The following is a 113,785-nucleotide window of genomic DNA, read 5'->3' on the forward strand; positions in this document are numbered from 1 at the left end:
TAGGCGTCGGCCATCATGCCGGCGACGTGGCCGGCGCCGACGATCAGCAGCGACGCCGCATCCGGCCGCGCCAGATACGATCCCGCCAGCGCCGAGGCGGCGGCGGTGCGGCGGCCGGTGATCTCGTTGCCGTCGATCAGGGCGAGGTGCTGGCCGGTGGCGCCGTCGCACAGCAGGTAGGTGGAGAAGACCGAGTTCAGGCCAAGCTTCCCGTTCTCGGGATAGACGGTGACGATCTTCACGCCCATGGCGCGCCGCCCCTGCCAGGCCGGCATCAGCAGCAGCGTGCCGTGGGCCTCCTCGAGGATGTGGCGATGGCGCAACGGCACTTCGGCGCCGGCGATGAAGGCGTCACGCAAGGCCGGGATAAGCCGGTCGAAGGTGAGGCTTGCGCGGGTGTGGGCCTGGTCGATGGTGATGGGGCCCGAATGCGAGGTCATGCCGCGTTGCCTAGAAGTTGTTGCGTTCGTGGTAGGTCTGCAGGAACTGGCGCAGCCGCGGCTCCGTGCTCTCGTGCAGGACGTGCCGCGGCGGACCGTAGGCAATGATGCGGCCGCGGTCGAGGAAGGCGATGCGGTCGGCGACGTTGGCGGCGAACCCCATCTCGTGCGTCACCACCATCATCGTCATGCCCTCGGTGGCGAGGTCGCGCATCACCTGCAGCACCTCGCCGACCAGCTCGGGGTCGAGCGCGGAGGTCGGCTCGTCGAACAGCATCAGCCGCGGCTCCATCGCCAGGCTGCGGGCAATGGCGACGCGCTGCTGCTGGCCGCCGGAGAGGCGCGCGGGATACTCGCCTTCCTTGTCGGCCAACCCGACGCGCCCGAGCATGGCGCGGGCGCGCAGCCCGGCTTCTGCGGCGGCGAGCCCGCGCACGCGGATCAGCGGCTCGGCCACGTTGCCCAGGGCGGTCATGTGCGGCCACAGGTTGAAGTGCTGGAACACCATGCCGATGCCGCGGCGGATCTCGCGCAGCGCACGGTCGGGCATGCGCCGCCGCCCGTTGCCTTCGACATAGCCGACGAGGCGGCCTTCCACGCGGACCTCGCCGGTGTCGTAGCTCTCCAGGAAGTTGATGCAGCGGAGCAGGGTGCTCTTGCCGGAGCCGCTGGGGCCGATGAGGCAGACGACTTCCGAGCGGTCCACGGTGAGGTCGATGCCGTCCAGCACGCGCAGCGTGCCGAAGCTCTTGGAGACGCCGCGCATCTCGATCATCGGTGCGTCGTTCATGCGGCCCCCGTCATGAAGGCGGTGACCCGGCGCTCGACCACGCGGCCGGCCCGGGCGACCAGCTCGACCATGATCCAATAGAGGATGGCCATGGCCAGGATGGTTTCGAACGCGGCGAAGGTTTCGGCGGCCATGGTCTGCATCTGGTACATCAGCTCCGGAACGGTGATGATCGACAGCACCACGGTCTCCTTGCTCAGAATGATCAGCATGTTGGTCAGCGCCGGCACGATTGCCACCAGCATCACCGGCAGGCGGATGCGGCGCAGGATGGTGAAGGGCGCCATGCCCAGGCTGGCCGCGGCCTCGACCTGGCCCGGCGGAACCGCGTTGAAGCCGGCACGGAAGATCTCGGCGAAATAGGCGCTGCCGTAGATGCCCAGGGCGAGGATGCCGGAACTGGTGGCATCCAGCCGCAGGCCGAAAGACGGACCGCCGTCGTAGAGGACGAAAAGCTGCACCAGGAAGGGGGTGCCGCGCACGACCTCGATATACGTCCGCGTCAGCCAGCGCAGCGGCGCGAAAGACAGGCGCTGCAGCAGGGCCACGACGAAGCCCAGCGCGAGGCCCAGCGCGGCACCCCCGAACCAGCACAACAGGGTGACGGCGAAGCCGCTGGCGAGCGCGGGGCCGTAGCGAAGGTAGAGCGCGAAATCCATCGGCTCAGCCCGCCGCCAGCCGTCGCTCGGCCATCGCGCCGGCCGCCGCGAGGCAGAGATTCATCAGGAGGTAGATGAAAGCCGCCGTCAGATAGATCTCCAGCGGGTGATAGGTGGAGGCGGCGAAAGTGTGGCTGCTGCGGGTGAGCTCGGTGACGCCGACGACGGAGATCAACGAGGAGGCCTTCAGCAGCAGGATCAGCTCGTTGACCAAGGCGGGCAGGGAGATGCGCAGCATCTGCGGCAGCAGGATGCGGCGCCAGATGGCGGCGGGTGGAAAGCCCAGGGATTGGGCGGCCTCGGCCTGGCCCTTCGGCACCGCGGTCAGCGCGCCGCGGAAGATCTCGCAGACATAGGCGCCCGACGCGAGGCCCAGCGAGCCGATGGCGGCCACCAGCGGCGGCACGTCGATGCCGACATAGGGCAGGAAATAGTAGACCAGCAGCAGCTGCACCAGCAGCGGCACGCCGCGGAAGAAGCTGACATACACCGCGCCGAACCGCGCCAGCGGGCGCAGCGGCGACACCCGGCAGAGGCACACCGCCGCCCCGATCACCTGGCCCAGCGCGATGCCGAGCAGCGAGATCCACAACGTCGTGCCCGCCGCCTCCAGCAGATAGGGGAAGGCGTCGAGCGTCACCTGAAGCTTCATGGGTGTTCCGGCAATGCCGGCCCCCGCGTGCAGGGGGGCCGGTTTGGGCGATCGGATGCGGCGGGTCAGACCTGCGGGGCGGGCACGGTCTTGGGCAGCGGGCTCGCGGCGCCGAACCATTTCTTCTGGATCGCCGCCATTCGCCCGTCATCCTGCATCTTCACCAGCGACGCGCTGATCGCATCGGTCAACGAGCGGTCCTCGTCGCCGAGGCGGCCGACCCAGGAGAAATAGGTGGGCTTGCCGAAGGGCGGCATGACCATGGCGAAGGCGTCCGCGCGCTGGGCGGCGGCATAGGCGAGGTTGGGATACGAGCCCACCGCGGCGTCCGTCCGCCCCGCCGCGAGGTCGGCATAGGCCTGGTTATTGTCCACGTATTCCTTGACATTCACCGGCTTCGGCAGGGTCTTTGCGAACTCCTGCAATTGCGCCAGTTGCGCCGTGCCCTTCTGGGCGCCCACCGTCTTGCCGGCGATGTCCTCCGGCTTGGTGATGCTGCTGTCGTTCTTGCGCTTCATCAGCGCCACGGTCGCCTCGGCGATGGGCACGGTGAAGGAATAGCGCTTCAGGCGCTCGGCGGTGATGGTGACGGGGGCGATGACGAAATCGAACTTCCTGGCTTCCAGGCCGGGCAGCACGCTGGTCCAGGGCAGGTCGAGATAGGAAACCTTCACCCCCAGATCCTTGCCGACCTCGTCGATCAGGTCGCGATCGACGCCAGTATAGACCTTGTTCACCAGGAAATCGAACGGCGCGAATTCCATCTCGGTGGCGCAGACGAGCTCTCCGCGCTTCTTCACCTCGGCCAGCGTATCCGCCCGCGCCGGGCGGCTGGCGCCCGCGAGGCCGGTCAGTGCGGCCGCCCCGGCGAGGCCCGCGGTCAGCACGCTTCGGCGTGAGGCCGCCCGCTTGAGTTTGTCGATCAGGGCACCGTCGACCATGAGAGGTCTCCTTGTTGTTGCGCGATCACCCCGGCAGGATGCACCAGATCAGGTCACGCCAGAAGCATGGAAGCGCGCAAGAATTGTGCCACATACCCACCGACCTTGCCCCGGATCAACCCTGCCGCCACGGCGCGGCGCGCCGGCAGTGGCACAGTATCATGTCGAAGTGTATCTATAACGAATATGTGATCCGCGTCCCTCGCGGCTCTGGGCTGCTTTCGCTGGGATAGGATGATGGATTTCGCGCTGACGGATGCGCAGGAAGCCCTGCGCGAGGCGGTCGCCCGGATCTGCCGCGGCTTCGGCGACGAGTACTGGCTGGAACGCGACCGCCACGGCGGTTTTCCGTCGGATTTCCATCAGGCGCTGGCGCGCGACGGCTGGCTGGGCATCTGCATGCCCGCGGAATATGGCGGCGCCGGGCTCGGCCTGGCCGAGGCCGCCATCATGATGCAGGCGATCGCCGAGTCGGGTGCCGGCATGAGCGGCGCGTCGGCGGTGCATATCAACATCTTCGGCCTCAATCCTGTCGTCGTGTTCGGCAGCGACGCGCAGAAGCGCCGCATGCTGCCGCCGCTGATCGCGGGCCGCGAGAAGGCCTGCTTCGCGGTGACCGAGCCGAACGCCGGCCTCGACACCACACATCTGACGACGCGCGCGGAGAAGCGCGGCGACCGCTACGTGGTGAACGGGCAGAAGGTGTGGATCTCCACCGCGCAGGTCGCCGGGAAGATGCTGCTGCTGGCGCGCACCACGCCGATCGAGCAGGTGCGGAAATCCACCCAGGGCCTCAGCCTGTTCTACACGACGCTCGATCGCAGCCGCGTGGAGGTGCGGGAGATCGAGAAGATGGGCCGCAAGTCCGTCGACTCGAACCAGGTGTTCTTCGACGGGCTGGAAGTGCCGGAGGACGATCTGATCGGCGAGGAGGGACGGGGCTTCGAATACATCCTGCACGGCCTCAATCCCGAGCGCGTGCTGATCGCCGCCGAGGCGGTGGGGCTGGGCTTCGCGGCACTGGCGCGTGCCACGGCCTATGCGAAAGAGCGGGTGGTGTTCGGCCGCCCGATCGGCCAGAACCAGGCGATCCAACATCCGCTTGCGGAGAACTGGATGGAACTGGAAGCCGCGCGCCTGATGGTGATGAATGCGGCGTGGCAATACGATACCGGACGCCCCTGCGGCGCGGCGGCCAATGCCGCGAAATACCTGGCGGGCGAAGCCGGGTTCAAGGCGTGCCAGCAGGCGGTGATGACGCATGGCGGCTACGGCTATGCGAAGGAGTACCATGTCGAGCGCTTCCTGCGCGAAGTGATGATCCCGCGCATCGCCCCGGTCAGCCCGCAACTGGTGTTGTGCTACATCGCCGAGCGCGTGCTGGGCCTTCCGAAATCCTATTAGGACTGTCATGCAGAAAATCGTCATTGTCGGCGGCGGCGCGATCGGCAGCTCGATCGCCTATCACCTCGCGGTGCATCCGCGTTTCCGTGGCAGTGTTACTGTTGTCGAGCGGGATCCCACCTACAGCATGGCGTCGTCGTCGCTGTCGGCCAGTTCGATCCGCGAGCAGTTCTCCACGCCCCTGAACATCGCGATGTCGCAGTTCGGGCTGGCGTTCCTGCGCAATGCCGCCGACGCGCTGGCGGTGGAGGGCGACCGGCCGCAACTGGGCCTGCGCTTGCCTGGCTATCTGTTCCTGGCCTCCGAAGCCGGCATGGCCGTGCTGCGTGCCAACCACGAGGTGCAGAAGGCGGCGGGCGCGGATGTGGCGCTGCTGGAGCCGGCCGCTCTCAAGGCCCGGTTCCCGTGGCTCTCGACGGACGGGGTCGTGGCCGGCTCGCTCGGCCTGTCCCGCGAGGGGTGGTTCGACGGCCCGGCCCTGCTGCAGGCCTTCCGGCGCAAGGCGCGCTCGCTGGGCGTGACCTATGTGGCGCAGGATGCGGCCGGCTTCGAGCAGGCGGGCGGGCGTGTCACCGGCGTGCGGCTGCCGGACGGCACGGTCCTGGCCTGCGACCTCGCCGTGAACGCAGCGGGTCCGTGGTCGGCGCGGGTGGCGTCGTTCCTGGGCATCGACCTGCCGGTGCGCGCGCGTAAGCGGATGGTGTTCGTGATCGCCTGCCCCGACAAGCTGCCGGACTGCCCATTGCTGATCGATCCCACGGGCATCTGGCTGCGGCCCGAAGGCGCCGGCTTCATCTGCGGCCGCTCGCCCGGCGACGGCGAAGACGATCCCGACGAGCCGCCGCTGGAGGTGGACGAGACCATGTTCCACGAGCGCATCTGGCCGGTGCTGGCCGAGCGCGTCCCGGCATTGGAGCGGCTGAAGATCACCGGCTCCTGGGCCGGCTATTACGAGCTCAACCTGTTCGACCACAACGGTGTCGTGGGGCCGCACCCCGCCACGCCCAACGTGATCTTCGCCACCGGCTTCAGTGGCCACGGCATGCAGCACTCGCCCGCGGTGGGGCGGGGTGTCGCCGAGCTGATCGCCGATGGCAGCTTCACCACCCTCGATCTGTCGCCGCTGGCGCTCTCGCGGCTGGTGGAAGGGCGCAAGCTGGTCGAGCGCAACATCGTCTGACGCGCCCCGCATCAACGAGCGGGCGACACGTTCCGGGAGGAAGCAATGAGCTACAACGTCGGCGACCTGGTGGCTGAGTTCCTTGGCCTGTGCGGCGTGACCACGGCGTTCGGCGTCGTGTCCGTGCACAACATCCCGATGCTCGACGGCATCGGCCGGCGCAACGCCATCCGCTTCGTGATGGCGCGGGGCGAGCTCGGCGCGGGCCACATGGCCGACGGCTATGCCCGCGTGACCGGCGGGCTGGGGGTGCTGTTCAGCAGCACCGGCCCGGGATCCGCCAATGCCGTGGCGGGGCTGGTGGAAGCGGGGTTCGCGGGGTCGCCGGTGCTGCACATCACCGGCCAGACCGCGACGAAGTTCGTCGATCGCGGCATGGGCACGGTGCACGACGTGCCGGACCAGCTCGGCATGCTGCGCGCGGTGTCCAAGGCCGCATTCCGCGTGCGTTCGGCGCAGCAGGCGCTGGGCGTGCTGACCGAGGCGGCCGTGACCGCGCTGACTCCGCCATGCGGACCCGTCAGCGTCGAGGTGCCGATCGACATCCAGCGCACGCCCATCGAGCGCCCCGCGGCCTTCGACCATTTCGTGCTGCCGCTGCCGCCACGGGTGCAGCCAGCCGCAGCCGCCCTCGACGAACTGGCCGAGCGCGTGGCCAACGCACGCCGGCCGCTGCTGTGGCTGGGCAACGGCGCGCGCGATGCCGGCGCCGCCGCACAGGGCTTGCTGGATCTCGGCTTCGGCATGGTCACGAGCTGGGCCGGGCGCGGCGTGGTGCCGGAAGATCATCCGATGAATCTCGGCGGGCTCAACGGCAATGGCGCGCCGGAGGTGGAGGCCTTCTATCAGTCATCCGACCTGATGCTGGTGGCCGGCTCGCGGCTGCGCGGGCACGAAACCGGCGAGTTCTCGGTGAAGCTGCCGGAGAACCTGCTGCAGATCGATGTCGATCCCGCCGCCGAGGGCCGCACCTATCCCACCCGCTTCTTCGTCCACGGCGATGCCGCGCTGGCGCTCGACGGCCTGCTGCAACGGCTCAAGGGGCGATTGCGCGTCGATCCGTCATTTCCCGGCGAATTCGCCGCGATGAAGCAGCGCGCCCAGGCAGCGTTTCGCTCAACGCTGGGCCCGTATGAGAGCTTTCCGGCGCAGTTGCGGGTGGTCTTGCCGCGCGACGCGGTGTGGGTGCGCGACATCACCATCAACAACAGCACCTGGGGCAACCGGCTATTCCCGCTATACGGGCCCCGCGACAACGTCTATCCGGTCGGCGCCGGCATCGGCCTGGGCCTGCAACTCGGCATCGGCGCCGCGCTGGGCGCGAATGGCCGCAAGACCGTGGTGATGACCGGGGATGGCGGCTTCTTCCTGAACATGACCGAGCTGTGGACGGCGGTGCAGGAGAACACGGACATGGTGGTGATCGTGATGAACGATCGCGGCTACGGCGTGATCAAGCACATCCAGGACGCGCTGTACGGCGGCCGCCGCTTCTACGGCGACCTGCTGGCGCCCGACCTGCAGCAGCTCGCCGCATTGGCCGGCATCCCATCGTTCAAGGTCGGGCAGGCCGACGCATTCGGGGCCACCGTGGCGCAGGCGCTGGCGACGCGCGGGCCGTCGCTGGTGGAAGTGGACATGACGGCGATCGGCGAGCACCCGCCGTATTTTCCATACGATCGCAAGTGAGGGCCGCGCGTACTGCGTGAATGCGCGGCCGGCCTTGTCTGGGGCCAGGGGCAAATGCCCCTGGTCTCGCCGTCAGACTCCCAGCACCGACGCCGCCGGCCTGTACGGCAGCCCGAGGTCCTGCGCCACGGCGTGGTATGTCACCACGCCGGCATGCACGTTCAGTCCGGCGCACAGATACGGATCGTCGATCAGGGCCTGCCGCCAGCCCTTGTTGGCCAGCGCCATGACGAAGGGCAGCGTCGCGTTGCCCAGCGCGAGCGTGGAGGTGCGCGCCACGGCGCCGGGCATGTTGGTGACGCAGTAATGCACCACGCCTTCCTCGACGTAGGTGGGCTGGGCATGCGTGGTCGGGTGGCTGGTCTCGAAGCAGCCGCCCTGGTCGATGGCGATGTCCACCAGCACCGAGCCCGCGCGCATGCGGCGGACCATGTCGTGCGTCACCAGCTTCGGCGCCGCCGCGCCCGGCACCAGCACCGCGCCGATCACCAGGTCGGCGTCGATCACCGCCTGTTCGATGGCCGCGGTGGTGGAGAACAGCGTGTGTACCCGCGCACCGAACTGCTGGTCCAGTTCCTGCAGCCGGGGCAGCGAACGGTCGATGACGGTGACCCTGGCGCCGATCCCAATCGCCATGCGCGCGGCATTCGTGCCGGACACGCCGCCGCCCAACACCAGCACCTTGCCGGCGGCAACCCCCGGCACGCCGCCCAGCAGCACGCCAGCGCCGCCCTGTTCCTTCTCCAGGCAATGCGCGCCCACCTGCACCGACATGCGCCCGGCCACCTCGCTCATGGGGGCCAGCAGGGGCAGCGCGCCGCGCGGGTCGGTCACGGTCTCGTAGGCGATGCAGGTCGCGCCCGAGCGCATCAGCCCTTCGGTCTGCTCCTTGTCGGCGGCAAGGTGCAGGTAGGTGAACAACACCTGGCCCTGGTGCAGGCGCGCGATCTCCTCCGGCTGCGGCTCCTTCACCTTCACGATCAGGTCGGCGTTGGCGAAGACTTCGTCGGCCGTGGCCGCGATGGTGGCGCCGGCGGCGCGGTATGCGTCGTCGTTGAAGCCGATCGCCGCGGCGGCGCCTTGCACCACGATCACCTGGTGGCCATTGGCCGTCACTTCGCGTACAGCGGCCGGGGTCAGGCCCACCCGGTATTCGTGAGTCTTGATTTCCTTGGGAACGCCGATTCTCATCCGCTTGCTCCGTGTTCGTCATTGGAAGGACGGCTCGTGTCGTACGTAATGGTAGCTCAATGAATGCATCGCTGAAACCCGCCGTCATCCATCTCGGCGCGCCCATGGATCCCTGCCAGGATCGCTACCGCCGGCATTTCCGGCTGCATGTGCTCGCGGCCGGCGCGCCGCCGCCGGCTGCCGTCGCCGACGAGTCACAAGCCATGATCACCACTGCGCCGGTCACTGCGGGCTTGATGGATGCGCTGCCGCGCTTGCGGCTGATTGCCGCCTTCGGCGCCGGCGTCGACCGGATCGACCTGGCGGCCGCGCAGGCGCGCGGGATCACCGTGACCAACACGCCGGGCGTCACCGATGCCTGCGTGGCCGACATGGCGTTCGGCCTGTTGCTGGCGACGATGCGCGGGATTGCCGCCGGCGACCGGTTCGTGCGCGCGGGCACCTGGGCAGCGGGGCCGTTCGCACTGAGCCACCGGGTCAGCGGGCGGCGCATCGGCATTCTCGGTCTGGGCCACATCGGGCGGGCCATCGCGCGCCGGGCCGAGGGGTTCGACATGGTGGTAAGCTACCACAGCCGCCACGCGGTCCCCGGCGTGCCCTACGCGCGCAAGGACAGCGTCGTTGCATTGGCGGCGGATGCCGACATCCTCGTGATCGCCTGCCCCGGTGGCGCCGCGACGCGGCATCTCGTCGGTGCCGAGGTGCTGCGCGCGCTGGGGCCGCGCGGCGTGTTGGTCAATATCGCGCGCGGCAGCATCGTGGACGAGGCGGCGCTGATCGCGGCGTTGCAGACCGGCGGCATCGCCGCGGCGGGGCTCGACGTGTTCGCGCAGGAGCCGGAGGTGCCGGCGGCGCTGCGCACGCTGGACAATGTCGTGCTGACGCCGCATCGCGGCGGCGGCACCTACGAAACGTTCGAGGATGCCGCCGACCTCGTCATCGCCAATCTGCTGGCGTTCTTCCGCGGCGAGGCGGTGCCGACGCCTGTCGGCGTCGTCTGACGGCCGGGGGGCATGCCCATCATCCTTCCACCCGGCTTCGAGACGGAACGCCTCGTGCTGCGCGAGGCGGTGGCCGCCGACGCCGCCGCCATCTTCGCGGAATATGCATCCGATCCCGAGGTCACACGCTTCCTGAGCTTCCCGACGCATCGTTCGGTGGCGGACGCCGAAGCCTTCCTGGCGACCTGCGAGGCGGCGCGCAAGGCCGGCCGGTCGAATACCTACGTACTCACGCGGCGAAGCGATGGCGCGGTGCTCGGCGTGATCGACCTGCGCATCGAGACGCCGTTCCGGCTCGGTTTCGGCTACGTGCTGGGGCGGCGGCACTGGGGGCAGGGGCTCATGCCCGAAGCCCTGGCCGCCTCGGTGCGCTGGGGGGCGGGCCAGGCGGAGATCTGGCGGATGTGGGCGTTCTGCGATGTCGCCAACGTCGCCTCCGCCCGCACCATGGAGAAGGCCGGGCTGCGATTCGAGGGCGTGCTGCGCCGCTGGATCGTCCATCCCAATCTCGGGCCGGAGCCGCGCGACTGCCGCGCCTATGCTTGGGTGCGCGAGCCGTAACCGCGGGCTGTCAAATCGCGCCGGCCTTGGTGGTGCGGAACACCACGAGCTGCGGGTGGTTGACCGAGGTCATGTATTCGATCGGGCGGCCGGCCTCGTCGGACACCAGAAGGCGCAGCAGCAGGATTGCCGCGCCCGGCTTCAGGTGCAGCAGCCGGGCCTCCATGTCATTGCAGAAGCCGATGCCGATCAGGCGTTCGCCACCGGTGGTGGTGATGCCGTAGCGGTCGTGCAGCAGGCCATACAGCGATTGGCCGGCCATCAGGTCCTCGGCGGCGAGGCCCGGGACGCGGTCGGCGGGCAGGTGGCTGGTCTCGATGCAGAACGGCGTGTCGTTCACCGTCCACAAGCGGCGGAACACCACCAGCTCGGCTCCCTCGGGCACGTGCAGGCGCTCGGCGATCTTGCCGGTGGCCCGGGCCTGCTCGAAATGCAGCAGCTTGTTCCCCGGGGTGCCGCCGCCGGCGCGCACGATGCGGGCGATGCCCTGGGATGTGTGGGCGTCCACCGGGCGGGCGACGCGCGGGGCGGTGATGCGGGTGCCGCTGGTGCCGTTGCGCTCCAGCAACCCCATCGCCACCAGGCTGTCGACGGCCTTGCGCACGGTCATGCGGTTGGCCGCAAGCTGCTCGGCCAGCGCGCGCTCGGAGGGGATGCGGTCGCCGGGGGCGTAACCGGGCCCGGCGATCAGGTCCTGGATATAGCGCCTGATCTCCAGCCAGACCGGCACGCGCGGCTGTGCCGGGGTGCCCGTTGCGTCGGTGCTCATGGCGGCTTTGTACACCGCCGCAGCGGAAGATGAACCCCGGCCCGGCTTGCGCCTACATCGGCAGGGCGATGTCCTCCCATCCGGTAAGCCGCTCCACGGCGCGACCGATGCGCAGGGTGGTGGCCTCGTCGAAGGGGCGTCCGACCACTTGCAGGCCGATCGGCAGGCCGGACGCGGTCAGGCCGACGGGCACGCTGAGGGCGGGGTGGCCGGTGACGTTGAACGGGATCGTCTGCAAGGGCGAGGCCGCGGCGCTAGCCTCGGCGGGGGCGTCGAAGCGGGGCGCGGGCGCCAGGCCGGAGGCGGTGATGAGGGCGTCGTAGCGATCCAGCGTGGCGTTCACGGCGTCGGTCAGCTCGCGGCGCAGACGCAACGCCTGGATGACGTCGGCGCCGGTCACGGTGGCGCCCAGGATGAAGCGCAGGAAGGCGACGGCCCCGAAATCCTGCGGACGCGATTGCATGTCGGCCTCGTGGATGGCGAAGGCTTCCGACAGCATGATCACCCGGCCGCAGGCGCTGAACACCGAGAAGTCGGGCAAAGTGACGTCTTCGACCGTGGCGCCCGCGTCGCGCAGCGCGTTGGCGGTGCGATCGATGCCGTCCAGCACCTCCTGCGTGACCGCCTGGGCGTTGGCGAAGAAGGCGCGCGGGATGCCGATGCGCAGGCCGGCCACGCCGCGCTGCAGGCCGGAGAGGTAGTCGGCCACGGGCACGTCGGCACTGGCGGCATCCAGCGGATCATGGCCGGCAATGACCTGCAGGGTGATGGCGGCGTCCTCCACGCTGCGGGTCAGCGGGCCGCAATGGTCGAGCGTGGTGGACAACGGGAACACGCCGCGGCGGCTGACGCGGCCATAGCTGGGCTTCAGCCCGACCGTGCCGCAATAGGCGGCGGGCGCGCGGATCGAACCGCCGGTGTCCGACCCCATGGCCATGCGCACCATGCCCGATGCCACCGCGACGGCCGAGCCGGAGGACGAGCCGCTGGGCACGTGGTCGCGGTTCCAGGGATTGCGTGCCGGCGGGAACGGCAGGTCGAAGCTGGGGCCGCCGATGGCGAATTCATGCGTCGCCAGCTTGCCCAGCAGCACGCCGCCGGCTTGCGCCAGTTGTGCGGCCACGGCGCTGTCGGCCTCCGGCACTACGTCCACGCGCAGCTTCGAGTGGCAGGTCGTGCGGATGCCGGCGGTGTCGTAGATGTCCTTCAGCGCATAGGGAATGCCGTGCAGCGGGCCGCGATCGGTGCCGGCCTTCAGCTCGGCGTCGGCGCGCCTGGCGTCGGCGAGGGCGCGGGACTCGGTGAGCGTGATGAAGGCGTTCAGCGCCGGATCGTGCCGGGCGATCTGCGCCAGCGCGGCACGGGTCAGCGCTTCGGAGGTGGTCTGCCCGGCGCGGAGAAGGCGACCGGCTTCGGCGATCGAGGGCTGTTCCATCAGGCGCCCGCCTTCGGCGTCAGGCGGAAGACGTTCGACGGCTCGGCAGTATGCGTGCGCGGGCCGCGCAGCAAGGCCAGTTGCGCACGGAAATCGGCATAGGCGGCCAGGCTGCCGGCGCGGCGGTCAGCGGGGACCGTGACGCCGGCGCGGGCGACCAGACAGTCGAATTCAGCCTCGAGGGCAGCAGGCGAGAGCGGCTCGGCCATGCCGATACATCTCCATGGTGAGGGGAAGGTGCGAGGCCAGGACGACGCCCCGGCCTCGCGGGCAGAGGCTAGCTGTTGGGGCCGCGCTCCATCGAGTACGGCTGCCAGCGGCGCAGGTCGGACTTCACCAGCACCGTCGGGTTCACGCAACTCATCGGCCAGCGCCCGCTCAGCACCAGGGCAAGCTCCTGCCCGACGCGCCGCTTGCGCGCGGGATCGAAACGCGACGAGGCCGAAGCGGTGTGGGCGGACAGGATGACGTTGTTCATCTGCAGTAGCGGGTTGTCCTGGCGCGGCGGCTCCTGCTCCAGCACGTCCAGCGCGGCGCCGGCGATCCAGCCCTGTTGCAGGGCGGTGATCATGGCGGCCTCGTCCACCGTGGGGCCACGGCCGGTGTTGATGAACCAGGCGGTGGGCTTCATCATGCGGAAGTGCTTCTCCTTCAGCATGCCCTTCGCCTCCGGTGTCGCCGGGGCGTGCATGGACACGAAGTCGGAGTTGCGCAGCACCTCTTCCAGCGTTGCCGGTTCCACCCCATAGGGCGGCATGGCCAGCTCCTCGATGAACGGGTCATAGGCCATCATGCGCAGGCCGAACGGCCTGGCGCGCATGGCCACCGCGCGGGCGACGTGGCCGAAGGCGATGAAGCCCAGGGTCGCTCCCATCAGGCGGGGAATCTGCAGCAGTTGCGGGCGGCCTTCGCGCCAGCGGCCCTCGCGCACCATGCGGTCCTGCTCCACCACCCGGCGCTGGCCGGCGAGCAGCAGGGTCATGGCATGATCGGCCACTTCCTCGATGAAGGTGTCCGGGCAGTTGGTGACGGGAATGCCGCGCGCGGTGGCCGCCGCCACGTCCACGTAATCGACGCCGACGGTGCCCAGGATGATGCCGCGGCACCGCTCCAGGCTGTCGATCATCTTCTTCGAGAACGACATGCCCTTGGCATAGACCGCGTCCGCATCGCGGGCGCCGGCGATGAAGCCGTCCTCGGTCGCGGGGACCTCGACGATCTCGGCATCGAGGCCGGCGAGCGCCTCCATCTCGTAGTCGTAGCCGCCGCCGTCGACGGTGAAGCTGGCGCCGGCGGGCGTGGCGATCTTGAATCTGGCCATGGTGTCCTCCTTCAGGCTTTGGGCGGGCGGGCACGCACGGCCGCCTCGTTGATGTCGATGCCCCAGCCGGGGCGGGTCGGCAGAACCAGTTCGCCGTTCTCGATGACGGGAACGGCGGTCACGAAATCGTCGCGCCACGGAACGCTGTCGATGTCGATCTCCATGATGCGGAAATTCGGCACCGCGGCGCAGAAATGCGCCGACATCACGCTGCACAGATGGCCGTAGAAGTTATGCGGCGCGCAGTTCACTTCATAGATCTCGGCCATGGCGGCGATCTTCACCGATTCCGCCAATCCGTTCCACACCACGTCGATGATGGCGACATCGGCGGCATAGGCGTCGAGATACGGCCTGAATTCGCGCCGGTGGCACAGCGTTTCGTACGAGGCGATCGGGCAGGGGGCGCTGCCGCGGAGCAGCGCCAGTGCGGCCGGATCATGCGTGTCGATCTCGAGCCAGGTCAGGTCGAACGGGGCCACGGCGTCGGCGATGCGCCGGAAGCCCTCGGTCTTGAAATGGAAGTTGATGTCCAGCATGAGTCCCATTTCGGGTCCGGCGCCGGCCCGGGCGGCCGCGAGCGTGTCGATGGCGGCCCGTACCGTGCTGTTGTCCCAGTTCAGCTCGGGCCAGCCGGGGCTGCGGCCGAAGCCGGGGGCGAACGAGGTCAGCGTCTTGCCGTCGAAGGGCAGGATATTGGTCTTCAGCGCCTTGAAGCCGCGCCGGCGGATATCGGCGCAATGTTCCGCCAGGTCGTCATGGCTGCGCAGCGGCGGCACGCCCATCATTTCCGCATTGCGCACGCGATAGGTGCCGGTATGTGACCAGTAGAGCGGGATTCGGTCCCGCACCGGGCCGCCGAACAGGGCATAGACGGGCACGCCCAGGTCCTTGCCCTTGATGTCCAGCAGCGCATTCTCGATGGCCGCGATCGCCTGGTGGTTGAGGCCGCCGCGGGACTGGCGCGTGAGCACATGCAGGGTGGAGACGAGCCGTTCGATCGGCCGCGGGTCCTTGCCGATCAGGTTCGGAGCCAGGGCCTCGATCACGTTCGAGAGGCCGGCGCTGCCGAAGCTCTCATTGTATTCCGACCAGCCAACGATGCCGCTATCGGTCATGACCTTCAGGAACGAGAAGATCCGCCATCCCGCGTCTGCGCGCAGGGTTTCTATTGCGGTGATTTTCATGTTTCCTCCCGAAAGCGGCGCGGCCGCCTGGGAGGCCAGTGCAACACGGGACGGCGCACGCCACAAGTCATGCGCGGGGAAAAGGGGAGGATCGGATGAAGAAGCTGCAGGGCAAGATCGCCTGGGTGACCGGGGCGGGCTCGGGAATCGGCGAGGCGGCGGCGCTGGCGCTGGCCGAGGAAGGCGCGAGCGTGGTGCTGACCGGACGCCGGCGGGAGCCACTGGAGAGCGTCGCGGCCCGCATCGTGGCGGCCGGCGGGGTGGCGGACGTGCAGCCCGGCGACCTGACGGTGGCGGCGGCCGTGCAGGGCGTTGCCGACCATATCCGCAGCCGTTACGGGCGGCTGGACATCCTGGTGGCGAATGCCGGCGTGAACATTCCGGACCGGGACTGGTCGCAGCTCACGCCTGCCGGCGCCGAGGCCGTGATCGACGGCAATCTCTCCAGCGCGTTCTACTGTGTCGCCGCCGTGCTGCCGATGATGCGCGCGCAGAAGGACGGGGTGCTGATCCACACCGCCAGCATGGCCGGCCGGTTCATCGGCGGGCTCAGCGGTCCCGCCTACACCGCGGCCAAGCACGGCGTGGTGGCGATGAGCCACAGCATCAACATGGCCGAATGCGTGAACGGCATCCGCTCCACGGCGGTGCTGCCGGGCGAGGTCGCCACGCCCATTCTCGACAAGCGGCCAATTCCGGTCAGCGCCGAGGACCGTGCGAAGATGGTCCAGTCGTCGGACGTGGGCGACCTCATCCGCTACATCGCCTGCCTGCCGCCGCACGTGGTGATCAACGAGGTGATGATCGCGCCCACCTGGAACCGCGGCTATGTCGCGGCCCTGCAGCGCGCGGGAACCTAGCCGTTCCCGACCGGGGTGTGGACGGGATCAATCCAGGTCCGCCACACCCCCGAGCGCAACATCCTGGCGCCTGGCCGCCACGAGCAGGAACGGCGGGCGGTGGCGTTCATCGGCCAGGTTCGGCCGCGACGCTATCTGTGCGTCGGTCGGGCCCCATTCCTCGACATGGGATATGGCGAACCCGGTTCGGAGCAGCATGTTCATATAGGTCGCGATTGTCCGGTGTTGCTTGATCACACCTTTCGCGAGCCAATCCGTCGAACGAGGGCCTTCATTCAGATAGCAGTCGATGGGCCAGGTCTTGCGACCGGCGGCATCCAGGACCCAATTCGGATGGGTGGGAGCGGTGAAGATCGGGTGCTCCACCGAGAAGACCAGGCTTCCACCGGGGACAAGCGAGCGGTGCGCTGCCGACATGAGCGCGTCCAGGCGTTCGATGTAGTGAAGGGCAAGCGAGCTGTAGACCAGATCGAACGACCCCGTGGGCAATTCGAGATGTTCCATGTCGGCCCTGGCGTAAGTGATCGCCACGTCCTGGGTGGCAGTCCTGGCCCGCGCCAGCATTCTTTCGGAAACGTCGATGCCCAGGACGTGAGCCGCGCCGTTCTGCCGCGCCCAGCGGCAGAACCAGCCGAACCCGCAGCCGAGGTCCAGGACCCGGCGCCCGCGCAGATCCGGCAGCAAAGCCCGCAGCGCCGGCCATTCCGCGGCACCGTCCAGGCCCTCGACCGAACGGCCGAGCCGGCTGTACCCTTCGAAGAATTCCTCGTTGTCGTAGATGTTCTGCGTCACCGCACATTCTCTCCGTCTGTTATGCCGTCGGACGGGGGTGAGAAGGCCGTGAAAAAGCCCCGTCCGTTTCCGGCGGGGCCTGCTGGTCGTGCGCTACGCTCTCAGATCAGCGCGCACGATTCCCCGGCAACCCGCCACTTGGGGTGCTGGTGGTTCTGGCAACGATCCGAATGATCACACACATGGCCCGTATATCAACCGCTGCCCGCACGGCGTCAAGGCAGTCAGGATCGAAGGATCAGCTTCCAGTCCGGCTACGCCGTCGCAACGGCCTGCAAGTTGCGCCCTCCCCGCAGGAAGGGCGCAGCCATGCGCAGTTCAGCTCTTGTAGTAGCGCCGGGCGCGGCGCTCGGCCTCCTTCACGGCTTCCTCCGGCGTGGCCTGGCCGGAGCTCACGGCCGCGAACATCTGCACGTTCACATAGTCCGCGGTGACGGCGCCCGAGGCGGCGGTGATCGGACCCTTGTAGCCGTTCCAGAACTCGTTGCCGCAGGTGTCACGGAAGGTCGCGATCTTCGGATCGTTTTTCCAGACATCGGCCTCGGCATAGGCCTTCAACGGCTGCGCCCAGTAGCCGATGCAGCCAGTCAGCCATTTCTCGTACTGCTCCTGCTCCATCATGAAGCGCAGGAACTCCTTCGAGGCATTCGGGTACTTGGTGTGCTTGAACACCATGCCGTTCAGGACCAGCGCGGATTGCGGCGACTTGCCTACCAGGCCCGAGGGCATCGGCGCATGATCGGTGTCCTCGGCGATCCGGGCGGTCTTCGGGTCGTTCTTCAGCACGAAGTAGATCGACACGCCGTTTGCGGTGAGCCCGATATCCTCGGCGATGAACGCCTTGTTGTTGCTGGGGTCCTGCCAGGACAGCACGCCGGAGATGAAGGTCTTGTACAGGTCCTTGCCGTATTTCAGCGCCTCGACCGTTTCCTTGCGGTTGATGGCGATCTTGCCGGCCTCGTCCACTATGTAGCCGCCATGCGCCCACAGCAGCCAGTTGCAGTAGGCGTTGGCGTCGCCGACGGCGTTGCCAAGGGCGAAGCCGGAGGGGTGGTTGTTCTTCTTCAGGTTCTCGCACAGCTTCAGGAACTGGCCGAGATCATTCGGGATCTGGTCGAAGCCGGCTTCCTTCACCCAGGATTTGCGGTACACGATGGGGCCGCCGGACCCGCCCATGGGCACGGCGATCCAGTTGTTGGTGCCCCATTTCTTGCCGTATTTCTCGGCGAGGAAATACCAGCCGCCATATTTCTTGCCGAGATATTCGGTGACGTCGCTGACTTCCAGCAGCTTGTCTGCGTAGAGATGCGGATCGTCCGGCCAGCCGATCACCACGTCCGGGCCGGCGCCGGTGTTGGCGGCCACCGCCGTCTGCGGCCGCAGGTCCTCCCAGCCCACGAAGTCCACGCGGGTCTGCACGCCGGTCGCGTCGACGAACTTCTTGACGTTCTCGCGAAAGATCACCTCGTCCGGCTCGACGAACTTGGTCGGCCGCAGCACGCGCAGGGTCGCGCCCTTCTCGATCGGCAGCTTCGGCGGCTCGACATTGGCTATGGGAATGGCCGATGCCTGGAAACCCGGCAGCGCTGCGGCCGCCAATGCGCCGGCGCCCGCCGTAAGGGCGGTGCGTCGGGTGATGATGTTCATTTTTCTACGTTCCTCCGTCACGATGTCGTACGAGACTCACCGCCCCCGATGCTCAGGGGCGCGAGACCTCCGTCTCCTTGCCGGTGATGAACTCCAGCAGCGCCGGCACGCCGTTGCGTGTCTGCTCGATGCCCCGCCTGATGGCGGGAATGATGTCGGCGGGGCTCGTCACCCGCTCGCCATAGCCGCCGAAGGCGCGCGCCATCGCCGCGTAGTCGCCGGAGATGTCGGTGGACCGGTATTTCTCGGTCGAGATGGGCATCACCTTCAGCTCGATCGCCATGCTGAAATTGTTCAGCAGGATCGACAGGATGGGAATGCGTTCGCGCACCGCGGTTTCGAAGTCCATGCCGGTGAAGCCGATGGCGGCGTCGCCCCAGACATTGATGCAGAGCTTGTCGGGGTGCACCAGTTTCGCACCCATGGCCAGGCCAAGGCCGTAGCCGAGCTGCGTGGTCTTGCCCCAGCCGATATAGCTCAGCGGCGTCGTCGCCTGCCAGAACGGCGAGAGCTGGTCGCGCGGGCTGCCGGCATCATGCGTGATGATGGTGTTGGCCACGTCCACCGTGTGCATCAGGTCCCACAGCACCCGGTAGGGCGACAGCGGCGTGTCGTTGGATGTGAGCTTCGGCATCCATTTCGCCAGCCACTCCGCACGCACCTCCTTGATCTCGGCGGCCACGGCGGAGGCGTCGCGCGGCGTGGTCACGGTCTTGCCGACTTCCGCGAGGACCGCATCCAATGTCAGCCCGGCATCGCCAACCAGGCCGACCTGCACCCGCACATCCTTGTTCAGGTGGTTGGGGTCGAGCGTGGCGTGGATGTAGGTCTTGCCCTTCGGCATCGCCACCGCGAACGACGATTCGGTGAAGCTGCAGCCGATGCCGAAGATCAGGTCCGCCGCCTTGAGGAAATGCGGCACGGTGCGCGGCATGGCCACGCCGCCGGAGCCCAATGATAGCGGATGCGTTTCCGGGAACGAGCTCTTGCCGCCCAGGCTGGTCACCACGGGAATGGCCAGCAGTTCCGCGAGCTTCTGCAATTGCGGCCAGGCGCGGGCGTAATGGATGCCCTGGCCGGCATAGATCACCGGGCGCTTCGCGGCCAGCAGCATCGCCGCCGCTTCCTTCACGTGGTCCGGATCAGGCCCGTAGCGAGTGGTCAGCACGGGCGTGTATTCGAACGGCTCCGGCACCTCCTCGTTCCACATGTCCGAGGGGATCTCGACCACCACCGGCCCGCCGCGGCCGTTGCGCAGGCGGGTGAAGGCGCGGCGGAAGATGTTGCCCACTTCCGAGGCCAGCATGATCGGCTCGGCCGACTTGGTGATGCTGCGCATCGCCGCGGTGGAATTGAAGTTCGGATCGATATGGGCGAGCCGCCTGGCGTACCCCATCGGCAGCACCAGCACCGGCACGGACTCGCCGTAGCATTGCGCCACGCCGCCATAGGCGTTCTCGGACCCGGGGCCGTGCTGCATGCAGAACGCACCGATGGTACGGCCCGAGGTCAGGCGCGAAATGGCGTCGGCCATGTGCAGGCCGATGCGCTCCTGACGGACCATCACCGGACGGATGTCCACGGCGGCGGCGAATTCGATCAGATGGTTGACCGGATACCCGGTCAGAATCTCGATCCCCTCCCGCTTGAGGATCTCGGCGATCGCCTCACCGACCTTCATGGACCTCTCCTTTGCAGCGATGTTCTTTTGCTATTGCCATCGAGCCTAGGCGCGGCACTGGTGCCTTGCAACCTGCCATCGGGCGGACGCAGTCTGCCGCAGCGATATCGGCGAGCGCCGTGACGAATCGTTGCACTTGCGCGGGATTGCCTCTCCGTATCGTGTACGGTCTCGACAAGGCGATCGCGCTGCGCACCGGCCCGCCGCAGGCGGTGCCCGGAGAATTCATTCGGTATTTGATATGATGACGGTGCCCGGCGACACCGGGAACGATGTGCTGGCGGACGTCCCGGCGTGAAAGCTCAACCGGCGGCCTCCTCCACGCGGCTCAGCCGCTGGCCCAGCCATGACGCCGCCGGGCCGGGCGGCGCGTCGGTGCGGTGGATCAGGAACAGCGGGTAGGGGCGCTGCTCGGCATCGGCCAGCACCAGACGGACCAGGCGGCCCGTCGCCAGGTCCTCGCGCACCATCGGCTCCGGCATGTTGCCCCAGCCAAGGCCGGCGTGCAGCAATGCGTGCTTGGCGCCGAGATCGGCCAGCCGCCACGTGCGCAGGGCGAGCACCGCGAAATCCTGCCCCTCCGACAGCGGGCTGCGATCGGTCAGGACCAGTTGCACATGATCGCGCAACGCCGCGGCCGGGATTGGCGCGGGAACCTGCACCAGCGGATGGCAGGGGGCCGCGACCGGCACCATCTCGACCGCGGCGATCTGGCGGCGGTCGAGCGCATCGAAGCGCGTGGCCAGCCAGCTGCTGATGCCCAGGCCGCAGCTGCCGTCCAGCACCAGCTGCACCACGCCGCCCAGCGCCTCGATGCGCAGGCGCAGCGCCACGGTCGGGAATTCCCCGGCGAAGTCCTGCAGCGCTGCCACCAGCGCGCCGGTGGGGAACATCACGTCCACCGCCAGCGACACCTCGGATTCGAGGCCATGCGTCAGCCCGGCGGCGCGGGCGCGCAGCTCGTCCATCATCAGGCCGATGCGCCGCGCATCGGCCAGCACAGCGCGCCCGGCTTCGGTCAGCATCGGGCGCCGGTGGCCACGCTGGAACAGCTGCAGGCCGAGTTGCCCTTCCAGCGCGGCGACGCTGTAGCTGACGACGGATTGCGCCCGGTTCAGCCGGCGCGCGGCGGCCGAGAAGCTGCCGGCGTCGACGACTTCGGCGAGCACGCGAAGCTGATCGAGGGTGGGTGTGCCAGGGGCGGAGATGGTCATGCTTCAGACCTATCGTAATTCTCGATATCTTCGATCGAGGAAATATCGGTTTTATGGATGCTACATTCCGCGTATCCCGATCGCAACGCGGACGCTTCCGTCCGCAGCCACGAGGTGAAGTATGGCCACGAATGTCCTGATAGCCTTCTATTCCCGCGGCGGCACCATCGAGACGCTCGCGAACGCCATCGCCGAAGGCGCCCGCGCCGAGGGTGCGGAGGTGCGTCTGCGCCGGGCCCGCGAGCTGGTCAGCGCCGAGCTGATGGCCAAGGTGCCCGGCTGGTCCGAGAACGCCGCCCGCCAGAACGCCCTCTACGAGGCCCCTGCGGAGGCCGATGCCGATTGGGCCGATGCCATCGTGTTGGGAACGCCGACCCGCTTCGGCGCCGTCTCTTCCGAGCTGAAGGCCTATATCGATGGCCTGGGCGGCCTGTGGTTCCAGGGCAAGCTGAACGGCAAGGCCGGATCGGTCTTCGCCTCCACCTCCACCAACCATGGCGGCAACGAATCGACGATCCTGTCGCTCTACAACCCGCTGGCGCATCTCGGTCTGGTGATCGTGCCGTTGGGCTATGCCGACGCCAGCCTGTATAAGGCCGGTACGCCCTACGGCGCCTCTGCCGTCGTGAACGGGCGCGACCTGCTGGCCCCCACCGAGGACGATCTGGCCGTCGCCCGCTTCCAGGGCTGCCGCGTGGCCCGGATCGCCACCGCGCTCAAGCCGTTGCGCGCGGTCGGTTGAGCGCAGCCATTCTGCCGAGAGGACATCCATGAGCCGAACCCAGACCGACATGGTCGCATTGCTTGGCCGCATTCTGATGAGCGTGATTTTCATCAATGGCGGCCTCAACAAGCTGATGGCGCCGGCCGGAACCATCAAATACATCGCAGCCAGCGGCCTGCCGATGCCGGAGGCCGCTTACGCGGTGGCCGTTCTGGTTGAACTGGGCGGCGGCCTTGCGATCCTGCTGGGGTTCCGGGTGCTATGGGCGGCGCTGGCGCTGGCCGGCTTCTGCCTGGTGACGGCGACTGCGGTCCACTACGTCCCCGGCGACCGCGGCCAGATGATCAATTTCTGGAAGAACCTGACCATGGCCGGCGGTTTCCTGCAGCTGGCGGCGCTGGGCGGCGGCGGCTGGAGCATCGATGCGTTTCGCGCCAGGCGCCGGCGGGAGGCTTTGGCGGCCTGACCGCGGCGGTCAGCTGCCCGGCACCACCGCGAGCCCGGCGGGATCGAAGGTCACGCTGACCTCGGTTCCCGCCGGGATCGGCGTCGACACGTCGGGGGCGATGACGAACAGTTCGGCCGCGGTTCCGGCGAGCCCGACTTCGTATTCCATGTGGCTGCCGAGATAGGCGGCCCTCAGCACCTGGCCTGGCAATCCGCCTGCCTCTCCCAGCCGGACAGCCTGCGGGCGCACCGCCAGCTCGGCACTTCCGTTGGCCGCCCCGCGATGCGGGAGGGTCAAGGCGAGGGATCCCAGGCGAATCTCCGCCATGGTCTCGTCCATCCGCCGCACGGTCACGGGCAGCAGGTTCGCGTCGCCGATGAAATCCGCAACGAAGCGGCTGGCCGGCTGCTCGTACAGCGCGCGGGGTGTGCCGTCCTGGGCGATGCGGGCGGCGTTCATCACGATCACCCGGTCGGACACCGCCAGGGCTTCCTGCTGGTCGTGCGTGACATAGACGACGGTCAGTTTCAGGTCCTGCTGCAGGGCGCGGATCTCCTCGCGCACATGCCGCCGCAGCTTGGCGTCGAGGTTCGACAAGGGCTCGTCGAACAGCAGCACCTCCGGTTCCAGTACGATCGCGCGCGCCACTGCCACGCGCTGCTGCTGCCCGCCCGACAACTCGCTGGGCAGCCGCGTCTCGAATCCCGAGAGCCCCACCAGGGCCAGCTTGCTGCGCGCCATCTCCTCGGCCCGCTTCCTGGCGATTCCGGAAGCGAGCAGGCCATAGCAGGCGTTTTCCAGGACGTTCATGTGCGGAAACAGCGCATAGGACTGGAACACCATGCTGACGTCGCGCTCGGCCGCCGACAGCCTGGTGACGTCCTTGCCGCCGATGCGGATCTGCCCTTCGGTGGCATGCTCCAACCCGGCGATCAGCCGCAGCGTGGTGGTCTTGCCGCAGCCGGACGGCCCGAGCAGCGTCACCAGGTCGCCGCGCGCGATGGTGAAGCTGATCGTGTCGACCGCGGCGGCGGCGCCGTAGCGTTTGGTCACGGCGCGGAACTCCACCGCCGGCTGCATCCCGCTCATGCCTGCACCACGACTGGCTGATCCGCTGCCAACATGCCTCGCCGCCCGATTTTCTGCCGCCCCACCACTGCCGATATGCCGGCAAGCACGGCGGCCATCACCACGATCAGCACCGCCGAATAGACCAGCGCCACGCCGTATTCACCCACATCGGCGCGGCCGACAATATAGACGGTGGCGAGATTGTACTCGCCGGAGACGAGAAAGATCACGGCGCTCACCGTCGTCATGGCGCGCACGAAGCTGTAGACCATGGCGGTGACGATGGCCGGGCGCAGGATCGGCACGATCACCAGCCGCAGCGTGCGGAACGAACGCGCGCCCAGTGTCTGCGACGCCTCGTCCAGGCTGCGGTCCACCTGGCTCAGGCTGGCGATGCCGGCGCGGATGCCCACGGGCATGTTGCGAAATACGAACGAGATGACGATGATGAGGCCGGTCCCGGTCAGCTCCACCGGCGGCACGTTGAACGCCAGGATGTAGCTGATGCCGATCACCGTGCCGGGGATGGCGAAGCTCATCATCGCCAGGAACTCGAACGCGCCCTTGCCCATGAAATTCTGCCGGTTCAGCAGGTAGGCGGTCAGCAGCCCCAGGGCCGCGGTGACCGGTGTTGCAATCAGCGCCAGTTCCATGGTGGTGATGAACGACCGCCAGCCGGAACCGCTGAGGAACCAGCCGCCCACGCCGCGCTCGATCGAGAACGCGGTCCACAGATAGTCCAAGGTCGGCGTGTTGTCGCGCCCGAAGGTCACCACGAAGCCGCCGGCCATGATGATGCCGTAGACCGCGACCGTCAGCACCAGCCACGGCAGCACGGTCGCATAGCAGGCCGCACGCAGCGGCCCAGGCAGGGGCGCGGACAGACCGGCATCGCCCTTGCCGGTGACGGTGGTGTAGCTGCGCGATCCGGTCCAGGCCCGCTGCGCCATGAACGCCGTCAGCGTGAAGGCCAGCAGCACCAGCGCCAGCACCGCGGCCCGCCCCTGGTCATGCGCCGCGCCCACCACGGCGAAGAAGATATCGGTCGACAGCACGTTGAAGTTGCCGCCGATCACCAGCGGATTGGCGAAATCGGCCAGGCTTTCGATGAACGAGATCAGGAACGCATTCGCCAGCCCCGGCCGGATCAGCGGCCAGGTCACGGTGCGGAAGGTGTGCCAGCGCCCGGCGCGCAAGGTTTGCGCCGCTTCCTCCAGGCTGGGGCTGACCGCGCCCAGGACGCCTACCAGCACCAGGAACGCGATCGGGGTGAACGCCAGCAGTTGCGCGATGGTGATGCCGGGCATGCCATAGATCCAGCGGCTGCGCGGAATGTCGAAGTGCAGCGCCAGGAAGTTCGTGACCACCCCGGCACGGCCGAACAGCAGGATCAACGCCAGCCCGATCACGAAAGGCGGGGTGATGACCGGCAGCAGCGACAGCAACCGCAGCAGCGGCTTTAGCGGCAGGTTCGTCCGTAACGCCGCCAGCGCGAAGGCCAGTCCCAGCAGCGTCGCCAGCACGCCCACCAGAGTCGCCTGCGCCAGCGTGTTCCAGGCCACCCCGCAGGCATGCGTCCCGACGAGGCAATCGAGGCCCCAGATCGAGCTGTTGAACAGCTTCTCGGCGAACAAATCCGGCGCGAACCCACCCGCATTGTCGCGCACCGCCGAGGTCAGGATCGACACCACCGGGAAGCCCACGAACAACACGATCAGCCCGACCACCAGCAGCAGCGAGCCCAGCACGAACACGTCGCCACGGCACCAGCCCTGCCGCGCCAGCCCGATCGCCGCCAGCATCACGCAGGACAGCGCGTACACCGCCGCACCCCAGCCCAACGCCGGCTGCGTCGGCCCCGGCGCGCCGAACAGCGCGCCGAGCCACGGAGCCCCCCAGCCGCGATGCCCGATCGCCAACCCCTCGATGCACAACCAGGCGAGGCCGAGCGCCCCGCTCAGCGCCAGCAGGCGCGGCCGCCCAGGGATCGCCATCAGCAACGGGATCGCCAGCGGCCACAGCCACACCCGCCCCTGCCACAACGCCGGCAGCGCTTCCGGCTGCAACGCCGATATCGCCCGCAGCGGGGCCTCGAGCCCATACCAGGGCAAGACCACCAACCCGGCCCACGCGAGGCCCAGCCAGACGCGCATCATGGCTCGGGCCTCGCGCGTATCTCAGCGCGGCGCGTTCTTGACTTCGCTCGTCCAGCGCCCGAGCAGGCGGGTTCGGGTGGCGGAGGAGCCGTAGGTGGCGAAGTCGTATTCGATCAGCTTGATGCGGCTGAGATCGGGCGCCTCCGGCGGCACCGGCGTCGCGGTGTTGGAGGGGATCTGGTAGCTGCGGTTCAGTGCACCGAGCTTCTGCGCCTCGGGCGTCAGCGCCCATTCGTAGAACTTGCGGGCTTCCTCGGGGTGGCGCGCCCCGCGGATCAGGCTCATCGAGCCGATTTCGTAGCCGGTGCCTTCACAAGGGGAGACCACCTGCACCGGGAAGTTGCGCTTCGCGACATCGATCAGGTCGTGCTGGAAGGCGATGCCGATCAGCGATTCGCCCTTGCCGGTGGACTGGGCGGGGGCGGCGCCGGCCTTGGTGTATTCATTGATGTTGGCATTCAGCCGCTTGAGGTAGGCGAAAGCCGGTTCCTCGCCCATCAGCTGGACGATGGTGGCCAGCATCGTCCAGGCGGTGCCGGAGGAGTTGGGGTCGGCCATCTGCACCTCGCCCTTGAACTCCGGCTTGATCAGGTCGGCCCAGCAGGCCGGGGCGGCCAGCTTGCGGCGGGCGAGGTCCTCCTTGTTGTAGCCGAAGCCCAGCGCCCCGAGATAGATGCCGACGGTGCGGAACTTCGCCCGTTCGGCCTGGCGCTGCGCCCAGTCGCGCAGCTGGCCGAGTTGCGGCGACTTGTAGTCCTGGGTCAGGTTTTCCTCGGCCGCCTGCAGATGCGGGTCGCCGGTGCCCCCCCACCAGATATCGCCGCGGGGGTTGTCCTTCTCGGCCCGCAGCCGGGCGTAGATCTCGCCGGCGCTCTGGCGGGTCATGTCGGTATGGATGCCGGTCTGCTTCTCGAACGTCGTGGCCATGGCGCGGCACCAGGCCTCATCCACGCCGCAATAGATCACCACCGAGCCCTGGGCCGCCGCCGGTCTCGGTACGAGCGCCGCAAGGCCGAACAGGCCGGCGGCAACTGCGAGCATGCGAAGCCTGCTGGTTGGTCCGCTCATGTATTTCCTCCCGTGTGCCGTTCCGGCATTGTCGCGAGAGTGGAGCCCACAAACCGGCCGATGACAACGGCTTTGTCATGAGAGTCCGGCGCCGCTTGCGTAGCGGGCCAGGTTCTCGCGGCCCATCCGGGCATAGGTCAGCGGGTGCGCCTTGTCTGGGTCCTGCTCGGCCTCGACCACCAGCCAGCGATCATAGCCCGGCAGCTCGGCCAGCACGGCGGGGAAGTCGACCATGCCGTCGCCCGGCACGGTGAACACGCCCGCCACCACGGCATCGAGGAAGCTGCGGTCCAGGCGCTGTGACTCCGCCATCACGTCGCGGCGGATATCCTTGCAGTGCACATGCGCCACCCGTGCCCGATACTGCCGCGCGAGCGCCACCGGATCGACGCCGGCGAAGGTGGCGTGCCCGGTGTCCAGCAGCAGCTTCACCGCGGTGCCGGTGGCGGCCATCAACCGGTCGATGTCCGCAGCACTTTGCACGACCGTGCCCATGTGGTGGTGATAGACGAGGTCCAGTCCCTCCGCCGCCACGGCTTCGGCCAGGTCGGTCACGCGCTGGCCGAACCGGGCCCAGACGTCGTCGGCCAGGACCGGCCGGCGGGAGAGCGGAATGGCCTGGTCGCCGTGGATGGCATTGGATGTTTCCGCCAGGATCAGCACGCCGCAGCCCATCGCCTTCAGCAAGTCGAGATGCGGCCGCATCGCCACCATCTCGGCCGCGGCGTCGCGCCGCAGCAGCTCGCCGGAATACCAGCCGGATACCAGGTCCAGGTGGTGGCGCTGCAGGATCGGCCGCAACGCCGCGGCGTCGCGCGGGAACTTGTGCCCGAGCTCGATGCCGTCATATCCGGCGAGCCTCGCTTCGGCGAGGCAGGTCTCCAGCGGCGTTGCGCCGCCAAGGGCGCGCAGGTCGTCGTTGGACCAGGCGATGGGGTTCGTCCCCAGACGTACCGGCATGCTGTCAGTTTCCCAGGCGTTGTTGCAGACGTTGCGTTTCGTATTCGGCACGGGCCCGCCGCACCTCGGCGCGCGCCGAAACCTCCGGCACGCCGACATCCCACCAGTGGCCGCCGGCCCCGGTGCTGATCGCCGGATCGGTATCGACCACGATCACGGTGGTGCGGTCGGCATCGCGGGCCACCGCCAGGGCGGACTCCAGTTCCGCGATCCCGGCCGCCTTCAGCGCGATCGCGCCCAATCCGACGGCCTGGGCGGTGAAATCGAGCGCCGGCAGCATGGCGTGCCGGGCATCGGCCAGCAGGTTGTTGAACCCGGCCCCGCCGGTGGCGCGTTGCAGCCGGTCGATGCAGCCGAAGCCGCCATTGTCCAGCAGCACCACCGTCAGCTTCAGGCCGAGCATCACCGAGGTGGCGATTTCCGAGTTCATCATCAGCCAGCTTCCGTCGCCCAGCAGCACGACCACCTCGCGGTCGGGGGCGGCCAGCTTCACGCCGACGGCGCCGGCGATTTCGTAGCCCATGCAGGAGAAGCCGTATTCCACGTGGTATCCGCCGGGCCGGCCCGCTTGCCACAATTTGTGCAGCTCGCCGGGCAGCCCGCCGGCGGCCGCGACGACGATGGCGTCCGCCGGGATCGCGCGCTGCACGGCGCCGATCACCTGCGCGTCGGAGGGGCAGGGCGCGTTGGTCGGCGCCGTGGCCGCGCGCACCGCCGCCCGCCACGGCGCCAGCGCGGCCGTCGTGGCCTGCGTCCATGCCGCCGGCGCGGTGTGGTCGCCGAGGGACGCGGACAGTGCCGTCAGTCCCTCGCCGGCGTCGGCGACCAGCGGGACCGCGAAGCGCTTGCCGGCGTCCAGGGGCTGCACGTTCAGGCCGATCAGCCGGCGCGCGGGGTTGCGGAACAGCGCCCATGACCCGGTGGCGAAATCCGCGAGCCGGGTGCCCACGGCCAGGATCACGTCGGCCCGCTCCGCCGCCTGGTTCGCGGCGCTGCTGCCGGTCACGCCGATGCCGCCGAGGTTGAGGGGGTGGTCGTGGGGCAGGGCGCTCTTGCCGGCCTGCGTCTCGGCCACCGGAATGCCGTGGGCGGTGGCAAAATCGGCCAGATCCTCGGTGGCCTCGGCGTAGTGCACGCCGCCGCCGGCGATGATCAGCGGCGCCTGCGCGCCACGCAGCAGATCGGCGGCCGCTTCCAGCTCGCGCAGATCCGGCCGCGGCCGGCGGATATGCCACAGCCGGGGGGCGAAGAAGCTTTCCGGCCAGTCGAACGCCTCGGCCTGCACGTCCTGGCACAGTGCCAGCGTCACCGGCCCGCAGGCGGCGGGATCGGTCAGCACGCCCAGCGCCTGCGGCAGCGCGGTCAACAGCTGCTCAGGCCGGGTTATGCGGTCGAAGAAGCGGCTGACCGGGCGGAAGCAGTCATTGGCCGACACCGTGGCATCGCCGAAATCCTCGACCTGCTGCAGCACCGGGTCCGGCCGTCTGCCGGCGAACACGTCGCCGGGCAGCAACAGCACCGGCAGCCGGTTGACATGCGCCACCGCGGCGGCGGTGACCATGTTGGTCGCCCCGGGGCCGATCGAGCTGGTGCAGGCCATCATGCGCCGCCGCCGCATGGTCTTGGCATAGGCGATGGCGGCCAGCGCCATGGCCTGCTCGTTGTGGGCGCGATAGGTGGGCAGCGAATCGCCGGCCGCCTGCAGCGCCTCGCCCAGCCCGGCCACGTTGCCGTGGCCGAAAATGGCCCACACCCCCGCGAACAATGGCAATTCCGCGCCGTCGATTTCGGTGCGCTGGGCGACCAGAGCGCGCACGAGGGCCTGTGCCATGGTGAGACGTATCGTGTTCATGACGTTTCCATCCCGGTCGGGAGGCTATTGTCCACGGACAGCGGCCGGGACACAAATGCGCAGCACAGGAGGAGTCGCGCCATGCTCAGCATCGCCGTGATCGGCGCGGGCCGGATCGGGCAGATCCATGCCCGCAACATCGCCGCCCATCCCAACGCAAGGCTGGCCGGCGTTGCCGATCCCGATGCTGCCGCTGCCGCGCGGCTGGCCGAGACCTGTGGTTCGCAGGTGCTGTCGCTCGATGCGGCGTTCGGCGCCGACGCGGTGCTGATCGGCTCGCCCACGCCCACGCATGCCGATTACATCGAGCGCGCCGCCGTCGCCGGCCGCGCGGTGTTCTGCGAAAAGCCCATCGACCTGTCGGCCGACCGGGTGCGTTCCTGCCTGGCCGCGGTGCAGCGGGCCGGAATCCCGCTGATGGTCGGCTTCAACCGGCGCTTCGACCCGCATTTCGCCGCGCTGAAGCGGCGCATGGACGCGGGCGAGATCGGCCGGCTGGAGCTGCTGACCATCCTCAGCCGCGACCCGTCGCCGCCGCCGCCCGCCTATGTGGCCGCATCGGGCGGGCTGTTCCGGGACATGATGATCCATGACCTGGACATGGCCCGCTTCCTGCTCGGCGAGGACCCCGTGGAGGTGTTCGCCGCCGGCTCCTGCCTGGTCGATCCCGGCATTGGTGCGGCCGGAGACGTTGACACCGCGACGGTGTCCTTGCGCACGGCCAGCGGCGCGCTGTGCCAGATTTCCAACTCCCGCCGCGCCACCTATGGCTATGACCAGCGGATCGAGGCGCATGGCGCCGGCGGCCTGCTGCGGGCCGGCAACGTCACCGCCACCACAGTGGAACTGGCGACGGCGCGGGGCTTCAGCACCGACCCCGCGCTGCCCTTCTTCCTGGAGCGCTACGCCGCCGCCTACGGCGCCGAGCTCGATGCGTTCATCACCGCCGTCACCACCGGCACCCGCCCGCGCCCGGATGGGGAGGACGGGTTGAAGGCCCTGCTGCTAGCCGACGCCGCCACCGAATCCGCGCGCACCCATCAGCCGGTGCGGCTGTGATGCGTCTCGGCCTGGTCACGGACAGCCTGTCCCATCTGCCGCTGGATGCCCTGCTGGAGGCCGCCGCCGGCCTCGGCATCTCCACCCTCGAATTCGGCTGCGGCAACTGGTCGCAGGCGCCGCACCTGAAGCTCGATGCGCTGCTGGAGAGCGCCGAGGCGCGCGCGGCGTTCCTGGCGAAGCTGCGCGCCCATGGCCTGTCGCTGAGTGCGCTCAACTGCTCGGGAAATCCGCTGCATCCCGGCGAGTCCGGCGCGCGGCACCGGGAGGTGACCAGCAAGACCATCCGCCTCGCCGGCCTGCTGGGGGTGGAGCGGGTGGTCCTGATGTCCGGCTGCCCGGGCGGGCCGGGCGATGCCAATGCCAACTGGATCACCACCGCCTGGCCGCCGGAGACGGCCCGCGTGCTGGCCTGGCAATGGGACGAGGTGCTGATCCCCTACTGGCGCGGCCTCGTGGCCGAGGCCCGGAACGCCGGGGTCGGCCGCCTGTGCCTGGAGCTGCACGGCCACCAGGCGGTCTACAACGTCGCCACGCTGCAGCGCCTGCGGGCGGCCGTGGGGCCGGTCATCGGCGCCAATTTCGATCCCAGCCACCTGTTCTGGATGGGGGCGGACCCGCTGGCGGCGATTCGGGCGCTGGGCGATGCGATCTATCACGTGCACGCGAAGGACACGCGCATCGACACGGCCAACGCCGCGGTGAACAGCCTGATCGACACCACGCCGATGGACCGGCTGCGGGACCGCGCCTGGGGCTATGTGACGCTCGGCTTCGGCCATGGCGAGTCGTGGTGGCGGGAGTTCTGCACCGCGCTGCGTCTGGCCGGGTATGACGATGTTCTGTCGATCGAGCACGAGGACCTGCTACTGTCCCCGGAAGACGGGGTGCACCGGTCCGTGGAGGCGCTGCGTGCGGCTGCGACCTTTGCGTCGTAACCGCGGCTCAGTGCCGCCGCGGCGAGAGTGGCGTGTCGACAGGGGGATAGCAACGGCGTGATACCGCCTGTAACATGCGTGGCGGCATCACGCGCCGCCCCGAACGCGGCGCCGCCAGCGATAAAATAATACAGGGAGTGAATCTCGACATGTCCAACAGGGTCATCATCGCCTCCTGTGCGCTTGTGCTCGCCGCAGTGGTGGGCGGAGTTGCCGGGCCCGCCCAGGCGAAGACGTTCGTCTACTGCTCGGAAGGCTCGCCGGAGAACTTCAACCCGATGCTCAACACCACCGGGACGACGTTCGACGCCAACCGGCCCGTCTACGACCGCCTCGTCGATTTCGGCTACGGCACCACCGAGGTCGTGCCGGCGCTGGCGGAGAAATGGGACGCCAGCGAAGACGGGCTCGTGTTCACCTTCCACCTGCGTCACAACGTGAAGTGGCAGTCGAACAAGAACTTCAAGCCGACCCGCAACTTCAACGCCGACGACGTGCTGTTCAGCTTCGAGCGGCAGTGGAAAGACAGCAACCCGTACCACAAGGTGTCCGGGGGCGGCTACGATTACTTCAGCGACATGGATATGCCGAAGCTGCTGAAGTCCATCGACAAGATCGACGACTACACCGTGCGCTTCGTGCTGACCCAGCCGAACGCGCCGTTCGTGGCCGACCTCGCCATGGATTTCGCCACGATCCAGTCGAAGGAATACGCGGACGCGCTGACGAAGATGGGCAAGCCCGAGCTGATCGACCAGGAGCCGATTGGCACCGGGCCGTTCGAGTTCGTGCAATACGTGAAGGATGCCACCATCCGCTATCGGGCCTTCAAGGACTACTGGGGCACGAAGCCGAAGATCGACACGCTGGTCTACTCGATCAACAAGGATCCGTCGGTGCGCCTGGCCAAGCTGCGCGCCAATGAGTGCCAGATGTCGTTCGGGCCGAGCCCCGCGGATCTTCTGAGCATCCGCGCCGACAAGAACCTGACGCTGATGTCCCAGCCCGGGCTGAACATCGGCTATCTCGCCATGAACGTGCAGAAGAAGCCGTTCGACGACGTGCGCGTGCGCCAGGCGATCAACATGGCCATCGACAAGAAGGCCATCCTGGATGCGGTCTATCAGGGCTCCGGCCTGCCGGCGAAGAACCTGATCCCGCCGACCATGTGGAGCTATAACAACAACGTCCAGGACTACAAGTTCGACCCCGCAGCGGCGAAGAAGCTGCTGGCCGAGGCCGGCTATCCCGACGGGTTCGAGACGGATCTGTGGGCGATGCCGGTGCAGCGCCCTTATAACCCCGACGCGCGGCGGATCGGCGAGCTGATGCAGGCCGATCTCGCGAAGGTCGGCGTGAAGGCGAAGATCGTCAGCTTCGAGTGGGGCGAGTACCGCAAGCGGGTGCAGGCCGGCGAGCACATGATGGCACAGCTGGGCTGGACCGGCGACAACGGCGACCCCGACAACTTCTTCGTGCCGCTGGCGGCCTGCTCGGCCAAAGGCAGCGCGCCGCACTGGTGCAACAAGGAGTACGACGACCTGGTGGTCCAGGCGGCGAAGGTCCCCAGCCAGGCCGAGCGCACGAAGCTGTACATGCAGGCCCAGGTGGTGATGCATCGCGAGGCGCCGTTCTTCCTGATCGCCCACTCCGTGGTGCACCTGCCGATGCGCAGCAACGTCGTGGGCTACAAGATGAGCCCGTTCGGGACGCATCGGTTCGACTATGTCGATCTGAAATAGGCGTATCGATACGTGCTTCGATTTCTGCTCCGGCGCGTCACGCTGATCATTCCGACCTTCGTCGGCGTGACGTTCCTCAGCTTCATGCTGATCCACCTTGTGCCCGGCGATCCCATTGAAGTGCGGGTCGGCGAGCACGGGATCGCACCGGAACGGCTGGCCCAGCTGCGCCATGAATTCGGGCTGGACCAGCCGCTGTGGCAGCAGTTCCTCACCTACGAGGTGCAGCTTGCCCACGGCGACCTGGGCGTGTCGGTGGTGACGCGCGATACGGTGTGGAACGAATTCACCACGCTGTTTCCCGCCACTGTCGAACTGGCGGTCTGCGCGATCATCTTCGCCATGGTGGTGGGGCTGCCGCTCGGGGTGATCGCGGCGGTGCGGCGCGGCTCGGCCTTCGACTACGGGTTGATGGGATTGTCGGTCACCGGGGCCTCCATGCCGATCTTCTGGTGGGGGCTCATGGTGATCCTGGTGTTCTCGGTGTCGCTGGGCTGGACGCCCGTCTCCGGTCGGATCAGCGACATCTATTTCGTCGAGCCGTGGTCGGGCTTCATGCTGGTGGATTGCTGGTTCGCCGACGAGGCCGGCGCCTGCGCTTCGGCCTGGGGTCACCTGATCCTGCCGATGATCGTGCTGGGCACCATTCCGCTTGCCACCATCGCGCGCATGACGCGTTCGTCCATGCTGGAAGTGCTGAACGAGGACTATATCCGCACGGCGCGGGCCAAGGGCCTGAGCGTGCCGCGCGTGGTGGTGGTGCACGCGCTGCGCAACGCGTTGATCCCCGTGGTGACCGTGATCGGCCTGAGCGTAAGCTCGCTGCTGGGCGGCGCGATCCTGACCGAGACGATCTTCTCCTGGCCCGGTGTCGGGCACTGGCTGGTCGAGAGCATCCAGCGCCGCGACTATCCGGTGCTGCAGGGCGGCACGCTGCTGGTGGCGGTGCTGGTGATCCTGGTCAATCTCGGCGTCGACGTGACCTACAGCTTCCTCAACCCACGGATCCGCCGCTGATGTCCGAGCTCTCCATTCAAGCGGCCGCACCCGCCATACCAGGCCGCCTCCGCCTGTTCTGGCGCAGCTTCGCGGAGAATCGCGGCGCCGTGCTGGGCCTGGGCATCATGGTGGTCCTGATCGTGGTGGCGGCGCTGGCCGATGTGATCGCGCCGCATTCGCCGATCGAGCAGTTCCGCAGCCATTTCCTGACGCCGCCGATCTGGGAGGCGGGCGGCGACCCGGCCTTCCTGCTGGGAACCGACGACGTGGGCCGCGATATGCTCTCGCGCCTGATCTACGGCGCGCGGCTATCGCTGATCATCGGCTTTTCGGTGGCGAGCCTGTCGCTGGTCGCCGGCACCATCCTGGGCCTGACCGCGGCCTTCGCCGGCGGGATGGTCGACATCGTCATCATGCGGGTGATGGACATCCTGCTGGTGTTCCCCTCGCTTCTGCTGGCCATCGTCATCGTGGCCATCCTTGGCCCGGGATTGTTCAACGCCATGCTGGCGGTGGTGGTGGTGACGCTGCCCGGCTATACCCGGCTCGCCCGCGCCTCCGCACTGTCGGAACTGGCACGCGACTACGTCACCGCCACGCGCTGCGCCGGCGCCGGGTCGCTGCGGCTGATGTTCGACACGGTGCTGCCGAACTGCCTGGCGCCGCTGATCGTGCAGGTCAGCCTCGGCTTCGCCACCGCCATCCTGGATGCGGCGGCGCTCGGCTTCCTGGGCCTGGGCGCGCAGCCGCCCACGCCGGAATGGGGCACCATGCTGTCGGGCTCGCTGCAATACTACCAGCGTGCCTGGTGGGTGCTGGCCTTCCCGGGCTTCGCCATCCTGCTGACGGTGATGGCCTTCAACCTGTTCGGCGACGGGTTGCGCGACGCCCTCGATCCGAAGCTGAAACGCTGATGGCCCTGCTGGAAATCCGCAACCTCGCCGTGGAGTTCGCGACCGCGCGCGGCCGCTTCCGTGCCGTGGACGGCGTGGACGTGACCATCGACGAAGGCGAGATCCTGTGCGTCGTCGGTGAATCCGGCTCGGGGAAGTCCGTCTCCATGCTGGCGGTGATGGGGCTGATCGCCTGGCCGGGCCGCGTGACTGCGGACGTTATGCGCTTCGCCGGCACAGATCTGCTGGGCCTGCCGTCGCGCCAGCGCCGCAAGCTGGTCGGCAAGGACATGGCGATGGTGTTCCAGGAACCGATGTCCTCGCTGAACCCCTGCTATCCCGTGGGCTGGCAGATCGCCGAAGCCCTGCGCGCGCACAACGCCGTCGCGAAACCCAAGGTGCGCGACCGGGTGGTCGAGCTGCTCGACCAGGTGGGCATTCCCGCCCCCGCCTCGCGGATGGGGGCGTTTCCGCACCAGCTCTCGGGCGGCATGAACCAGCGTGTCATGATCGCCATGGCCATCGCCTGCAACCCGCGCCTGCTGATCGCCGACGAGCCCACCACGGCGCTGGATGTCACCATCCAGAAACAGATCCTGGACCTGCTGATCAGCCTGCAGAAGCAGGGCGGCATGGCGTTGGCGCTGATCACCCACGACATGGGCGTCGTCGCCGAGACCGCGCAGCGCGTGCAGGTGATGTATGCCGGCCAGATGGTCGAGGAGCAGCTTACCGACAGTCTGTTCTCGGCGCCCCGCCATCCCTACACGGCGGCGCTGCTGGACGCGCTGCCGGAACGCGCCATGGGCCGCGCACGCCTGCCGACCATCCCCGGCGTGGTGCCGGGCATCGACGACCGGCCGTCGGGCTGCCTGTTCAATCCGCGCTGCCGTTTCGTGCAGGAACGCTGCCTGACCACGCCGCCGCAATTGGAAGGCCCGGCCGGCGCGCGCGCGCGTTGCCATACGCCGCTGGATGCGGCGGGCCAGCCCACGGGCGTGGCGGCATGACCACGTTGATGCAGGCACGCGACATCCGTCGCTACTACAGCGTCGGCAGCGGGTTGTTCAGCAGGAAGGGCACGGTGAAAGCCGTGGACGGCGTGTCCTTCACCCTGCGGGAAGGCGAGACCCTCGCCGTGGTCGGCGAATCCGGCTGCGGCAAATCCACGCTGGCCCGCGTGGCAACCCTGCTGGAGACGCCCACCGAGGGCGAGCTGCATATCGATGGCCACCCCACCACCGACGCCGCCGCGCGCCAGGCCCTGCGCACGTCCGTGCAGATGGTGTTCCAGAACCCCTACGGCTCGCTGAACCCGCGCAAGACCGTGGGCGCAATCCTGCAGGAGCCGCTGACGATCAACGGCCGCGGCAACGCCAGGGAGCGCGAGGCCGCTGCCCGCGCCATGATGGAGAAGGTGGGCCTGCGCCAGGACCAGTTCGGCCGCTATCCCCACATGTTCTCCGGCGGCCAGCGCCAGCGCATCGCCATCGCCCGCGCGCTGATGCTGAACCCGCGCGTGGTGGTGGCCGACGAACCGGTCTCGGCGCTCGATGTGTCCATCCAGGCGCAGGTGCTGAACCTGATGATGGACCTGCAGGACGAATTCCGCCTGGCCTATCTGTTCATCAGCCACGACCTGTCGGTGGTGCGCCTCATCGCCCGCGAGGTGATGGTGATGTATTGCGGCCGCCCGGTGGAGCATGGGCCGAAAGAGAGCATCTTCGCGCAGCCGCGCCACCCCTATACGCGCGTGCTGCTGGCAGCCACGCCATCGGTCGATCCGCGCCATCGCAAGACCACCATCACCATCAAGGGCGAGCTGCCGTCGCCACTCAACCCGCCGCCCGGCTGCGCCTTCGCCAGCCGCTGCCCTTACGCCACGGAGCGCTGCACGGCCGAGCGGCCGGAGCCACGCCTCATCGCCGGGCATGCCGTGGCCTGCCACCACGCCGAGACGATCGGCTGACTTACGCCGGCTCGCCCCCGTGCGGCCGCGCGTCCATGTCGGCAGGCCGGTCGGCTCAGCTTCCCCGCAGCCTCGCCAGCAGCTGCCGCACCTTGCCCACGCGCGGCGCCGGAACGGGAACGTCGCCGGCGCCAAGCAGGATGTCCCACGCCGCGGACGTCGCAGCTGTCACCGGCGGTTCGGCGGCAGGCGGCGGCTCAGGCAGTGCTGCCGGCGCGTGCGCCACGATCGATGGCGGTTCCGGCGGGATCGGCAAAGCGAAGCCGACGCACCAGTTCATCAGCGGATAAGGCCGTCCGACCAGCTCGGGGATTTCGGCGCTCGGATAATGGCCGCTATCGGCATCGAACGCGTAGCACGCCTCGGCGGTGTCGTCGTCGCTGTCATGCAGGCAGCCCCTGCCGGCAGTCCGCCGGGCGGCATAGCGCAGGACGGCCTCGGGGCCGGGTGTCCGCTCCAGCGTGATCCGCACCGCATCGGCGCCGTCCAACTCGACGCTCAGGATGGGCACCACGCCGGCATCGTCCACCACCGAGAACCCCTTGTCGGCGATCTCGGCGGCCCGGTGGCCGATGAACGGCCGTCCCCAGGCCAATGGCGGGACCGGCACATGAAACGTCACCCGCAGGCTGCGGTCGTCCAGCACGGCCCGCAGCGGGTGCAGCGGCTTCCAGTCCTCGCCGAGCGTCAGCACGCGGTGCATCACCTTGCCGAACTGCACGCCGAGCCAGCGATAGCCGTTGGCGTCCAGATGCCCGCCTTTGTCGGTCACGGGATAGACCGGCGCCGCAAGAAAGCAGCCCGGCACCTCCAGCGCGGTCTCCAGCTGCGCTTGCGGAACCGACATCGTTTCGTTCGAGTAGGCGGCACCGGTCTGGTACATGAACATCGCCGACGGCGTGGCCTGGCCGGCGATGCCGACCGCCACGTCGTCGAGGAAATCATCGCGGAAGCGCCGCAGCAGCGCCTTGTAGGCGATGCGGTCCGCCGTGCTGCCGTTGAGGCCCCAGTTGTTGTGCTCGCCTTGCAGGAACAGCAGGGCAGTCACGCCGTAATCATGCCCGGCCGTTGCCGCGGCCTGCTTCGCCGCGGTGGCGCAGTCGCGCAGCCGGTTGAACAGTTCGGGCGCGGCGCCTTTCGACAACTGCTCCAGCGACCGGCCACCCACGCCGCAGGTGCTCGCCAGCAGCCTGTTCGCGCCCGGCGTGGCGCCGGGCATGGCCAGCATCCGCGCCCGCCAGGTGTTCAACGCGCCTTCGAGGACCGTCTCGCCGAGTGGGCTCGCGCGAGGCTGCAATGCCGCCACCTGCTCAGGTGTCATCAGGCCGCCTTCGCCGACAGGCTGCACCGTGGCGATCAGCGGCAGGAACGTCGCATCCCCGACCGGTTGCCAGCGGGGGGCCGCTTCGTTCCGCGGGCGCACGCTGCCGCCGAGCATCAGCGAATCGTGATGCGGCACCACTGACAAAGCCGGCCAGCCTTCCCAGCCGCTGGAAAGCGACTGGCCGTAGGCGATCACGTGATTGATGGCGCGGGTGGGGCGCGCCAGGCGTGCATTGGCGTCATGGCGGGCGGCGTCGGAAAGCGGCGGCACGGCAAGGCAAGGCACGGGATCTACGGTCGTTGGCGCCTTTGCAGCGGGGCTGGTCATGCATTCTCCTGGCGTCGCGCGCTCGATCTTGCGTTGGGCGTGCGCAGCCCGACAAGCGCGCGGCGCCCGTCTAGCGCAGCCTGCTGCACAGCGCGAGTCGGCCGCCGTTCCGTCGTCAGCCGGCGGCCGCGTCCGTCAGCAGCAGGTAGATCGCGGCGGTCCACGAGAAATCGGCGCCGCCCACGCCCCGGCCGTCGGTGGGGTCGAAATACTCCGACAGTCCGCCGGCCTCGATCAGCCGGCGCGTGGTGTCGCGGATGTGTGCGGCCAGCCCGGCGTTCCCGGCTTGCGCCAGGCCGTCCGCGATCATCCAGTTCACCACGGCCCAGATCGGCCCGCGCCAATAGCGCAGCGGCTCGAAGCTGGGGTGGGCGGGGTCGGTGGAGGGCACCAGCCACGCGACGCGCTGCGCCCAGGCCTGCATCGTTCCGGCCATGACGGCTGCTTGCTCGGCGGTGGCGGCACGCCCGTACAGCGGCAGGAACCCGGCCGACGTGCCCACGCGTACCGGCGCGTTGCCGATCAGGTCGAGGCAGGTGAACAGGCCCAGGCCGGGATCCCACAGACGCTGGATCGCGGCCTGCATGCCGGCGATGCGGGCGGCGATTTCGGCGCGCTCGGCGGCACTGCCGAAGCGTTCGGCCAACGCCAGCAGGTCGCGCTCGGCGCGCAGCAGGATGGCGTTGGTGCCGATATCGGCGACCTTGAACGGCGACGCGGCCAGCATGCGGTCCGGCGCCCATCCCGCGCCGCGGAAGACGTCAACAAGGTGGATGAAGCGCTGGTAGTCCTCGGCGCGCGGCCGCATGGCGGGATCGACATGCGCGGTGTCGCGGCGGCGGATCACCGTCTCGGTGGTCGTGGGCACCCGCGCCATTGCCGCGTCCCAGGCGGGGGAGTTGTCCATCCCCGTCTCCCACGGGTGCAGCGTGGCCACCAGGCCGGTGCGGGCCGGGTCGCGCGCCTGCTGCCACCAGCGATGGTTCAGCAGCAGCCGCGGATAGAGCGTGGCCATGCGCGCTTCGGCCAAGGCGTGGTCCTTCGCCCGCTCCAGCAACTGCCGCGCCGCTGTAGCCAGCACCGGCGGCTGGGTGATGCCGGAGGTCGGCGGCGTGTGGTGGATCTGCCAGACATCGGGGCCGGGGAAATAATCGTCCGAGGGGGCGTGGAAGACGATGTGCGGAATCAGCCCGTCGTCCCACTGGCCACGCAGAAGGGACAGGATTTCGTCCCAGGCGCGCGGCTCGTCGAACGTGGCCCAGCCCATGGCGACGAAGGCGGAATCCCAGTTCCACTGGAACGGATACAGCCGCGCGGTGGGCACGCAGTAGCCGCCGCGGTCGTTGGCGCGCAGGGTGGCGCGCGCGCGTTCGGTGCGTGTTTGGTCGGAATGGTCGCTCATCGGTTCTTCGTCTCCAGCGCGGCGCCGGTGGCCGCATCCATCCAGCTGACATGGCCCTGCAGCGGGCGCACATGCAGCACGTCTCCGGGGGCGGGGCGGCTGTCCGAGGGCGCCACCACGCGGATCATCTGGCCGGTCACGCTGCCGGTCAGCAGCGTATGCGAGCCCATCGGTTCGACCACGCGCACGGCGAACGGGAAGCCGGTGCCGGGGGCGGTGATTTCCAGGTCCTCGCCGCGGACGCCCATCACCACGGTGGCGGCGTTGGTGGGCGAGGCCAAGCGCAGCGACCCCAGCTCGACATGCCCGTTCGCGACCGGCAGGGTCAGGAAGTTCATCGGCGGGCTGCCGACGAAGCTGCCGACGAATCGTGTCGCGGGATTGCGGTAGATGTCGGTGGGGCGGTCGATCTGCACGATGCGGCCGGCATGCAGCACGGCGATGCGATCGGCGAGCCCCATCGCCTCGGTCTGGTCATGCGTCACATACACGGTGGTGGTGCCGGCGGCCTGCAGCACGCCCTTCAGCTCGGCCCGCATCTCCAGACGCAGCAGCGCATCGAGGTTCGACAGCGGCTCGTCCATCAGCAGCACCGCGGGCTCGATCGCCAGCGCGCGTGCCACCGCCACGCGCTGACGCTGGCCCCCCGACAACTGGCCGGGATAGCGCTGCAGATACGGCTCGATCTGCAACAGCGCGGCGACTTGCGCCACCTGACGGGCGATATGCGCCTTGTCGGCGCCGGACATGCGCAGGCCGAAGCCGACATTCTCGGCCACCGTCATATGCGGGAACACCGCGTAGTTCTGGAACACCATGGCCAGCCCGCGCTTGCGCGGCGGCAGGGCGGAGACATCCTGGCCGCCGATCAGCACGCGGCCGGAGGTCTGCGTCTCAAGGCCCGCAATGATGCGCAGCAGCGTGGTCTTGCCGCAGCCGGAGGGGCCGAGCAGGGCGAGAAACTCGCCGTCGGCGACGCGCAGCGACACGCTCTCCAGCGCGACCACGGGGCCGAACGCCTTGCGGACCGCATCGATGACGATCTCGGCCATGTCAGTCGGCTTTCATTGCGGGGGAAGGAAAAGAAGAAAAGTGGACACGGAGAACACAGAGGGCCACGGAGGACACGGAGAAGAGATTCTTGCGCGCGAAGCGCGCCCCGAGCACCGCCTCCGTAATTCAGTACGGCGATGCGTGCACATTTCTCCGTGTCCTCCGTGGCCCTCTGTGTTCTCCGTGTCCACTTCCACTTCCCCAAGAAAGCATCTCATCGATTCGCAATCCCCCACATCGCGAACAGATGCCGCCGCACCAGGAAGATGAACAGCACGGAGGGGATGATCAGCACGAAGCCGCCCGCGAACTGCACATGCAGCGGGCTTTCCGACAGCACCGACAGCAGGTAGGCGGTCAGTGTCTTGTGTCGCACGGTCAATACGGTGGCGGCGAACACCTCGTTCCAGCTGATCACGAAGGCGAAGATCGCGGTCGCCGCGATGCCTGGCAGCGCCAGCGGCAGCACCACGCGCAGGAAGGCGGTGATGCCCGAGCAGCCGAACACCCAGGCGGCTTCCTCGAACTCGCGCGGGATCGCCTGGAACAGGCTGGCGGAGACCAGCACGGCGAAAGGCAGCGCGAGCGCGGTGTGCATCAGGCCGACGCCGAGGGGCGTGTCGTACAACCCCAGGCGGATGAAGCTGACGGTCAGCGGCAGCGCCAGGATCGCCACCGGAAACGCCCGCGTCAGCAACACCACCAGCCGGAACGCGACCGCGCCGCGAAACGCGAACCGCGCCAGCGCATAGCCCGCCGGCACGCCCAGCAGGATCGAGAAGAGCATGCACAGGACTGCGGCCTCGACGCTGTACAGCGTGCTGGTCCACACCCCCGCGATGTTCATGAACGCGGTGATGGTGGACAGCGAAAGCTCGGCCGGCCAGAACGATTTCGGCCAGGAGTTCACCGCATCGCGCCCGCCCACCGCACCCAGCGCGATCAGATACAGCGGCACCAGCACCCACGCGCACAGCACGGCGATGCCGGAGAGGAAGACGCCACGGCGCAGGGTCATGATGCGCGCTTCCTCATCGCTGTTCCGGCGGCGTGCGCAACGCGAGCAGATAGACCAGCGTCGCCGCCAGCGAAATCACCATCACCACGACGGCGTAGGCCGCGGCGACGCCGAAATTCTGGTTGGCGTACTGCCAGGTGAAAGCCTCGCTGACCAGAACGGGGAAGTTGCGGCCACCCAGCGACAGCACGATGGCGAACATCTCGAAGGCCAGCACCGTGCGCAGGATCAGCGCGGTCTGGATGCTGGGCTTCAGCAGCGGCAGCATGATCTTCGTGAAACGCTGCCACGGGGTGGCGCCGAACACGTCGGCGGCCTCGCCGTATTCCTTCGGCACAAGCTGCACGCCGGCGACCAGGATCACCAGCACGATGGCCGTGGCGCGCCATGCCTCCGCCACCACGATGGCGGCGAGCAGGGCGATCGGTGTCTCGTAGCTCAGCCAGCTCTGCGGGCCCTTCACGACGCCCAGCCAGTTCAGCACCGTATTGAGGTAGCCCTGGTCGGTCAGGATCGCCAGCCACACCAGGCCCGCCGCGAGATCCGAGATGCCAAGCGGGATCGACCAGATCCACAGCACGATGTCGCGCCCACGCTGCACATGGCGCAGCATCATCGCCATGCCGAGCGCCAGGCACAGCTGCAGCGGCACCACGATCACCACGATTTCGAACGTGTTGATGATGGCGTCGGCGAAATTCAGGTCGCCCGCCATCCGCGCGAAATTCGCGGTGCTCCAGGCCGCGCCGCCGGGTCCGTCGGCCTGGAACGCCAACGCCACGGTCTGCACCAGCGGCACCAGGAACAGCACCGCCAGGAACAGCAGCGACGGCGCGATCAGCAGATAGGGGGCTAAGCGGGTGTTGCGCATGCGGCATCGGATGGAAACGGCGGCTCCGCTTCCATCCGCCCCCTCACCGGACCGACGGCCCTACTTGACCTGGCATGCGCCCTGACTCGGCGGGTCCGGCGCCCAGCACGGTGCACCGGTTTCCGTCAGGATCCGCTGCATCTCCTGGCCCTGGCGGTCGAGCACGGCGCGCGGCTTCTGGCCGCGCAGCACGACCAGCTGGAACGTGTCCATGAACACCTTGTCGAACTCGCCGCCTTTCTGGCCGAGGCCGATCGGCAGCAGGCTCGGCAGGGCGTCCTTCGCCCCGCCGGTGGCGGCGATGGCGGCCACGGCCAGCTTCAGGCCCGGATCGAGATCCGGCGGCAGGGTGGCCTTGACGACCGGAAAGAAGCCGACGGCGCGGGCCGTGGTGATCTGCGTTTCCGGCTTGGCGAGATAGTCGATCAGCGCCATCGCGCCGTTGGCGTCCGGCGCTCCCTTGGCCACCGCCAGGCCCGCGAGCACCGGCATGTAGCCGCGACCCTTCGGCCCGGCCGGCGCAGGGAAGGCCACGAAGTCGTCCGGCTTCTGCCGCAGCGCATCGAGCACACGCGCGACATGATCGAAGCCGATCCACACGTCGCCGGCCAGCAGCGGCTCCTGCATGAAATTATAGCTGGTGGAGTTCGGGTTCACCGTCTTCCACAGGCCTGCGAACGCCGTCCACATCTTCTCGGCGTCGTCCGATCTGAACGGCACCACCACGCCGCCGGTGTAGGACGGATACAGGAAGCCCTCGAAGAAGCGGTGCATCAGCCCCTTCGGGCCGGCCGGGAAGCCGAGCATGCGCTTGCCGGTCTTCTCCTGGATGGCGGCGGCCCAGGCCTGAAGCTGGTCATAGGTCAGGGCGTTGATGTCGGCGCCAGCGGGCAGGTAGGGCAGGGCCTGCCTGTTCGCCACCATGAGGTAGGTGGCCTGCATCCACGGGATGTACATCTGGTGCCCGGTGCCGAACTGGCCGAGCTTCATCACCTCGTCGGGAATGCCGCGCTCCTTCAGCCTGGCGGCGAGGTCGTCGAGCGTCATCAGCGCGCCCATCGTCGCCAGCGGCTGCAATTCGCCATGCAGTGCGCCGATCAGGCTGATCGTGTGCTTGCCGCCCTGCATCTCCGCCTTCACCCGCACCGGCAATGCCGGCGGGTCCTCGGTGACATAGGCGACCGGGGCGGGGGCATCCTTCAGGATCGTGTCACGCACTTTCTGCGCTTCCTCGATCGGGCGCATCTGCGTGGACACGAAGACCATGTCCTCGGCGTGTGCCCGCGGCGGCGCGAGCAGCAAGGTGGCGCCGAGCAGGGCGGCGCTAAGTCCGCGAAGTCCCGGTCGTGTCATGTCGTCCTCCCGTATCGCGTTTCAGGTCATCCACGCCGCCGACCGTTCCCTGCGGCGCCGTCATGGTGGGGGCCGGGCCGTCCGACGCCCGGGCGATCAGCCGCGCGGGCCAGACTTCCTGCATGCCGGCGGGGTCGGCGCCCTCCAGCAACTGCAGCAACATCTCCACCATGCGGGCGGCGGCGCGCTCGACCGGCTGCTCGATCGTGGTCAGCGGCGGATCGGTATAGGTGGCCAGCGGCAGGTCGTCGTAGCCGATGACGGACACGTCCCGGGCGGCCCGCAAGCCGGCATCGGCCAGGGCGTGCAGGGCGCCCACGGCCAAGCGGTCGGTGGCGCATAGCAGCGCGGTCGGCGGCGCGGCGTCGGCCAGCAGGGCGCGGGCGGCCAGGAATCCGTTCTCCTCGGTCGGCTCGGCCGCCTGCATGGGGCCGGGCGGAAGCCCCGCCGCCTGCAGCGCGGCGCGCCACCCGGCTTCGCGGTAATGCGCGAACATGTAGACGGGGGCCGCATTGATCAGGCCGATGCGCCGGTGCCCGAAGCCGATCAGCCGCTCGGTGGCCTGCCGGCACGCGGCCGCGCCGTCGATGTCCAGGCTGGCGAAGGGCCGTGGCTCATCGCTGCGGCCGTGGGCGACAAACGGCATGCGCTGGTCGAGCAGATAGCCGATGCGCTCGTCGTGGCGGCGGGTGCGCGCCAGCAGGATGCCGTCGACCCGGCGCCCCTCGACCAGATGCCGATAGGCCCGCATCTCGTCCGCACCCGGGCGGGCGGTCGTCACCAGCAGGTCGAGTTGCGCCTGATCCAGCCGCGGCCCCATGGCCGCGAGCATGCGCAGGAAGAACGGGTCGTCGAACTGGCCCGGGGCGGCGGGCAGCACCATGCCCACGGCCTCGCTGCGGCCGTGGCGCAGTCGGCGGGCCGTCTGGTTGGGCCGGTAGTTGATCCGCTCGGCCTCCGCCGCGACACGCGCACGCGTTGCCGGCGCCACATCGTCGAACCCGCCGAGGGCGCGCGAGACGGTGGTGACGGAGATGCCGAGATTGCGGGCGATGCGGGCCAATGACACGCGCCAGAGTCATCCGAAACGATTTGAGCGTTTGACTTCCCTACGCTTAAACGATTTGGTGGTCAATGAGATCGACTTTGTGGGGAGGCAGCCGATGACCGGACCGGCATCCGCCAACACCTACGCGGCGGGTCAGAGCGACCGGCGTCCCTGGGGCGAATGGGCGGTGCTCGATGCCGGCCCCGGCTACGTCGTGAAACGGATCCGGGTCATTCCGGGCGGCATCCTGTCGCTGCAGCGCCATCGCCACCGTGCCGAGGACTGGACGATCGTGGCCGGAGCCGCGCTTGCCACGTTGGGCACGCGCCAGTTCGAGCTGGCGGCCGGCCAGTCCACGCATATCGACACCGGCGCGGTGCACCGCATCGCCAATCCCGGCACGACCGACATGGTGTTCATCGAGGTGCAGACCGGCCCGATCCTGTCCGAGGACGATATCGAGCGGCTGGAGGACAGCTACGGGCGGATCTGACTTTCAGATCGTCCGGGTCACTTTCTGCAGCGCCGGCGGTCGGTCGGGGTCCAGGCCGCGCCGGCGGGCGGCGGCCTCGGCGGCCAGATAGAAGCTGACCAGCGCCGGCAGCAGGTCGGCATCGGGATGCGATGGCGGCAGTACCGGCAGCGCCGTCGCGCCTGCGACCGTTCCGCCGGCAGTCAGCACCGCGGCGCCGCGGGCGGCGAGGCCGGCCAGAAGCTGCTCGGAATGCGGACGGCTCGCGTCGTTCTGCAGGAAGGCCAGCACCGGGAAGGCGGGCCCTGCCAGCGCCATCGGGCCATGGGCCAGCTCTGCCGCGCTGAACGCCATGCCGGCGATGCCGCAGGTCTCCGCCAGCTTCAGTGCCGCTTCCTTGGCAATGCCGAGGGCCGGGCCACGCCCGACCGCGAAGATGCGGTCGGTGTGCGCCAGCACGTGGGTGAGTGGGGACCAGTCCAGTGCCGTGGCCTCGGCGAGCCGGGTCGGCAGCGCCGCCAGCGCCGCGGCGGCCGGTGCGCCGTCCTGCCATGCATCCACCAGTGCGAGCGAAGCGGCGAGGCTGGCAAGCACGGTCTTGGTGGCGGCCACGCTGCGCTCGGGGCCGGCGGCCATGTCCAGCACGTGTTCGCAGGCCTGCGCGAGCGGCGAGGCGGCGTTGTTGACGATGGCCAGCGTCAGCGCGCCGGCGGCCCGCGCCTGCTCGGCGGAGGCGAGGACGTCGGGGCTGCCGCCGGATTGCGAGATGGCGATGAACAACGCGCCGTGCAGGCGCTGCGGCCGGTGATACACCGACGCGATCGAGGGCATCGCCGCGGCGGCGACCAGCCCGAGTTGCTTGCCCAGCAGCACGCGCAGATAGGTGCCGGCATGCGACGAACTGCCGCGCGCGCAGACGACGACGAAGGGCGGGTCCAGCGCGCGCAGCCGGGCGCCGAGTGCGGTGAAGGCGGCGCGCTGCGCCAGGCAGCTTGCAACGGCCTCGGCCGCCGCGATGGTTTCGTCGCGCATCAGGGTCATCGCCGGCTCCGCAGCCTGGGGTCGAGGCGGTCCTGCAGCCCGTCGCCGAACAGGTTGAAGCCCAGCGCCGCGAGCAGGATGGCGGCCCCCGAGAACACCGCGGGCCACGGCGAGAAATTCAGGAAGTTGCGGCTTTCCGCCAGCATCCGGCCCAGCGAGGCGGTGGGTGGCTGGGTGCCCAGGCCCAGGAAGGACAGCGACGCCTCCACCAGGATGGCGGTGGACAGCGACAGGCTGGCCTGCACCAGGATCACCGGGCTGAGGTTCGGCAGCAGGTGGCGGCCGAGGATGCGCCGGTCGCTGGCGCCGATCGCGCGCGCAGCGGCGACGTATTCGCTGTCCTTCAGCAGCAGCGTGGGGGCCCGCAGCATGCGTGCGAAGATGGGCGTGTAGACGACGCCGATGGCGATCGCCGTGCTGAACGCGCCAGGGCCGAGCACGGCGATGATCCCGATCGCCAGCAGGATGATCGGGAAGGCGAACAACACGTCCATCAACCGCATGGCCACCTTGTCCATCCAGCCGCCGCGCCACGCCGCCAGCACGCCAAGCGTGCCGCCGACCGCCAGCGCGCCGAGGACGGAGGCGGCCGAGATCGTGAACAGGGTGCGATAGCCGAACAGCGCGCGCGACAGCGTGTCGCGACCGAAATTGTCGGTGCCCAGCCAATGCGCGGCGCCGGGTCCCTGCAGCCGTGCCAGGATGTCCTGCACGTTCGGGTCGTACGGCGCGATCCACGGCGATGCCAGCGCCGCCAGCGCCTGCACCACCACCAGCGCGGCGCCCAGCCAGAGCAGCGGATTGGCCCGGTTCATGTGCGCCGCGCGCGTGGATCGGCGGCGATGTAGAGCAGGTCGACGAGGAAATTGACCAGCACGAAGGTCACGGTCGCCAGCAGGATCGCCGCCTGGATCAACGGGTAGTTGCGCTCGGCGATGGCGCCGACCATCAGCCGGCCGAGCCCGGGCAGGGCGAACACCTGCTCCACCACCACCGATCCGCCGAACAGGTAGCCGGCCATGATGCCGACCGTGGTCAGGAACGGGATCAGCGCGTTGCGCAGGGCATGGGCGAAGATAACGCGGCGTTCGGTCAGCCCCTTGGCGCGCGCAGTGCGCACGTAGTCCTGGCCGAGCGCCTCCTGCATGGACGCGCGCACCACCCGCGCCAGCGACGCGACCACCGGCAGGGCGAGCGCGATGGTGGGCAGCAGCATCCGCTGCAGGTTCGCCAACGGGTCCTGCGCGAACGGCACGTAGCCGACCACCTGCATATTCGGCGCCACCGCGGCGGCCCCGTAGAGCAGCATCGCGCCGAGCCAGAACGACGGCACCGTGATGCCCGCCACCGACAGCACGCGCACCGCGTACTCGGCGGTGGAGGAGCGCAGCGTGGCCATCAGGCATCCCGCCGGCAGCGCGATGACGATGGCGGCGGTGAGCGACAGCACAGTGAGCTCGATCGTCACGCCCACGCGGCCGGCGATCTCCTCGATGACCGGGCGCCCGGTCCAGACGCTGGTGCCGAGGTCGCCTTGCAGCGCGCCGGCGATCCAGTGCGCGTATTGTGCCACCAGCGTCTGGTCCAGGCCGAGCTGGTGGCGCAGGGCCGCGATCTTCTCCGGCGAGGCGTCGGCGGCCCCCAGCATCACCTGGGCCGCGTCGCCGGGCACCAGGTGGATCATCAGGAAGGTCAGCACCGACACGCCGAAGGCGACGAACAGCAATTCGCCGCCGCGGCTCAGGATCGCCCTGGTCACGGAGCGATCTTGGCCTCCCGCAGGGTTCGCAGGGAGCGTGTGGCCATCGGCGTGAAGCCCTGCACGTCGCCGCGCACGGCGGCGAAGAGCGTGCCATAGGCGAGGTCGATCGCGGGCCCCGTGCAGGCCAGGATGCGCTGGGCGCCGTCGTACAGCTGCTTGCGCGCCTTGGGGTCGGTCTCGGCGCGCGCGGCGATCAGCAGCTTGTCCAGATCGGGATTGGAATACTTGTAGACATTGGTGGCGCCGCCGGTCTGGAAGGCGCGGCCGAAATAATCGTCGGGGTCCGGGCTGCCGGAGTTCAGTGACACGAAGCCCTCGAAATTGCTGGCGCGCCAGTCGGCGATGAACTTGCCCTGCTCCTGCACGTTGAGCTGCACGTCGAAGCCGGCCTTGTTGAGCTGGGCCTGCACCACCTGCGCCACATCCACCACCTGCTGCAGCGAGCCCAGCACGTTCAGCGTGACCTTCAGCTTGCCGGTGATGCCGGCTTCCTGAAGCTTCTTCTGCGCCGCCGCGGCATCGGGCGTGTAGCAGGGGAATGCGCTGACCGGCAGCGCCCATTGCGTCAGCGCCGGCGACAGCGGCCCGCCCGGCACGCCGCGGCCGAAATACACGGCCTGCACCAGTTGCGCCCGGTCGATGGCCAGGTTGAATGCTTCGCGCACCGCCGGCTTGTCGAACGGCGCCTTGGACGTGTTCAGGCCGATCAGGCTGTATGCGAGGTCCTGCGTCTGCAGCAGCCGCACGCCCGGCTTGCCGGCGAGTGCGGCGGCCGCCGCGGCGTCGACGACGGGCATCAGGCGATAGGTGCCGCTGGCGATCCCGGCTTCGCGCGTGGCGGACTCCGGCACGATGTTGAACTTGAGCCCGCCGAGATAGGGCAGCCCCTTCTCCCAGTAGGCGGGATTGCGTTCCAGCGTGATGTAGGTATCCGGCACCCATTCCTTGAACCTGAACGGCCCGGTGCCGACCGGCACGCGGCCCAGCGTCGCGGCGGCCTCGGGTGCGACGATGGCCAGGGTGGCAAGCTGGGACAGCAACGGCGCGGACGGCGCGTCGAGCGTCAGGCGCAATTCGTTGGCGCCGACCGCCTCCATGCCCTTGATGCCGGTGAAGCGGGAGGCGAAGGGCGAGGCGGTCTTGGGATCGCGCACGCGTTCGATATTGGCGATGATGTCCTGGGGCGTGACGGCCCGGCCATTGTGGAACGTGGCGCCCGCGCGCAGGCGGAACACGTAGGTCAGCCCGTCCGGCGACACGGTCCAGGATTCGGCCAGCGACGGCACCGTGCGCAGATCCGTGTCGACGGCCGTGAGGCCCTCGTAGATGTTGCTGTCGATCAGCGCGGTGGAGAAGGCGGTGGCGACATGCGGGTCAAGCCCGACCGGAGACTGGTCGGTGGCGATCTCCAGCGTCTGCGCCGCGGCCGTCGGCAGCCCCACGGCGAATGGCAGCATGACCGCGAGGGCGGCGAGCGCGGTGCGGCTTCCGATACGAGTCATATGGTCTGTCCCCCGTCTCAAGCGCCGCCACCGGAGCGGCAGCCGGTTCTATCAGATGGCGCCAGGGGCGGAAACCGGGGCCGGTTGCGCGTGCATTCGGTCAGCGTGGAGCGGGCGGCGGCCCCGGTGTTCTGGAGGCGGGTTCTTCGCGGGCCTTCCGATCAGCGGCCCTTTTTGGAGCCGATCCGCTCGTCCCAGATGCGGAAGGCGCGCACCATCTTCTCCGGCGTCAGCGGCAGCTCGATCGGATTGTCCCGGATCAGCGCCGCATATTCCGGGCGGCCGAACTCGGCGATGGCGTCCTGGCTTTTCTTCGGCGCCATCGACAGCGGCACGTTCTTCACCGCGGGGCCGGGATACAGATAGCCCTCGTCATACGACACCGCCTGCTGCTCCGGCTTCAGCAGGAAGCCGATCAGGTCCAGCAGCACCGCAAGCTTTTCGTCCGAGACGCCTTTCGGGATGCAGATGAAGAACGCGTCGGATACCCAGTGGAAGCCCTTCAGCGTGGCGATCCTCGCTTCCTTCGGCACCACGCCGAGCACGCGCGGATTGATGTCCCATCCGGTCGTGGACACGATCATGTCGCGTGAGCCTTCGCCCAGCTCCTTCATGGTCGCACCCGTGCCGGCCGGGTAGTATTCGATGAGGGGGTTCAGCGCTTCCAGATACGCCCAGGTCTTTTCCCAGCCCCGCTCCGGGTCCTTCGGGTCGGTGTCGCCCAGCAGATAGGGCAGGCCCATCATGAAGGTCCGGCCGGGGCCGGAATTGGCGGGCCGGGCATACATGAAGCGGTTGGGATGCGCCTTCGCCCAGGCCAGCAATTCCTCGGCGGTGGCGGGGGGCGTTGCGACACGCTCCGGCAGGTATTCCAGCAGCGGGCCGGAGGGATAGTAGTTGATGACGACGCCATAGCCCTGGCCCTGCGCGCGGTGCAGGTTCAGTGCCGCCGGCTCGTAGTTCTCCTCCAGTCCCGGGAGGCGGCTGGCATGTGCCGGCAGAAGCTGGATCCACGATCCCTGCTCCAACCCTGCGGCGAGGCCGTCGCTGCCGGTCAGCACCATGTCGATATCGACACGGCCGGCATTCTGCTGCGCCTTCAGCTTGGCGCCGAGCTCCGGCGCCGGCGCCTTGGTGTAGACGAGGCGGGAAACGAGATCGGGCCTTGCCTTGGCATAGGCGTCGAACGCCGCCTGCATCAGCGCGAGCGCGCCGCCGACGTCGAGGATCGAGACCTGCAAAGGGGATTTCGGAAAGGAAAGCCCCTGGGCGCCGGCGGCGGCGGACAGCAGCGGTGCCCCGGCCAGCCCACCCAGCAGCGTTCGGCGCCTGAGTCTGTCGGTCATGCGGTCGGCTCCTCTCGATCTTGTTGCGCGCAATGCGTGTCGTTTCGGCAGCGCCGAAGCGTGGTGCCGCGGCCGCCGCGCTGTCAACCGATGGCCGAACCACCCGCTGCCGTGCTTGACGCCATAACCGGCCGCGCACTACCGATGTGCCGGGCCGCACCAGAACGGCCGCCGCATCGCAACCGCGCCGAGGGAAACGATCATGCACCCCGATGATGCCGTCTATCCCAGCCTGCGTGACCGCGTGGTGTTCGTTACCGGCGGCGCCTCGGGCATCGGGGCGGCGCATGTCGCGCATTTTGCCGCCCAGGGCGCGCGGGTGGCCTTCGTGGATATCCAGGCCGACGCGGCCGCATCAGTCGCCGATGCCGTGGCCGCGGCGGGGCATGCGAAGCCGCTGTTCATCCCCTGCGACCTGCGCGACATCCCGTCTTTGCAATCCGCCGTAAGGATGGCGGCACAGGAACTTGGCCCGGTCGCGGTGCTGGTCAACAACGCCGCCCACGACCAGCGCCACAATTGGCAGGACATGACGGTCGACTACTGGGAAGAGCGGCTGCAGGTGAACCTGCGGCACCAGTTCTTCGCCATCCAGGCGGTGGCGCCGATGATGCAGCAGCAGCGCCGGGGATCGATCATCAATTTCGGCTCGGTCAGCTGGCACCTGGCCCAGGGCGGCATGCCCGCCTACACCACCGCCAAGGCCGGGGTGGAGGGGCTGACCCGCAGCTTCGCCCGCGACCTCGGCGCCGACAACATCCGCGTGAATTGCGTCATCCCCGGCTGGATCATGACCGAGCGGCAGAAGGCGCTGTGGCTGACGCCGGAGGCCGAGGCCGCGACATTGAAGGCGCAGTGCCTGAAGCAGATGCTGATGCCGGACGATGTGGCGCGGTTGGTGCTGTGGCTGGCATCCGACGACAGCCGCATGTGCACCGCCCAGACATGGACGGTGGACGCCGGGCGCTCATAGCTCAGCCGGCGAGGGCCGCCGCCACTGCCGCGATCGTCGGTTCCCATTCGCGTAGGTTCGCCTGGCGGAACAGCCGCGCGGTGGGATACCAGGGCGTGTCGGTGCGCCCGCGCATCCAGCGGAAATCGGCGCTCGCCTGAACCATGATCCAGGTCGCAAGCCCCATCGCGCCGGCGAGATGGGCCACCGCGGTGTCGACCGAGATCACCAGATCCATGCAAGCGAGCAGGGCGGCGGTCTCGCCGAAATCGCTCAGCAGACCGGCGTGATTGCGGATGTGCGGCGCGGCGGCGAGGAAGGCGGCGTCGGATTCGCGGATGTCCTTTTGCACCACGTGCAGCTCCACGCCGGTGGCCGCGAGTGTGGGCAGCAACTGCCCGGCCGGGATCGAGCGCAGGGCGTCCTCGGGATGGTCGGCGCTGCCTGACCAGGCGACCCCGACGCGCCGCCGCGTGCGCGGCCCCAGGCGGCACGCCCAGGCGGCAACGCGATCGGCGGCCGGGTGCAGATAGGGGACATCGGCGGGAATCGTTGTGAGCCCGGTCGCGAAGGCCAATGGCAGGCTCAGCAACGGGCAGCGGACATCATAGGCGGGCAGGGGATCGTCTCGCGGGTGATCGCCTTGCGCGATGACGCTGTCGGCGAGCGGCCGCAGCAAACCCACCAGCGGCTCCTGCACCTGCAGCACGATATGCGCGCCACGGCGGCGCACGAGCTGCGCGTAGCGGACGAACTGGATGCTGTCGCCCAGGCCCTGCTCGGCATGCAGCAGCACTCTGCGTCCGGCGACGTCCTCGCTGCCGCGCCAGGGTTCGTCGGGAAAATCCGGCATGTCCTCCTGAAACCGCGGATCCTGCCAGCGCGCCTCGTAGGCTCTCCAGCCGTTGGCGAAATCGCCCATGGACAGCAGCGCGAGGCCCTCGCCGAAGCGCGCCTGCACCTGGTCGGCATCCAGGGCCACTGCGCGCCGGAACCATTCCACCGCCTCGTCCGGCCGGTTCTGCGACAGCAGGGCGCCGCCGAGGTTGTTGCACGCCTCGGCGTAGTCCGGCCGGGCCGCCAGCGACCGGCGCAGATAGGCCTCGGCCTCCTCCGGCCGGTGCAGGGCCAGCAGCGCCGAGCCGATATTGTTGAGCGTGCCGAAATACTCCGGCCGGATGGCCAGTGCCGCCTGGTAGCAATCGATGGCGTCGTCATGCCGTCCCTGCGCCCGCAGCGCGTTGCCGAGATTGTTATGCGCCCCGGCATGATCGGCGTCCGCTGCCAACGCCCGGCGATAACACGTCTCTCCTTCCTCGGGCTGTCCGGTGGCGAGCAGCGCGTTGCCGAGATTGTAGTGCAACTCGGCCAGGTCGGGCGCGGCTGCGATCCCCGCCCGGTACTCGCGGATGGCGTCATCGAACCGGCCGCGTGCCATCAATGCGTTGCCGAGCGCGGCATGCGCGTGGGCGTCATCGGGCCGGTCCGCCAGCGCTGCGCGGCATCTGGCGACCTGCTGCTCCTGGCTTTCCGGTGCCGGCATGCGGGTCATGCTGCCACGACAGGCACGATACGAAAAGCGGAATGATCCGCGTCAGCCCGGCTTGTCGCTGTGTCCCGCCCCGGCTGCCGCCTATGTCACCCTCAGAACGAGGTGAAGCCGTCATCCGCGGCGATGACGGCGCCGTTGATGAAGCGTGACGCCTCGCGCGCGCACAACAGCAACAGCAGGCCGTCCAGATCCTGCGGCTCGCCCATGCGCCGGCGCGGCAGGCCCTGCACCATGCGCTGCCCGGCCTCGGTCTGCAGGAAATCGGCGCTGATCTCGGTGGCGATATAGCCGGGGCAGATGGCGTTGGTGTTGATGCCGTGCCGCGCCCATTCGCGCGCCATCACATGAGTCATCTGGGTGACGCCGGCCTTGGACATGCAGTACACGCCGAGTTGCCCCAGCGTGCGCAACGCGGCGACGGAGGCGATGTTGACGATGCGGCCTTCGATCCGGTGGCGGATCATCTGCCGCGCCGCCGCCTGGGCCATGAAGAACGCGCCCTTCAGATTGGTGTCCATCACGGCGTCGTAGGCGTCTTCCTCGACGTCCTCCAGCCGCGCCTGGCGGCTGACGCCGGCATTGTTGACCAGGATCTCGATGGGGCCCAGCTGCTGCTCCACCGCCGCGGCGGCCTCGCGCACCGAGGCCGTGCTGGTGACGTCGATGGCCAGCGTGATGACACGGCCGCCGGCGGCGCGGAGCTCGCCAGCCAGCGCCTCCAGCCGGTCGGTGCGCCGGGCGCCGATCGCGAGCGCCGCGCCCTCCCGCGCCAGGACCTGCGCGAAGCGGCGGCCAAGACCCGACGACGCGCCGGTGACCAGCGCGACCCTGCCGGCGATACCCGTCTCCATCCAGTCGTTTCCCCTCGGTACAGGCACGGTCAATCTGTTGCCCGGCGTCCCGGCCTGTCAACGCCGCGCCTTGGCACCCGGCCGCGTCAGCAGGCCGGTTCGGACACGGCCAGGCCGGACACGGTCCTGTCCGACAGCGGCCGCCGCAGCAGCAGCCCGAAATAGGCGATGCGCAACTCCGCGTCGCTGAAGCCCGCGAATTGCCGGTGCAGCGCGCCGCGCGGCGTCGGCAGCACGGGCCAGCGCGACAGGAACGGGACCGATGCTTCGAGGCCGGCCTCGCGTGCCCGCGCCAGGATCTCCGTGCAGCGCAGGCGGTTGGTATAGAAGCCGCTGCCGGCCATCGCGGGATGCTCCCAGAGCGCATCGGGGAAGCGGAGATTGTTCAGCCGGCCGCCGAGATGGTCCATCAGGTCCACGAAATGATAGGCAAGACCATCCGGGGCCAAGATGCGCCGCGTCTCCGCCAGCAGCCGGTCGAACGTGCCGCGGCCCACGTGCTCCAGCACCATGTAGGACACGATCAGGTCGATCGAGCCGGCGGGAATCCGCCCCAGATCGCCGGTTCCGCCGGTGAGGTATCGCGCACCCAGGCTCGCCAGCATCGCCGCGCGCGACGACAGATCGACCCGGGCGGCAAAGTCCGGGCAGTCAGCCTCGATCAGCCGGACGATGCGCTCGTACACCGCCATGTCCGCGGTCGCGAAATCGCCGGCATCCACCAGCCAGATCGTGCGCACGCCTTCGGCGGCGGCATACAGCGCGTTCGCCAGGCTGTCGCCCGGACCCAGCTCCAGCATCGCCTCCGGCCCGCGGCCGGTCAGCGCCGTATGCAACGCGATCGCCCGGCGGATCTCGTCGCGATGGCCGATCGTCGCCGCCCAGTAGCTGTGCACGCCGATGCCCAGCCGCCGGCGCCAGGCATAGCTGGGCAGGACACGTGACAGCACCATCTTGGCGCCGATCTTCACCCACCAGGGCACCCGGCTGCCGCGCGCCGCCTGTGCATCGAACACGGTTTCCCGTGTCGTCAGGTCGAAGCTCATGCGGCGTTACAGCGCGAGCCGCTGGCGTGCCGCCCGGTATTCCTCGGCCAGCCGCGCGACCAGTGTTGCCGCCGGCACCACGTCCGTCACCGCCCCGATGCCCTGGCCGGAGCCCCAGATGTCCTTCCATGCCTTCGGCTTGTCGGCGCCGAAATTCATCTTCGTGGGGTCGGAGCTCGGCAGGTTCTCGGGATCCAGTCCCGCACGCATCAGGCTCGGCTTGAGGTAGTTGCCGTGCACGCCGGTGATCAGGTTGGTATAGACGATGTCCGACGCGGCACTCTCCACGATCATCTGCTTGTAGGCTGCGGCGGCGTTCGCCTCCGCGGTGGCGATGAAGGCCGAGCCGATATAGGCGAGGTCCGCCCCCATGGCCTGCGCGGCCAGGATGGCGCCGCCATTGGCGATGGCGCCGGACAGCGCCACCGGCCCGTCGAACCAGGCGCGGATCTCCTGGATCAGCGCGAACGGCGACAGGGTGCCGGCATGGCCGCCGGCGCCGGCGGCGACCGCGATCAGCCCGTCCGCCCCTTTCTCGATCGCCTTGTGGGCGAACCTGCTGTTGATGACATCATGCAGCACGAGGCCGCCATAGCTGTGGGCGGCACGGTTCACGTCCTCCCGCGCGCCGAGCGAGGTGATCAGGATCGGGACGCGGTACTTCACGCACATCTCGAGGTCGTGATCCAGGCGCGTATTGCTGCGGTGCACGATCTGGTTCACCGCGAACGGGGCGGCCGGCTGGTCCGGGTGCTTCGCGTCGTGCTCGGCCAGTTCGCCGGTGATGCGTTTCAGCCATTCCTCCAGCAGCTCCGCCGGGCGGGCGTTCAGCGCCGGGAAGCTGCCGACGATGCCCGCCTTGCACTGGGCAACCACCAGGTCGGGGTTGGAGACGATGAACATCGGCGAGCCGATCACCGGCAGGCGCAGGCGTTGCAGGACGGGGGGCAGGGACATTACGGATCTCGTTCGGGGTCGGGCGGCAACTCTGCCACGCCGGCGGCCCCGCCGTCCAAGCCCGCCCGGGCCGGGTGAATGGTGGTGGACAAGGTGCGCGGTCTGCCTGAGGCTGCGCCACCGGCTGAACACCCGGGTTCGCCGGTATCGGCATGGCCGATCCGGGCTGCGGATGACGACGGATCGAGGAGGATCGCATGGACCTTAAATTCACCCCGGAGGAACACGCCTTCCGCGAGGAGGTGCGCCATTTCTTCCGCACCGCGGTCCCCGAGAGCATCCGCCGCAAGGTGCTGGAGGGCCAGCACCTCACCAGGCAGGAGATCGTCGCCTCCCAGCGCATCCTCAACGAAAAGGGCTGGGCGGTGCCGAACTGGCCGGTGGAGTGGGGCGGTCAGACCTGGACCCCGGTCCAGGTCTACCTGTACCAGGACGAGATGCAGCAGGCCGGGGTGCCCGCGCCGCTGGGCTTCAACACCTCGATGGTCGGCCCGGTGATCGCGGAGTTCGGCAGCCAGGCGCAGAAACAGCGCTTCCTCGCCCGGGCCGCCAATCTCGATGACTGGTGGTGCCAGGGCTTCTCGGAGCCGGGCGCCGGCTCGGACCTCGCCAGCCTTCGCACCAAGGCCGAGCGCGTCGGCGACACCTGGGTGATCAACGGCCAGAAGACCTGGACCACGCTGGCCCAGCATGCCGACTGGATCTTCGTCCTGTGCCGCACCAACCCCACCGCCAAGAAGCAGGAGGGCATTTCGTTCATCCTGTGCGACATGAAGACGCCGGGGATCAAGGTGCGGCCGATCGAGACGATCGACGGCGGCCATGAGGTCAACGAGGTGTTCTTCGACGATGTCGTGGTGCCCTACGAGAACCTCGTCGGGCAGGAGAACAAGGGTTGGGATTGCGCGAAGTTTCTGCTCGGCAACGAGCGCACCGGCATCGCCCGCGTCGGCACCTCGAAGGCGCGGCTGAAACGCATCCGCGAGTTGGCGAAGCTGGAGCGCGTGGGCGACCGGCCCTTGATCGAGGACCAGAAGTTCCGCGAGAAGCTGGCCGCCGTCGAGATCGAGCTGAAGGCGCTGGAAATGACCCAGCTGCGCATCGTCGCCGACGAGCGCGGACGCCAGAAGGGCAAGCCCAATCCGGCCTCGTCGATCCTGAAGCTGAAGGGCTCGGTGATCCAGCAGGCGACGACCGAACTGATGCTGGAAGTGGCCGGACCCTACGCCATGCCCTACGTCGCCAGCGACGAGGGCGATGGCCGCAACGAACCCGGCTACGGCCCCGACTATGCCGCCGGCGCCGCGCCCACCTACTTCAACTGGCGAAAGATCTCGATCTACGGCGGATCGAACGAGATCCAGCGCAACATCGTCGCCAAGGCGATCCTCGGGTTTTAAGACGGAGTTCCGGGACCATGGATTTCGACTTCAGCGACGACCAGCGCCTTCTGAAAGACAGCGTCGACCGGCTGATCGCCGATCGCTACGATTTCGAGCAGCGCAAGAAATACGCGAACGAGCCGGATGGCTGGAGCCGCGACATGTGGGCGCGCTATGCGGAGCTCGGCCTGCTCGGCCTGCCGTTCCCCGAGGCCGCGGGCGGTTTCGGCGGCGGCCCGGTCGAGACCATGACGGTGATGGAAGCCTTCGGCCGCGGCCTGGTGCTGGAGCCGTATTTCGCCACCGTCACCCTCGGTGGCGGCCTGCTGCGCCACGCCGGCAGCGAGCGGCAGCAGGCGGCACTGCTGCCGCAGGTGGCCGCGGGCGAGCTGAAGCTCGCCTTCGCGCATGTCGAGCGGCAGTCGCGCTACGACCTGCAGGATGTCGGCGTCACCGCCACGCGCGACGGCGCGGGCTGGCTGCTGAACGGCGAGAAAAGCGTCGTGCTGCACGGCGATTCCGCCGACAAGCTGCTGGTGACCGCGCGCACCGGCGGCAGCCGGCGCGATCCCGGCGGCATCGGCGTGTTCCTGGTCGACGCCACGGCCGGGGGCGTGTCGCGGCGCGGCTACCCGACGCAGGACGGGCTGCGCGGCGCCGAGGTCTCGTTCGCCAATGCCCGCGCCGAGGACGTGCTGGGCGATCCCGGCGGCGCCCTGCCGGCGGTGCAGCGCGTCGCCGACGAGGCGATCGCGGCCCTGTGCGCCGAGGCGGTGGGCGGCATGGCGGCGATGCACGCGCTCACCGTCGACTACATGAAGACGCGTAAGCAGTTCGGCCGCGCCATCGGCGAGTTCCAGGTGTTGCAGCACCGCGCGGTGGACAACTTCGTGGCGCTTGAGCAGGCCCGCAGCATGGCGATGTACGCGACCATGATGGCGGCCTCCGACGACGCCGCCGAGCGCCGCCAGGCGGTTTCCGCGGCCAAGGTGCAGATCGGCCGGTCCGGCCGGCATATCGGCCAGGAAGCCGTGCAGCTGCACGGCGGCATCGCCATGACCATGGAGTACAAGGTCGGCCATTACTTCAAGCGCATGACCATGATCGAAATGCTGTTCGGCGACACCGACCAGCATCTCGCGGTCGTGGCGGGCGGCGGCGGCCTGTTCTAGCTGCCGGCTTCGTGGACTGGACGTATTGACCGGGCACAGTGGGGCAGCGCCAGCGCGCCTTCCCGTACGGATGAATCGAGGAACATGAGCATGAGGGTTTCCGTCTTCGGCGCCGGCCTGATGGGCCACGCGCTGGCGCTGGTGCACGCCCTGGGCGGGCACAGCATCCGCATCACCGACAATAACGAGCAGACATTGGAGCGCTCGCTGGGGCTGATGCAGACCGCGCTCGCCACGCTGCGCGACGCCGGCGAGGTCGATGCGTCCTGGACCAGCGAACGCCTGGCCGCGGCGGTCACGCGCTGCCCGACGGTGGCGGCGGCGCTGGAAGGGGCGGAGCTGGTCGTCGAAGCCATCGTCGAGAAGCCCGAGGCCAAGCGCGCGCTGTACACGGAAATCGATGCGCTGGCGCCGCTGGACGCGATCATCGCCAGCAACACCAGCTATCTCGACATCTTCCCGCTCATGCCCGAACGCCGGCAGGCGCGCACGCTGATCGCGCACTGGTACACGCCGCCTTATCTCGTGGACCTCTGCGACATCGTCGGCAGCGACAAGACCGATCCGGCGGTGATCGAGACGGTGCGCAAGGTCGTTGCCGCCATGGGCAAGGTGCCCGTGGTGATGCAGCGCTTCATCCCCGGCTACATCGCCAACCGCATCCAGTCGGCGATCACGCTGGAGGTGAACCGGCTGATCGACGAAGGCTATGCCACCGCCCAGGACGTCGACGCCGCCGTGATCCACGGCCTGGCCTTGCGCATCCCCATCCTCGGCCACATGGCCAAGGCCGATTTCACCGGCCTGCTGCTGACCCAGGCGGCACTTGCCAACCGCATGTACGCGCCGCCGGACGTGAAGGGCCACAGCCCGACCGTGGACCGGCTGGTGGCCGACGGGCGCACCGGCGTGATGAGCGGCAAGGGCTATTTCGACTGGGGCGGCCGCAGCCCGGACGAACTGTTCCGCGAACGCGACCGCAAATTGCTGGCCCTGAAGCGCGCCCTGCGCGAAATCGGCCATATGGAGGGCAAATGACCAGTCTTTCGGCTGCGAACAAGCTGCGCTACGACCTCTCGGGCAAGGCGGCGCTGGTCACTGGCGCCGCATCCGGCATCGGGCTGGCCACCGCCACCATGCTCGCGCGCAACGGCTGCGCCGTCGCCGTGAACTTCCTGCCCGACGACCCCCGCGGGCCGGAAGCGGTGGCGAACCTGCGCCAGGAAGGGCTGAACGCCGTCGAGGCCCCCGGCCATGTCGGCCGCGCCGGCGACTGCGAGGCAATGGTCGAAGCCGCGATCGGCCGCCTTGGCCGGCTCGACCTCCTGGTGAACAATGCCGGCACGCCCGGCGTGACCGAGGTGGTGGAGCCGAAGCGCCTCGACCTCATCACCGAGGAGCTGTGGGAGACGGTGCTGCAGACCAACCTGCTCGGCGTGTTCCGTTGCTCCAAGGCCGCCGCGCCCTGGCTGAAGGAATCGCGCGGCGCCATCGTCTCGGTCGCCTCGATCGCCGGGATTCATTCCGCCGGAAGCTCGCTTGCCTATGGCGCGACCAAGGCCGGCGTGGTGAACCTGACCGTGAACCTGGCGCGCGGATTGGCGCCGGAGGTGCGGGTGAACGCCATCGCGCCGGGTGCGGTGGACAGCTCGTGGCAGATCGCGTGGGGCGAGGAACGCCGTCAGCAATCCATCGACAAGGCCGCCCTGAAACGCCGCTGCACGCCGGACGATCTCGCCGAGGTCATCGTGTTCCTGGGTTTCGGCGCGTCCATGATCACCGGCCAGACGGTGGTGGTGGATGGCGGGCTGACGCTGTAGCGGGGGCGGGACCGTCAGGCGGTGCTCTGGCGGGCCGCCCGGCGCGCATTGGCCCGCCGCTCGCCCGCCAGCGCCATCACCACCGTCATCAGCATGAACACGACCGAGCCGCCGAACACCCAGCGCGGTTCGTTGCGGTCCATGATCCAGCCGAACAGCATCGGCCCGACCGTGCCGCCGATGTTGAAGCCGGTGGAGACGATGCCGAACACGCGGCCCTCGGCCCCCGGCGGCGAGGCGGCGCGGACCAGCATGTCGCGCGAGGGCATGATCATGCCGGACAGGAACCCACCCATGCCCATGGTCAGGATCAGCAGCGCCGGCCCCAACTGCACGGTGCCAACCAGCAGGATCAGCGCGCCGGTCAGTCCGAACCCGCAGGCGGCCACGTCGCCGTGGCGCTGTGTCTTGTCGGCGATGAAGCCGCCGGCCAGCACGCCCACGGCGCTGGCGCCCAGGAATGCCGTCAGCGCCGTGTTCGCGAGCGTCAGCGGCGTGTCGTAGATGGCGTTCAGCGCCACCGCGGAGAAGTTCTGGATCCCGCCCGTCGACAGCGAAAGCAGCGTGAAGAACGCCACCAGAGCCAGCACCGCGGGCGTCAGCAGCGACCGGCCGTCAACCGGCCGTGCTGCCGCGCGTGCGGGGGCCGCGCCATCGCTGCCGCGCGTCAGCAGCAGGGGCAGGGCGGCCAGCGGCCCGAGCAGGCCGGCCACGATCAGCGCCGCGCTCAGCCCGGCGGTGGCCGCCAGGACCAGCAATGTCGCGGGGGCGATGGCGCCGCCGAAATAGCCGGCGAAGGTGTGCACCGAGAACGCGCGCCCCATCCGTGCCTCGCCGATTCCCTTGGACAGGATGGCGTAGTCGGCCGGGTGGTAGACGCTGTTGGCGATGCCCGCCAACGCCGATGCCGCCAGCAGCCAGGGATAGGTCGGCACCAGCCCGACCGAGATGAACGCCGCCCCGCCCAGGAACAGCCCGAACACCAGCATGCGCCGCGGCCCTACCCGGTCCACGGCGAAGCCCATCGGCGCCTGCGCCAGGGCCGAGACGACATTGTACACCGTCAGCGCCAGGCCCAGCTCCACGAATCCCACCCCCAGCCGGTCCTTCAGCAGCGGGAACAGCGGCGGCAGCACCAGCATGTGGAAATGGCTGACGAGATGCGCGGCCGAGATCAGCGCCAGCGTCCGCGTCTCGGTCCTCCTGATGGATGGTTCCGGCATGGTGCTTTTGAATGCCCGTTTTTTGCGGCGGACCCGCTATTCCGGGCCAACTGGATCAACATGTTACTGGCCGGCTGTCCCGGAATTCGCGGGGTGCCTTGGGCGGACGGACATTAGCAGCAGACGGCAAGACCCGGAAATCCGCCATCGGCACCGCGGCGGCCGGGCATTGCGGGCCCTGGCAAATCCGTCTTTCCTGCGGCCATGCGCACGGCGACCTTAACCGACTCCCCGACTGGCTGGCTGATCGAACAGGCTTGGCCGCTGTGGCTGCAGCATGGCGTGGACTGGGCCGCCGGGGCCTTCCACGAGTCGTTGGACCCGGCGACGCTGACCTGTCCCGCCCCCTTCCGCCGCCTGCGCGTGGCCGCCCGCCAGACCTACGTGTTCGCCCAGGCCGCGCGCGCCGGCGTGCCGCGCGCCGAGGCGGCGCTGCGGCTGGGGATGCATTTCCTGCGCACCCATGCTCGCCAGGAAGATGGCGGCTATGCGTGGCGCTTCGGGCTCGACAACGCGCCGATCGACCAGACCCGCGACCTCTACGACCACGCCTTCGTGCTGCTGGCCTTCGCCGAGGCGGCGGCGGTGCTGCCCGGCGCCGGCCTGGACGGCGATGCGGCGGCGCTGTCGGCCTATATCGACCGGCATTTCCCGCACCAAGCCGGCGGCTTCCGCGAATCGCTGCCCGATCGCGCGCCGCGCCGGCAGAACCCGCATATGCACCTGCTCGAAGCCCTGCTCGCGGCACACGAGACGTTCGGCGGATGCCGCTATCTCGATCGGGCGGAGGCGCTGGTCGCCCTGCTGCTCGACCGGCTGCTGCAGCCGGCCGAAGGCGCGTTGCCGGAGTTCTTCGATCCGTCGCTGCGGCCGCTGCGCGATGCCCAGGGGCGATTCGTCGTGGAGCCCGGGCATCATTTCGAATGGGTCTGGCTGCTCGACCGCCATCTGCATTTGTCCCGCGCGGCCGGCCGCGAACCGCCGGCCGCGCCGATCGAGGCCGCCATGCGCCGGCTGATGCAGCATGCCGAGGCGCACGGCATCGACGCGGCCAGCGGCCTGGTGCTGGCCTCCGTCCACAGCGACGGCACGCTTTGCGACCCCGCCATCCGCCTGTGGCCGCAGACCGAGCGCCTGAAGGCCGCCGCCGCCCGCCCCGATCTGGCCCGCATCGGCGCGGCGCGCTGCCTGGAACTGCTGGGCCTGCATTTCGCCGGTGCCCCGCCTGGCTTGTGGCAGGAATGGCTGCGGCCCGGCGGCACCGTCGATCGCTCTCCGGCGCCGGCCAGCAGCCTGTATCATCTCACCTGCGCACTGACGGCGGTTGCGGGGAGATAACCCGCGCTACTGCACCCGGTGCAGCAACGCTTCGCCCGCCACCAGGCGCCGGCAGTTCTCGGCGGCGATGGACAGGCTGCGGTCGAAGGTGCCGGTGGTCAGCCACGCCACATGCGGCGCCACCACCACGTTGGGCAGGCGGAACAGCGCGTCGGACGGATCGGCCGGCTCCTGCGCGAACACGTCCAACCCCGCCGCCCCCAACCGGAAGCTGGCCAAGGCAGCGGCCAATGCCGCCTGGTCCACCAGCCCGCCGCGTGCCGTGTTCACCAGCACCGCGCCGGGCTTCATGCGCGCGATCGCGGCGGCGTCGATCATCCGTTCGGTGTCCGCCGTCAGCGGCACGTGCAGCGATACCACATCGCTCTCGGCCAGCAGCGCGTCCAGCGGCCGATGCTCGCCCACCGCATCGGGCTTCGGCGTGCGCGCCGCATACAGCACGCGGCAACCCAGGGCCGCCAGCACCGGAGCCAGGATGCGCGGCACCGCGCCATAGCCCACCAGCCCGACGGTGCGCCCCCCGAGCTCGCCCAACCGGTCCTGCACCGCGGGATCTGCACCCCAGGCGCCCGTGCGCAGGCCGGCATCGAATAGCGGCAGCCGGCGCAGCGCCGCGAGCATCAGCAGCAGCGCCATTTCCGCCACGGCGCGCGAATTGGTGCCGGGCAGGTTGCACACGGGAATGCCGCGCGCCGCCGCCGCCGCCAGATCGATGGTGTTCACGCCCACGCCGATCTTCTGGATCAGCCGCAGCCGCGGCGCGGCTGCGATCACGGCGGCCGAGCAGGGCTTCAGCACGTGCCACAGCACCTCGGCCTCCGCCATCGCCGCCAGGAAGGCCGCATCGTCAGGCTCCGGGCATACCGTCACCCGCAGCCCCGGCAGCGTTGCCATGCGCGCGGCCAGCACCGGGCCGGCGGCGTAGTGGAACACGACGTTCATCGCCACATCCGTCATCGGCGCGAGCGGCCCAACATGCTGCCGCCGGCGAAGCGGCCTTCCGGCCCCAGCGCCTCCTCGATGCGCAGCGCCTCGTTCCATTTCGCCATGCGTTCGCTGCGGGCGAAACTGCCCACCTTGAGCTGCCCGACGCCCCAGCCGATGGCCAGGTGCACGATCGTCACGTCCTCGGTTTCGCCGGAGCGGGCGGAGACGATGCCGCCGTAGCCGACCTCCTTCGCCGCGTTCCAGGCCGCCAGCGTCTCGGTCAGCGTGCCGCGCTGGTTCGGCTTCAGCAGCACGGCGTTCGCCGCCCCCTGCGCCGCCGCCTCGCGCACGCGGGCGGCCTCGCTCACCAGGAAATCGTCGCCGACCACCTGCACCCGGTCGCCGACCGCGCGGGTGAAGGCGGCGAACCCCTCGGCGTCGTCCTCGGCCAGCGGATCCTCGATGGAGACGATGGGATAGCGGTCGATCCAGCCGGTCAGCATCCCGATCATGCCGGCGCTGTCCAGTTCGCGCCCTTCCAGGCCCAGCCGGTAGCGCCCGCCCTTGCCGAACTCCGAGGCCGCGATGTCGAGCGCGATGGCCACCTGCTGGCCCGGAATCAGGCCCGCCCGCTCGATGGCGCGAACCAGCATTTCCAGCGCCTGCTCGTTGGTGGTGAAGGCCGGCCACCAGCCGCCCTCGTCGGCGACGCCCTGCAGCGTGCCGGCCTCCTGCATCAGCTTGCCGGCGGCGCGGTACACCTCGGCGGTCCAGTCCAGCGCCTGCGCGAAGCTGGCCGCAGCCGGGCAGACGATCAGGAAATCCTGGATGTCCACCCGCCGCCCGGCATGCGCGCCGCCGCCGAAGATCTGGATCTGCGGCAGCGGCAGCAGCGTGGCGTCGTGGCCGCCGAGATGCCGGTACAGCGGGATCCCCGCATGCGCTGCCGCGGCGTGCGCCGCGGCCATGGACACGGCGAGGATGGCGTTGGCGCCCAGCCGCGTCTTCGCCGGCGTGCCGTCCAGCGCGATCAGCGCGGCATCCACCGCCGCCTGGTCGGTGCCGTCCAGCCCGATCACCGCCTCGGTGATCGCGTCGTTCACGTTCGCGACGGCCCGGGTGACATCATAGCCGCCGAACGACGTCCCGCCGTCGCGCAGATCGAGCGCCTCGCCGGACCCGGTGGAGGCCCCGGCCGGGGCGATGGCGCGGCCCACCCCGCCACCCGCCAGCATCACCTCCGCCTCCACCGTCGGGCGCCCGCGGCTGTCCCACACGCGGCGGCCATGGACGAAGACGATCTCGGTGTCGCTCATGTGGTCAGGTCCTCTCTCCAGGCATCGCGGACCTGGGAAAGCCGGTCCGGCGGGTCGGCGAGCAGGGCGCGGGCGACGCGGCGCACCCGGTCTCGCCCGGCATCCTCGGTGATGTACTCGGCGGGCGACTTGCCATCCACCCGCGCCAGGAACAGGCCGGGCAGCAGCCGCGCGGCACGGCCTTCCAGCGCCGCCGGCGCTTCCCAGTCCACGCCGGACAGGTAGCCGTTCACCAATGCGTCGAAACAGGCAAGGAACCGCTCGCGCGCGGCGGGCGTCCACAGGCATTTCAGCAGCAGGTGGTTCAGGCAGAAGGCGAGGTCGAAGGCCGGGTCGCCCCACCAGGCGCATTCCGCGTCCAGGAACACAGGCCCGGCCGGCCCGACCAGGATGTTCTTCGGGCTGACATCGCCATGCACCAGCGCCCGCTTGTTGCCCTGCGTCGCCGCCACCAGCGCCAGCAGCGCGTCGGCCCGGTCCGGGTGGCGGCGTGCGGTGGCGACCAGATAGGGCTCCAGCCGGATGTCGTAGAAGATGGTGTCGGTGGGAAACTCCGCCGCGACCGACGGGTCGGCGGCCGTTGCGGCGTGGATGCGCACCAGGCTCTGCGCCACCGCGCCGGCAAAGCACGGATCGGCGCGGCCGTCGCGCAACTCGGTCTTCCACAGCCTGTATTCGGCCGCCGGCAGGAACTGCATGGCCAGCGACCCGCTTTCCGCGTCCTGGCCGAGCAGCGCCGGCGCCGCGCCGGGCACCGAAGCGGCGGCCCGCCGCATCCAGCGCGCTTCGTAGAGATTGCGCCCGACCGGCGCGCGCCAATCCGCGGCCACCCGCAGCCTGGCCAGCGCCCGCTTCACGCAGACCGGCCCCTGCGGCAGGTCGATCCGCCAGATGTCCGACGACACCCCCCCGGTCAGCGGCGCGCCGGCCGGCGTGGCGGCGCCCAGCAGCCCCATGCGGCGCAGGCCGTCCAGAATTTCTGGTGGTGGCGTTGTCTCTCCCATGGCGGCATCCTGTGCGCCGGCGGGATGCGAGGCAACCCGCGCCAGCAGGGAGAACCCGGCCATGGACACCATCGAAGCGGACTACATCGTCGTCGGCGCCGGTTCGGCCGGCTGCGTTGTCGCCGCGCGGTTGAGCGAGGACCCCTCCTGCCGCGTGGTGGTGCTGGAAGCCGGCGGCGAGGACACCAGCCCCTGGATCCACATTCCCCTGGGCTACGGCAAGACCATTGCCGACCCGCGTGTGAACTGGTGCTACGAGACCGAGGCCGATCCCGGCGTGAACGGCCGCAAGATCTTCTGGCCGCGCGGCAAGGTGCTGGGCGGCTCGTCCAGCATCAACGGGCTGCTGTATGTGCGCGGCCAGGCCGAGGACTTCGACCATTGGCGCCAGCTCGGCAATGTCGGCTGGTCGTTCGACGACGTGCTTGCCTACTTCAAGCGCTCCGAGGGCCGCCTGGGCGCTGGCGACGAACTGCGCGGGCGCGGCGGCCCGCTTGCGGTCAGCGACCTCGGCGAGCGCGACAACGAGCTGAACGAGGCCTACATCAAGGCGGCCGAGGAGGTCGGCATCCCCCGCAACCCCGACTACAACGGCCGGGTGCAGGAAGGGGTCGGCTACTTCCAGGTCACCGCCCGCAACGGCCGGCGCTGCAGTGCCGCGGTGGCCTTCCTGCGCCCGGCGATGAAGCGGGCGAACCTGCGGGTGATCACCCGCGCGCTGGCCGAGCGCGTGCTGTTCGCCGGCAAGCGCGCCGTCGGCGTCAGCTTCACCCGGGACGGCGATCGCACCACCGTGCGGGCGACGCGCGAGGTGATCCTGTGCGGCGGCGCCGTCAACTCGCCGCAATTGCTGATGCTGTCCGGCGTCGGCCCTGCCGAGCATCTGCAGGCCACCGGCGTCGAGGTCACCTACGACCTGCCGGGCGTCGGCGGCAACCTGCAGGACCATTTCCAGACGCGCTTCGTCTACAAGTGCAGGTTCCCGATCACCGTGAACGACATCATGATGAGCAAGGTCAAGATGGCGCGCATGGGGCTGCAATACCTGCTGTTCCGCAGCGGCCCGTTGACCGTCAGCGCCGGCACGGTCGGCATCTTCACCAGGACGCGGCCGGAGCTTGCCTCGCCGGACATCCAGTTCCACTTCATCGGCTTCTCCAGCGACCGGCCGGCCGAAGGGCTGCACAAATTCTCCGGCTTCTCGCAGAACGTGTGCCAGCTCCGCCCCGAAAGCCGCGGCGAGATCCTGCTGAAATCGCCCGATCCCACGGTGGCGCCGGCGATCCATCCGAACTACCTTGCCACCGAGCTCGATCGCTGGACCCTGGTCGAGGGGCTGAAGCTCGGCCGGCGCATCGCCGAGCGGCCGGTGATGCAGCATTATATCGAGAGCGAATATCTGCCGGGGGCGGACGTGACGACGGATGACGAGTTGCTGGAATATGCGAAACAATTCGGCGGCACGATCTACCACCCCTGCGGCACCTGCAAGATGGGCCCGGACCCGATGGCGGTGGTGGACGACCAGTTGCGCGTGCACGGACTGACCGGCCTGCGTGTCGCCGACGCCTCGATCATGCCCACCATGGTGTCCGGCAACACCAACGCCGCCTGCATCATGATCGGCGAGAGATGCGCCGACTTCGTGCGCGGCCAGGCAATGGCGCGAGCGGCGGCGTGATCTACGAAACGCTCGGCGTTCCCACGCTGATCAACGCCGCCGGAACCGTCACACGCCTGTCGGGCGGCATCATGGCGCCGGAAGTGGCGGAAGCGATGCGCCAGGCGTCGCTGGCCTGTGTGGACATGGTGCAGTTGCAGGCCGCCGCCTGCCGCGTCATTCGCGAGGCCACGGGTGCGCCGGCAGGGATCGTGACATCCGGCGCGTCCGCCGCCGTGCTGCTGGGCGCGGCCGCCTGCCTCGCTGGCCTCGATCCCGGCCGCATGAACCGCCTGCCGGAGGTGCCGGACGGCCGGCGCGCCTTCGTCGTGGTGCGCAGCCAACGCAACATGTACGACCGCGCCCTGGTGGTGGCCGGTGCCCGCATCGTCGAAGTCGGCATCCCCGACCGCTACAGCGGCCCCGGCGTGCGCGATGCCGCCGCCTGGGAGATCGAGGAGGCGATCGGTCCGGACACGGCCGGCATCTACTATCTGGCCCAGGCGCAATCGCGCCCGGCGCTGCGCGATGTCGCCAGCATCGCGCGCCGGCACGGCCTGCCGGTGCTTGTGGACGCCGCGGCGCAGCTGCCGCCGGCCTGCAACCTGAAGCGCTATCTGGACGAGGGAGCCGACCTGGTCTGCTTCAGCGGCGGCAAGGCGATCGGCGGCCCGCAATCCTCGGGCATATTGTGCGGCCGCGCCGACCTCGTTGCCTCCGCCCTGCTGCAGATGCTCGACCTCGATGTCGATCCCGAAACATGGTCGCCGCCGGCGGAGTTCGCCGCACTCGCGCAATTGCGCGGCCTGCCGCATCACGGCATCGGCCGTTCCTGCAAGGTGGGCAAGGAGGAGATCGCCGGCCTGCTGGTGGCGCTGCAACGCTTCGCCGCCGCCGATCCCGCGGCACGGCGCGAAAGCTGGCGCGCCATCCTGCAGACGATCATGGACGCCGCCGGCGGCGACGACCTGCGGATCGCAAGCGGCCCGGTGCCGATGCTGGCCTGGGATGTCGGGCCGGCGGCGCGCGGGCTGGCGGCGCGCCTGCTGGCAGGCCAGCCGTCCATCGCCTGCAACATGGGGCGCGCCGACGACGGGGTGCTGTTGTTTCACCCCATGGCGTTGACGCCGGCCCACGCGCATGAGATCGGCTTGCGGCTGCGCACGCTGCGATAATTCAAGGCCGCTGGCCGGCAAGGAGGAAATGAATGGACGTCACCGACATCGGCAGCACCATGCTGGACCACCGCGTGAAGGGCATGCCCGGCGGCATCGCACCGTTCCGGCTCGATGCGATCGGCGCCCGGGGCTGGAACGTTCTGCGCGAGGACATGACCCTGCCGCTCGCCGTGCTGAAGGATAGTGCGCTCACCCATAACAGCCACTGGATGCGCGACTTCCTGGTGCGCTCCCACGCGGTGATCGCGCCGCACGGCAAGACCACGATGGCGCCGCAGCTGTTCGCGCGCCAGATCGAGGACGGCGCCTGGGCGATCACGCTGGCCACACCGCAGCAGATCCAGATCGCCCGCGATTTCGGCTTCTCGCGCATCGTGCTCGCGAACCAGCTCGTGGGCCGGCAGGCGATCCGCTACGTGCTCGACGAGTTGAAGCGCGATCCGGCGCTGGATTTCTACTGCCTCGTGGACTCCGAAGCCGGCGTCGCGCAACTCGCCGAAGCCGCGCGCGCCGCCAAGGTCGGCCGCCCGCTGCAGGTGCTGCTGGAAGGCGGCATGCCAGGCGGCCGCACCGGCTGCCGCGATCGCGAGTCCGGCCTGCGTGTCGCGCGTGCGGTGAAGGCGGCCGAGCCGTTCCTGACGCTGCGGGGCGTGGAAGGGTTCGAGGGCATCGCCCGCGGCGCCACCCGTGCGGAAATCGAGACGACGGTGCGCGGCTTCCTCGACCTGCTGATCGATCTTGCGCGCGCCTGTGAAGCCGAAGACCTGTTCACACCGGGCGAGATCATTCTCTCCGCCGGCGGCTCGGCGTTCTACGACATGGTGCTGGCGCGCTTCATCCATGCCGGACTCAGCCGCCCCACCCGCGTGGTCACGCGCAGCGGCTGCTACCTCACGCATGATTCCGTGAGCTACCGCCGCTTGTTCGCCGACATCGTCGATCGCACCCCGGCGGCGGCGGCTGGCGGCGGGCTGCAGCCGGCGCTCGAGGTCTGGGCCTATGTCCAGTCGCGGCCGGAGCCGAACAAGGTGCTGCTGACCATGGGCAAGCGCGACATCTCCGCCGACGATCCGCCGCTGCCGCAGACCTGGTTCCGCCCGGGCAGAGCCGCGCCGGAAAATGTCGGGCCGGGCCATGTCGTCACCGGGTTGAACGACCAGCATTGCCACATGACCGTTCCGGCGGACTCGCCGCTGCAGGTGGGCGACATGGTCTCGTTCGGCGTGTCGCATCCCTGCCTGACCTTCGACAAATGGCAGGTGATCTGCGTGGTGGACGACGCCTACAACGTGACCTCGGCGGTCCGCACGTTCTTCTGACGGAGTCTATGGTTTGACGTCCCTGGCGCTTGACAGTGCCAGGGACGCCGCGTGTTGATAGCGCCAACAAACGAGCACCGGAGAGATGCCAGCATGCGCCTGTTCGCAGCCACGATTGCGACCGAAACGAATACGTTCTCGCCGCTGCCGACCTCCATCGATGCCTACAAGGAAAGCGTCTTCCTGCGCCCCGGCGAGCACCCGAACGACACGCCGCTGATGTGCACGGCGCCGCTGTGGGTCGCGCGCCGCCGCGGCGCCGCCGAGGGCTTCACCCTGATCGAAGGCAGCTGCTTCGCCGCGAGCCCCGCGGGCACCACCAACCGCGCCGACTACGAGACCATGCGCGACGAGATCCTGGACCAGGTGCGCGCCGCCCTGCCGCTGGACGGCGTGCTGCTGGGCCTGCACGGCGCGATGGTTGCGCATGGCTACGACGACGTCGAGGGCGACGTGATCGAGCGGGTGCGCGCACTGGTTGGCAAGGACTGCGTCATCGGCGTCGAGCTGGACCCGCACTGCCACCTGACGCTGAAGCGCGTCCGCCTCGCCGACATCATCGTCCTGTACAAGGAGTTTCCGCACACCGACGTGGTGGACCGGGCCGAGGACCTGCTCGACCTCGTGCTGAAGACGTTGCGCGGACAGGTGAAGCCGGTGATGGCGATGTATGATTGCCGGCAGATCGGCAGCTACCCGACCACCCTGCCGCTGATGCGCGCCTTCGTCGACCGCATGATGGCGATGGAGGGCAAGGATGGCGTTCTGTCCGTCTCTATCGGCCACTGCTTCCCCTATGCCGACGTGCCGGAAATCACCGGGCGCATCCTGGTCGTCACCGACGGCGACAAGGCCAAGGCCGATCGCCTGGCTACCGAGATCGGCCAGGAATTCATCTCCATGCGCGGCAAGACCGCCCCTGACTACCTGGAGGTGGACGCGGGCATCACCGCCGCCGTCGCTGCCAACGCCGCGCCCGTGGTGCTGGCCGACCCCGCCGACAATGCCGGCGGCGGCGCACCCTCGGACAACACCACCATCCTGCGCCGCCTGATCGAGCGCGGCGTGCAGGAGGCGGCGATCGGCCCGATCTGGGATCCCATCGCCGTGCGCCTGTGCTTCGACGCCGGCCTGGGCGCCGAGTTCCCGCTGCGCTTCGGCGGCAAGATCGGCCCCACCTCCGGCGCGCCGGTCGATGCCAAGGTGATGGTCACCGGCCTCGCGCGCGATTGCTGGCAAAGCTTCGGGCCCACCCAGGTGCCGCTGGGCGATTGCGCCTGCGTCAAGGTCGGCGGCGTGGAAGTGGTGCTGATCTCGAACCGCACCCAGGCGCTGGGGCTGGAACTGTTCCGCAATGTCGGCGTCGAGCCGACCGAGCGGAAGCTGGTGGTGGTGAAATCGACCAACCATTTCATGGCCGCGTTCGGTCCGATCGCCAAGAAGGTGATCTACATCGACAGCGACGGCCCGCTCAGCCGCGACTATCGGCGCATTCCCTACACGAAGATCCAGCGCCCGGTCTGGCCGCTCGACGAACAGACGTCGCCCGGCCTGATTTTCTGAAGCATGGCCGGTGCTTCCATCGGCACCGGCCATGCTGCAGCTTTGGCTTTGCCGCGCAATGCTATCGGTTCGGATGTGTCCATCTGATACCAACGGCCCTTGACGATGACCCTTCCATCGTCAAGGGCCGTTGGTATCGCGCGCCGGGTTGGTGGGCGGCGGCGCGCAAAATAACGACTCGTACCAGCGGCCATTCTTCATGGCCGCTGGTATGAACCGATAGTGCTGCAGGAAGAGCGTCATGCTACGGGTCGGACCTGACCCAGGCGACCCAGGCCAGCGCCAACGCGCCCAGGCCGCACATCGCCATTCCCATCACCGCGGCCATCGGCCCGATCCAGTCGGCCAGCGCGCCCACCAGCAGCACGCCCAGCGGCCCGGTGCCGATGCACACGGTGATGAGACCCATCAGCCGCGACCGTACGGCAACCGGTGCGCCGGTGATGATCAGCGTTGTCTGCATGTTGCTGAATCCGGCCGTGCCCAACCCGCCCAGCACCAGCACGCCGCACGCCAGCGCATATTCCGGCGCCAGCGGCATCAGCATCGCCGCCAGCATGAACATCGACGACCCGCCCAGGAACAGCAGGCGCGGCGACATGGCCGGTGTACGCATCGCCAGCGCCAGACCGCCGATCAGCGCGCCAAGCGGCTCGGCAGCCGCCAGCAATCCCACCATGGCCGATGACACCTGGAACACCTGGCGGCCGATCGGCGCCACCAGCGCTGCATAGGAGAAGCCGAACATGTTCATCGCCACCGTCACGGCCAGCACGCTGCGCACCACCGCATCGCGCCGGGCAATGGCGAAACCTTCCGCGAGGTCGCGTGGCACATGGCCGACCGCCAGACGTTTCGTCACCTGCGCGTGGCGGATAGGTGCCAGCAGCAGCGCCGTCAGCAGCGTGAGACCGATGGAGCAGGCATAGGTGCCGCCCAGCCCGATCAGGCCGAACGCCGCGGCGCCCAGCATCGGCCCGATCATGCGCGTGAGCGCTCCGGCGAGGCTGTCCAGCGCGATCACCCGCGAGACGAAAGCGGGTGCCGCCAGTTCGCCCACCATGCGCCGGCGGGTGGACATGTCCGCGGACCAGACGCAACCGCTGACGAACGCGGCCAGCGCGATATGCCAGGGCTCCACCACGCCGGCGCGCGCCAGCAGAAACACCGTGACGGAACTGCTGGCGACGATTGCCATGCCCACGGCCTGGATCGTCTTCCGGTTCACGGACTCGGACAGCACGCCCGCCAGCGCCCCGAGCAGCAGCAGCGGCAGGGTCCGGGCAGCCGAAACCGCGGCCACCGCGAATCCGGAGCCGGTCTGCTCCAGTGTGAACAACGCAGCCGCCAGCATCTCCATGAAGCGCACGACGTTGTTCGTGCCGCCGATCGCCCACAGGCGTACGATATCTGGTGTTGCGATCCGCGGCACTTCCATCCCCTGCACAGTCTGAGGCCTGCCTGGTGACCCGACCAGGACCAGCGCCGCCATTCCCGTCATTAAAGCGACCAATTCCCATCTCTGCACGCAGGCATGTCGTGCCGCCGATGGCGATCGCGCGTCCCGCTACGCGAATGCGAAATGATCCTCGCGGCGCGTTGCACGCGCCGGCCACCGGCCCGCCGCGATCCGATCGCTCTCGATCACGTCATGGGCGCCGAAATGGAATCCTGGCAGCGCATTGCCTGAACGTCTCGACAACCCGTCCGGGCGCCGCCTGCCATGTCATTTTGATATCGTGATCACCGCCGGCGCGGCCTTGCGCGTGAAATTTCCTGCGAGGCACGTGTTTGCCGGCCCCCTTATGGCGGGGCGCCTGCCTTCGTATGCCAGCGGGATCAACGAATGAGATTGGGCCACAGGCCAGCAACTCCAATAAATATCAGATATGCTGCTACTATATAGTTCAAGAGACGTGGTTTGGCCAGAATGAGAACACCGGCGACGAGTGCAATAATCGGTTGCAATGATACTATATGAAGGTGCATGCGCCCAACTCCGTGAGTTCCAGGGGGCGATATTATCAACGATACTCAGTCGTGCCATGATCGGCGGCCGTGCCCTGAAACACATTTGATTGCCGCGGCCGGCCGTCATGATCCGGATGGCCCGGTCGCTACCCGGCCACCTGCCGGTGCGGGCAACGCGCTGTCATATCGGTTGTCGAAGGGGCATTATTGCACTTTGACCAGGACAACATCTCAGATTAAATGAGCAAGCGGACATGGAGGTAAATAGTGCCCGAAAATTCCGGCTATTCGAACCTTCTGGCGCTGACCGCCGAAATCGTCTCGGCGCACGTCGCCAACAATAACGTCGCTCCGGACAGCCTGCCCGCCCTGATCACTTCGGTGTTCCGGGCCCTCACCAATGTCGGCACTGCCCCGGCCCAGGCCGAGAAGCCCGAGCCTGCCGTTCCCCTGAAGAAGTCGGTCTTTCCCGACCACATCATCTGCCTGGAGGACGGCAAGAAGCTCAAGATGCTCAAGCGGCATCTCAAGACCGCCTACAACATGACCCCCGACCAGTATCGCGAGAAGTGGGATCTGCCCGCATCGTATCCGATGACGGCGCCGAACTACGCGAAAACGCGCTCGGCGCTGGCAAAGAAGATCGGATTGGGCAGAACGCGCGAGCCTGCCGGCAATGCGCCCGAAGTCCAACCGGATGCCACGCCGAAGGCGCCCGCGGCCGCTCCCAAGGCGACGAGGACGAAGAGAGCCGCGCCAAAGCGGGCGGCCACGAAGAAGGCCACCTGACTCCAGGCGTGAGTATCCAGGCGCCGGTCCCGCCTGTCGGCGCGACTCACGCACGGCGCTCCGGCAAGGACCGGAATTTGCGGAACGTTCCCATGCGGTCGTGCGGCTGGCCGGGGTGAGCTATATAGCTCAAAACACCCGAGGAGATCGCCATGCGGCTGCCGATCATCGAACCGGAGCAAATGACTCCGGAACAGCGCCGGGTTCACGACGACACGGTGGCCGGCAAGCGTGGGCGCATGCCGCCACCGGTGCAGGCGTGGCTGCATAGCCCCAAGCTGGCCGACCGCGCGCAGCGCCTCGGCGAGTTCGTCCGCTATGAGACCAGCCTGCCGCCGGCCTTGAACGAGATGGCGATCCTGATTACCGCAAAGCACTGGAACAGCCATTACGAATGGTATGCCCATCGCCCGCTGGCACTTGCAGCCGGGCTGGACCCCGCCATCATTGACGCCATCCGCACTGGCCGTGACCCCGGCCTGACCGACGCCGGTGCCAGGGCCATTTACGACTACGCCACCACGCTGCACCGCACCCGGGACGTATCGCAGGCGCTGCATGATGCCGTGGTCGCCGCCTTCGGCGCGCGAGGCGTCGTGGAACTGGTCGGTGTCTGTGGCTATTATACTTTAATTTCAATGACGTTGAACGCATTCGACGTGCCGTTGCCGCCCGGCGAAACCTCGGAGTTGCAAGCGCCCGCACGTCCCTGATCTGCGAAAGGAGCGAACCATGACCGAAGCGTGCATTGTCGGCTGGGCCCATTCCCCCTTCGGCAAGCTGGAAGACCCGGACGTTGAAAGCCTGATCGGCCGCGTCGCGCGCGCGGCCATCGAGGATGCCGGCGTCGATCCCGCCGAGATCGACGCGGTGTTCGTAGGCCTGTTCAACAACGGCTTCTCCAAGCAGGATTTCCCGGCCTCGCTGGTGCTGCAATCCGTGCCGGAACTGCGCTTCAAGCGCGCCACGCGCTACGAGAACGCCTGCGCCTCCGGCTCGGCCGCGGTGCATGGCGCGCGCGACTTCCTCGCCGCCGGCCGCGGCCGCTTCGCGCTGGTGGTGGGGGCGGAGAAGATGACCGCCACCCCGGGCGCGCAGGTCGGCGACATCCTGCTCTCCGCCAGCTACCGCAAGGAGGAGGGCGACATCCCCGCAGGCTTCGCCGGCGTGTTCGGCCGCATCGCCGAGCGCTATTTCCAGCGTTTCGGCGACCAGTCCGATGCGCTGGCGGCGATCGCCGCGAAGAACCACAAGAACGGCGTGGACAACCCCTACGCGCAGATGCGCAAGGATCTGGGTTTCGACTTCTGCCGCCAGCTCAGCGACAAGAACCCGTATGTGGCGCCCCCGCTGAAGCGCACCGACTGCTCGCTGGTGTCCGACGGCGCCGCCGCCCTGGTGCTGGCCGACGAGGAAACCGCGCGTACACTGGGCAAGGCGGTGCGTTTCCGCGCCGCCGTGCAGGTGAACGATTTCCTGCCGCTCTCGCGCCGTGACCCCACCGCCTTCGAAGGCGCGGCACGGGCCTGGAACCAGGCGCTGACCGAGGCCGGCCTGGCGCTGGAGGACCTGTCCTTTGTCGAGAGCCATGACTGCTTCACCATCGCCGAACTGCTCGAATACGAAGCGATGGGCCTGACCGCGCCGGGGCAGGGCGCACGCGCGGTGCTGGAGGGCTGGACGGCCAAGGACGGCAAGCTGCCGGTGAATCCCTCGGGCGGGTTGAAGGCGAAGGGCCACCCGATCGGCGCCACCGGCGTGTCGATGCATGCCATCACCGCCATGCAACTCACCGGCGAGGCGGGCTCCATGCAGTTGCCCAAGGCCGACCGCGCCGGCGTGTTCAACATGGGCGGCGCCGCGGTGGCCAACTACGTCTCGATCCTGGAACCGCTGCGATAGGATGATCCCCACCAGCAACCTCGCGCACTTCCTGCTGCAGACGGCCCGGCGCTTCCCCGACCGCGCCGGCCTGATCCGAGGGGAACATGTCTGGACCTGGGCGGAGGTCGCCGCCCGGGTCCGCGCCGCGGCGGGCGGCCTGCGCGCGTGCGGCGTGGGCAAAGGCGACCGCGTGCTGGTCCATGCCCGCAACTCCCACGCCATGTTCGAGACGATGTGGGCGAGCTGGATGCTCGGCGCCGTCTGGGTGCCCACCAATGTCCGCCTGACCCCGCCGGAGGTCGCCTATCTCGCCCAATCCTCCGGCGCCGTCGCCCATGTCTTCGACGACGCGTTCCCCGATCACGAAGCGGCGGCGAGGGACGCCAATCCGAACGCCACGGTGCATCTGCGCATCGGCGCCGACTGGGACGGGCTGGCGCATCACGGCGCGCCATTGGCCGAAGCCGTCGCCGTCGACCGCGACGATCCCTGCTGGTTCTTCTATACCTCCGGCACCACCGGGCGGCCGAAGGCGGCGATGCTGACCCATGGGCAGATGGTCTTCGTCGTCACCAACCATCTCTGCGACCTCATGCCCGGCACCAGCGAGCACGATGTCTCGCTGGTGGTCGCCCCGCTGTCCCACGGCGCCGGCATCCACGCGCTTGCCCAGGTGGCGCGGGGGGCGGCGACCGTGCTGATGCCCGGCGAGCGGCTGGATTGTGCGGAAGCCTGGCGCCTGGTGGAGAAGCACCACGTCAGCAACATGTTCACGGTGCCGACCATCCTCACCATGCTCACCCGCGACGCCGCCGTGGATCGGGTCGACCATTCCAGCCTGCGCTACGTCATCTATGCCGGCGCGCCGATGTACCGGGCCGACCAGGTGCACGCCCTGCGCAAGCTCGGCCCCGTCCTCGTGCAGTATTTCGGCCTGGGCGAAGTCACCGGCAACATCACCGTCCTGCCGCCGCATCTGCACAGCATCGATGACGATCCGGCCTTTCCCATCGGCAGTTGCGGCTATCCGCGCACGGGGATGGAAATCTCCATCCGCGACGGCGAGGGCAGGGGCCTGCCCGCCGGCGAAACCGGCGAGATCTGCGTGCGCGGCCCCGCGGTGTTCGCCGGCTATTTCGACGATTCCGAGGCCACCGCAAAGGCGTTCGCCGGTGGCTGGTTCCATACCGGCGACCTCGGCCATCTCGACGCGAAGGGCTTCCTCTATATCACCGGCCGCGCCTCGGACATGTACATCTCCGGCGGATCGAACGTGTATCCGCGCGAGATCGAGGAGGCGCTGCTGCTGCACCCCGCGATCGCCGAGGCCTGTGTCGTCGGCATGCCCGATGCGAAATGGGGCGAGAGCGGGGTCGCCGTGCTGGTGGCGCGCGACGGCAACCCACCGCCGGCCGAAGACGTGCTGCGCCAGCTCGACGGCCGGCTGGCCAGATACAAATGGCCCGCCCGCATCGTGTTCTGGGACGCGCTGCCGAAATCCGGCTACGGCAAGGTGACCAAGCGTGACGTCCGCCGGCGGCTTGAGGAAGCCGGCCCCGCCTGAGCCGGCGCGCCGGGCGGGAGCTTCTGTCGCGCGCCGGGCTCGGCTAGCCTCCGCCTGTCGTCCCTCTCGAAGCGAGAATGCCGTGTCGAGCCCGTCCACCGCGCCCCTGCCGCTGCGCCCTGTCCCGTCGCCCGTGCCATCGCAGCGGCCCGCCGCCGATGCCGTGCCGGTGCCGGCCGGTGAGGTCTTCGCGGTGGCCACCGAATATCTCGAAGCCGGCCGCCTGGACGCGGCCGACCGCATGCTCGGCCACGTCCTGTCGGCGATGCCCAACCAGGCGGATGCGCTGCACCTCAAGGGCATGATCCTGTTCCGCCGCGGCAAGATCGCCGAGGCCGGGGAGCTGATGGAGCGCGCGATCGCCCTGGGCGGCATCAACGCCACGAATTACCGCAACCTGTCGGAAGTGTTCCGCCTGCAGGCACGGCTGGACGACGCCATCGTCGCCGCGCGCCGCGCGGTGACACTGGACCCCGCCGACCCGCTGGGCCCGTTCACTCTGGCGATGGCGCATTACGACCGGCTGGAGCTGGACGCCTGCGTGTCCGCCACCCGGCACGCGCTGGACATGCGGCCCAACCTGCCGCAGGCGCATATGAAGCTGGCGCAGGCGCTGCTGCTGAAAGGCGACCTGGGGCCGGGCTGGGACGAGTACGAGTGGCGCTACCAGATCCCTGGCGCCCAGCCGCTGATGCCCAAGACCGACAAGCCGCAATGGAACGGCGGGCCGCTGCAAGGCCAGCGCCTGCTGCTGGTCGGCGACCAGGGGTTCGGCGACGTGGTGATGTTCGCCCGCTACATCCCCTGGGTGCTCGCCCGCTGCCCGGACGTCTCGGTGGCCTGCAGCGGCGAGATGCGACCGATCCTCGCCCGCATGTTCCCCGGCCTGCACCTGTTCAACCGGTGGGACGAGGCGCCGCCCTTCGCCGCCTTCTGCCCGTTCTCCGGCCTGCCGCGCCTGGCCGGCACGCGCCTCGACACCATCCCCGCCGAGATCCCGTATCTGCGCGCCGATCCGGATCGCGTCCGCGCCTGGCGCCAGCGGCTCGACGGGCTGGTGCCGCCCGGCCTGCGCCGCGTCGGGATCGCCTGGGCCGGCCGCCCCACCCACAGCAACGACCACAACCGCTCGATCAGCCTGGACACGCTGGCCCCGATCGCCGCCCTCGATGGCATCGCCCTGGTGTCGCTGCAGAAGGGCCCGGCGGTGGCGCAGATTGCCCAGTACCAGGGCCGCGCGCCGCTGGTCGACCTCGACAAGCAGCTGCAGGACTTCGAGGACACGGCGGCGATCCTGGACGGGCTCGACCTGCTGGTCTGCGTGGACACGGCCGTCGGGCATTTCGCCGGCGCGATGGGCAAGCCCGCCTGGATGATGCTGCCCTATGCGCCGGACTGGCGCTGGCTGCTGAACCGCGAAGACTCTCCGTGGTATCCGTCCCTGCGCCTGTTCCGCCATCCGCAGCCGCGGCGCTGGGATCTGCTGGTGCAACAGGTCGCAGCCGAACTGCAAAGGCTTGTCGCCGGCGATTGAGCGGGGTCGCGGAATGGTATATACCAGCGCCAACAAAAATCGAGGGAGACGAGCATGACCATGACGCGTCGGGTGCTGCTGGGCGCCGGCCTGACTTTGCCGCTTCTGACCCGCACCGCGCGCGCTGCCCGAACCCCGGGCACGCTCACCTTCGGCCTGTCCAGCTATCCGCCCAGCCTGCTGCCGTGGAACAACACCGGCACCGCGGCGGTGACGGTGAAATTCCTGATCTTCCGCGGCCTGACCTCCTATGACGCAAAGGGCACCCTGCGCGGGGAGCTCGCGGAAAGCTGGGCGCGCGACGGCGAGGCCGGCTGGCTGTTCAAGCTGCGTGACGCCACGTTCCACAACGGCGCCAAGGTGACGGCCGACGACGTGAAATGGACCCTGGAGCAGGTGGCCGCGGAGAAGTCCACCGCCTTCCTGCGCACCGAGTTCCAGGGCGTTGAACGCATCGAGACGCCGGATGCGAAGACCGTGCGCATCGTCATGAAGCAGCCCAACGTCATGCTGCCGGAATGGCTCGCCAGCCCGCATATGCCGATCATCGCCAAGGGATCGACCGAGGGCGGCGCCCCGCCGGTCGGCGCCGGCCCGTTCGTGCTGAAGGCGCAGGAGCGTGGCGTGTCGCTCGACCTCGTAGCCTTCGACAAATACTTCAAGCCCGGCCTGCCGAAGCTGAAAGCCATCCGCATCGTGGCTTACGCCGACGAGAATCTGCGCGTCGCCGCGTTGCAGGCCGGCGACGTGGACATCATCGAATACGTCCCCTGGCAATCCATGCAGGCCATCGAGGCCGACCCGAAGCTGAAACTGCAAACCGTCGACGGCCCGTTCATGGCGCTGAGCTTCAACGGCGCCCAGGGTCCGTTCAAGGACAAGCGGCTGCGCCAGGCCGTCGCCTACGCCATCAAGCGCGACGAGATCGTCAACGCCGCCTTCTTCGGCCGCGGCACGCCGTTGGAAGGCCTGCCCATCGCCAGCTCCAGCCCGTTCTACAATCCGGCCACGGCGCATCACTGGACCTATGACCCGGCCCGCGCGAAGGCGTTGATGGCTGAGGCCGGCGTGGCCGGCGGCTTCTCCACGACGCTGCTGTCCACCGCCCAGTACGGCATGCACAAATCCACCGCCGAAGTGGTGCAGCAGAACCTCGCCGCCATCGGCATCCAGGTGACGCTGAACCTGCCGGACTGGGCCACGCGGGTGAACCTGGGCAATCGCGGCCAGTACGAGATCTGCGTGCAGGGCACCACCGCCGACAACAACGATTTCGACGGCACCGCGACCTTGCTGGACGGCGAACTGCCCCCCAACAACGCCCGCAGCGTAGGCATCCGCACGCCCGAGATCCACGCGCTCTATGCCAAGGGCCGCGCCGAGTTCGACCTGGCGAAGCGGCGCGTGATCTATGCCGAACTGGAGCAGCTGGCGCTCGACCAGTGCCCGATGGTCGGCCTGGCCTGGCGCGCCCAGGGCTACGCCATGGCCCGCGACGTGCAAGGCTTCACCAATCTGCCGGGGGCGCTGAACTTCTATTCGGGACTGACGCTGGAAGACACGCATTTCGGGTAGGCGCAGGCCAGGGAGACGAGCCGGGACAAGGCACGAATTTGCGAGGGGTTCGTCACCTCGCTCCTGACAGGATCTGATGCCAGCGGCCCTTGACGATGACCCTTCCATCGTCAAGGGCCGCTGGTATCGCGCGCCGGGTTGGTGGGCGGCGGCACGCAAAATAACGACTCGTACCAGCGGTTATTCTTCATGGCCGCTGGTACGACAGCGGCCCCGTGGTATCGTCACCGCCATCGTTCGTGACGACCGCTGGAGGGGATTGGACAATGGTCGCTTACGTGATCTTCACGCGGGAGAAGACCCGCAATCCCGCGCAGCTCGAAGTCTACAAGGAAAAGGTTCCGGCCGCCTTCGCCGGTCACGCCGTTACATTCCGCGCCCGACATTGCCGGTTCGAGGTGCCGGAAGGGCCGGCCGCGGAGGACGTTCTGATGCTGGAGTTTCCGTCGTTCGAGGCGGCGAAGGAATGGTATGCCGGTCCGGCGTACCAGGATGCATCTTCGCACCGGTTTCAGGGCGCGGATTACCGCTGCATCATTGTCGAAGGTTTGGAGCAGCCTGCGTAGGTTTCGACACCTGCGTGTTCCCGCCGACCAGGACCGGCAATCGCTCCGCTACGTATCGGAGGCGGCGCAGGGGGAATGGCTGCTAATATGGCTTCTGCCCGAAGAAGTTTCCCTGCGGCGAATACCGGCAAACCAGGAAATCATTCTGCGCATTGCTGGCAATCGCGCACCCCACCCGCGTCGAGGAACGCCACACCATCTGCGTGTAGTGCCCGACACTTTGGAAATTGTCCTCCCAACTGCGTGCACGCCGGAACGCCGCTTTCTCGGCTGCCCACGTCCCCACCATCTGCTCCACCGGGAAATACCCGCGGCTGCCCATCCAGAGATTCTCGCCCTCCTGGTTATCCGGCTCCCCCTGCGCGCCCCAATGCACCAGGGCATTGATCCGTGCCAGGTGCCGCGCCCACTGCTCTGCGTCAGTCGCCAGCCGGTCGTCCCAATGCATCGCCGGCACGCCAACCTCGGTGCGCGCCACGTTATGCGCCGCCAGAAGCCGTGCCTGGATCTCGCGCGGCAGCATCGCCGAAGCCGCGCTCGGCATGACCAAGGCGGCCGTCAACGCCGGCCAAATGACGGCATATGGCCGCAGAAATTTCCCAATCCTCATGCCAACCTCATCAAATCGGGTCACGCCCTGCTCGGGCGCTCAAAGCAGCGGTACATTGCCCACCGATCGGGGCATTTCCGTGACCGCCGCATGCGTCCCGAACGCAGCGCAATGACGCCTTCGCGGTGCTCGCAAGGGCACCGCAAAGATCATCGTAAATTCATCCGCTCGTGTCCTGAATCTGAAGTTCGCATAGGTGGCGAACTTCAGATTCAGGACACGAGCCCCTTGTTTTCAGTGGCCTGCTGGCCCCTGCGTCCGCCGCAAGATGCGGCGAACTTCGGGGGCAGGACACTAGCTTGCCTTCTTCCACGACCCGTCGACGAATCGTGCATACCGATACGGATGCGGATCGACAGCCGGCGTATCACCGGCCACAAGATCGGCGGCAAGCTTGCCGGCGCCCGGCCCGATCCCGAAGCCATGCCCCGAGAAGCCGGTGGCCAGGAAGAAGCCGGGCAGGGTGGCGACCGGCGAGATCACCGGCACCGCATCGGGCGTCACGTCGATCAGCCCGCCCCAGCTTTCCGCGATCTGCATCTGCCGGAACGCGGGAAAGGCGCGGCCCAGGTTTTCGCGTGCTTCCGCCAGCGTCTTTTCCACCGGCATCGGGTCCAGCACGCGCACCTGCTCGAACGGCGTTGTCTGATCAAGCGACCAGCTTCGCGGGATGCGCCATTCCTCCAGGAAGCGGGAGCCGATGCGCAGCCGCAACTCGCGCCAGCTCGTGCGCAGGTTGGGCAGGAAGTCGAAGAACAGGCGGAAGCTGTCGGGCGTGATATCGCTGGTGCTGGCGTTGCGCCGCGCCACCGTATAGCCGCCGTCGAGCCGCTTGCGGAAAGCGAAGTTGCCGCCGCCCGCCGTGGTTTCGGGCGCGCCGTCCAGTGGCTGGGTGCGCAGCACCGAGCCCAGCACCTTCAACTGCGGCAGATGCAGGTTCATGTTGCCGCAGAACAGCCGCGACCACGCGCCCCCCGCCAGCACCACGCTGTCGCAGTCGATGCGCCCTGTCTCCGTCACCACGCCGCTGATATGGCCGGCCTTGGTTTCCACGCCGCGCACCGCGCACCCGGTCAGGATGGTGGCACCCAGGCGCCGCGCAGCTTCGGCGATGGCAGGCGCGGCCTTGGTCGGTTCCGCGCGGCCGTCGCTGGGCGTGTGCAGCGCGCCGGCCCAGGGAACGGCGGAGCCGGGCAGCACGCGATCGATCTCGCCGGGGGCGAGCAGGCGGGAATCGAGCTGGAACGGCCGCGCATGCTCCAGCCATTCCTCGTATTTCTCCACCTCGGCCCTGGTTTCGCACAGATAGACGATGCCGGCCTGGCGAAAACCCGTCTCCGCGCCGGTGATGTCGTTCATCCGGCGCCACAGCTTCAGGCTTTCCATCCCCAGCGGGATTTCCTTGGGGTCGCGGCCCATCACCCGCGTCCAGCCCCAATTGCGGCTGGACTGCTCGGCGCCGATGCGGCCCTTTTCGCAAAGCACCACGGGGATGCCCTTCTCGGCCAGGAACAGCGCCGTGCTGACGCCGACAATGCCGCCGCCGATCACGACCACCGAGGTCTTGTGGGGAACGGTCTCGCTGCTCGTCACGGGATCGACGCGGGGCGCCATGCGATTCTCTCCTGTCGTTTCATGCTAGCGGGCGGCGGATTCGTGCTCTTGTCCAGACGCTACTTTTGTGAGTTGTAATGGTATAGAGAGTGGTATATACCAATCAACAATCACGATCCGGGGGAAAGCATGGCTTCGACGGTCGATCGCGCCGCAATCGTGGACGGATTGGCGCAGGCATCCGCCTTGCTGCCGGAGGCGATGACCCTGGGCCGCACCCTGGCACCGCATATCGACCGCATCTATCTCGTCGCCGCCGGCTCCGCCAACCGCGCGATGCTGGGCCTGCAATACTGGATCGAGCGCGACAGCCCCTCGCTGGAAGTGCGCCGCTATTTCCCCGCCGAACTGATGGCGCAGGACCCACGCCGGCTGGACCCGCGCACGCTGGTGCTGCTGGCCAGCAAGTCCGGCACCACGCCGGAGACGGTGGCCGCCGCCGAATGGCTGCGCGGCACCCCGTGCCGCACCGTCGGCTTCACCCAGCGGGAGGACAGGCCGCTCGCCGGCCTCGTCGACCACCGCTTCATCATCGGCGAGACGGCGGAAAGCTTCACCGGCCTGTTCATGGCCATGCAGAGCCTGGTTGGCGGGCTGCTGGCGGCGAAGGACGGCTGGGCGCTCGCCGACACGCTGCTGACTTCCCTGCAGGCACTGCCCGGCGCCATCGCCGATGCGGCGGCGGCGAACGAAGCCCGCGGCGCGGCCGAGGCGCAGGCGCTGCGGGACCAGCGCGTGCTCTATCACGTCGCTTCCGGCCCCGGCTTCACCACCGCCTATGTCTTCGGCGTGTGCATCGTCATGGAGATGCTGTGGCTGCACAGCACCCCGCTGGAGGCCGCCGAGTTCTTCCACGGCCCGTTCGAGGTGGTGGACGCGGACACGCGCCTCGTCCTGCTGCTGGGCGAGGACCCGAGCCGGCCGCTGATGGAACGCGTGGTGCGATTCTGCCGCAAGCACACGGATCATCTGATGATCTACGATTCCCGCGACTACGCCATGCCCGGCATCGACCCGGCGATCCGCCCGATCGTCGCGCCCTATGTGCTGCAGGCCGCGCTGAAGCGGATCTCCGCGAACCTGTCCGACCTTCTCGGCAAGCCGCTGGGCGAGCGCCGCTACATGTGGAAGACCGAGTACTAAGGTGGCGGTCCGCCTGCTCGGGCTGGGCGACAACACCGTCGACACCTATGTCGACCAGGCGATGCAGTATCCCGGCGGCAATGCCGTGAATGTCGCGGTGCTCGCACACCGGCTGGGGGCGGACACGGGCTATCTCGGCTGCCTCGGCACCGATGCGGCCGGCGACCTTCTGTTCAATGCGCTGTCCACCGAAGGCGTGGACCTCAGCCATTGCCGGCGGATCGAAGGCGCGAATGCGCGCGCCTTGATCGCGCATCGCGACGGCGACCGCCGCTTCCTCGGATCGTCGCCGGGCGTACGCGGCCGCTATGCGCTGGCTGACGTCGACCTTGCCTATGTCGCCGGCTTCGACATCGTTCACAGCAGCATATACAGCGAGATCGAGCCCGACCTCGCGCGCATCCGCGCAGTCGCAAAACGCCTCTCGTTCGATTTCTCCGACAAATGGTCCGACGCCGTGTTCGCCCGCGTGCTGCCGCAGATCGACATCGCCTTCCTTTCCTGCCCTGGCCGCACCGACGCGGAGTGCGCCGCGGTCCTGCATGGCTGCGCCCGCTCCGGCGTGCGGCTTGCGGTGGCCACGCGGGGCGCGGATGGCGCGATGGCGCTGGCCGACGGCGTGCTGCACCGGCAGGGAATCGCGAGCGCCCCGGTCATCGACACGCTCGGCGCCGGCGACGGCTTCATCGCCGCCTTCCTGACCGCCCGGCAGGCAGGCGGCGGCGTTCCCGCGGCCCTGGCGCACGCCGCCCGTTTTGCCGCGCGCGTCTGCGGCTGGCAGGGCGCGTTCGGCCACGGTGCGCCCTGGGCAGACGACAATGGCGTGCTAGCATCGCGCCCGGTTGCGGCGGGCGCGGTGACGCATGGCCCGAATTGACGGGACAGTCGAAAACCAACGAGACTCATTGAGGGTTCAGCGAATGGTCTGGCGTATTGGCGTGGATTCCGGCGGCACGTTCACCGATGTCTGCCTGTTCGAGCAGGAAACCGGGCGCGTCGAGGTCTGGAAGGTGCCCTCCACCCCCGACGACCCGTCACGCGGCATCGCCCAGGGCATCGAGGAAGGGATCGGCCGCGTCGGCGCCGCCCCGGCCGATGTCGGCTATTTCGGCCATGGCACCACCGTCGCCACCAACGCGCTGATCCAGCATCGCGGCGTGCGCACCGGCCTCATCACCACCGACGGCTTCCGCGACCTGCTGGAGATCGGCCGGCAGAAGCGGCCCGAGCTGTACGACATGCAGGCCGACAAGCCAGAGACTCTGGTCAGCCGCGACCTGCGCCTGGAAGTGCCCGAGCGGGTCCGCCACGACGGAACGGTCGAAACCGCGCTGGACGAGGAGGCGTTGCGCGCCGCCGTGCGCCGCCTGCGCGCTGACGGCGTGAAAGCGGTGGCGGTGTGCTTCCTTTACGGCTTCGTGCGCACCGACCACGAGGAAGCGGCGATGCGCATCATCGCCGAGGAGTTCCCCGAAGCCTTCGCCTGCGCCTCGCACCAGGTCGCCCCCGAGTTCCGCGAGTTCGAGCGGCTCTCCACCGCTGTCGTGAACGCCTATCTGGGCCCGGTGATGCAGGGCTACATCCGCAAGCTCGGCGACCGCGTGCGCGGCCTCGGCGTCACCGCCACGCCGCATCTCACCCAATCCAATGGCGGCGTCATCGGCTTCGACGCGGCCGCGCGCCTGCCGGTGCGCACCGTGCTGTCGGGCCCCAGCACCGGCGTGGTCGGCGCGCAGGCGATCGGCAGGCTTGCCGGCATTCCCGACATGATCACCTTCGACATGGGCGGCACCAGCTCCGACGTGGCGCTGCTGTCCAACGGCGAATGCCGCCTGGCCAGCGAAGCGCAGGTGCACGGCTATCCCATCAAGGCGCCGATGCTGGACATCCACACCGTGGGCGCCGGCGGCGGCTCCATCGCCTATGTCGATTCCGGCGGGCTCCTGAAAGTGGGCCCGCGCAGCGCCGGCGCCGCACCCGGCCCGGTCTGCTACGACCTCGGCAATACCGAGCCCACGGTCACCGATGCCAATGTTGTGCTGCAGACGCTGAACCCGCACTACCTGCTGGGCGGCCGCATGAAGGTGCGCCAGGATCTGTCCAATGCCGCGATCGGGCGGCTCGCGGCGGAGCTGGGCATGGACACACTGGCGACCGCGCAGGGAATCCTGTCGGTGGTGACAGCGAACATGGCGAAGGCCATCCGCGTCATCTCGGTCCAGCGCGGCCACGATCCGCGCGACTACACGCTGGTCGCGTTCGGCGGCGCCGGCCCGCTGCATGCCGCGCGCCTGGCCAAGGAGCTGGACATCAGCCGCATCCTGGTGCCGCGCAACCCCGGCATCCTCTGCGCCGTGGGCCTGCTGCTGACCGACCTGCGCGCCGACTTCGCCTATACCCGCCTGACCACGTTGGGTGCCGCCGCCATTCCCCAGATTTCCGCGGCCTTCGACACGCTGCAGGCCCGCGCCGAGGCATGGTTCGCGGAGGAGCATATTCCCGCCGTCGCCCGCCGCGTCACCCGCACGGTGGACATGCGCTATGCCGGCCAGAACTACGAACTCGCAGTGCCGCTGCCGGAAGGCGAGGTCAGCCAAGCCACGCTCGACGCACTGGCCGAGGGCTTCGCCGCCGCACACAAGCGCATGTACGGCTTCATCGCCGAAGGCGAGACGGTGCAGCTCGTCACCTTCCGCGTGGAGGCGGCCGGCGTGGTGCAGAAGGCCGCGTTCAAGCCGCGGCCGGACGTGGGCCCCGATCCCTCCGCCGCCCTGATCGGCAAGCGCGACGTCTGGCTGCCGGAAGCCGGCGGCTTCGTCTCCTGCCCGGTCTACGAGCGCGACAAGCTGGACTCCGGCAACCGCATCGCCGGCCCGGCCATCGTCGAGCAGATGGACGCCACCACCGTGATCCTGCCGGGCATGGTCGCGCGCGTCGAACCCTACATGAACCTGATCCTGGAGGCAGCATGAGCACCGCGCTCGCGCCGGCGTCCGCGCCCGCGATCGACCCCATCACCGTCGAGGTGATCGGCAGCGCCTTCGCCTCGATCGCCGAGGAGATGGGCGAGGCGCTGGTCCGCGCCAGCTATTCCACCAACATCAAGGAACGCCGCGACTGCTCCACGGCGCTGTTCGACACCGCGGGGAACACGCTGTGCCAGGCCGAGCACATCCCCATGCACCTGGGCAGCTTCATCGGCATCCTGCCGCATATCCTCAAGCGGCATCCGCTGGAGCAGATGCGCCCCGGCGACGTGTTCGTGGGCAACGACGCCTATGAAGGCGGCGGCACGCATCTGCCCGACATCGTGCTGGCCGAGCCGATCTTCGTCGATGGCAGCATCGTCGGCTGGGCGGTCAACACCGCGCACCACGCCGACTTCGCCGATCGCGGCCACGCCCATATCTACCAGGAAGGCCTGCGCATCCCGCCGATCCGCCTGTACCGCGCGGGCGAGCTGCAGGCCGACGTGCAGGAGCTGATCCTGCTCAACTGCCAGGTGCCGCGCGAACGCCTGTCCGACCTGCGCGCGCAGATGGCCGCCAACCGCATGGGCGTGGAGCGCATGCAGGCGCTGTGCGCGAAATACGGCAGCGCCACCGTGCTGGCCGCCGGCCGCGCGCTGCAGGACTATGCCGAACGCAAGATGCGCGCCGGCATCGCCGCCATCCCCGACGGCACCTATCGCTTCGCCGACCGCTTCGACAATCCGGAGCTGGACGGCGAGCTCGAATTCGCCTGCGAGATCACCGTCGCCGGCGACACGATGCACCTGCATTTCGACAGCCCGCCGCAGGTGCGCGCCGGCCTCAACATGGTCTATACCGCGCTGCTTTCCACGGTCTACTACGCCGTGAAAACGGTGGTGGACCCGACCATCCTGCCGAATGCCGGCCTCGCGCGGCCGCTGACGGTGACGGCGCCGGAAGGCACCGTGCTCAACTGCAGCCACCCCGCCGCGGTGAACGGCCGTGTCGCCACCTGCCAGCGCGTGGTCGACCTGATCCACGGCGCGCTGGCCCAGGCGGTGCCCGATCGCGTCATCGCCGCCTGCAACGGCTCCTGCGCCTCGGCCACCTTCATCGGCACGAGCCCCAAGGACGGCAGTCTCTGGGTGTACCTGGAGACGATCGGCGGCGGCTCCGGCGCACGCGCCACCAAGGACGGGCTGGACGGCGTGCACGTCCACCTCACCAACACCTCGAACCTGCCGGCCGAGGCGCTGGAGCTGGAATACCCGCTGACCTTGCTGCGCTACGAGCTGGTGGACGGGTCCGGCGGCCCTGGCGCGCAGCGTGGCGGCATGGGGCTGCGGCGCGTCTACCGTGCCGAAGCCGAGTGCCGGCTGCGCGTCGATGGCTCGCGGCTGCGCTCGGCGCCATGGGGGCTGAACGGCGGCCTGGAAGGCGGGAAGGGCACGTTCGTCTACGGCGACGGCGTCACCCCGTTCGACCACGGCAACGGCGTGCTGAAGCCCGGCCAGATCGTCGAGATCATCACGCCTGGGGCCGGCGGCTATGGTCCGCCGTCGAAGCGCGACCCGGCCGCGGTGAAGCGCGATCTGGCGGAAGGCCGGATCGACGCCGAAACCGTGCGTCGCGTCTACGGGATGAGCTGATCCCTTGGCCTGGGTGCTGAGGCGGATCGGCGTGTCCATCGTCCTGGTCTGGGTGGTCGCCACCGTCGTGTTCATGGCGATCCATCTGGTTCCGGGCGATCCCGCCGAGCTTCTGCTCTCGCAGGGCGGCGCCGCGCCCGATCCGGGCGTGGTCGCCGACCTGCGCACCCAGCTCGGGCTCGATCGGCCCCTGCTCGCGCAATATGCCGACTACATGCTGCGGCTGCTGCACGGCGATCTCGGCCAGTCCATGCAGGACGACAGCCCGGTGACCGCCGAGATCGTCCGTCGCCTGCCGCGCACGCTGGAGCTGCTGCTGGTCGCCGCCCTGTTCAGCGTCGCCGTGGGCCTGCCCGCGGGCACGGCGGCGGCGATGCGGCGCGGCAGCGCGTTCGACCGCATCAGCTCCGCCACGGCCGGGCTGGCCCTGGCGGTGCCGGTCTTCGTGCTGGGCACGCTGATGGTGATGCTGTTCGCGCAGATGCTGCGCTGGGTGCCCGCCGGCGGCTATGTCGCCTTCGCCCGCGACCCGCTGCAGCATCTGCTGCTGCTGTCCATGCCGGGCCTGACCATCGGTGTCGGCCTCGCCGCCGTGGTGTTCCGCATGACCCGCGCGGCGGTGCTGGACGTGATGCTGCGCGACTACGTGCGCACCGCCCGCGCCAAGGGCGTCGCGCAACGGCGCATCCTGCTGCGCCATGTCGTGCGCACGGCGCTGATGCCGGTGGTGACGGTGCTGGCGCTGCATCTGGGCACGCTGCTGGGTGGCACGGTGCTGGTGGAATACGTGTTCAACTGGCCCGGCCTGTCCGGCCTGCTGGTCAGCGCCGTGAACGCGCGCGACTATCCGGAGGTGGTGGGAATCGTGCTGGTCATCTCCGTGCTGTTCGTAGCGCTCAATCTCGCCGTGGACATCCTCTACGGCGTGCTCGACCCGCGCGTGCGCCGCTGATGAAGCGCCTGCCATGGCCCGCTTTCGCCGGCGTGGGCGTGATCGCGCTGCTGGCCCTTGCCGCCCCGGTGCTGGGGCTGGGCAATCCCGTCACCATGGATGTCGCGCACCGGCTGGCCGGCCCGTCGGCCGCGCACTGGCTCGGCCAGGACGAATTCGGCCGCGACGTGCTGACCCGCCTCGTTTGGGGCGCGCGGGTCTCGTTGTCGGTTGCCTTCGCCGCCTCGGCGCTGGCCTGCGTCATCGGCACCGCGCTCGGCGTGCTCGGCGGCTTCCTGCGCGGGATCGTCGAGATGCTGACGCTGCGCTCGATCGACGTGCTGCTGTGCTTCCCGCCGCTGCTGCTGGCGCTGCTGGTGGTCACCCTGGCCGGCCCCGGCGCTACCACGCTGATCCCAGTCCTCGCGCTGGTCTATCTGCCGGGCTTCACCCGCGTCGCCTATGCCGGTGTGCTCACCGCCCGCTCGCAGGACTACGTGGAGGCGATGCGCGTGCTGGGGGCAGGGAAGGGGCGCATCATGCTGCGCACCATCCTGCCGAATATCGGCGGCCCCGTGCTGGTGCAGTTCAGCCTCGCCGCCGCCTCCGCGGTGGTGCTGGAATCCGGCCTGTCCTTCCTCGGCCTGGGCGTGGTGCCGCCGGCTCCCTCCTGGGGGCTGATGATCGGCGCGGCGCGGGCGACCATGGTGCAGGCGCCGCTGCTGCTGCTATGGCCGTGCCTCGCGCTCACGCTGACCATCCTGGCCATGAACGCGCTGTGCGACGGGCTGCGCGACGCGGTCGATCCGCACCCGGCCTATCGCACAGGCCGCCGGCGCATGCTGGACCTGCTGGCACCCGGCCTGTTGCCGCAGGAGCGCGCCGTGCTGGACCTGCGCGGCCTCACCGTGGCGATTGACACGCCCGCCGGCCCCATCCAGCCTGTGCGCGACGTGTCCCTGCAACTCTTCCCCGGCGAGACGCTGGCGCTGGTGGGCGAGAGCGGGTCCGGCAAGTCGCTCACCAGCCTCGCCGTCACCGGCCTGCTGCCCGGCGCCGCGCGTGTTGCTGCCGGCGCCGCCTGGCTGGACGGCACCGACTTGGTGCGCCTGCCGGAGGAGAAACTGCGCCTGCTGCGCGGCCGTACCATGGCGATGATCTTCCAGGACCCCTCCAGCAGCCTGAACCCCGTGCACCGCGTCGGCCACCAGATCGCCGAAGCGATCCAGGCGCATCGCCGCATGGCCCCGGGCGAGCCTGTGGAATTGCTGCGCCGTGTCGGCATCCCCGATCCTGAGCGCCGCGTCCGCGCCTTCCCGCACGAGCTCTCCGGCGGCATGCGCCAGCGCGTGATGATCGCCATCGCCATCGCCAACGGCCCGCGCCTGCTGATCGCCGACGAGCCCACCACGGCGCTGGACGTCACCATCCAGGCGCAGGTGCTGGACCTGCTGGCCGAGTTCAAGCGGCAATCCCGCCTGTCGCTGCTGTTCATCACCCACAGCCTGCCGGTAGTGGCCGAGATCGCCGACCGCGTGGCGGTGATGTACGCCGGCGAGATCGTCGAGCAGGGCCCCATGGCCGAGGTCTTCGCCCGCCCGCTGCACCCCTACACCGCCGCCTTGCTGCGCAGCGCCCCGGTCGAGGACGGGCCGCCGCCCGAAGGCATCCCCGGCGTGGTGCCACCGCCGCACGCACTGCCGCCAGGCTGCACCTTTGCGCCCCGCTGCCCGAAGCGCGTCCCGGCCTGCGAGGCCGCGCACCCGGCGCTGGTGCAGGTGGCACCCGGCCGCCAGACCCGCTGCATCCGGTGGGACGCATGAACGCGCCCCTCGTCCGCGCCGATAGCCTGACCCGGCATTTCGGCACCGCCGGCCTGTTCGGCCGCGGCCGCCCCGTGCAGGCGGTCACCGAAGTGTCGCTGTCCATCGCCCGCGGCGAGGCTGTCGGCCTCGTCGGCGAAAGCGGCTCCGGCAAGAGCACGGTCGGCCGCCTGCTGCTGGGCCTGCTGCCGGCCACCTCCGGCCGTGCGCTGTTCGACGGCACCGACCTCGCCCAGGCGAAGCCGGCCGAGCTGCGCGCCCTGCGCCGGCGCATGCAGCTGGTGTTCCAGGACCCCTATGGCAGCCTCGATCCGCGCCGCACCGTCGGCGCGCAGATCGCGGACGCGCTGGTGATCCACGGCATCGTTCCGCCCCCCGCGCGCGCCGCCCGCGTCGCCGCGTTGCTGGAACAGGTCGGCCTCGCGCCCGAGCACGCCCAGCGCTATCCGCACGAGTTCAGCGGCGGCCAGCGCCAGCGCGTCGGCATCGCCCGTGCCTTGGCGACCGGCCCCGACTTCCTGGTGGCGGACGAGCCGGTGTCGGCGCTGGACGTCTCCGTGCAGGCGCAGGTGCTGGCGCTGCTGGCCGACCTGCGCACGCGGCTGGGGCTGGCGATGCTGTTCATCAGCCACGACCTGCCGGTGGTCCGCCATCTCTGCGACCGCGTGGCGGTGATGTATCTGGGCCGGGTCATGGAGGAGGGGCCGGTGGCCCAGGTCTTCGCGTCCCCCCGCCACCCCTACACCCGCGCGCTGCTGTCCGCCGCACCCAGCCTGCACGCCCGGCACCGGCGCACCCGGATCCTGCTGCAAGGCGAACCGCCCAGCCCGGCCGACCCGCCCTCCGGCTGCGTGTTCCGCACCCGCTGCCCCTACGCCCTGCCGGCCTGCGCCGAACAGATCCCGGCCCTGCAAGGCACCGAACACCGCGTGGCCTGCATCCGCGACGACATTGATTAGCGCGGGCTGAGCGGGTCGCCCCGTTGGATGGCCGTTTCGCTGCCGGGGCGACACGCGCACCGGATGCCCGTTCGATGGGTCTTTCCCGACTTATACGGTTCTGATCACGTCGCGCACGACGCCCAACGCCACAAGATGTAGGCTGGCGACATGGCCACCACGGCGATCCGCTCGGCAGCGTTGGCGATTGTCCTCGGCTCCGGGCTGCTTGGCGGCCGCTGCCTGGCCCAGCCCGCTTCCATCTCGGAAGGCTATCGGCTCGCCGCCGCGCTCTGCGCGCGCTGCCACGTGATTGTGGCAAGCGGGTCCGGCTCCTGGACCGACGCGCCTGCCTTCGAGAGTGTCGCCAACCGTCCGGACATGACCCCGGGATGGCTCGTGGCGTTCATCCAGAAGCCGCATTTGCATATGATCACCGACATCTACACGCCGGCGCAGGCGAGCAGCATCGCATCCTACATCCTGAGCCTGCGTCGGAACTGATGCCATCCAGCCGGGCGTGAGCCATGTGGCTCGAAGCTCCTCGCCTCCGCGCGATGGCCCGTGCGCCTAGATGCCAATCTCCGGCTCCATCTCGCGCTCCTTCCTGGGCTCGGGGATCTCCGTCATCGTCGCTTCGGTGAGCAACAGCACACTCGCCACCGATACCGCATTCTCCAGGGCGATGCGCACCACCTTGGTCGGATCGACGATGCCGGCTTCGACCAGGTCGACATACTCCTTGCGTGCCGCATCGAAACCATAGGCTCCCTGTCCCGCCAGCATGCGCGCAACCACCACCCCGCCATCAACCGCCGAGTTCTCCGCGATCTGACGGGCCGGCCCCTCCAGCGCGCGCCGGAGAATCTGTACCCCCGTCCGCTCGTCGCCATCGCATTTGGTTTCTTCCCTGGCGAGCACATCAACGCAGCGGAGCAATGCGAGGCCGCCGCCTGGCACGATGCCCTCGGCCACCGCGGCCTTGGTTGCGCTGATCGCGTCGTCGAGCGCCTCCTTGCGCGACTTCATCTCCGCCTCCGTCGGCGCGCCGACGCGGATCACCGCAACGCCGCCCGCAAGCTTCGCCAGCCGCTCCTGCAGCTTCTCGCGGTCATAGTCGGATGTCGTCTCCTCGATCTGCCTGCGGATCTGGTTGCACCGTCCGTCGATGTCGGCCTTCTTGCCGCCGCCGCTGACAATCGTCGTGTCCTCATTGCTGACGACCACCCGCTTCGCCGTGCCGAGCACCTCGATGGTCGCGTTCTCAAGCTTGATGCCAACCTCTTCGCAGATCATCTGGCCACCGGTAAGGCTGGCGAGGTCCTCAAGCATCGCCCTTCGGCGATCGCCGAAACCAGGCGCCTTGACCGCGACCACCTTCAGCCCGCCGCGCAGCTTGTTCACGACCAGCGTGGCGAGTGCCTCGCCCTCGACGTCTTCCGCAACAATCAGCAGCGGGCGGCCGGATCGCACGATCGCTTCCAGGAGTGGCAGCACCGGCTGCAGCCCGGACAGCTTCTTCTCATGGATCAGGATGTAGGGATCCTCGAGCTCAGCGATCATCTTCTCGGCATTAGTAATGAAATAGGGCGAGATATAGCCACGGTCGAACTGCATGCCCTCGACCACTTCCAGCGCGGTCTCCGTGGTCTTCGACTCCTCCACGGTGATCACACCCTCGCCGCCCACCTTCTCCATGGCTTCGGCGACAAGCTCGCCGATGGCAGGATCGTTATGCGCCGAGATCGTCGCCACCTGGGCCTTCTCCTTGCGGGTCCGCACCTCGCGCGACATGGCGCGCAGCGCGTCGATCGCGGCCTTTGCCGCACGATCCAGCCCGCGCTTGAGGTCGATCGCGCTGGCGCCGGCGACCACATTGCGCACCCCGTCGGCGAAGATCGCATGCGCCAGGATCGTCGCCGTGCTGGTGCCGTCGCCCACGCTGTCGCCGGTCTTCTCGGCCGCCTGCCGCAACATCTGCGCGCCAAGATTCTCCTCGGGGTCCTTGAGGTCGAACTCCTTGGCGATCGTCACGCCGTCATTGCAGACAATCGGCGTGCCCCAACTCTTCTGGATCAGCACCGATTTGGACTTCGGGCCCAATGTCACCCGTACTGCGTCGCAGAGCAGCGCGGCCCCGCGCAAGAGCTTTTCGCGAGCCGATGCACGGAACAGCACTTGCTTATGCGTCACGGAATGGCCTCCTCTCCCACGCGTCGCAGCGCTGCGCCGGCGATCCAAGCCTGCGCCATCATTGTTGATTTACATATCACCGACCGGCTGCGCCGGCATTGATCCAGGTCAATCAGGCCGTGCGCGGGGGCTCACGCGTGGCGCAGGCTGAGGATATAGGCGATGAGATCGTCGATCTCGCCCGGCTTGAGGATCAGATTGGGCATCCGGCTATGCGGCGTCTGCAGAAACGCCCGCAGCGCCAGCGGTGTGGTCGACGGCATGCGCGCGATGGCGGCAAATGTCGGAACGTCATTGCCGACACGCTGCGGCGTCGGGCCGATGATGTGGCACGTGCTGCACGACGCCTCGGCCAGGCGCCGGCCCGCCGCAACGTCGCCGGTCTCCTGACAGGCCGAGGGCCGCGCGAAGGCGGTCAGCAGGATTGCGCTCAGCAGCTGCATGCCGCGCAACCCGGTCCGGCGACCGCTATCCGCGCTGTGCGTCATGTGCGGCTCGGCCCTCCCGCAACAATGCAGTCAACGTGGCGACTCATGCCTCCTGGTCGTTGATCTGAATCAATACACCCGGCGGCGGCCCACCCTATGTTAAAAACGCATCAGCACCGGCAGACAAAGGAGACCGATCGTGTCCCAGCCGGCGGCCGGCCGCGCCCTTCTTGCCGACCTCTATCCACGGATCGTCAAGCCGGTCGGCACGCTGGTCGTGCCGCCCAATCTGGCCGACTACCAGCGTGTCCGCAGCGAGTTCACCTGGCAGGGGGGCGCGCGCTGCTGGATGGACTGCCCGGTGGTCATGGACTCAACATCGCTCACGAAGCGGTTGATCGTCACGCCGAAGGGCCACGTGCGGATCGTCATGCGCTGCGCTGGATCGGTCGTCGCGGCGACCGCCGGGTCCTCACATATCGCGACCTGAAGATAGCGACCAACCAGTTCGCGAACGCCCTCCGCGGCCTTGGCGCACGCGAAGGCGACAGCGTGTTCGTCCTGTCAGGGCGGATTCCCGAGCTCTACATCGCGGTACTTGGGGCCTTGAAAGCGAAATGCGTCGTCTCGCCGCTGTTCTCGGCATTCGGTCCGGAACCTGTCGCGACGCGGCTTGCCATCGGCGCAGGCCGCTTCCTGGTCACCACCGAACCGCTGTATCGCCGCAAGATCGAAGCGCTCCGCACCGGCCTGCCGAAGCTGCAGCATGTGATCCTGATTCCCGAAGGGACTGCCTCGACCGATATCGCCGGCACGCTCGACTGGTCCCGCCTGGTCGAAGCGCAAAGCCCTGATTTCACCATCCCGCCAACGGATCCCGAGGCGCCGGCGCTGCTGCATTTCACCAGCGGCACGACCGGCCGGCCGAAGGGCGCGATCCATGTGCATGAAGCGGTGGTGACCCACCACGTCACCGGCCGTTACGCGCTCGATCTGCACGACGACGACATCTTCTGGTGCACCGCCGATCCCGGCTGGGTCACCGGAACCAGCTACGGGATCATCGCGCCGCTGACCAACGGCGTCACCAGCGTCGTGGCCGAGGCCGAGTTCGACGCCGAAACCTGGTACGGCATCCTGCAGGCGGAACGCGTCAGCGTCTGGTACACGGCGCCGACCGCCATTCGCATGATGATGAAGCTCGGCACCGACGCCTTGCGCGGCTTCGACCTTTCCGCGCTGCGCTTCCTGGCCAGCGTCGGCGAGCCGCTCAATCCGGAGGCGGTGGTCTGGGGCCAGCACGCGTTCGGCCGCCCGTTCCACGACAACTGGTGGCAGACCGAAACCGGCGGGATCATGATCGCCAATTTCGCGGCGATGGACGTGAAGCCCGGATCGATGGGACGGCCGTTGCCAGGCATCGACGCGGCCATCGTCCGGCGCGCGGCCGACGGCAGCGTCACGCCGATCGACCAACCGATGGTCGAAGGCGAACTCGCACTCAAGGCCGGCTGGCCGTCGATGATGCGCGGCTACCTCAACGAGGAGGCGCGCTATCGCAAATGCTTCGCCGGCAAGTGGTATCTTCCCGGCGACCTCGCGATGCGCGACGCCGAGGGCTACTACTGGTTCGTCGGCCGTGCCGACGACGTGATCAAGTCCTCCGGCCACCTGATCGGGCCGTTCGAGGTCGAGAGCACGCTGATGGAACATCCGGCCGTCGCCGAGGCGGGCGTGATCGGCAAGCCCGATCCGATGGCAGGCGAGATCGTCAAGGCGTTCGTCGCGCTGAATCCAGGGTTCGCACCGTCGGAGGCATTGCGCCGTGACTTGCTCGGCCACGCGCGCAAACGGCTGGGGGCGGTGGTGGCGCCGAAAGAGATCGACTTCTGCCCCGGCCTGCCGCGCACGCGCAGCGGCAAGATCATGCGCCGCCTGCTCAAGGCTCGCGAGCTCGGCCTGCCGGAAGGCGATCTCTCCACCCTGGAAAGCGACGCACGATGACCGAGAAAGTGCATCTCGACCACGCGCATGGCCGCAGCCTGCTCACGTCCATGCTGCGCATCCGCCGGTTCGAAGAGAAATGCTTCGAACTCTACCAGAGCGAAAAGATCCGCGGCTTCATGCATCTCTACGATGGCGAGGAGGCTGTCTCGGTCGGCATCATCGCGGCGTTGCGGCCGGAAGACGCCATCGTCGCCACCTATCGCGAGCACGGCCAGGCGCTGGCGCGCGGGATCGGCATGGACGCGCTGATGGCCGAGCTCTACGGCAAGCAGCAGGGCTGCTGCCGTGGCCGTGGCGGCTCGATGCACGTCTTCAGCCGCGCGGCGCGATTCTACGGCGGCAACGCCATCGTGGCCGGCGGCCTGCCGCTGGCCGTCGGCATCGCGATGGGCGACAAGATGCAGGGGCGCAACGCCGTGACCGCCTGCTTCTTCGGCGACGGCGCGGTCGACGAAGGCGCGTTCCACGAGAGCATGAACCTCGCCTCGCTCTGGAACCTGCCGGTCCTGTTCGTCTGCGAGAACAACCTCTACGCCATGGGCATGGCCCTGGAACGCGCCGAGGCGGAGACGGACATCGCCCGCAAGGCCGCCGGCTACCGCGTGGCGAGCGAGGCGGTGGACGGCATGAACGTCGTCGCCGCGGAAGTGGCGGCGCGGCGGGCGATCGCGCAGATCCGCGAGACGGGCAAGCCCTTCCTGCTGGAATGCCGCACCTACCGCTTCCGCGCGCATTCGATGTTCGATGCGCAACTCTATCGCAGCAAGGAAGAGATCGAGACCTGGCGCAAGAAGGACCCGGTTCAACAATTGCAGTCATGGCTGCAGCAGGCCGGCCTGCTGCATGCCGACGAAATCGCCCGGATCGAGGCCGACATCGCCGCCGAGATCGACGCGGCCGTCGCTTTCGCCGAGGCCGGCACCTGGGAGCCGGTCGAGGACCTGGAGCGCTTCACCCTCATGGACAAGGTGCCGCAATGAGCGCCTCAGCGAGCGTGCCGATGCCGCAAGCCATGACGTACCGCGAGGCATGCAAGCAGGCGATCCGCGCCGCCATCATCGCCGACCCGCGTGTGTTCCTCATGGGCGAGGACGTCGCGCGCTACGGCGGCTGCTACGCGGTGACCAAGGGTCTGGCCGGCGAACTGGGCGAGGAGCGGATTCGCGACACGCCGCTCTCCGAGGTCGGCTTCGTCGGCGCCGGGATCGGTGCGGCGATTGCAGGGATGCGCCCGATCATCGAGATCATGACAGTGAATTTCAGCCTTCTGGCACTGGACCAGATCGTCAACAACGCCGCGACCATCGCGCATATGTCGGGCGGCCAGTTCGCCGTGCCGCTGGTGATCAGCATGTCCACCGGCGCCGGCCGCCAGCTTGCCGCGCAACATTCGCACAGCCTGGAAGGCTGGTACGCGCACATCCCCGGCCTGAAAGTGTTGGCCCCCGCAACCGTCGAGGATGCCCGGCACATGCTGCAGCCCGCGCTCGACGATCCCAATCCGGTGCTGATCTTCGAGCATGTGATGCTGTACAACCGCGAAGACGTCCTGGATCCGAACGTGACCGAAGTGGACATCGTCTCGGCGAAGATCCGCCGCCCGGGCCGCGACATCACGCTGGTCACCTATGGCGGCAGCCTGTTCAAGACTCTCGAAGCAGCAACGGCCCTGCAGCAGGACGGCATCGAGGCGGAGGTGATCGACCTGCGCGTCCTGCGCCCGCTGGACATGGCCACCGTGATCGCCTCGGTCGCCCGCACGCGGCGGCTGGTGATCGTCGACGAAGGCTGGAAGTCCGGCTCCCTGTCTGCCGAGATCGCGACCCGCGTCGTCGAGGAGGCGTTCTTCGAACTCGACGCGCCGATCCGTCGCGTCTGCGCGCGCGAGGTGCCGATTCCCTATGCGGCGCATCTCGAACAGGCCGCCCTGCCGCAAACCGCCGCCATCGTCGCCGCGGCGCGGGGGCTGGTGAGGGGTGCATGACCGACTTCCGCATGCCCTCGCTCGGCGCCGACATGGAGGCGGGCACGCTGGTCGAATGGCGGGTCAAGCCCGGCGCAACCGTGAAGCGTGGCGATGTCGTCGCGGTGGTGGAGACGCAGAAGGGCGCCATCGAGATCGAGATCTTCAACGAAGGCCTGGTGTCGGAGATTGTCGTGCCGGTGGGCGGGCGCGTTCCCGTCGGCACCGTGCTCGCGCGGCTGGAAGGCGCGGCGGGCGCGCGTGAGCCGGCGGCCCCGCCACCGCTCCCGCCGCCGGCGCCACCCGTGTCCGCGCTTCCGGTCACGCCCGGCCGCCCGCGCATTTCACCCGCCGCCCGGCGCCTTGCCGCGGCGCGCGGCATCGATATCCAGCGCGTGGCGGGAACCGGGCCGGCCGGCGCGATCACCGTGGCCGACGTGGAAGCGGTCAGCCCCGCCCCGGGCGCGATGCCGCCGCAACGGCCCGGCTTCGATCCCGCGGCCATGCGCCAGGCCATCGCCGCGGCAATGAGCCGCTCCAAGCGCGAAATCCCGCACTACTACCTGAGCCAGACCGTGGACGCCTCGGCGGCGCTGGCCCGGCTGGAGCGGATGAATCGCGAGCGCCCGCCGCCCGAACGCCTGCTGCCGGCGGCACTGTTCCTGCGCGCAACCGCCCTGGCGGTGGCGAAGACGCCGGAGCTGAACGGCGTCTGGGAGGACGGGCGCTTCCGCCCGGGCGACGGCGTGCATATCGGCTGGGCCATCGCCCTGCGCGGCGGCGGCCTGGTGGCGCCGGCGATCCGCAACGCCGATCGCCGCCCGCTCGATGACCTGATGGCGGCACTGCGCGACCTCGTTCTGCGCGCGCGCAGCTTCGCTTTGCGCAGCTCCGAGCTGAGCGACCCGACGATCACCGTCACCAGCCTCGGCGATCGCGGGGCGGACGCCGTGTTGCCCATCATCTACCCCCCGCAGGTGGCGATGATCGGCATCGGCCGCATCGTCACCCGCCCCTGGGTGATCGACGGCACACTCGGCCCGCGCCCGATCGTCGCGATCACACTGGCTGGCGATCATCGCGCCAGCGATGGCCATCGGGGCGGGCTGCTGCTGGCAGAGATCGACCGCCTGTTGCAGGAGGCGGAGACGCTATGAACGCAGCCGAGGCGAAGCGCCTGGTGTTCGACGTGCTGTCCCGCATCGCCCCGGAAGCGGATCTCGCGGTCCTGCCCGGCGCGGCGCATATGCGCGAGGAGCTCGATCTTGATTCGATGGACTTCCTCAACTTCATTTCCGCCCTGCACGAACGCACGCGGGTCGACATTCCCGAGGCGGACTACCCGAAGTTGTTCACGCTGGACGGCGCCGTCGCCTATCTCAGCCGCTGACGGCGGATGCCGGGCACGACACCGCCCGGGAAAAAGCCGCGTGGCAAGGTAATCAACCGGCTCGTCGCCCGAACCTGGAACCCTGACAACTTCCCGCAACGGAGAGCGCGCATGCCCGAACTGCCGGATGTCGAGATCTTCAGGCGGCTGGTGCAACGGCACGGAGTCGGCCACCTCATCTCCCACGTGGCCGTCCACGACCCCGACAGCCTGGAGGGCGCGTCCGCCGCGTCGCTGCAGCGGCGGCTGAACGGCAAGCGCCTGCATTCGTGCCGGCGTCACGGCAAGCACCTGTTCATCGATATCGCCGACGCCGGCGCGCTCGCCATGCATTTCGGCACCAACGGCTCGCTGCAACACCTCGGGCGGGACCAGGCCGACCCGCCCTCCGTCCGGCTGAGCCTCGATCTCGCCGATGACGGTCGCCTGGCCTACGTCAATCCAAGGCGCATCGGCCGCGTGCGCCTGGTGGACAGCACCGAAGCCTTCATCGCCGAATCGCAACTGGGGCCCGACGCGCTCGATCCCGCATTCGATGCGGCGGAATTCGCGGCTTCCCTTGCCGGCCGCAAGCAGGCGATCAAGGCGGTCCTGATGGACCAGACGCGCATGGCCGGGATCGGCAACATCTATGCGGACGAGATCCTGTTCCAGGCCCGTTTGCACCCCGACACACCCGCCGCGACAGTGGATCGCGCCGCGACGCGCCGCCTGTTCGACGCGATGCGGTTTGTGCTGCAGACGGCGATCGATTGCGGCGCGGGGGCCGAGGCCTTCACCGATCGCCTGCCGCCCGGGTTCCTGCTGCCTCAGCGTCACGCCGGCGGTCACTGCCCACGCTGCGGCACAGCGCTCCAGGTCGACAGGCGCGGCGGCCGCACGGGCTACCACTGCCCGGCCTGCCAGCCGGGCGGCTGATGGCGCCGCGGCCATGGATGATCCGGGTCAATGCGGCCCATCGGCACCCCGGCCGGCGCCGGCCGGTCCGTCCGCCGGTCAGGCGGCCTGGATATGCATCCCGGGCGCGCTGCTGAAAATCGGGCGGGTGGCGGAAGGCGCCAGCGCCGCCGCCAGTACGGCCGCAATCGCCAGCGCGAACATCAGGGCGATCGACCTCGACATGTCTGACATCTGATTCGGATCCCCTTGGTTCGGGCAGGCGCCTCTCGTGGACCGTCCGTCGCGCCCGCCCGTCGCGGGATCTGGCGGCACCGCAGGTTAAGGTTGCATCAACGGATTGAACGCCGTGGCGGCCGGCAAACCGGGCCGTTGAATTGTGAACGAATGTTGTGGAGTTCGGCCCCGCTGTGGCAAATGAGGGGCTTCGGCAGACGCGACGCTACCGGGAGTCCCACGGGATGCCCTGGCGAAGGCGGCACGCCACGCCTTCGACGGTTAGGGCAGGGCTTTGGCATCAGGCACAGGCGGGCAGGGCTGGGCAATCGCGCCACCGGTGACGGACGACCGCGCCGCGAAGCCACAGGGCGGCAAGCCGGGCGACCCGGTGCGGCTGTTCGTCGTTGCCGCCGCTGCCTTCCTGTTGTGCCTCCTGACTGCCTGTGGCGTGCTGCTGCTGGGTGAACAGGCCAGCGCGCGCCGCAGCAGCGCAACCCTCGTTCGCGCCATGGCCGCCACCCTGGCCGCCGAAGTGAAGGCAGGCACCGGCAGAGCCGAGGCCATGCTCAGCGACTTCGATTCGTCGGCCGATGACCAGGCGCTGGCCCGCCGCATTGCCGGGCGGCCGCTGGTGCGCGCGCTGCTCGTCACCGACGCCTCCGGCATCGTGGCGCGTGCCTCGGACCCCGTGCTGATCGGGCTCGACCTCGGCGCCAGCCCCTGGTTCGCGCCGTTGCTGGCCGGTGCGTCCGACACCATCGCCGGCACGCCGATGCCGGATGCTGCCAACCCCTCCCGCCGGCTGCTGCCGCTGGCCCGCCGCACCGCGCCGCATGGCGCGATCGTGGCACTGCTCGACCCCGCCGCACTGCTGTCGGGTCTGCAGGTCGAGGCTGCCTCGCCGGGCCTGGACGTGGCGCTCTATTCCGCGGACAGCGTCCTGCTCGCCGCCACCGACCCCGCCGCCCCGATCGGCGTGCGCCAGCGCACCGTCTGGTTCGCCCGGCCGCCGGGCGAGAACCACCCTGCCGGCGTCTGGCAGGGGCCCGAGGCCGGCGCCGGCAGCCGCGACGTGCTCGCTGCCGTTGCCGCGGTCCCCGGCGCCCCGCTGCTGGTGACCGTGGCACGCCCGACCGCCGTCATCCGGACCGAGGCGCGGCAGGCCGCTCTCCCGGTCATGCTCGGCCTCACTGCCGCCGGGGCCGCGGCGCTGATGGGCATGGCCGGCCTGCTGCGCCAAGCCCTGCACCAACGCCGCCGCGCCGACGCGCTGGACGCCAGCGAGCGCGCCGCCCAGGCCGCCGGCAGCGCCAAGATGGATTTCCTGGCGTCGATGAGCCACGAGATCCGCACCCCGATGAACGGCGTGATCGGCATGGCCGGCCTGCTGCTGGACACGCGGCTCGACTCCGAGCAACGGCGCTACACCGAAACCATCCGCAATTCCGGCGAGCACCTGCTGACCGTCATCAACGACATCCTCGACTTCTCCCGCCTGGAAGCGCAGGGCATCGAGCTCGAATCCGCCCCGTTCATCGTCGAGGAGGAGGTGGCGAGGGTCGCCGACCTGTTCGCCCCCGCCGCCGCGGCCAAGGGGGTCGAGATCGTCTGCCGCTTCGCCGACACCCTGCCCGCGACCGTCACCGGCGATCCCGGCCGCTTCCGCCAAGTGCTGCTCAACCTGGTCGGCAACGCCATGAAGTTCACGGAGAAGGGCTGGATCGAGATCGCCCTTGACGGACGCCCGCAGCCGGAGGGCGGCCTCCTGCTTGAGTGCGCAGTCACCGACACCGGCATCGGCATCGACCCCGCCCGCCTGCCGCTGCTGTTCGAGCGCTTCAGCCAGGCCGACGCCTCCATCTCCCGCCAGTTCGGCGGCACCGGCCTCGGCCTCGCCATCTGCCGGCGGCTTGTCACCGCCATGGGCGGCTCGATCAGCGCCGCCCCGCGTCCGCGCGCCGGGTCTGGCAGCGGCAGCGAGTTCCGCTTCTCGATCCTGGTCCGGCCGGCCGATGGCCCGCCGCCCCCCGAGCTGCTGCCTCTGAGCGGCCGGCGCTGCCTCGTGCTCGACGACCTGCCGGTCAACCGGGAGGTGCTGACACGCCAGCTCGGCGCCCTCGGCGCCCAGGCCGAGGCGGCGGCAGATGCGCCCACCGCACTTGGCATGCTTCGCGACGCCCGGGCCAACGGCGCTCCGTTCTGCCTCGTGCTCGTCGACCGCCTGCTGACGCCGGCCGGCGCGTCCGGCATGAACGGCCCCGACTTCGCCCGCGCCGTCCGCGCCGACCCCGCGCTGGCCGCAACAAGGCTGGTGCTGTGCGCTTCCGGCCAGTCCGCCGGAACGCCGGAACCGTACGCCCAGGCCCCGTTCGACGCACACCTGCGCAAGCCCGTCCTGATCTCCCGCCTGCGCGCCATGGCCGTCATGCTCGACACCCCCAACACCACCCTTCCCCTCTCCCCGCAACGCGGGGAGAGGGAGGGTGAGGGGTCCCCACAGCGGGCGGCTGAGGGACCCCGCACGCTGACCCGGGCCGCCGACACCCCCCTGGCCGGCCTGCGCGTGCTGCTGGCCGAGGACAACCCCACCAACCAGCTCATCACCCGCACCTTGCTGCAACGGGCCGGCGCCACAGTGGAACTGGTGGCCGACGGCGCCTCCGCCGTCGCTGCGGCCGGCGCCAGCTCGTTCGACGTCGTGCTGATGGACCTGCAGATGCCCGGCATGGACGGCCTGGAAGCCGCCCGCGCCATCCGCGCCGGCGAGCCGCCCGGGCGGCGCCTGCGCATCATCGGCCTGACCGCCGCGATCGGCCCGGACACCGAACGCGCCTGCCGCGCCGCCGGCATGGACACGCATCTGGGCAAGCCGGTGTCGCGCGCCTACCTGCTGCGCACGCTCGCGGATCTGGCGCAGACGACCGGCCCCGACGCGGGATAGAGCGTGATCGCCACAGGTGGAATCACACGGAGGCGTGAATCACGCGATAAAACAAAGACCTAGAGCCTGATCGGAACGCCTATCGGTTCCGATCAGGCTCTAGGCCGGGCAATGGCGTTCGACGTCGTGACGGGCGGCGCCGCTGCTGTCCGGCAGGCGCGCGGTCTGATCCGCCCGCCTACGCCGTGCGCGGCAGCATCGCCTTCAGCCTGTTGAACAGCCGGTCGTCGTCCACCGGCAGGTCAACGTGGTCGGCGCCGCGGTTGGCGGCATTGGGGTCGCGCATCCAGTCCTGCGGGAACAGCGCCACCGTGGTCTCCTTCGTCGCCCGCTGCGGCACCGGGAAGGCATTGGTCACCGCCGCCAGCAGCGCCGTGCACAGATCGCCGCCGGCGAGCCGGCCGAGATGGCTCAGTGGTGTAGGGCGGGCGTTGAACTTCAGGAACCACAGCTTGTTGGAGGCCTCGTCGCGCACGAAGTCGATTCCGCCGAAGCCGGTGAAGCCGAGCCGGCCCACCAGCTTGCGCGACGTGTCCGCCATGGTCCGGTCGTTGACCAGCCGCACCACGGTGCTCGCGCCCGTGCCGGGCGGGTGCACCACCTCGGCCACCGCGGCGATGCCGGCCAGCGCGCGGCCGTCATAGGCGACCACCGTGTATGTGGCGGGCCGGCCCGGCACATGCGCCTCGATCGCCAGCAGCGGCCCGTCCTGCAACGGTCTGGTCAGGTCACCGGCCAGGTGGAACCCGGTCAGCACGCTCCACAACGGGTAACGCACGGCCCTGCCCAGCCAGTGCGGCACGTCCTCCGGCTGGGTCAGGTCGCTGTAGGCGGCATGCAGTTCCGCCTGGTCGGCACACACGCGCACGCGGTCGCCGCCGGTGCGCCCCTCGCGGGTCAGCACCACCGGCCAGCCATGGTCGCGCGCGAACGCCTCCGCCACCTGCAGATAGGGCACGGGGGCGCTGGGCGGCGCCGCGATGCCCAGCGTCGCCGCCAGCTTGCGCGCCAGCGGCCGGCTGCTGCGGGCAGCGAAGCTGCGCGCCTCGCCCAGCGAGCGCAACAGGATCTCGCGCACCAGCGGCGGCATCGGCACCCGCAACTGCCCGCCCGGCCCGCGCGCGCCGTCCCAGGCATTGGCCAGGTTCTGCAGCAGGTGCACCGCCGCTTCGTCGCAGGGCACCACGATGCGCGGCTGGAATTCCAGGATGGTGCGCAGCACCGGCCGCAGCACGCCCAGGCGGACAAGCCCGGCCGACAGCGCGAAGCGGTATTCGATGTGGCTGGATTGCGCCAGCAGCCCGTCCGGGTCGGCGAGCACGCCGACCTCGAAGCCCGCCTCGCGCAGGGCCCGGGGAAGGCGGGTGGGGCCGAACCAGTCGGCGAGGGCGACGAGCAGAATCCTGGGACGCATGACCTCTGACAGTCCGGAACAATCATTTCGTATCACAAAGTCGTGGTCGGGGGAATTTTCTGGTGAAATCAGCCTCGCAGGCTGCATTGCATTCTGCGGCCATCCCACTGCAAACTGCCGGTGTCGCTGGCGTGACTATTGCACCGTCAAAGCGAAACCAGTGGCCGGAGTGCGGAAGATGTTCGAGCGGATCGCGAGCGAGAACGGGCGGGTTCGCCTGCAGCTGAAAGGCGCCCTCGACGCCGAAAGCTGGCTCGCGCTGCGCGACGGCTTCGCGGCGCTGGCCGCCGCGCCGGAAGGCGAGGTGGTGCTGGACCTGACCAATGTCAGCTTCATCGACGGCCCCGCCATCGGCGCCATCGCCTTCCTGTTCAAGCGCCTGCGCGCCAAGGGCCGCCGCCTCGTCGTCACCGGCGTGTCCGGGCAGCCACTGGCGCTGCTGCGCGAGCACGGGCTGGACGAGGTGCTCGGCCTGTCCGGCGACGACGCGCATGCGCGCCGCCGCTTCGGCCTGTCCTGGGTGGCGCCGTGACCGGGACGCGCGGCTTCGCGGCCCAGCTTGCCGAGGATCTCGGCCCGGAGGACCTGCGCCATGTGCTGAACGTGTTCCGCGGCGACCTGGACCGGCTCAGCGAGGTGCTGCGCGTGTCCGCCGCCGCCGGCGATGGCGCCAGCTTCCGTCGCGCCGCCCACAGCCTGGCCGGGGCGGCGGGAGCGGTGGGCGCGCAGGCGCTGGAACAGGCCTGCCGGCTGGCGATGACCCGCGCCGATATCGGCGCCGCCCAGATGCCCGGCGTCGCCGCCGACATCGCTGCGCTGTGCCAGGGCGCCCTGGCCGAGCTTGCCGCCTTCGCCGGCGGGCTCGACCGCGCGTGAGCGAAGCGCCCGCCCGTGTCCTGGTGGTGGAGGACACGCCGACCCAGGCCGAGCTGGCGCGCACGCTGCTGCGGGGACTCGGCCACGCCGTACGGGTGAGCGGATCGGCGGGCGCGGCGCTGGCCGAGGCGCGGGCCTGGGAGCCGGACGCGATCCTGCTGGACATCGAGCTGCCCGACTACAACGGCTTCGAGCTGATGCGCCAGTTGAAGGGCGAGGGGATCGACACCGCGGTGATCGTGGTCACCGCCAACGCCTCGATCAACACCGCGGTCGAGGCGATGCGCGGCGGCGCGGTGGACTTCCTGGTCAAGCCCTACGCCAAGGCGCGGCTGTCGGTGACGCTGGCCAACGCGCTGGAGAAGCGGTCGTTGGTGGCGCAGTTGCGCTCGGTGAAGGCGCGGCTGGACCGGGACCGGTTCTTCGGCTTCATCGGCGGCTCCGCACCGATGCAGGCGGCCTATCGCACCATCGAGAGCGTGGCCGCCAGCCGCGCCAGCGTGTTCATCACCGGCGAGAGCGGCACCGGCAAGGAACTGGCGGCCGAGGCGGTGCACAAGGCGAGCCCGCGCGCCGGCCGCAGCTTCGTGGCGTTGAACTGCGGCGCCATTCCCCGCGACCTGCTGGAGAGCGAGGTGTTCGGCCACGTGAAAGGCGCGTTCACCGGCGCCACCGCCGACCGCCCTGGCGCGGCGAAGCTTGCCGATGGCGGCACCCTGTTCCTGGACGAGATCGGCGAGATGCCGCTGGAGATGCAGGTGAAGCTGCTGCGCTTCGTGCAGACCGGCAGCTTCGCCCCGGTGGGCTCGTCGCGGCTCGAGCGGGTGGACGTCCGCTTCGTCTGCGCCACCAACCGCGACCCGATGCTGGAGGTGCAGGCCGGGCGGTTCCGCGAGGACCTGTATTACCGGCTGTATGTGGTGCCGGTGGAACTGCCGCCGCTGCGCGCGCGCGGTGGCGACGTGCTGCTGATCGCCCGGCATTTCCTGGCCCAGTTCAGCAAGGAAGAGGGCCGGCGTTTCCAGGGCTTCAGTCCGGAGGCGGAAGCGGCGCTGCGGGGCTATTCGTGGCCGGGCAACGTGCGCCAGTTGCAGAACGTGGTGCGCAACATCGTCGTGCTGCACGACGGCGAACGCGTCGAGGCAGCGATGATCCCGCCGCCGGTGCTGCGCACCAATGGTTCGGCCCCGGACCCCACGCCGGTTCCGGCGCCCGTTGCCATTCCAGTTCCCGCGCCGGTGCTGCCCGATCCGGTCCCTGCCGTGCCGGAGCCGTTCTGGTCCGGGCCCGGCCTTGCGCCCGAACCGGTGGCGGCCGCGCTGCCGCCGCCACCGCCGGCGGAGCCGGAGGTGGTGCCGCTGGCGGAGATGGAGCGGCGGCTGATCCTGGCGGCGCTGCGGCGCACCCGCCAGGACGTGCCGCGCGCGGCCGCCCTGCTGGAGGTCAATCCCTCGACGGTCTATCGCAAGCTGGCGGCGTGGCGCGCCGCCGGCCTGCTGGCCGAGGCCTGAGCGCCGCTACGCGCCTGCGCCCTGGCGGCGCCGGAGCAGCGCCAGGCCGGCGAGGCCCGCGGCGAGCACCGCCATCGCGGCGGGCTCGGGCACCGCTTGTGCCACCGAGGCGGTGACGATGCCCTGGGTGTAGGGGAGCACGCCGCCGTCCACCGGGCCGCTGATCGCGATGCCTGCCCCGCCGAAGTCTAGTGGGGAAAAAAAGGCCCCGAACCCCGACGCGGAAAAGGGCGTGGGGTCGCTGCCGCTGAACAGGACGCCGTCGACGCTATCGGCGATCAGGTAGAAAAGGCCGAGGTCGCCGGTGACATCGAGCATGGCGGTGAACTCCGTCAGGTCGGCCGCCGTGAAGTCGTATTGCATGGTGTTGGCGCCACCGGCATCGCTTACCCACAAGGTGAAGCTGAACGACAACGGGTCGAATTCATTCGAATTCGGATTGCCGGCGAAGGTGAACTGGCCGATGCCGGTGGCGATGCCGAGCGGCCCGTAATCGGCGTTGCCGTAGCCGTTGTAGCTGAAATCGACGGTGGTCTGTGCTCGCGCGCTGCCGGCGCCCAGTGCCAGCGCCGCGACGAATGCCAGGCCGAGAATCCGCATCATATCGTTCCGTTCCCTGATCCCGGGCCTCGACGTACGATGACGATCCCGTGAGCAAAGTTAACGTGCCTGTCAGGGCGAGAACAAGCTCAGACACGGGGCTTATTAATATTACGTTAACATTCAAAAGATTGCTCATTATTGCAAGAACGGCGCATCGCAAGGCGCCTCGCAAAATGCAAATCCGGCTGGCCCGGCATTTGCACACATCTGCGTTATCACCGCGATGCAACGGAGTGAGCAGATGTCCAACCGCAAGATGACCCGCGACGCGATCCCGGCCGCGGCACTGTTCGCGGGCAGCTACATCCCCGCATCCGTCGCCGGTACCAAGCGGGCGCTGGACATTTTCGCCGCACTGGTGCTGCTGCTGGTGACTGCGCCGCTGTGGCCGCTGATCGCGCTGGCCATCAAGCTCGACAGCCGCGGGCCGGTCATCTACCGGCAGATGCGGGTGGGCCGGGCCATGGCGGACCGGACCGAGCTGTTCATGATCCTCAAGTTCCGCTCCATGCGCGCCGACGCCGAGGCGCGCAGCGGCGCGGTGTGGGCGAGCCGGCGCGACCCGCGCATCACCCGCGTCGGCAGTGTCCTGCGCAAGACCCGGCTGGACGAGATCCCGCAGCTCGTCAACGTGCTGCGCGGCGACATGTCGCTGATCGGCCCGCGGCCGGAGCGGCCCGCCTTCTATCGCCGCCTCGAGCGGATCGCGCCGTTCTTCGCCGACCGCACCGTGGGCCTGCGCCCCGGCATCACCGGGCTGGCCCAGGTGCGCCAGGGCTATGACAGCTGCGACGCCGACGTCGTGCGCAAGGTCGGGTTCGACGCGGCCTATGCCATGCGGCTGTCCGACTTCCGCATCTGGGTGGTGTCGGACATCTCGATCATCCTGCGCACCTGCATCGTGATGGTGAGCGGCCGCGGCCAGTAGCACCTACATGCCGGCCGGCGGGTGCCAGTTGCCTAGCTCGTCGATGCCGGCCTGGAGCAGGGCGTGCAAGTCGTGCACCTGCTCGGCGATGTCCTCGCCGCTGCCAGCGTCCTCCAGCACGGCGGCGGCGTGGCTGACCCGCATCAGGCCGAGATTGGCGGCGGTGCGGCCCAGAGCGCCGGCCTCGCGCATCAGCTCGGCGCGGCGGCCGGCTTCGGCGTGCGCCAGCAGGTCGGCGGTCTGGCGCAGGCCGGTCTCGATGAACAGGCGGACCACGTCGGCCGCGGCGCCGGGCCCGAGGTCGCGCACCATGGCATCGAGCATGGCCGGGTCGAAGCCGCGGTTCTCGACCACGGCGGCGCGGCGGCCATGCGCCCCCTCCGGGGTGGCTTGCGGTGGCCGCCTGGCGGTGGCGGCGGCGATCGCCTCGGCCAGCCGGTCGCCGGTGATCGGCTTGGTGGCATACTCGTCCATGCCGGCGGCGAGGCACGCGGCCTCGTCGGTGGGCATGGCGCTGGCGGTGAGGCCGACAATGGCGAGGCGCCCGCGCTCCCCCGGCATGGCGCGGATCGCCCGGGTGGCGGCGAGGCCGTCCATCTCCGGCATCATCACGTCCATCAGCACGAGGTCGTAGTCGCGGCTCGCCACGGCGTCCACCGCCTCGCGGCCGTTGGTCACCGCCTCGACGCGGTGGCCCAGGCGTTCGAGCATGCGCGTGACCACCAGGCGGTTGGTGGCGTTGTCCTCGGCGACCAGGGCGCGCAGCCCGGCGGCCTGGGCGAAGGCGGCGTCGTCGCTGGCGCGGCGGGAGCGCAGCTTCACGTCGAAGCGGAAGATGCTGCCCAGGCCCGGCGCGCTTTCGACCTCGATGCTGCCGCCCATGCGCTCGATCAGCCGGCGGCTGATGGCGAGCCCCAGGCCGCTGCCGCCGAAACGGCGTGAGATCGAGCTGTCGGCCTGGGTGAACTCGTCGAACAGGCGGCTCTGCGCTTCCGGCGCGATGCCGATGCCGGTGTCGGCGACGGTGAAGCCGAGGCGGACGGCGCCGGGCTCGCGCGCCTGGCGGGTGACGCTGACGCGCACGTGGCCGGCCTCGGTGAACTTCACGGCGTTGCCGATCAGGTTGAGCAGGATCTGGCGCAGCCGGCGGGCGTCGCCGGCCGCGCGCAGCGGCACGTCGTCGGCGATGTCGATCTCGAGCGCGAGGCTCTTGGCGGCGGCGGCGGCGGCGAGCATGTCGATGGCGCCGCGCAGCAGGCCGCGTATGTCGAAGCTCGCCACCTCCAGCTCCAGCTTCCCGGACTCGAGGCGGGAGAAGTCGAGGATGTCGTTGATCATCTGCAACAGGTGGTTGCCGCTGTCGAGGATGATGCGGACATAGTGCTGCTCGGCCGCCCCCAGCTTCATGTCGAGCAGCAGGCTGGCGGCGCCGATGATGCCGTTCATGGGGGTGCGGATCTCGTGGCTCATCACCGCGAGGAATTCCGAGCGCGCGCGCCCGGCCACTTCGGCCGCGTCGCGGGCGGCGGCGAGCGCGGTCTCGGTGCGCTTGCGCTCGGTGACGTCGGTGTAGGTGCGCACCGCACCGCCGCCGGCCATCTCCTGGGTGCGGATCTCCAGCGCCCGGCCATTGCCGCGCAGCCGCTCGTAGACGCCGTATTCGCTGCTGATTCCGCCGCTCTCGACGAAGTGCAGGAAGGCGGGATCGACGGTCTCCGGCGGACCGAACTCGCCCTGGGCGAGCTGCCAGCGCAGGATGTCGCGGAAATAGGGGATGCCC

The 113,785-nt window shown here is 69.2% G+C and carries 101 protein-coding genes and 1 pseudogene (1 of these 102 cut by a window edge); 52 read left to right on the plus strand and 50 right to left on the minus strand.

The window, feature by feature from the left end:
- The 5 genes and pseudogenes from OL599_RS12075 to OL599_RS12095 form a co-directional block, all read right to left on the minus strand.
- Positions 1 to 440, minus strand: a pseudogene (locus OL599_RS12075) (ornithine cyclodeaminase family protein); the annotation flags it as partial.
- Between the two features lie 10 nt (positions 441 to 450).
- Positions 451 to 1,230, minus strand: coding sequence for an amino acid ABC transporter ATP-binding protein (locus OL599_RS12080; RefSeq protein WP_283949676.1), 780 nt, complete (start codon positions 1,228 to 1,230; stop codon positions 451 to 453).
- Positions 1,227 to 1,889, minus strand: coding sequence for an amino acid ABC transporter permease (locus OL599_RS12085; RefSeq protein WP_264714020.1), 663 nt, complete (start codon positions 1,887 to 1,889; stop codon positions 1,227 to 1,229). The genes OL599_RS12080 and OL599_RS12085 overlap by 4 nt, the downstream gene beginning before the upstream one ends.
- A 4-nt stretch (positions 1,890 to 1,893) precedes the next feature.
- A complete protein-coding gene (locus tag OL599_RS12090; RefSeq protein ID WP_264714021.1) occupies positions 1,894 to 2,541 on the minus strand; it encodes an amino acid ABC transporter permease in 648 nt (215 codons plus the stop codon).
- 65 nt (positions 2,542 to 2,606) lie between these two features.
- Positions 2,607 to 3,482, minus strand: coding sequence for a transporter substrate-binding domain-containing protein (locus OL599_RS12095; protein WP_264714022.1), 876 nt, complete (start codon positions 3,480 to 3,482; stop codon positions 2,607 to 2,609).
- Positions 3,483 to 3,719: 237 nt separating this feature from the next.
- Here OL599_RS12095 and OL599_RS12100 point away from each other — a divergent pair, with 237 nt between their 5' ends.
- Genes OL599_RS12100 through OL599_RS12110 form a run of 3 tightly spaced genes read left to right on the plus strand, consistent with a single transcriptional unit; the run spans position 3,720 to position 7,755 of the window.
- The gene (locus OL599_RS12100) at positions 3,720 to 4,886 is read left to right on the plus strand and encodes an acyl-CoA dehydrogenase family protein (protein WP_264714023.1); all 1,167 of its coding nucleotides are present in this window, start codon (positions 3,720 to 3,722) and stop codon (positions 4,884 to 4,886) included.
- Positions 4,887 to 4,893: 7 nt separating this feature from the next.
- Positions 4,894 to 6,066 (plus strand): NAD(P)/FAD-dependent oxidoreductase, encoded by a 1,173-nt coding sequence (locus OL599_RS12105; RefSeq protein WP_264714025.1) that lies wholly within the window; start codon positions 4,894 to 4,896, stop codon positions 6,064 to 6,066.
- Between the two features lie 45 nt (positions 6,067 to 6,111).
- A complete protein-coding gene (locus OL599_RS12110; RefSeq protein WP_264714027.1) occupies positions 6,112 to 7,755 on the plus strand; it encodes a thiamine pyrophosphate-binding protein in 1,644 nt (547 codons plus the stop codon).
- A 72-nt stretch (positions 7,756 to 7,827) separates the two neighbouring features.
- Here OL599_RS12110 and ald read toward each other — a convergent pair whose 3' ends face one another.
- Positions 7,828 to 8,946 (minus strand): alanine dehydrogenase, encoded by a 1,119-nt coding sequence (gene ald / locus OL599_RS12115; protein ID WP_264714028.1) that lies wholly within the window; start codon positions 8,944 to 8,946, stop codon positions 7,828 to 7,830.
- 59 nt (positions 8,947 to 9,005) lie between these two features.
- Between ald and OL599_RS12120 the strand changes: the two genes are divergently transcribed.
- Together OL599_RS12120 and OL599_RS12125 are read left to right on the plus strand one after the other, a co-directional pair.
- Positions 9,006 to 9,947 (plus strand): 2-hydroxyacid dehydrogenase, encoded by a 942-nt coding sequence (locus tag OL599_RS12120; RefSeq protein WP_264714029.1) that lies wholly within the window; start codon positions 9,006 to 9,008, stop codon positions 9,945 to 9,947.
- A 12-nt stretch (positions 9,948 to 9,959) separates the two neighbouring features.
- Positions 9,960 to 10,508 (plus strand): GNAT family N-acetyltransferase, encoded by a 549-nt coding sequence (locus tag OL599_RS12125; RefSeq protein WP_264714030.1) that lies wholly within the window; start codon positions 9,960 to 9,962, stop codon positions 10,506 to 10,508.
- Positions 10,509 to 10,518: 10 nt separating this feature from the next.
- On the opposite strand, the gene OL599_RS12130 is transcribed toward OL599_RS12125, so the two are convergent.
- The 5 genes from OL599_RS12130 to OL599_RS12150 all read right to left on the minus strand — a co-directional run bounded on the left by OL599_RS12130 (position 10,519) and on the right by OL599_RS12150 (position 15,220).
- A complete protein-coding gene (locus OL599_RS12130) occupies positions 10,519 to 11,277 on the minus strand; it encodes a GntR family transcriptional regulator (protein ID WP_264714031.1) in 759 nt (252 codons plus the stop codon).
- 52 nt (positions 11,278 to 11,329) lie between these two features.
- Positions 11,330 to 12,712 (minus strand): amidase, encoded by a 1,383-nt coding sequence (locus OL599_RS12135; protein ID WP_264714032.1) that lies wholly within the window; start codon positions 12,710 to 12,712, stop codon positions 11,330 to 11,332.
- Positions 12,712 to 12,921 (minus strand): hypothetical protein, encoded by a 210-nt coding sequence (locus tag OL599_RS12140; RefSeq protein WP_264714034.1) that lies wholly within the window; start codon positions 12,919 to 12,921, stop codon positions 12,712 to 12,714. The genes OL599_RS12135 and OL599_RS12140 overlap by 1 nt, the downstream gene beginning before the upstream one ends.
- Before the next feature lie 68 nt (positions 12,922 to 12,989).
- A complete protein-coding gene (locus OL599_RS12145) occupies positions 12,990 to 14,033 on the minus strand; it encodes a C-terminal binding protein (protein WP_264714035.1) in 1,044 nt (347 codons plus the stop codon).
- An 11-nt stretch (positions 14,034 to 14,044) separates the two neighbouring features.
- A complete protein-coding gene (locus OL599_RS12150; protein ID WP_264714036.1) occupies positions 14,045 to 15,220 on the minus strand; it encodes a mandelate racemase/muconate lactonizing enzyme family protein in 1,176 nt (391 codons plus the stop codon).
- 95 nt (positions 15,221 to 15,315) lie between these two features.
- Between OL599_RS12150 and OL599_RS12155 the strand changes: the two genes are divergently transcribed.
- Positions 15,316 to 16,080 carry an SDR family oxidoreductase gene (locus tag OL599_RS12155; protein ID WP_264714038.1) on the plus strand — a complete coding sequence of 255 codons (765 nt, stop codon included), beginning with the start codon at positions 15,316 to 15,318 and terminating at the stop codon, positions 16,078 to 16,080.
- Between the two features lie 27 nt (positions 16,081 to 16,107).
- Here OL599_RS12155 and OL599_RS12160 read toward each other — a convergent pair whose 3' ends face one another.
- From OL599_RS12160 to OL599_RS12175, 4 genes are all read right to left on the minus strand, one after another.
- Complete coding sequence (locus OL599_RS12160) at positions 16,108 to 16,872, minus strand: class I SAM-dependent methyltransferase (protein WP_264714039.1); 765 nt, start codon at positions 16,870 to 16,872, stop codon at positions 16,108 to 16,110.
- 318 nt (positions 16,873 to 17,190) lie between these two features.
- A complete protein-coding gene (locus tag OL599_RS12165; protein WP_264714040.1) occupies positions 17,191 to 18,519 on the minus strand; it encodes an ABC transporter substrate-binding protein in 1,329 nt (442 codons plus the stop codon).
- Between the two features lie 52 nt (positions 18,520 to 18,571).
- Positions 18,572 to 20,221 carry a thiamine pyrophosphate-requiring protein gene (locus tag OL599_RS12170; protein WP_264714179.1) on the minus strand — a complete coding sequence of 550 codons (1,650 nt, stop codon included), beginning with the start codon at positions 20,219 to 20,221 and terminating at the stop codon, positions 18,572 to 18,574.
- 281 nt (positions 20,222 to 20,502) lie between these two features.
- Positions 20,503 to 21,414 (minus strand): LysR family transcriptional regulator, encoded by a 912-nt coding sequence (locus OL599_RS12175; protein ID WP_264714041.1) that lies wholly within the window; start codon positions 21,412 to 21,414, stop codon positions 20,503 to 20,505.
- Positions 21,415 to 21,535: 121 nt separating this feature from the next.
- Here OL599_RS12175 and wrbA point away from each other — a divergent pair, with 121 nt between their 5' ends.
- Together wrbA and OL599_RS12185 are read left to right on the plus strand one after the other, a co-directional pair.
- Positions 21,536 to 22,156, plus strand: coding sequence for an NAD(P)H:quinone oxidoreductase (gene wrbA, locus OL599_RS12180; RefSeq protein ID WP_264714042.1), 621 nt, complete (start codon positions 21,536 to 21,538; stop codon positions 22,154 to 22,156).
- Between the two features lie 28 nt (positions 22,157 to 22,184).
- Positions 22,185 to 22,604 (plus strand): DoxX family protein, encoded by a 420-nt coding sequence (locus OL599_RS12185; protein WP_264714043.1) that lies wholly within the window; start codon positions 22,185 to 22,187, stop codon positions 22,602 to 22,604.
- Positions 22,605 to 22,613: 9 nt separating this feature from the next.
- On the opposite strand, the gene OL599_RS12190 is transcribed toward OL599_RS12185, so the two are convergent.
- The 5 genes from OL599_RS12190 to iolD form a co-directional block, all read right to left on the minus strand.
- Entirely contained in the window at positions 22,614 to 23,675 is a 1,062-nt protein-coding gene (locus tag OL599_RS12190; RefSeq protein ID WP_264714044.1) for an ABC transporter ATP-binding protein, read from the minus strand.
- Positions 23,672 to 25,813 carry an ABC transporter permease gene (locus OL599_RS12195; RefSeq protein ID WP_264714045.1) on the minus strand — a complete coding sequence of 714 codons (2,142 nt, stop codon included), beginning with the start codon at positions 25,811 to 25,813 and terminating at the stop codon, positions 23,672 to 23,674. Before OL599_RS12195 ends, OL599_RS12190 begins: the two co-directional genes overlap by 4 nt.
- Positions 25,814 to 25,834: 21 nt before the next feature.
- Positions 25,835 to 26,881 (minus strand): ABC transporter substrate-binding protein, encoded by a 1,047-nt coding sequence (locus tag OL599_RS12200; protein WP_264714046.1) that lies wholly within the window; start codon positions 26,879 to 26,881, stop codon positions 25,835 to 25,837.
- 75 nt (positions 26,882 to 26,956) lie between these two features.
- Positions 26,957 to 27,841: a myo-inosose-2 dehydratase gene (gene iolE, locus OL599_RS12205; protein ID WP_264714047.1), complete on the minus strand. Its 885-nt coding sequence runs from the start codon at positions 27,839 to 27,841 to the stop codon at positions 26,957 to 26,959.
- A 4-nt stretch (positions 27,842 to 27,845) separates the two neighbouring features.
- A complete protein-coding gene (gene iolD / locus OL599_RS12210) occupies positions 27,846 to 29,693 on the minus strand; it encodes a 3D-(3,5/4)-trihydroxycyclohexane-1,2-dione acylhydrolase (decyclizing) (RefSeq protein ID WP_264714048.1) in 1,848 nt (615 codons plus the stop codon).
- An 81-nt stretch (positions 29,694 to 29,774) separates the two neighbouring features.
- On the opposite strand from iolD, the gene iolG reads away from it, so the two are divergent.
- The 7 genes from iolG to OL599_RS12245 all read left to right on the plus strand — a co-directional run bounded on the left by iolG (position 29,775) and on the right by OL599_RS12245 (position 37,293).
- Complete coding sequence (gene iolG / locus OL599_RS12215) at positions 29,775 to 30,752, plus strand: inositol 2-dehydrogenase (protein WP_264714049.1); 978 nt, start codon at positions 29,775 to 29,777, stop codon at positions 30,750 to 30,752.
- A complete protein-coding gene (locus OL599_RS12220; RefSeq protein WP_264714050.1) occupies positions 30,752 to 31,690 on the plus strand; it encodes a sugar phosphate isomerase/epimerase family protein in 939 nt (312 codons plus the stop codon). The genes iolG and OL599_RS12220 overlap by 1 nt, the downstream gene beginning before the upstream one ends.
- Before the next feature lie 149 nt (positions 31,691 to 31,839).
- On the plus strand, positions 31,840 to 33,432 hold the full coding sequence (locus OL599_RS12225) for an ABC transporter substrate-binding protein (protein WP_264714051.1): 1,593 nt from the start codon (positions 31,840 to 31,842) through the stop codon (positions 33,430 to 33,432).
- Positions 33,433 to 33,444: 12 nt separating this feature from the next.
- Complete coding sequence (locus OL599_RS12230; RefSeq protein ID WP_264714052.1) at positions 33,445 to 34,449, plus strand: ABC transporter permease subunit; 1,005 nt, start codon at positions 33,445 to 33,447, stop codon at positions 34,447 to 34,449.
- Positions 34,449 to 35,345 carry an ABC transporter permease subunit gene (locus OL599_RS12235; protein ID WP_264714053.1) on the plus strand — a complete coding sequence of 299 codons (897 nt, stop codon included), beginning with the start codon at positions 34,449 to 34,451 and terminating at the stop codon, positions 35,343 to 35,345. Before OL599_RS12230 ends, OL599_RS12235 begins: the two co-directional genes overlap by 1 nt.
- Positions 35,345 to 36,334 carry an ABC transporter ATP-binding protein gene (locus OL599_RS12240; RefSeq protein ID WP_264714054.1) on the plus strand — a complete coding sequence of 330 codons (990 nt, stop codon included), beginning with the start codon at positions 35,345 to 35,347 and terminating at the stop codon, positions 36,332 to 36,334. Before OL599_RS12235 ends, OL599_RS12240 begins: the two co-directional genes overlap by 1 nt.
- A complete protein-coding gene (locus tag OL599_RS12245; RefSeq protein ID WP_264714055.1) occupies positions 36,331 to 37,293 on the plus strand; it encodes a dipeptide ABC transporter ATP-binding protein in 963 nt (320 codons plus the stop codon). The genes OL599_RS12240 and OL599_RS12245 overlap by 4 nt, the downstream gene beginning before the upstream one ends.
- A 55-nt stretch (positions 37,294 to 37,348) precedes the next feature.
- On the opposite strand, the gene OL599_RS12250 is transcribed toward OL599_RS12245, so the two are convergent.
- From OL599_RS12250 to OL599_RS12280, 7 genes are all read right to left on the minus strand, one after another.
- Positions 37,349 to 38,944 carry a hypothetical protein gene (locus OL599_RS12250; protein WP_264714056.1) on the minus strand — a complete coding sequence of 532 codons (1,596 nt, stop codon included), beginning with the start codon at positions 38,942 to 38,944 and terminating at the stop codon, positions 37,349 to 37,351.
- 115 nt (positions 38,945 to 39,059) lie between these two features.
- Complete coding sequence (locus OL599_RS12255) at positions 39,060 to 40,346, minus strand: MGH1-like glycoside hydrolase domain-containing protein (protein ID WP_264714057.1); 1,287 nt, start codon at positions 40,344 to 40,346, stop codon at positions 39,060 to 39,062.
- The gene (locus OL599_RS12260; RefSeq protein ID WP_264714058.1) at positions 40,343 to 41,398 is read right to left on the minus strand and encodes an ABC transporter ATP-binding protein; all 1,056 of its coding nucleotides are present in this window, start codon (positions 41,396 to 41,398) and stop codon (positions 40,343 to 40,345) included. Before OL599_RS12260 ends, OL599_RS12255 begins: the two co-directional genes overlap by 4 nt.
- A gap of 215 nt (positions 41,399 to 41,613) precedes the next feature.
- Complete coding sequence (locus OL599_RS12265; RefSeq protein ID WP_264714059.1) at positions 41,614 to 42,417, minus strand: carbohydrate ABC transporter permease; 804 nt, start codon at positions 42,415 to 42,417, stop codon at positions 41,614 to 41,616.
- Between the two features lie 13 nt (positions 42,418 to 42,430).
- Positions 42,431 to 43,288 carry a carbohydrate ABC transporter permease gene (locus OL599_RS12270; RefSeq protein ID WP_264714060.1) on the minus strand — a complete coding sequence of 286 codons (858 nt, stop codon included), beginning with the start codon at positions 43,286 to 43,288 and terminating at the stop codon, positions 42,431 to 42,433.
- Between the two features lie 60 nt (positions 43,289 to 43,348).
- On the minus strand, positions 43,349 to 44,641 hold the full coding sequence (locus OL599_RS12275; RefSeq protein ID WP_264714061.1) for an ABC transporter substrate-binding protein: 1,293 nt from the start codon (positions 44,639 to 44,641) through the stop codon (positions 43,349 to 43,351).
- Positions 44,613 to 45,710, minus strand: a complete 1,098-nt coding sequence (locus tag OL599_RS12280; RefSeq protein ID WP_264714062.1) for a substrate-binding domain-containing protein — start codon at positions 45,708 to 45,710, stop codon at positions 44,613 to 44,615. Before OL599_RS12280 ends, OL599_RS12275 begins: the two co-directional genes overlap by 29 nt.
- 94 nt (positions 45,711 to 45,804) lie before the next feature.
- Here OL599_RS12280 and OL599_RS12285 point away from each other — a divergent pair, with 94 nt between their 5' ends.
- Positions 45,805 to 46,182, plus strand: coding sequence for a phosphomannose isomerase type II C-terminal cupin domain (locus OL599_RS12285; RefSeq protein ID WP_264714063.1), 378 nt, complete (start codon positions 45,805 to 45,807; stop codon positions 46,180 to 46,182).
- A 3-nt stretch (positions 46,183 to 46,185) separates the two neighbouring features.
- On the opposite strand, the gene OL599_RS12290 is transcribed toward OL599_RS12285, so the two are convergent.
- The 5 genes from OL599_RS12290 to OL599_RS12310 all read right to left on the minus strand — a co-directional run bounded on the left by OL599_RS12290 (position 46,186) and on the right by OL599_RS12310 (position 51,812).
- Entirely contained in the window at positions 46,186 to 47,202 is a 1,017-nt protein-coding gene (locus OL599_RS12290) for an SIS domain-containing protein (RefSeq protein WP_264714064.1), read from the minus strand.
- Entirely contained in the window at positions 47,199 to 48,017 is an 819-nt protein-coding gene (locus tag OL599_RS12295; RefSeq protein WP_264714065.1) for an ABC transporter permease, read from the minus strand. Before OL599_RS12295 ends, OL599_RS12290 begins: the two co-directional genes overlap by 4 nt.
- Positions 48,014 to 48,961 (minus strand): ABC transporter permease, encoded by a 948-nt coding sequence (locus OL599_RS12300; RefSeq protein WP_264714066.1) that lies wholly within the window; start codon positions 48,959 to 48,961, stop codon positions 48,014 to 48,016. The genes OL599_RS12295 and OL599_RS12300 overlap by 4 nt, the downstream gene beginning before the upstream one ends.
- Complete coding sequence (locus tag OL599_RS12305; RefSeq protein ID WP_264714068.1) at positions 48,958 to 50,466, minus strand: ABC transporter substrate-binding protein; 1,509 nt, start codon at positions 50,464 to 50,466, stop codon at positions 48,958 to 48,960. The genes OL599_RS12300 and OL599_RS12305 overlap by 4 nt, the downstream gene beginning before the upstream one ends.
- A gap of 161 nt (positions 50,467 to 50,627) precedes the next feature.
- Positions 50,628 to 51,812 carry an extracellular solute-binding protein gene (locus OL599_RS12310; RefSeq protein ID WP_264714069.1) on the minus strand — a complete coding sequence of 395 codons (1,185 nt, stop codon included), beginning with the start codon at positions 51,810 to 51,812 and terminating at the stop codon, positions 50,628 to 50,630.
- 202 nt (positions 51,813 to 52,014) lie between these two features.
- Between OL599_RS12310 and OL599_RS12315 the strand changes: the two genes are divergently transcribed.
- Positions 52,015 to 52,785, plus strand: coding sequence for an SDR family NAD(P)-dependent oxidoreductase (locus OL599_RS12315; protein ID WP_264714071.1), 771 nt, complete (start codon positions 52,015 to 52,017; stop codon positions 52,783 to 52,785).
- Position 52,786: 1 nt separating this feature from the next.
- On the opposite strand, the gene OL599_RS12320 is transcribed toward OL599_RS12315, so the two are convergent.
- The 4 genes from OL599_RS12320 to OL599_RS12335 all read right to left on the minus strand — a co-directional run bounded on the left by OL599_RS12320 (position 52,787) and on the right by OL599_RS12335 (position 57,170).
- Complete coding sequence (locus OL599_RS12320) at positions 52,787 to 54,307, minus strand: tetratricopeptide repeat protein (protein ID WP_264714072.1); 1,521 nt, start codon at positions 54,305 to 54,307, stop codon at positions 52,787 to 52,789.
- A gap of 101 nt (positions 54,308 to 54,408) precedes the next feature.
- Complete coding sequence (locus tag OL599_RS12325; RefSeq protein WP_264714073.1) at positions 54,409 to 55,167, minus strand: SDR family NAD(P)-dependent oxidoreductase; 759 nt, start codon at positions 55,165 to 55,167, stop codon at positions 54,409 to 54,411.
- A gap of 86 nt (positions 55,168 to 55,253) precedes the next feature.
- Entirely contained in the window at positions 55,254 to 56,213 is a 960-nt protein-coding gene (locus tag OL599_RS12330; protein WP_264714074.1) for a class I SAM-dependent methyltransferase, read from the minus strand.
- Between the two features lie 6 nt (positions 56,214 to 56,219).
- Positions 56,220 to 57,170, minus strand: coding sequence for an NAD(P)H-dependent flavin oxidoreductase (locus OL599_RS12335; protein WP_264714075.1), 951 nt, complete (start codon positions 57,168 to 57,170; stop codon positions 56,220 to 56,222).
- Between the two features lie 197 nt (positions 57,171 to 57,367).
- Between OL599_RS12335 and pimC the strand changes: the two genes are divergently transcribed.
- From pimC to OL599_RS12355, 4 genes are all read left to right on the plus strand, one after another.
- Positions 57,368 to 58,570 (plus strand): pimeloyl-CoA dehydrogenase large subunit, encoded by a 1,203-nt coding sequence (gene pimC / locus OL599_RS12340; RefSeq protein WP_264714076.1) that lies wholly within the window; start codon positions 57,368 to 57,370, stop codon positions 58,568 to 58,570.
- 17 nt (positions 58,571 to 58,587) lie between these two features.
- Positions 58,588 to 59,724, plus strand: a complete 1,137-nt coding sequence (locus tag OL599_RS12345; RefSeq protein WP_264714077.1) for an acyl-CoA dehydrogenase family protein — start codon at positions 58,588 to 58,590, stop codon at positions 59,722 to 59,724.
- Between the two features lie 90 nt (positions 59,725 to 59,814).
- Complete coding sequence (locus OL599_RS12350) at positions 59,815 to 60,762, plus strand: 3-hydroxyacyl-CoA dehydrogenase family protein (protein WP_264714078.1); 948 nt, start codon at positions 59,815 to 59,817, stop codon at positions 60,760 to 60,762.
- Positions 60,759 to 61,544: an SDR family NAD(P)-dependent oxidoreductase gene (locus OL599_RS12355; RefSeq protein WP_264714079.1), complete on the plus strand. Its 786-nt coding sequence runs from the start codon at positions 60,759 to 60,761 to the stop codon at positions 61,542 to 61,544. The genes OL599_RS12350 and OL599_RS12355 overlap by 4 nt, the downstream gene beginning before the upstream one ends.
- A 14-nt stretch (positions 61,545 to 61,558) precedes the next feature.
- On the opposite strand, the gene OL599_RS12360 is transcribed toward OL599_RS12355, so the two are convergent.
- Entirely contained in the window at positions 61,559 to 62,767 is a 1,209-nt protein-coding gene (locus OL599_RS12360) for an MFS transporter (protein WP_264714080.1), read from the minus strand.
- 204 nt (positions 62,768 to 62,971) lie between these two features.
- Between OL599_RS12360 and OL599_RS12365 the strand changes: the two genes are divergently transcribed.
- On the plus strand, positions 62,972 to 64,105 hold the full coding sequence (locus OL599_RS12365) for an AGE family epimerase/isomerase (RefSeq protein WP_264714081.1): 1,134 nt from the start codon (positions 62,972 to 62,974) through the stop codon (positions 64,103 to 64,105).
- Positions 64,106 to 64,111: 6 nt separating this feature from the next.
- On the opposite strand, the gene OL599_RS12370 is transcribed toward OL599_RS12365, so the two are convergent.
- The 3 genes from OL599_RS12370 to OL599_RS12380 are packed head-to-tail and all read right to left on the minus strand — an operon-like array spanning position 64,112 to position 67,415.
- A complete protein-coding gene (locus tag OL599_RS12370) occupies positions 64,112 to 65,047 on the minus strand; it encodes an NAD(P)-dependent oxidoreductase (protein ID WP_264714082.1) in 936 nt (311 codons plus the stop codon).
- Between the two features lie 11 nt (positions 65,048 to 65,058).
- The gene (gene eno / locus OL599_RS12375) at positions 65,059 to 66,348 is read right to left on the minus strand and encodes a phosphopyruvate hydratase (protein ID WP_264714083.1); all 1,290 of its coding nucleotides are present in this window, start codon (positions 66,346 to 66,348) and stop codon (positions 65,059 to 65,061) included.
- The gene (locus OL599_RS12380) at positions 66,345 to 67,415 is read right to left on the minus strand and encodes a phosphotransferase family protein (RefSeq protein WP_264714084.1); all 1,071 of its coding nucleotides are present in this window, start codon (positions 67,413 to 67,415) and stop codon (positions 66,345 to 66,347) included. Before OL599_RS12380 ends, eno begins: the two co-directional genes overlap by 4 nt.
- Here OL599_RS12380 and OL599_RS12385 point away from each other — a divergent pair.
- From OL599_RS12385 to OL599_RS12400, 4 genes are all read left to right on the plus strand, one after another.
- Entirely contained in the window at positions 67,414 to 69,033 is a 1,620-nt protein-coding gene (locus tag OL599_RS12385) for a GMC family oxidoreductase (protein WP_264714085.1), read from the plus strand. The two genes, OL599_RS12380 and OL599_RS12385, sit on opposite strands and share 2 nt — an antisense overlap.
- Complete coding sequence (locus OL599_RS12390) at positions 68,985 to 70,187, plus strand: beta-eliminating lyase-related protein (RefSeq protein WP_264714086.1); 1,203 nt, start codon at positions 68,985 to 68,987, stop codon at positions 70,185 to 70,187. The genes OL599_RS12385 and OL599_RS12390 overlap by 49 nt, the downstream gene beginning before the upstream one ends.
- Before the next feature lie 32 nt (positions 70,188 to 70,219).
- Complete coding sequence (locus OL599_RS12395; protein ID WP_264714087.1) at positions 70,220 to 71,509, plus strand: amino acid deaminase; 1,290 nt, start codon at positions 70,220 to 70,222, stop codon at positions 71,507 to 71,509.
- Positions 71,510 to 71,602: 93 nt separating this feature from the next.
- Complete coding sequence (locus OL599_RS12400; protein ID WP_264714088.1) at positions 71,603 to 73,072, plus strand: M81 family metallopeptidase; 1,470 nt, start codon at positions 71,603 to 71,605, stop codon at positions 73,070 to 73,072.
- Between the two features lie 120 nt (positions 73,073 to 73,192).
- On the opposite strand, the gene OL599_RS12405 is transcribed toward OL599_RS12400, so the two are convergent.
- From OL599_RS12405 to OL599_RS12415, 3 genes are all read right to left on the minus strand, one after another.
- Positions 73,193 to 73,315 (minus strand): hypothetical protein, encoded by a 123-nt coding sequence (locus tag OL599_RS12405; protein WP_264714089.1) that lies wholly within the window; start codon positions 73,313 to 73,315, stop codon positions 73,193 to 73,195.
- 1 nt (position 73,316) lies between these two features.
- Positions 73,317 to 74,504, minus strand: a complete 1,188-nt coding sequence (locus tag OL599_RS12410) for an MFS transporter (RefSeq protein ID WP_264714090.1) — start codon at positions 74,502 to 74,504, stop codon at positions 73,317 to 73,319.
- 407 nt (positions 74,505 to 74,911) lie between these two features.
- Entirely contained in the window at positions 74,912 to 75,061 is a 150-nt protein-coding gene (locus tag OL599_RS12415; protein ID WP_264714091.1) for a DUF3096 domain-containing protein, read from the minus strand.
- Between the two features lie 249 nt (positions 75,062 to 75,310).
- Between OL599_RS12415 and OL599_RS12420 the strand changes: the two genes are divergently transcribed.
- From OL599_RS12420 to OL599_RS12450, 7 genes are all read left to right on the plus strand, one after another.
- Complete coding sequence (locus tag OL599_RS12420) at positions 75,311 to 75,832, plus strand: MucR family transcriptional regulator (protein ID WP_347403203.1); 522 nt, start codon at positions 75,311 to 75,313, stop codon at positions 75,830 to 75,832.
- Positions 75,833 to 75,984: 152 nt separating this feature from the next.
- Positions 75,985 to 76,545, plus strand: coding sequence for a carboxymuconolactone decarboxylase family protein (locus OL599_RS12425; protein WP_264714092.1), 561 nt, complete (start codon positions 75,985 to 75,987; stop codon positions 76,543 to 76,545).
- Positions 76,546 to 76,564: 19 nt separating this feature from the next.
- Positions 76,565 to 77,734, plus strand: coding sequence for an acetyl-CoA acetyltransferase (locus OL599_RS12430; RefSeq protein ID WP_264714093.1), 1,170 nt, complete (start codon positions 76,565 to 76,567; stop codon positions 77,732 to 77,734).
- 1 nt (position 77,735) lies between these two features.
- Positions 77,736 to 79,280: an acyl-CoA synthetase gene (locus OL599_RS12435; RefSeq protein ID WP_264714094.1), complete on the plus strand. Its 1,545-nt coding sequence runs from the start codon at positions 77,736 to 77,738 to the stop codon at positions 79,278 to 79,280.
- 82 nt (positions 79,281 to 79,362) lie between these two features.
- Positions 79,363 to 80,814 carry a tetratricopeptide repeat protein gene (locus OL599_RS12440; protein ID WP_264714095.1) on the plus strand — a complete coding sequence of 484 codons (1,452 nt, stop codon included), beginning with the start codon at positions 79,363 to 79,365 and terminating at the stop codon, positions 80,812 to 80,814.
- A gap of 54 nt (positions 80,815 to 80,868) precedes the next feature.
- A complete protein-coding gene (locus tag OL599_RS12445; RefSeq protein ID WP_264714096.1) occupies positions 80,869 to 82,389 on the plus strand; it encodes an ABC transporter substrate-binding protein in 1,521 nt (506 codons plus the stop codon).
- A gap of 239 nt (positions 82,390 to 82,628) precedes the next feature.
- Positions 82,629 to 82,955 (plus strand): DUF1330 domain-containing protein, encoded by a 327-nt coding sequence (locus OL599_RS12450; RefSeq protein WP_264714097.1) that lies wholly within the window; start codon positions 82,629 to 82,631, stop codon positions 82,953 to 82,955.
- A gap of 82 nt (positions 82,956 to 83,037) precedes the next feature.
- Here OL599_RS12450 and OL599_RS12455 read toward each other — a convergent pair whose 3' ends face one another.
- Together OL599_RS12455 and OL599_RS12460 are read right to left on the minus strand one after the other, a co-directional pair.
- Complete coding sequence (locus OL599_RS12455; RefSeq protein WP_264714098.1) at positions 83,038 to 83,478, minus strand: CAP domain-containing protein; 441 nt, start codon at positions 83,476 to 83,478, stop codon at positions 83,038 to 83,040.
- A gap of 381 nt (positions 83,479 to 83,859) precedes the next feature.
- On the minus strand, positions 83,860 to 85,179 hold the full coding sequence (locus OL599_RS12460) for an NAD(P)/FAD-dependent oxidoreductase (RefSeq protein WP_264714099.1): 1,320 nt from the start codon (positions 85,177 to 85,179) through the stop codon (positions 83,860 to 83,862).
- 129 nt (positions 85,180 to 85,308) lie between these two features.
- Here OL599_RS12460 and OL599_RS12465 point away from each other — a divergent pair, with 129 nt between their 5' ends.
- The 8 genes from OL599_RS12465 (at position 85,309) to OL599_RS12500 (ending at position 95,139) form a co-directional block, all read left to right on the plus strand.
- Positions 85,309 to 86,322 carry an SIS domain-containing protein gene (locus tag OL599_RS12465; RefSeq protein WP_264714100.1) on the plus strand — a complete coding sequence of 338 codons (1,014 nt, stop codon included), beginning with the start codon at positions 85,309 to 85,311 and terminating at the stop codon, positions 86,320 to 86,322.
- A 1-nt stretch (position 86,323) separates the two neighbouring features.
- Complete coding sequence (locus OL599_RS12470; RefSeq protein WP_264714101.1) at positions 86,324 to 87,199, plus strand: PfkB family carbohydrate kinase; 876 nt, start codon at positions 86,324 to 86,326, stop codon at positions 87,197 to 87,199.
- Between the two features lie 43 nt (positions 87,200 to 87,242).
- Entirely contained in the window at positions 87,243 to 89,294 is a 2,052-nt protein-coding gene (locus OL599_RS12475; RefSeq protein ID WP_264714102.1) for a hydantoinase/oxoprolinase family protein, read from the plus strand.
- Positions 89,291 to 90,943, plus strand: a complete 1,653-nt coding sequence (locus OL599_RS12480) for a hydantoinase B/oxoprolinase family protein (RefSeq protein WP_264714103.1) — start codon at positions 89,291 to 89,293, stop codon at positions 90,941 to 90,943. The genes OL599_RS12475 and OL599_RS12480 overlap by 4 nt, the downstream gene beginning before the upstream one ends.
- Before the next feature lie 13 nt (positions 90,944 to 90,956).
- The gene (locus OL599_RS12485) at positions 90,957 to 91,895 is read left to right on the plus strand and encodes an ABC transporter permease (protein WP_264714181.1); all 939 of its coding nucleotides are present in this window, start codon (positions 90,957 to 90,959) and stop codon (positions 91,893 to 91,895) included.
- The gene (locus tag OL599_RS12490; protein ID WP_264714104.1) at positions 91,895 to 93,697 is read left to right on the plus strand and encodes a dipeptide/oligopeptide/nickel ABC transporter permease/ATP-binding protein; all 1,803 of its coding nucleotides are present in this window, start codon (positions 91,895 to 91,897) and stop codon (positions 93,695 to 93,697) included. Before OL599_RS12485 ends, OL599_RS12490 begins: the two co-directional genes overlap by 1 nt.
- Positions 93,694 to 94,656 carry an ABC transporter ATP-binding protein gene (locus OL599_RS12495; RefSeq protein WP_264714105.1) on the plus strand — a complete coding sequence of 321 codons (963 nt, stop codon included), beginning with the start codon at positions 93,694 to 93,696 and terminating at the stop codon, positions 94,654 to 94,656. Before OL599_RS12490 ends, OL599_RS12495 begins: the two co-directional genes overlap by 4 nt.
- A gap of 150 nt (positions 94,657 to 94,806) precedes the next feature.
- Positions 94,807 to 95,139: a c-type cytochrome gene (locus OL599_RS12500; RefSeq protein ID WP_264714106.1), complete on the plus strand. Its 333-nt coding sequence runs from the start codon at positions 94,807 to 94,809 to the stop codon at positions 95,137 to 95,139.
- Positions 95,140 to 95,205: 66 nt separating this feature from the next.
- On the opposite strand, the gene groL is transcribed toward OL599_RS12500, so the two are convergent.
- Together groL and OL599_RS12510 are read right to left on the minus strand one after the other, a co-directional pair.
- Positions 95,206 to 96,828 carry a chaperonin GroEL gene (gene groL, locus OL599_RS12505; protein ID WP_264714183.1) on the minus strand — a complete coding sequence of 541 codons (1,623 nt, stop codon included), beginning with the start codon at positions 96,826 to 96,828 and terminating at the stop codon, positions 95,206 to 95,208.
- A 131-nt stretch (positions 96,829 to 96,959) separates the two neighbouring features.
- Entirely contained in the window at positions 96,960 to 97,271 is a 312-nt protein-coding gene (locus OL599_RS12510; protein WP_347403205.1) for a c-type cytochrome, read from the minus strand.
- Positions 97,272 to 97,412: 141 nt separating this feature from the next.
- Between OL599_RS12510 and acsA the strand changes: the two genes are divergently transcribed.
- The 7 genes from acsA to OL599_RS26050 all read left to right on the plus strand — a co-directional run bounded on the left by acsA (position 97,413) and on the right by OL599_RS26050 (position 106,673).
- Entirely contained in the window at positions 97,413 to 99,260 is a 1,848-nt protein-coding gene (acsA, locus tag OL599_RS12515) for an acetate--CoA ligase (protein WP_264714108.1), read from the plus strand.
- On the plus strand, positions 99,257 to 100,243 hold the full coding sequence (pdhA, locus tag OL599_RS12520; protein ID WP_264714109.1) for a pyruvate dehydrogenase (acetyl-transferring) E1 component subunit alpha: 987 nt from the start codon (positions 99,257 to 99,259) through the stop codon (positions 100,241 to 100,243). Before acsA ends, pdhA begins: the two co-directional genes overlap by 4 nt.
- A 32-nt stretch (positions 100,244 to 100,275) precedes the next feature.
- Positions 100,276 to 101,247, plus strand: a complete 972-nt coding sequence (locus tag OL599_RS12525) for an alpha-ketoacid dehydrogenase subunit beta (RefSeq protein ID WP_264714110.1) — start codon at positions 100,276 to 100,278, stop codon at positions 101,245 to 101,247.
- A complete protein-coding gene (locus OL599_RS12530) occupies positions 101,244 to 102,383 on the plus strand; it encodes a dihydrolipoamide acetyltransferase family protein (RefSeq protein ID WP_264714111.1) in 1,140 nt (379 codons plus the stop codon). Before OL599_RS12525 ends, OL599_RS12530 begins: the two co-directional genes overlap by 4 nt.
- On the plus strand, positions 102,380 to 102,616 hold the full coding sequence (locus OL599_RS12535; RefSeq protein WP_264714112.1) for an acyl carrier protein: 237 nt from the start codon (positions 102,380 to 102,382) through the stop codon (positions 102,614 to 102,616). The genes OL599_RS12530 and OL599_RS12535 overlap by 4 nt, the downstream gene beginning before the upstream one ends.
- Positions 102,617 to 102,727: 111 nt before the next feature.
- Complete coding sequence (locus OL599_RS12540; protein WP_264714113.1) at positions 102,728 to 103,534, plus strand: Fpg/Nei family DNA glycosylase; 807 nt, start codon at positions 102,728 to 102,730, stop codon at positions 103,532 to 103,534.
- 535 nt (positions 103,535 to 104,069) lie between these two features.
- A complete protein-coding gene (locus tag OL599_RS26050) occupies positions 104,070 to 106,673 on the plus strand; it encodes a hybrid sensor histidine kinase/response regulator (protein ID WP_264714114.1) in 2,604 nt (867 codons plus the stop codon).
- Between the two features lie 178 nt (positions 106,674 to 106,851).
- On the opposite strand, the gene OL599_RS12550 is transcribed toward OL599_RS26050, so the two are convergent.
- A complete protein-coding gene (locus OL599_RS12550; protein ID WP_264714115.1) occupies positions 106,852 to 108,087 on the minus strand; it encodes a hypothetical protein in 1,236 nt (411 codons plus the stop codon).
- A 178-nt stretch (positions 108,088 to 108,265) separates the two neighbouring features.
- Here OL599_RS12550 and OL599_RS12555 point away from each other — a divergent pair, with 178 nt between their 5' ends.
- From OL599_RS12555 to OL599_RS12565, 3 genes are read left to right on the plus strand one after another with little or no spacing between them, the layout of a single operon-like run.
- Positions 108,266 to 108,619, plus strand: coding sequence for an STAS domain-containing protein (locus OL599_RS12555; RefSeq protein WP_264714116.1), 354 nt, complete (start codon positions 108,266 to 108,268; stop codon positions 108,617 to 108,619).
- A complete protein-coding gene (locus OL599_RS12560; protein ID WP_264714117.1) occupies positions 108,616 to 108,963 on the plus strand; it encodes an Hpt domain-containing protein in 348 nt (115 codons plus the stop codon). The genes OL599_RS12555 and OL599_RS12560 overlap by 4 nt, the downstream gene beginning before the upstream one ends.
- Positions 108,960 to 110,474, plus strand: a complete 1,515-nt coding sequence (locus OL599_RS12565) for a sigma 54-interacting transcriptional regulator (protein WP_264714118.1) — start codon at positions 108,960 to 108,962, stop codon at positions 110,472 to 110,474. Before OL599_RS12560 ends, OL599_RS12565 begins: the two co-directional genes overlap by 4 nt.
- A gap of 6 nt (positions 110,475 to 110,480) precedes the next feature.
- Here OL599_RS12565 and OL599_RS12570 read toward each other — a convergent pair whose 3' ends face one another.
- On the minus strand, positions 110,481 to 111,077 hold the full coding sequence (locus tag OL599_RS12570) for a PEP-CTERM sorting domain-containing protein (RefSeq protein ID WP_264714119.1): 597 nt from the start codon (positions 111,075 to 111,077) through the stop codon (positions 110,481 to 110,483).
- A gap of 241 nt (positions 111,078 to 111,318) precedes the next feature.
- Between OL599_RS12570 and OL599_RS12575 the strand changes: the two genes are divergently transcribed.
- Complete coding sequence (locus OL599_RS12575; RefSeq protein WP_264714120.1) at positions 111,319 to 112,005, plus strand: sugar transferase; 687 nt, start codon at positions 111,319 to 111,321, stop codon at positions 112,003 to 112,005.
- A 3-nt stretch (positions 112,006 to 112,008) separates the two neighbouring features.
- On the opposite strand, the gene OL599_RS12580 is transcribed toward OL599_RS12575, so the two are convergent.
- On the minus strand, positions 112,009 to 113,785 hold the 3' portion of the coding sequence (locus OL599_RS12580) for an ATP-binding protein (RefSeq protein ID WP_264714121.1). It continues 1,094 nt past the right edge of the window; the window shows 1,777 of its 2,871 coding nt (coding positions 1,095–2,871); its start codon lies beyond the right edge, outside the window; the stop codon is at positions 112,009 to 112,011.

Source organism: Limobrevibacterium gyesilva, assembly GCF_025989185.1.
Lineage (GTDB): Bacteria > Pseudomonadota > Alphaproteobacteria > Acetobacterales > Acetobacteraceae > Limobrevibacterium > Limobrevibacterium gyesilva.

Excerpts from the sequence above, each read along its gene's own strand:
- OL599_RS12080 (WP_283949676.1), bottom strand. The coding sequence starts at position 1,230 with ATGAACGACGCACCGATGATCGAGATGCGCGGCGTCTCCAAGAGCTTC.
- OL599_RS12085 (WP_264714020.1), bottom strand. The coding sequence starts at position 1,889 with ATGGATTTCGCGCTCTACCTTCGCTACGGCCCCGCGCTCGCCAGCGGC.
- OL599_RS12090 (WP_264714021.1), bottom strand. The coding sequence starts at position 2,541 with ATGAAGCTTCAGGTGACGCTCGACGCCTTCCCCTATCTGCTGGAGGCG.
- OL599_RS12095 (WP_264714022.1), bottom strand. The coding sequence starts at position 3,482 with ATGGTCGACGGTGCCCTGATCGACAAACTCAAGCGGGCGGCCTCACGC.
- OL599_RS12100 (WP_264714023.1), top strand. The coding sequence starts at position 3,720 with ATGGATTTCGCGCTGACGGATGCGCAGGAAGCCCTGCGCGAGGCGGTC.
- OL599_RS12105 (WP_264714025.1), top strand. The coding sequence starts at position 4,894 with ATGCAGAAAATCGTCATTGTCGGCGGCGGCGCGATCGGCAGCTCGATC.
- OL599_RS12110 (WP_264714027.1), top strand. The coding sequence starts at position 6,112 with ATGAGCTACAACGTCGGCGACCTGGTGGCTGAGTTCCTTGGCCTGTGC.
- ald (WP_264714028.1), bottom strand. The coding sequence starts at position 8,946 with ATGAGAATCGGCGTTCCCAAGGAAATCAAGACTCACGAATACCGGGTG.
- OL599_RS12120 (WP_264714029.1), top strand. The coding sequence starts at position 9,006 with ATGAATGCATCGCTGAAACCCGCCGTCATCCATCTCGGCGCGCCCATG.
- OL599_RS12125 (WP_264714030.1), top strand. The coding sequence starts at position 9,960 with ATGCCCATCATCCTTCCACCCGGCTTCGAGACGGAACGCCTCGTGCTG.
- OL599_RS12130 (WP_264714031.1), bottom strand. The coding sequence starts at position 11,277 with ATGAGCACCGACGCAACGGGCACCCCGGCACAGCCGCGCGTGCCGGTC.
- OL599_RS12135 (WP_264714032.1), bottom strand. The coding sequence starts at position 12,712 with ATGGAACAGCCCTCGATCGCCGAAGCCGGTCGCCTTCTCCGCGCCGGG.
- OL599_RS12140 (WP_264714034.1), bottom strand. The coding sequence starts at position 12,921 with ATGGCCGAGCCGCTCTCGCCTGCTGCCCTCGAGGCTGAATTCGACTGT.
- OL599_RS12145 (WP_264714035.1), bottom strand. The coding sequence starts at position 14,033 with ATGGCCAGATTCAAGATCGCCACGCCCGCCGGCGCCAGCTTCACCGTC.
- OL599_RS12150 (WP_264714036.1), bottom strand. The coding sequence starts at position 15,220 with ATGAAAATCACCGCAATAGAAACCCTGCGCGCAGACGCGGGATGGCGG.
- OL599_RS12155 (WP_264714038.1), top strand. The coding sequence starts at position 15,316 with ATGAAGAAGCTGCAGGGCAAGATCGCCTGGGTGACCGGGGCGGGCTCG.
- OL599_RS12165 (WP_264714040.1), bottom strand. The coding sequence starts at position 18,519 with ATGAACATCATCACCCGACGCACCGCCCTTACGGCGGGCGCCGGCGCA.
- OL599_RS12175 (WP_264714041.1), bottom strand. The coding sequence starts at position 21,414 with ATGACCATCTCCGCCCCTGGCACACCCACCCTCGATCAGCTTCGCGTG.
- wrbA (WP_264714042.1), top strand. The coding sequence starts at position 21,536 with ATGGCCACGAATGTCCTGATAGCCTTCTATTCCCGCGGCGGCACCATC.
- OL599_RS12185 (WP_264714043.1), top strand. The coding sequence starts at position 22,185 with ATGAGCCGAACCCAGACCGACATGGTCGCATTGCTTGGCCGCATTCTG.
- OL599_RS12190 (WP_264714044.1), bottom strand. The coding sequence starts at position 23,675 with ATGAGCGGGATGCAGCCGGCGGTGGAGTTCCGCGCCGTGACCAAACGC.
- OL599_RS12195 (WP_264714045.1), bottom strand. The coding sequence starts at position 25,813 with ATGATGCGCGTCTGGCTGGGCCTCGCGTGGGCCGGGTTGGTGGTCTTG.
- OL599_RS12200 (WP_264714046.1), bottom strand. The coding sequence starts at position 26,881 with ATGAGCGGACCAACCAGCAGGCTTCGCATGCTCGCAGTTGCCGCCGGC.
- iolE (WP_264714047.1), bottom strand. The coding sequence starts at position 27,841 with ATGCCGGTACGTCTGGGGACGAACCCCATCGCCTGGTCCAACGACGAC.
- iolD (WP_264714048.1), bottom strand. The coding sequence starts at position 29,693 with ATGAACACGATACGTCTCACCATGGCACAGGCCCTCGTGCGCGCTCTG.
- iolG (WP_264714049.1), top strand. The coding sequence starts at position 29,775 with ATGCTCAGCATCGCCGTGATCGGCGCGGGCCGGATCGGGCAGATCCAT.
- OL599_RS12220 (WP_264714050.1), top strand. The coding sequence starts at position 30,752 with ATGCGTCTCGGCCTGGTCACGGACAGCCTGTCCCATCTGCCGCTGGAT.
- OL599_RS12225 (WP_264714051.1), top strand. The coding sequence starts at position 31,840 with ATGTCCAACAGGGTCATCATCGCCTCCTGTGCGCTTGTGCTCGCCGCA.
- OL599_RS12235 (WP_264714053.1), top strand. The coding sequence starts at position 34,449 with ATGTCCGAGCTCTCCATTCAAGCGGCCGCACCCGCCATACCAGGCCGC.
- OL599_RS12240 (WP_264714054.1), top strand. The coding sequence starts at position 35,345 with ATGGCCCTGCTGGAAATCCGCAACCTCGCCGTGGAGTTCGCGACCGCG.
- OL599_RS12245 (WP_264714055.1), top strand. The coding sequence starts at position 36,331 with ATGACCACGTTGATGCAGGCACGCGACATCCGTCGCTACTACAGCGTC.
- OL599_RS12250 (WP_264714056.1), bottom strand. The coding sequence starts at position 38,944 with ATGACCAGCCCCGCTGCAAAGGCGCCAACGACCGTAGATCCCGTGCCT.
- OL599_RS12255 (WP_264714057.1), bottom strand. The coding sequence starts at position 40,346 with ATGAGCGACCATTCCGACCAAACACGCACCGAACGCGCGCGCGCCACC.
- OL599_RS12260 (WP_264714058.1), bottom strand. The coding sequence starts at position 41,398 with ATGGCCGAGATCGTCATCGATGCGGTCCGCAAGGCGTTCGGCCCCGTG.
- OL599_RS12265 (WP_264714059.1), bottom strand. The coding sequence starts at position 42,417 with ATGACCCTGCGCCGTGGCGTCTTCCTCTCCGGCATCGCCGTGCTGTGC.
- OL599_RS12270 (WP_264714060.1), bottom strand. The coding sequence starts at position 43,288 with ATGCGCAACACCCGCTTAGCCCCCTATCTGCTGATCGCGCCGTCGCTG.
- OL599_RS12275 (WP_264714061.1), bottom strand. The coding sequence starts at position 44,641 with ATGACACGACCGGGACTTCGCGGACTTAGCGCCGCCCTGCTCGGCGCC.
- OL599_RS12285 (WP_264714063.1), top strand. The coding sequence starts at position 45,805 with ATGACCGGACCGGCATCCGCCAACACCTACGCGGCGGGTCAGAGCGAC.
- OL599_RS12290 (WP_264714064.1), bottom strand. The coding sequence starts at position 47,202 with ATGACCCTGATGCGCGACGAAACCATCGCGGCGGCCGAGGCCGTTGCA.
- OL599_RS12295 (WP_264714065.1), bottom strand. The coding sequence starts at position 48,017 with ATGAACCGGGCCAATCCGCTGCTCTGGCTGGGCGCCGCGCTGGTGGTG.
- OL599_RS12305 (WP_264714068.1), bottom strand. The coding sequence starts at position 50,466 with ATGACTCGTATCGGAAGCCGCACCGCGCTCGCCGCCCTCGCGGTCATG.
- OL599_RS12310 (WP_264714069.1), bottom strand. The coding sequence starts at position 51,812 with ATGACCGACAGACTCAGGCGCCGAACGCTGCTGGGTGGGCTGGCCGGG.
- OL599_RS12315 (WP_264714071.1), top strand. The coding sequence starts at position 52,015 with ATGCACCCCGATGATGCCGTCTATCCCAGCCTGCGTGACCGCGTGGTG.
- OL599_RS12320 (WP_264714072.1), bottom strand. The coding sequence starts at position 54,307 with ATGCCGGCACCGGAAAGCCAGGAGCAGCAGGTCGCCAGATGCCGCGCA.
- OL599_RS12325 (WP_264714073.1), bottom strand. The coding sequence starts at position 55,167 with ATGGAGACGGGTATCGCCGGCAGGGTCGCGCTGGTCACCGGCGCGTCG.
- OL599_RS12330 (WP_264714074.1), bottom strand. The coding sequence starts at position 56,213 with ATGAGCTTCGACCTGACGACACGGGAAACCGTGTTCGATGCACAGGCG.
- OL599_RS12335 (WP_264714075.1), bottom strand. The coding sequence starts at position 57,170 with ATGTCCCTGCCCCCCGTCCTGCAACGCCTGCGCCTGCCGGTGATCGGC.
- pimC (WP_264714076.1), top strand. The coding sequence starts at position 57,368 with ATGGACCTTAAATTCACCCCGGAGGAACACGCCTTCCGCGAGGAGGTG.
- OL599_RS12345 (WP_264714077.1), top strand. The coding sequence starts at position 58,588 with ATGGATTTCGACTTCAGCGACGACCAGCGCCTTCTGAAAGACAGCGTC.
- OL599_RS12350 (WP_264714078.1), top strand. The coding sequence starts at position 59,815 with ATGAGGGTTTCCGTCTTCGGCGCCGGCCTGATGGGCCACGCGCTGGCG.
- OL599_RS12355 (WP_264714079.1), top strand. The coding sequence starts at position 60,759 with ATGACCAGTCTTTCGGCTGCGAACAAGCTGCGCTACGACCTCTCGGGC.
- OL599_RS12360 (WP_264714080.1), bottom strand. The coding sequence starts at position 62,767 with ATGCCGGAACCATCCATCAGGAGGACCGAGACGCGGACGCTGGCGCTG.
- OL599_RS12365 (WP_264714081.1), top strand. The coding sequence starts at position 62,972 with ATGCGCACGGCGACCTTAACCGACTCCCCGACTGGCTGGCTGATCGAA.
- OL599_RS12370 (WP_264714082.1), bottom strand. The coding sequence starts at position 65,047 with ATGAACGTCGTGTTCCACTACGCCGCCGGCCCGGTGCTGGCCGCGCGC.
- eno (WP_264714083.1), bottom strand. The coding sequence starts at position 66,348 with ATGAGCGACACCGAGATCGTCTTCGTCCATGGCCGCCGCGTGTGGGAC.
- OL599_RS12385 (WP_264714085.1), top strand. The coding sequence starts at position 67,414 with ATGGACACCATCGAAGCGGACTACATCGTCGTCGGCGCCGGTTCGGCC.
- OL599_RS12380 (WP_264714084.1), bottom strand. The coding sequence starts at position 67,415 with ATGGCCGGGTTCTCCCTGCTGGCGCGGGTTGCCTCGCATCCCGCCGGC.
- OL599_RS12390 (WP_264714086.1), top strand. The coding sequence starts at position 68,985 with ATGCGCCGACTTCGTGCGCGGCCAGGCAATGGCGCGAGCGGCGGCGTG.
- OL599_RS12395 (WP_264714087.1), top strand. The coding sequence starts at position 70,220 with ATGGACGTCACCGACATCGGCAGCACCATGCTGGACCACCGCGTGAAG.
- OL599_RS12400 (WP_264714088.1), top strand. The coding sequence starts at position 71,603 with ATGCGCCTGTTCGCAGCCACGATTGCGACCGAAACGAATACGTTCTCG.
- OL599_RS12405 (WP_264714089.1), bottom strand. The coding sequence starts at position 73,315 with ATGACGCTCTTCCTGCAGCACTATCGGTTCATACCAGCGGCCATGAAG.
- OL599_RS12415 (WP_264714091.1), bottom strand. The coding sequence starts at position 75,061 with ATGCACCTTCATATAGTATCATTGCAACCGATTATTGCACTCGTCGCC.
- OL599_RS12425 (WP_264714092.1), top strand. The coding sequence starts at position 75,985 with ATGCGGCTGCCGATCATCGAACCGGAGCAAATGACTCCGGAACAGCGC.
- OL599_RS12430 (WP_264714093.1), top strand. The coding sequence starts at position 76,565 with ATGACCGAAGCGTGCATTGTCGGCTGGGCCCATTCCCCCTTCGGCAAG.
- OL599_RS12435 (WP_264714094.1), top strand. The coding sequence starts at position 77,736 with ATGATCCCCACCAGCAACCTCGCGCACTTCCTGCTGCAGACGGCCCGG.
- OL599_RS12445 (WP_264714096.1), top strand. The coding sequence starts at position 80,869 with ATGACCATGACGCGTCGGGTGCTGCTGGGCGCCGGCCTGACTTTGCCG.
- OL599_RS12455 (WP_264714098.1), bottom strand. The coding sequence starts at position 83,478 with ATGCTGCCGCGCGAGATCCAGGCACGGCTTCTGGCGGCGCATAACGTG.
- OL599_RS12460 (WP_264714099.1), bottom strand. The coding sequence starts at position 85,179 with ATGGCGCCCCGCGTCGATCCCGTGACGAGCAGCGAGACCGTTCCCCAC.
- OL599_RS12465 (WP_264714100.1), top strand. The coding sequence starts at position 85,309 with ATGGCTTCGACGGTCGATCGCGCCGCAATCGTGGACGGATTGGCGCAG.
- OL599_RS12475 (WP_264714102.1), top strand. The coding sequence starts at position 87,243 with ATGGTCTGGCGTATTGGCGTGGATTCCGGCGGCACGTTCACCGATGTC.
- OL599_RS12480 (WP_264714103.1), top strand. The coding sequence starts at position 89,291 with ATGAGCACCGCGCTCGCGCCGGCGTCCGCGCCCGCGATCGACCCCATC.
- OL599_RS12490 (WP_264714104.1), top strand. The coding sequence starts at position 91,895 with ATGAAGCGCCTGCCATGGCCCGCTTTCGCCGGCGTGGGCGTGATCGCG.
- OL599_RS12495 (WP_264714105.1), top strand. The coding sequence starts at position 93,694 with ATGAACGCGCCCCTCGTCCGCGCCGATAGCCTGACCCGGCATTTCGGC.
- OL599_RS12500 (WP_264714106.1), top strand. The coding sequence starts at position 94,807 with ATGGCCACCACGGCGATCCGCTCGGCAGCGTTGGCGATTGTCCTCGGC.
- OL599_RS12510 (WP_347403205.1), bottom strand. The coding sequence starts at position 97,271 with ATGCAGCTGCTGAGCGCAATCCTGCTGACCGCCTTCGCGCGGCCCTCG.
- acsA (WP_264714108.1), top strand. The coding sequence starts at position 97,413 with ATGTTAAAAACGCATCAGCACCGGCAGACAAAGGAGACCGATCGTGTC.
- pdhA (WP_264714109.1), top strand. The coding sequence starts at position 99,257 with ATGACCGAGAAAGTGCATCTCGACCACGCGCATGGCCGCAGCCTGCTC.
- OL599_RS12525 (WP_264714110.1), top strand. The coding sequence starts at position 100,276 with ATGACGTACCGCGAGGCATGCAAGCAGGCGATCCGCGCCGCCATCATC.
- OL599_RS12530 (WP_264714111.1), top strand. The coding sequence starts at position 101,244 with ATGACCGACTTCCGCATGCCCTCGCTCGGCGCCGACATGGAGGCGGGC.
- OL599_RS12535 (WP_264714112.1), top strand. The coding sequence starts at position 102,380 with ATGAACGCAGCCGAGGCGAAGCGCCTGGTGTTCGACGTGCTGTCCCGC.
- OL599_RS12540 (WP_264714113.1), top strand. The coding sequence starts at position 102,728 with ATGCCCGAACTGCCGGATGTCGAGATCTTCAGGCGGCTGGTGCAACGG.
- OL599_RS12550 (WP_264714115.1), bottom strand. The coding sequence starts at position 108,087 with ATGCGTCCCAGGATTCTGCTCGTCGCCCTCGCCGACTGGTTCGGCCCC.
- OL599_RS12555 (WP_264714116.1), top strand. The coding sequence starts at position 108,266 with ATGTTCGAGCGGATCGCGAGCGAGAACGGGCGGGTTCGCCTGCAGCTG.
- OL599_RS12570 (WP_264714119.1), bottom strand. The coding sequence starts at position 111,077 with ATGATGCGGATTCTCGGCCTGGCATTCGTCGCGGCGCTGGCACTGGGC.
- OL599_RS12575 (WP_264714120.1), top strand. The coding sequence starts at position 111,319 with ATGTCCAACCGCAAGATGACCCGCGACGCGATCCCGGCCGCGGCACTG.